This window comes from Ensifer sp. 4252, from assembly GCF_050434565.1.
In the GTDB taxonomy this organism is placed as follows: domain Bacteria; phylum Pseudomonadota; class Alphaproteobacteria; order Rhizobiales; family Rhizobiaceae; genus Ensifer.
Genome location: NZ_JBNDIU010000003.1, coordinates 171,169 through 283,819, shown reverse-complemented (window position 1 = coordinate 283,819; position 112,651 = coordinate 171,169). Strand labels below are relative to the sequence as shown.

At 62.2% G+C, this 112,651-nt stretch carries 103 protein-coding genes, 1 tRNA gene and 1 other RNA gene (1 of these 105 cut by a window edge); 53 read left to right on the top strand and 52 right to left on the bottom strand.

Annotation, left to right across the window (positions count from 1 at the left end; genetic code table 11):
- From tilS to tolQ, 7 genes are all read right to left on the bottom strand, one after another.
- Positions 1-416: the 5' portion of a tRNA lysidine(34) synthetase TilS gene (gene tilS, locus ABIE33_RS10350; protein ID WP_429124493.1), read on the bottom strand. It extends 925 nt beyond the left edge of the window; 416 of the gene's 1,341 nt are visible here — the first part of the coding sequence; its start codon is at positions 414-416; its stop codon lies beyond the left edge, outside the window.
- A complete protein-coding gene (ybgF, locus tag ABIE33_RS10345) occupies positions 406-1,437 on the bottom strand; it encodes a tol-pal system protein YbgF (protein ID WP_429124491.1) in 1,032 nt (343 codons plus the stop codon). Before ybgF ends, tilS begins: the two co-directional genes overlap by 11 nt.
- A 197-nt stretch (positions 1,438-1,634) precedes the next feature.
- Entirely contained in the window at positions 1,635-2,168 is a 534-nt protein-coding gene (pal, locus tag ABIE33_RS10340; protein WP_429124489.1) for a peptidoglycan-associated lipoprotein Pal, read from the bottom strand.
- A 182-nt stretch (positions 2,169-2,350) separates the two neighbouring features.
- Positions 2,351-3,661, bottom strand: coding sequence for a Tol-Pal system beta propeller repeat protein TolB (gene tolB, locus ABIE33_RS10335; RefSeq protein WP_429124487.1), 1,311 nt, complete (start codon positions 3,659-3,661; stop codon positions 2,351-2,353).
- A 79-nt stretch (positions 3,662-3,740) separates the two neighbouring features.
- Positions 3,741-4,820 carry a hypothetical protein gene (locus tag ABIE33_RS10330; protein WP_429124726.1) on the bottom strand — a complete coding sequence of 360 codons (1,080 nt, stop codon included), beginning with the start codon at positions 4,818-4,820 and terminating at the stop codon, positions 3,741-3,743.
- Positions 4,821-4,829: 9 nt separating this feature from the next.
- Positions 4,830-5,282 (bottom strand): protein TolR, encoded by a 453-nt coding sequence (gene tolR / locus ABIE33_RS10325; protein WP_429124485.1) that lies wholly within the window; start codon positions 5,280-5,282, stop codon positions 4,830-4,832.
- A 27-nt stretch (positions 5,283-5,309) separates the two neighbouring features.
- Positions 5,310-6,032 (bottom strand): protein TolQ, encoded by a 723-nt coding sequence (gene tolQ / locus ABIE33_RS10320; RefSeq protein ID WP_429124484.1) that lies wholly within the window; start codon positions 6,030-6,032, stop codon positions 5,310-5,312.
- 309 nt (positions 6,033-6,341) lie between these two features.
- Here tolQ and ABIE33_RS10315 point away from each other — a divergent pair, with 309 nt between their 5' ends.
- From ABIE33_RS10315 to ligD, 3 genes are read left to right on the top strand one after another with little or no spacing between them, the layout of a single operon-like run.
- Positions 6,342-6,629, top strand: coding sequence for a hypothetical protein (locus ABIE33_RS10315; protein ID WP_429124482.1), 288 nt, complete (start codon positions 6,342-6,344; stop codon positions 6,627-6,629).
- Positions 6,629-7,477, top strand: coding sequence for a Ku protein (locus ABIE33_RS10310; RefSeq protein WP_429124480.1), 849 nt, complete (start codon positions 6,629-6,631; stop codon positions 7,475-7,477). Before ABIE33_RS10315 ends, ABIE33_RS10310 begins: the two co-directional genes overlap by 1 nt.
- A gap of 8 nt (positions 7,478-7,485) precedes the next feature.
- Positions 7,486-10,110 carry a DNA ligase D gene (ligD, locus tag ABIE33_RS10305; protein ID WP_429124478.1) on the top strand — a complete coding sequence of 875 codons (2,625 nt, stop codon included), beginning with the start codon at positions 7,486-7,488 and terminating at the stop codon, positions 10,108-10,110.
- 92 nt (positions 10,111-10,202) lie between these two features.
- Here the strand turns inward: ligD and ybgC are convergent, their stop codons facing one another.
- Entirely contained in the window at positions 10,203-10,658 is a 456-nt protein-coding gene (gene ybgC / locus ABIE33_RS10300; protein ID WP_429124477.1) for a tol-pal system-associated acyl-CoA thioesterase, read from the bottom strand.
- A 127-nt stretch (positions 10,659-10,785) separates the two neighbouring features.
- On the opposite strand from ybgC, the gene ABIE33_RS10295 reads away from it, so the two are divergent.
- The 4 genes from ABIE33_RS10295 to ABIE33_RS10280 all read left to right on the top strand — a co-directional run bounded on the left by ABIE33_RS10295 (position 10,786) and on the right by ABIE33_RS10280 (position 15,155).
- Positions 10,786-12,006, top strand: coding sequence for an NAD-dependent epimerase/dehydratase family protein (locus tag ABIE33_RS10295; protein WP_429124475.1), 1,221 nt, complete (start codon positions 10,786-10,788; stop codon positions 12,004-12,006).
- Positions 12,003-12,866, top strand: coding sequence for a glycosyltransferase (locus ABIE33_RS10290; RefSeq protein WP_429124473.1), 864 nt, complete (start codon positions 12,003-12,005; stop codon positions 12,864-12,866). Before ABIE33_RS10295 ends, ABIE33_RS10290 begins: the two co-directional genes overlap by 4 nt.
- Positions 12,863-13,753 carry an NAD-dependent epimerase/dehydratase family protein gene (locus ABIE33_RS10285; RefSeq protein WP_429124471.1) on the top strand — a complete coding sequence of 297 codons (891 nt, stop codon included), beginning with the start codon at positions 12,863-12,865 and terminating at the stop codon, positions 13,751-13,753. Before ABIE33_RS10290 ends, ABIE33_RS10285 begins: the two co-directional genes overlap by 4 nt.
- Positions 13,754-13,940: 187 nt before the next feature.
- Positions 13,941-15,155 carry a hypothetical protein gene (locus ABIE33_RS10280; protein ID WP_429124469.1) on the top strand — a complete coding sequence of 405 codons (1,215 nt, stop codon included), beginning with the start codon at positions 13,941-13,943 and terminating at the stop codon, positions 15,153-15,155.
- A gap of 104 nt (positions 15,156-15,259) precedes the next feature.
- Here ABIE33_RS10280 and ABIE33_RS10275 read toward each other — a convergent pair whose 3' ends face one another.
- The 6 genes from ABIE33_RS10275 to ruvC all read right to left on the bottom strand — a co-directional run bounded on the left by ABIE33_RS10275 (position 15,260) and on the right by ruvC (position 20,550).
- Positions 15,260-15,919, bottom strand: coding sequence for a hypothetical protein (locus ABIE33_RS10275; RefSeq protein ID WP_429124467.1), 660 nt, complete (start codon positions 15,917-15,919; stop codon positions 15,260-15,262).
- 314 nt (positions 15,920-16,233) lie between these two features.
- Entirely contained in the window at positions 16,234-17,133 is a 900-nt protein-coding gene (locus ABIE33_RS10270; RefSeq protein ID WP_429124465.1) for a metallophosphoesterase, read from the bottom strand.
- A 183-nt stretch (positions 17,134-17,316) separates the two neighbouring features.
- Positions 17,317-18,219, bottom strand: coding sequence for a metallophosphoesterase (locus ABIE33_RS10265; protein ID WP_429124463.1), 903 nt, complete (start codon positions 18,217-18,219; stop codon positions 17,317-17,319).
- Positions 18,220-19,260: a Holliday junction branch migration DNA helicase RuvB gene (ruvB, locus tag ABIE33_RS10260; protein WP_429124461.1), complete on the bottom strand. Its 1,041-nt coding sequence runs from the start codon at positions 19,258-19,260 to the stop codon at positions 18,220-18,222.
- Positions 19,261-19,347: 87 nt separating this feature from the next.
- Positions 19,348-19,965, bottom strand: a complete 618-nt coding sequence (gene ruvA / locus ABIE33_RS10255) for a Holliday junction branch migration protein RuvA (RefSeq protein ID WP_429124459.1) — start codon at positions 19,963-19,965, stop codon at positions 19,348-19,350.
- A 72-nt stretch (positions 19,966-20,037) separates the two neighbouring features.
- On the bottom strand, positions 20,038-20,550 hold the full coding sequence (gene ruvC / locus ABIE33_RS10250; RefSeq protein ID WP_053249697.1) for a crossover junction endodeoxyribonuclease RuvC: 513 nt from the start codon (positions 20,548-20,550) through the stop codon (positions 20,038-20,040).
- 171 nt (positions 20,551-20,721) lie between these two features.
- Here ruvC and ABIE33_RS10245 point away from each other — a divergent pair, with 171 nt between their 5' ends.
- Positions 20,722-21,723: an LLM class flavin-dependent oxidoreductase gene (locus ABIE33_RS10245; protein ID WP_429124456.1), complete on the top strand. Its 1,002-nt coding sequence runs from the start codon at positions 20,722-20,724 to the stop codon at positions 21,721-21,723.
- A 4-nt stretch (positions 21,724-21,727) separates the two neighbouring features.
- On the opposite strand, the gene ABIE33_RS10240 is transcribed toward ABIE33_RS10245, so the two are convergent.
- The 8 genes from ABIE33_RS10240 to ABIE33_RS10205 all read right to left on the bottom strand — a co-directional run bounded on the left by ABIE33_RS10240 (position 21,728) and on the right by ABIE33_RS10205 (position 31,255).
- The gene (locus tag ABIE33_RS10240) at positions 21,728-22,363 is read right to left on the bottom strand and encodes an HAD hydrolase-like protein (RefSeq protein ID WP_429124453.1); all 636 of its coding nucleotides are present in this window, start codon (positions 22,361-22,363) and stop codon (positions 21,728-21,730) included.
- 181 nt (positions 22,364-22,544) lie between these two features.
- Positions 22,545-23,291, bottom strand: a complete 747-nt coding sequence (locus ABIE33_RS10235) for a YebC/PmpR family DNA-binding transcriptional regulator (protein WP_429124451.1) — start codon at positions 23,289-23,291, stop codon at positions 22,545-22,547.
- Between the two features lie 86 nt (positions 23,292-23,377).
- Complete coding sequence (locus tag ABIE33_RS10230; RefSeq protein WP_429124449.1) at positions 23,378-23,860, bottom strand: DUF6636 domain-containing protein; 483 nt, start codon at positions 23,858-23,860, stop codon at positions 23,378-23,380.
- Positions 23,861-23,876: 16 nt separating this feature from the next.
- Entirely contained in the window at positions 23,877-24,713 is an 837-nt protein-coding gene (locus ABIE33_RS10225) for an MBL fold metallo-hydrolase (protein ID WP_429124447.1), read from the bottom strand.
- 295 nt (positions 24,714-25,008) lie between these two features.
- Positions 25,009-28,188 (bottom strand): efflux RND transporter permease subunit, encoded by a 3,180-nt coding sequence (locus tag ABIE33_RS10220; protein ID WP_429124445.1) that lies wholly within the window; start codon positions 28,186-28,188, stop codon positions 25,009-25,011.
- Positions 28,185-29,339, bottom strand: coding sequence for an efflux RND transporter periplasmic adaptor subunit (locus tag ABIE33_RS10215; protein ID WP_429124444.1), 1,155 nt, complete (start codon positions 29,337-29,339; stop codon positions 28,185-28,187). Before ABIE33_RS10215 ends, ABIE33_RS10220 begins: the two co-directional genes overlap by 4 nt.
- Before the next feature lie 405 nt (positions 29,340-29,744).
- Positions 29,745-30,569 carry a TIGR00282 family metallophosphoesterase gene (locus tag ABIE33_RS10210; protein ID WP_053249648.1) on the bottom strand — a complete coding sequence of 275 codons (825 nt, stop codon included), beginning with the start codon at positions 30,567-30,569 and terminating at the stop codon, positions 29,745-29,747.
- 113 nt (positions 30,570-30,682) lie between these two features.
- A complete protein-coding gene (locus tag ABIE33_RS10205; protein WP_429124442.1) occupies positions 30,683-31,255 on the bottom strand; it encodes a 5-formyltetrahydrofolate cyclo-ligase in 573 nt (190 codons plus the stop codon).
- 357 nt (positions 31,256-31,612) lie between these two features.
- Between ABIE33_RS10205 and ABIE33_RS10200 the strand changes: the two genes are divergently transcribed.
- Positions 31,613-31,822, top strand: coding sequence for a transcriptional regulator (locus tag ABIE33_RS10200; protein ID WP_077500742.1), 210 nt, complete (start codon positions 31,613-31,615; stop codon positions 31,820-31,822).
- On the opposite strand, the gene ABIE33_RS10195 is transcribed toward ABIE33_RS10200, so the two are convergent.
- A complete protein-coding gene (locus ABIE33_RS10195; RefSeq protein WP_429124440.1) occupies positions 31,817-32,050 on the bottom strand; it encodes a hypothetical protein in 234 nt (77 codons plus the stop codon). The two genes, ABIE33_RS10200 and ABIE33_RS10195, sit on opposite strands and share 6 nt — an antisense overlap.
- Before the next feature lie 108 nt (positions 32,051-32,158).
- Here ABIE33_RS10195 and ABIE33_RS10190 point away from each other — a divergent pair, with 108 nt between their 5' ends.
- The gene (locus ABIE33_RS10190; RefSeq protein WP_429124438.1) at positions 32,159-33,022 is read left to right on the top strand and encodes a LysR family transcriptional regulator; all 864 of its coding nucleotides are present in this window, start codon (positions 32,159-32,161) and stop codon (positions 33,020-33,022) included.
- 22 nt (positions 33,023-33,044) lie between these two features.
- Here the strand turns inward: ABIE33_RS10190 and ssrS are convergent.
- The 3 genes from ssrS to ABIE33_RS10175 form a co-directional block, all read right to left on the bottom strand.
- Positions 33,045-33,202: non-coding RNA, 6S RNA (gene ssrS / locus ABIE33_RS10185), on the bottom strand.
- Positions 33,203-33,257: 55 nt separating this feature from the next.
- Positions 33,258-33,635, bottom strand: coding sequence for a cell division protein ZapA (locus ABIE33_RS10180; RefSeq protein ID WP_429124436.1), 378 nt, complete (start codon positions 33,633-33,635; stop codon positions 33,258-33,260).
- 11 nt (positions 33,636-33,646) lie between these two features.
- A complete protein-coding gene (locus ABIE33_RS10175; RefSeq protein WP_053249644.1) occupies positions 33,647-33,916 on the bottom strand; it encodes a DUF4164 domain-containing protein in 270 nt (89 codons plus the stop codon).
- A gap of 336 nt (positions 33,917-34,252) precedes the next feature.
- On the opposite strand from ABIE33_RS10175, the gene tkt reads away from it, so the two are divergent.
- The 6 genes from tkt (at position 34,253) to ABIE33_RS10145 (ending at position 41,782) form a co-directional block, all read left to right on the top strand.
- Entirely contained in the window at positions 34,253-36,235 is a 1,983-nt protein-coding gene (tkt, locus tag ABIE33_RS10170) for a transketolase (RefSeq protein WP_429124434.1), read from the top strand.
- 75 nt (positions 36,236-36,310) lie between these two features.
- The gene (gap, locus tag ABIE33_RS10165) at positions 36,311-37,321 is read left to right on the top strand and encodes a type I glyceraldehyde-3-phosphate dehydrogenase (protein ID WP_429124432.1); all 1,011 of its coding nucleotides are present in this window, start codon (positions 36,311-36,313) and stop codon (positions 37,319-37,321) included.
- 5 nt (positions 37,322-37,326) lie between these two features.
- The gene (locus ABIE33_RS10160; protein ID WP_429124430.1) at positions 37,327-37,917 is read left to right on the top strand and encodes a putative glycolipid-binding domain-containing protein; all 591 of its coding nucleotides are present in this window, start codon (positions 37,327-37,329) and stop codon (positions 37,915-37,917) included.
- Positions 37,917-39,116 carry a phosphoglycerate kinase gene (locus ABIE33_RS10155; protein WP_429124428.1) on the top strand — a complete coding sequence of 400 codons (1,200 nt, stop codon included), beginning with the start codon at positions 37,917-37,919 and terminating at the stop codon, positions 39,114-39,116. Before ABIE33_RS10160 ends, ABIE33_RS10155 begins: the two co-directional genes overlap by 1 nt.
- 342 nt (positions 39,117-39,458) lie before the next feature.
- Positions 39,459-40,484, top strand: coding sequence for a class I fructose-bisphosphate aldolase (locus ABIE33_RS10150; protein WP_429124426.1), 1,026 nt, complete (start codon positions 39,459-39,461; stop codon positions 40,482-40,484).
- Positions 40,485-40,846: 362 nt separating this feature from the next.
- Positions 40,847-41,782, top strand: a complete 936-nt coding sequence (locus tag ABIE33_RS10145; RefSeq protein WP_429124424.1) for a PhzF family phenazine biosynthesis protein — start codon at positions 40,847-40,849, stop codon at positions 41,780-41,782.
- Positions 41,783-41,800: 18 nt separating this feature from the next.
- On the opposite strand, the gene ABIE33_RS10140 is transcribed toward ABIE33_RS10145, so the two are convergent.
- Positions 41,801-42,322, bottom strand: a complete 522-nt coding sequence (locus ABIE33_RS10140) for a GrpB family protein (protein WP_429124422.1) — start codon at positions 42,320-42,322, stop codon at positions 41,801-41,803.
- A gap of 66 nt (positions 42,323-42,388) precedes the next feature.
- Positions 42,389-42,937: a TetR/AcrR family transcriptional regulator gene (locus ABIE33_RS10135; RefSeq protein ID WP_429124420.1), complete on the bottom strand. Its 549-nt coding sequence runs from the start codon at positions 42,935-42,937 to the stop codon at positions 42,389-42,391.
- Positions 42,938-43,040: 103 nt separating this feature from the next.
- On the opposite strand from ABIE33_RS10135, the gene ABIE33_RS10130 reads away from it, so the two are divergent.
- A complete protein-coding gene (locus ABIE33_RS10130) occupies positions 43,041-44,540 on the top strand; it encodes an MFS transporter (protein ID WP_429124418.1) in 1,500 nt (499 codons plus the stop codon).
- A 122-nt stretch (positions 44,541-44,662) separates the two neighbouring features.
- Here the strand turns inward: ABIE33_RS10130 and ABIE33_RS10125 are convergent, their stop codons facing one another.
- Together ABIE33_RS10125 and ABIE33_RS10120 are read right to left on the bottom strand one after the other, a co-directional pair.
- Complete coding sequence (locus tag ABIE33_RS10125; RefSeq protein ID WP_429124416.1) at positions 44,663-46,597, bottom strand: TPR end-of-group domain-containing protein; 1,935 nt, start codon at positions 46,595-46,597, stop codon at positions 44,663-44,665.
- A 122-nt stretch (positions 46,598-46,719) separates the two neighbouring features.
- The gene (locus ABIE33_RS10120; RefSeq protein ID WP_429124414.1) at positions 46,720-46,875 is read right to left on the bottom strand and encodes a hypothetical protein; all 156 of its coding nucleotides are present in this window, start codon (positions 46,873-46,875) and stop codon (positions 46,720-46,722) included.
- Positions 46,876-47,134: 259 nt separating this feature from the next.
- Between ABIE33_RS10120 and ABIE33_RS10115 the strand changes: the two genes are divergently transcribed.
- From ABIE33_RS10115 to ABIE33_RS10105, 3 genes are all read left to right on the top strand, one after another.
- Complete coding sequence (locus tag ABIE33_RS10115) at positions 47,135-48,442, top strand: MFS transporter (RefSeq protein ID WP_429124412.1); 1,308 nt, start codon at positions 47,135-47,137, stop codon at positions 48,440-48,442.
- Positions 48,429-48,617 (top strand): DUF1192 domain-containing protein, encoded by a 189-nt coding sequence (locus tag ABIE33_RS10110; protein ID WP_429124410.1) that lies wholly within the window; start codon positions 48,429-48,431, stop codon positions 48,615-48,617. The genes ABIE33_RS10115 and ABIE33_RS10110 overlap by 14 nt, the downstream gene beginning before the upstream one ends.
- 351 nt (positions 48,618-48,968) lie before the next feature.
- A complete protein-coding gene (locus ABIE33_RS10105; protein WP_025424772.1) occupies positions 48,969-49,487 on the top strand; it encodes a DUF1465 family protein in 519 nt (172 codons plus the stop codon).
- A 194-nt stretch (positions 49,488-49,681) separates the two neighbouring features.
- On the opposite strand, the gene rpmE is transcribed toward ABIE33_RS10105, so the two are convergent.
- The gene (gene rpmE / locus ABIE33_RS10100) at positions 49,682-49,903 is read right to left on the bottom strand and encodes a 50S ribosomal protein L31 (RefSeq protein WP_053249635.1); all 222 of its coding nucleotides are present in this window, start codon (positions 49,901-49,903) and stop codon (positions 49,682-49,684) included.
- A gap of 230 nt (positions 49,904-50,133) precedes the next feature.
- Here rpmE and ABIE33_RS10095 point away from each other — a divergent pair, with 230 nt between their 5' ends.
- A complete protein-coding gene (locus ABIE33_RS10095) occupies positions 50,134-51,915 on the top strand; it encodes an ABC transporter transmembrane domain-containing protein (protein ID WP_429124408.1) in 1,782 nt (593 codons plus the stop codon).
- 134 nt (positions 51,916-52,049) lie between these two features.
- Positions 52,050-53,042, top strand: a complete 993-nt coding sequence (locus tag ABIE33_RS10090; protein ID WP_429124405.1) for a Bug family tripartite tricarboxylate transporter substrate binding protein — start codon at positions 52,050-52,052, stop codon at positions 53,040-53,042.
- A gap of 317 nt (positions 53,043-53,359) precedes the next feature.
- Here ABIE33_RS10090 and ABIE33_RS10085 read toward each other — a convergent pair whose 3' ends face one another.
- From ABIE33_RS10085 to ABIE33_RS10060, 6 genes are all read right to left on the bottom strand, one after another.
- Positions 53,360-55,009 carry an FAD-binding dehydrogenase gene (locus ABIE33_RS10085; RefSeq protein ID WP_429124403.1) on the bottom strand — a complete coding sequence of 550 codons (1,650 nt, stop codon included), beginning with the start codon at positions 55,007-55,009 and terminating at the stop codon, positions 53,360-53,362.
- 194 nt (positions 55,010-55,203) lie between these two features.
- Positions 55,204-56,235 (bottom strand): peptidoglycan -binding protein, encoded by a 1,032-nt coding sequence (locus tag ABIE33_RS10080; protein WP_429124401.1) that lies wholly within the window; start codon positions 56,233-56,235, stop codon positions 55,204-55,206.
- 3 nt (positions 56,236-56,238) lie between these two features.
- On the bottom strand, positions 56,239-57,342 hold the full coding sequence (locus ABIE33_RS10075; protein WP_429124399.1) for a MotA/TolQ/ExbB proton channel family protein: 1,104 nt from the start codon (positions 57,340-57,342) through the stop codon (positions 56,239-56,241).
- A 203-nt stretch (positions 57,343-57,545) separates the two neighbouring features.
- Positions 57,546-58,346 (bottom strand): inositol monophosphatase family protein, encoded by an 801-nt coding sequence (locus ABIE33_RS10070; protein WP_429124397.1) that lies wholly within the window; start codon positions 58,344-58,346, stop codon positions 57,546-57,548.
- A gap of 280 nt (positions 58,347-58,626) precedes the next feature.
- The gene (locus ABIE33_RS10065) at positions 58,627-59,817 is read right to left on the bottom strand and encodes a tetratricopeptide repeat protein (protein WP_429124724.1); all 1,191 of its coding nucleotides are present in this window, start codon (positions 59,815-59,817) and stop codon (positions 58,627-58,629) included.
- A 9-nt stretch (positions 59,818-59,826) separates the two neighbouring features.
- Positions 59,827-60,480 carry a thiamine phosphate synthase gene (locus ABIE33_RS10060; RefSeq protein ID WP_429124396.1) on the bottom strand — a complete coding sequence of 218 codons (654 nt, stop codon included), beginning with the start codon at positions 60,478-60,480 and terminating at the stop codon, positions 59,827-59,829.
- A 102-nt stretch (positions 60,481-60,582) separates the two neighbouring features.
- Here ABIE33_RS10060 and ABIE33_RS10055 point away from each other — a divergent pair, with 102 nt between their 5' ends.
- Together ABIE33_RS10055 and ABIE33_RS10050 are read left to right on the top strand one after the other, a co-directional pair.
- Positions 60,583-61,362, top strand: coding sequence for a sulfite exporter TauE/SafE family protein (locus ABIE33_RS10055; protein WP_429124394.1), 780 nt, complete (start codon positions 60,583-60,585; stop codon positions 61,360-61,362).
- A gap of 97 nt (positions 61,363-61,459) precedes the next feature.
- Positions 61,460-61,720, top strand: coding sequence for an ArsR/SmtB family transcription factor (locus ABIE33_RS10050; protein ID WP_053249627.1), 261 nt, complete (start codon positions 61,460-61,462; stop codon positions 61,718-61,720).
- 161 nt (positions 61,721-61,881) lie between these two features.
- On the opposite strand, the gene ABIE33_RS10045 is transcribed toward ABIE33_RS10050, so the two are convergent.
- Positions 61,882-62,055 carry a YdcH family protein gene (locus ABIE33_RS10045; RefSeq protein WP_065780944.1) on the bottom strand — a complete coding sequence of 58 codons (174 nt, stop codon included), beginning with the start codon at positions 62,053-62,055 and terminating at the stop codon, positions 61,882-61,884.
- A 212-nt stretch (positions 62,056-62,267) separates the two neighbouring features.
- Between ABIE33_RS10045 and ABIE33_RS10040 the strand changes: the two genes are divergently transcribed.
- The 7 genes from ABIE33_RS10040 (at position 62,268) to ABIE33_RS10010 (ending at position 66,614) form a co-directional block, all read left to right on the top strand.
- Complete coding sequence (locus ABIE33_RS10040) at positions 62,268-62,471, top strand: YdcH family protein (RefSeq protein WP_025424784.1); 204 nt, start codon at positions 62,268-62,270, stop codon at positions 62,469-62,471.
- Positions 62,472-62,524: 53 nt separating this feature from the next.
- The gene (purE, locus tag ABIE33_RS10035; protein WP_429124722.1) at positions 62,525-62,989 is read left to right on the top strand and encodes a 5-(carboxyamino)imidazole ribonucleotide mutase; all 465 of its coding nucleotides are present in this window, start codon (positions 62,525-62,527) and stop codon (positions 62,987-62,989) included.
- On the top strand, positions 62,986-64,035 hold the full coding sequence (locus ABIE33_RS10030; RefSeq protein WP_429124391.1) for a 5-(carboxyamino)imidazole ribonucleotide synthase: 1,050 nt from the start codon (positions 62,986-62,988) through the stop codon (positions 64,033-64,035). The genes purE and ABIE33_RS10030 overlap by 4 nt, the downstream gene beginning before the upstream one ends.
- Before the next feature lie 176 nt (positions 64,036-64,211).
- Complete coding sequence (ykgO, locus tag ABIE33_RS10025) at positions 64,212-64,337, top strand: type B 50S ribosomal protein L36 (RefSeq protein WP_053249625.1); 126 nt, start codon at positions 64,212-64,214, stop codon at positions 64,335-64,337.
- 81 nt (positions 64,338-64,418) lie between these two features.
- Positions 64,419-65,033, top strand: coding sequence for a hypothetical protein (locus tag ABIE33_RS10020; RefSeq protein WP_429124388.1), 615 nt, complete (start codon positions 64,419-64,421; stop codon positions 65,031-65,033).
- 34 nt (positions 65,034-65,067) lie between these two features.
- The gene (locus tag ABIE33_RS10015; RefSeq protein WP_429124386.1) at positions 65,068-65,583 is read left to right on the top strand and encodes a hypothetical protein; all 516 of its coding nucleotides are present in this window, start codon (positions 65,068-65,070) and stop codon (positions 65,581-65,583) included.
- 20 nt (positions 65,584-65,603) lie between these two features.
- Positions 65,604-66,614 (top strand): alpha/beta fold hydrolase, encoded by a 1,011-nt coding sequence (locus ABIE33_RS10010; RefSeq protein WP_429124385.1) that lies wholly within the window; start codon positions 65,604-65,606, stop codon positions 66,612-66,614.
- A 2-nt stretch (positions 66,615-66,616) separates the two neighbouring features.
- Here the strand turns inward: ABIE33_RS10010 and pyk are convergent, their stop codons facing one another.
- Both pyk and ABIE33_RS10000 read right to left on the bottom strand, forming a co-directional pair.
- Positions 66,617-68,056, bottom strand: coding sequence for a pyruvate kinase (gene pyk / locus ABIE33_RS10005; protein WP_429124383.1), 1,440 nt, complete (start codon positions 68,054-68,056; stop codon positions 66,617-66,619).
- The gene (locus ABIE33_RS10000; protein WP_429124720.1) at positions 68,056-68,532 is read right to left on the bottom strand and encodes a DUF1036 domain-containing protein; all 477 of its coding nucleotides are present in this window, start codon (positions 68,530-68,532) and stop codon (positions 68,056-68,058) included. Before ABIE33_RS10000 ends, pyk begins: the two co-directional genes overlap by 1 nt.
- A 191-nt stretch (positions 68,533-68,723) precedes the next feature.
- Between ABIE33_RS10000 and ABIE33_RS09995 the strand changes: the two genes are divergently transcribed.
- The 3 genes from ABIE33_RS09995 (at position 68,724) to ABIE33_RS09985 (ending at position 70,234) form a co-directional block, all read left to right on the top strand.
- Positions 68,724-69,518 carry an N-formylglutamate amidohydrolase gene (locus ABIE33_RS09995; protein ID WP_429124381.1) on the top strand — a complete coding sequence of 265 codons (795 nt, stop codon included), beginning with the start codon at positions 68,724-68,726 and terminating at the stop codon, positions 69,516-69,518.
- 19 nt (positions 69,519-69,537) lie between these two features.
- Complete coding sequence (locus tag ABIE33_RS09990; protein WP_429124379.1) at positions 69,538-69,843, top strand: DUF1244 domain-containing protein; 306 nt, start codon at positions 69,538-69,540, stop codon at positions 69,841-69,843.
- 124 nt (positions 69,844-69,967) lie between these two features.
- On the top strand, positions 69,968-70,234 hold the full coding sequence (locus tag ABIE33_RS09985; RefSeq protein WP_025424796.1) for a DUF2312 domain-containing protein: 267 nt from the start codon (positions 69,968-69,970) through the stop codon (positions 70,232-70,234).
- 75 nt (positions 70,235-70,309) lie between these two features.
- On the opposite strand, the gene ABIE33_RS09980 is transcribed toward ABIE33_RS09985, so the two are convergent.
- Positions 70,310-72,175, bottom strand: coding sequence for a DUF882 domain-containing protein (locus tag ABIE33_RS09980; RefSeq protein WP_429124377.1), 1,866 nt, complete (start codon positions 72,173-72,175; stop codon positions 70,310-70,312).
- 180 nt (positions 72,176-72,355) lie between these two features.
- On the bottom strand, positions 72,356-73,837 hold the full coding sequence (locus tag ABIE33_RS09975) for a sigma-54-dependent transcriptional regulator (RefSeq protein ID WP_429124718.1): 1,482 nt from the start codon (positions 73,835-73,837) through the stop codon (positions 72,356-72,358).
- Between the two features lie 248 nt (positions 73,838-74,085).
- On the opposite strand from ABIE33_RS09975, the gene ABIE33_RS09970 reads away from it, so the two are divergent.
- The 3 genes from ABIE33_RS09970 to ABIE33_RS09960 all read left to right on the top strand — a co-directional run bounded on the left by ABIE33_RS09970 (position 74,086) and on the right by ABIE33_RS09960 (position 77,781).
- Positions 74,086-75,945, top strand: a complete 1,860-nt coding sequence (locus tag ABIE33_RS09970; RefSeq protein ID WP_429124375.1) for a M3 family oligoendopeptidase — start codon at positions 74,086-74,088, stop codon at positions 75,943-75,945.
- Between the two features lie 61 nt (positions 75,946-76,006).
- Positions 76,007-77,164, top strand: coding sequence for an aminodeoxychorismate synthase component I (locus ABIE33_RS09965; RefSeq protein ID WP_429124373.1), 1,158 nt, complete (start codon positions 76,007-76,009; stop codon positions 77,162-77,164).
- Positions 77,161-77,781, top strand: coding sequence for an aminotransferase class IV family protein (locus tag ABIE33_RS09960; protein WP_429124371.1), 621 nt, complete (start codon positions 77,161-77,163; stop codon positions 77,779-77,781). The genes ABIE33_RS09965 and ABIE33_RS09960 overlap by 4 nt, the downstream gene beginning before the upstream one ends.
- On the opposite strand, the gene ABIE33_RS09955 is transcribed toward ABIE33_RS09960, so the two are convergent.
- Positions 77,746-78,696, bottom strand: coding sequence for a GGDEF domain-containing protein (locus ABIE33_RS09955; protein ID WP_429124370.1), 951 nt, complete (start codon positions 78,694-78,696; stop codon positions 77,746-77,748). The two genes, ABIE33_RS09960 and ABIE33_RS09955, sit on opposite strands and share 36 nt — an antisense overlap.
- Positions 78,697-78,857: 161 nt before the next feature.
- On the opposite strand from ABIE33_RS09955, the gene ABIE33_RS09950 reads away from it, so the two are divergent.
- The 8 genes from ABIE33_RS09950 to ABIE33_RS09915 all read left to right on the top strand — a co-directional run bounded on the left by ABIE33_RS09950 (position 78,858) and on the right by ABIE33_RS09915 (position 88,388).
- On the top strand, positions 78,858-79,736 hold the full coding sequence (locus ABIE33_RS09950) for a heme-dependent oxidative N-demethylase family protein (RefSeq protein WP_429124369.1): 879 nt from the start codon (positions 78,858-78,860) through the stop codon (positions 79,734-79,736).
- A 143-nt stretch (positions 79,737-79,879) separates the two neighbouring features.
- A complete protein-coding gene (locus tag ABIE33_RS09945; protein ID WP_429124367.1) occupies positions 79,880-81,331 on the top strand; it encodes a homospermidine synthase in 1,452 nt (483 codons plus the stop codon).
- A 170-nt stretch (positions 81,332-81,501) separates the two neighbouring features.
- Positions 81,502-81,870 carry an outer membrane lipoprotein Omp10 gene (gene omp10, locus ABIE33_RS09940; protein WP_429124365.1) on the top strand — a complete coding sequence of 123 codons (369 nt, stop codon included), beginning with the start codon at positions 81,502-81,504 and terminating at the stop codon, positions 81,868-81,870.
- A gap of 335 nt (positions 81,871-82,205) precedes the next feature.
- Positions 82,206-84,077: a 5'-nucleotidase C-terminal domain-containing protein gene (locus ABIE33_RS09935; protein ID WP_429124363.1), complete on the top strand. Its 1,872-nt coding sequence runs from the start codon at positions 82,206-82,208 to the stop codon at positions 84,075-84,077.
- A 115-nt stretch (positions 84,078-84,192) separates the two neighbouring features.
- On the top strand, positions 84,193-85,230 hold the full coding sequence (gene hemH, locus ABIE33_RS09930; protein ID WP_429124361.1) for a ferrochelatase: 1,038 nt from the start codon (positions 84,193-84,195) through the stop codon (positions 85,228-85,230).
- A 102-nt stretch (positions 85,231-85,332) separates the two neighbouring features.
- Complete coding sequence (locus ABIE33_RS09925) at positions 85,333-86,331, top strand: SPFH domain-containing protein (RefSeq protein WP_429124359.1); 999 nt, start codon at positions 85,333-85,335, stop codon at positions 86,329-86,331.
- A 3-nt stretch (positions 86,332-86,334) separates the two neighbouring features.
- On the top strand, positions 86,335-86,793 hold the full coding sequence (locus tag ABIE33_RS09920; protein WP_429124357.1) for an NfeD family protein: 459 nt from the start codon (positions 86,335-86,337) through the stop codon (positions 86,791-86,793).
- 152 nt (positions 86,794-86,945) lie between these two features.
- Entirely contained in the window at positions 86,946-88,388 is a 1,443-nt protein-coding gene (locus tag ABIE33_RS09915) for an outer membrane beta-barrel protein (protein ID WP_429124355.1), read from the top strand.
- Between the two features lie 116 nt (positions 88,389-88,504).
- On the opposite strand, the gene galU is transcribed toward ABIE33_RS09915, so the two are convergent.
- A complete protein-coding gene (gene galU, locus ABIE33_RS09910) occupies positions 88,505-89,392 on the bottom strand; it encodes a UTP--glucose-1-phosphate uridylyltransferase GalU (protein ID WP_429124353.1) in 888 nt (295 codons plus the stop codon).
- A gap of 392 nt (positions 89,393-89,784) precedes the next feature.
- Here galU and ABIE33_RS09905 point away from each other — a divergent pair, with 392 nt between their 5' ends.
- A complete protein-coding gene (locus ABIE33_RS09905; RefSeq protein WP_429124351.1) occupies positions 89,785-91,005 on the top strand; it encodes a lytic murein transglycosylase in 1,221 nt (406 codons plus the stop codon).
- A 101-nt stretch (positions 91,006-91,106) separates the two neighbouring features.
- Positions 91,107-92,339, top strand: coding sequence for an SGNH/GDSL hydrolase family protein (locus ABIE33_RS09900; protein ID WP_429124716.1), 1,233 nt, complete (start codon positions 91,107-91,109; stop codon positions 92,337-92,339).
- Between the two features lie 121 nt (positions 92,340-92,460).
- On the opposite strand, the gene ABIE33_RS09895 is transcribed toward ABIE33_RS09900, so the two are convergent.
- Complete coding sequence (locus tag ABIE33_RS09895) at positions 92,461-93,918, bottom strand: glutamate synthase subunit beta (protein ID WP_429124349.1); 1,458 nt, start codon at positions 93,916-93,918, stop codon at positions 92,461-92,463.
- 104 nt (positions 93,919-94,022) lie between these two features.
- On the bottom strand, positions 94,023-98,747 hold the full coding sequence (gene gltB / locus ABIE33_RS09890) for a glutamate synthase large subunit (protein WP_429124348.1): 4,725 nt from the start codon (positions 98,745-98,747) through the stop codon (positions 94,023-94,025).
- A 556-nt stretch (positions 98,748-99,303) separates the two neighbouring features.
- Between gltB and ABIE33_RS09885 the strand changes: the two genes are divergently transcribed.
- On the top strand, positions 99,304-100,350 hold the full coding sequence (locus ABIE33_RS09885; protein ID WP_429124346.1) for a threonine aldolase family protein: 1,047 nt from the start codon (positions 99,304-99,306) through the stop codon (positions 100,348-100,350).
- A gap of 40 nt (positions 100,351-100,390) precedes the next feature.
- Here the strand turns inward: ABIE33_RS09885 and ABIE33_RS09880 are convergent, their stop codons facing one another.
- Entirely contained in the window at positions 100,391-101,248 is an 858-nt protein-coding gene (locus tag ABIE33_RS09880; protein ID WP_429124344.1) for a LysR substrate-binding domain-containing protein, read from the bottom strand.
- Between the two features lie 96 nt (positions 101,249-101,344).
- Here ABIE33_RS09880 and ABIE33_RS09875 point away from each other — a divergent pair, with 96 nt between their 5' ends.
- Entirely contained in the window at positions 101,345-102,337 is a 993-nt protein-coding gene (locus tag ABIE33_RS09875) for a bile acid:sodium symporter family protein (protein ID WP_429124714.1), read from the top strand.
- A 90-nt stretch (positions 102,338-102,427) separates the two neighbouring features.
- On the opposite strand, the gene ABIE33_RS09870 is transcribed toward ABIE33_RS09875, so the two are convergent.
- Positions 102,428-102,889 (bottom strand): Hsp20 family protein, encoded by a 462-nt coding sequence (locus ABIE33_RS09870; protein ID WP_429124342.1) that lies wholly within the window; start codon positions 102,887-102,889, stop codon positions 102,428-102,430.
- A gap of 394 nt (positions 102,890-103,283) precedes the next feature.
- Between ABIE33_RS09870 and ABIE33_RS09865 the strand changes: the two genes are divergently transcribed.
- Positions 103,284-104,249 carry an alpha/beta fold hydrolase gene (locus tag ABIE33_RS09865; protein WP_429124340.1) on the top strand — a complete coding sequence of 322 codons (966 nt, stop codon included), beginning with the start codon at positions 103,284-103,286 and terminating at the stop codon, positions 104,247-104,249.
- A 107-nt stretch (positions 104,250-104,356) separates the two neighbouring features.
- On the opposite strand, the gene hisN is transcribed toward ABIE33_RS09865, so the two are convergent.
- Positions 104,357-105,130, bottom strand: a complete 774-nt coding sequence (hisN, locus tag ABIE33_RS09860) for a histidinol-phosphatase (protein ID WP_429124338.1) — start codon at positions 105,128-105,130, stop codon at positions 104,357-104,359.
- 380 nt (positions 105,131-105,510) lie between these two features.
- Entirely contained in the window at positions 105,511-106,392 is an 882-nt protein-coding gene (locus ABIE33_RS09855) for an N-formylglutamate amidohydrolase (RefSeq protein ID WP_429124712.1), read from the bottom strand.
- A 195-nt stretch (positions 106,393-106,587) separates the two neighbouring features.
- Between ABIE33_RS09855 and cpdR1 the strand changes: the two genes are divergently transcribed.
- From cpdR1 to ABIE33_RS09840, 3 genes are all read left to right on the top strand, one after another.
- A complete protein-coding gene (cpdR1, locus tag ABIE33_RS09850; RefSeq protein WP_025424823.1) occupies positions 106,588-106,950 on the top strand; it encodes a response regulator CpdR1 in 363 nt (120 codons plus the stop codon).
- Positions 106,951-107,222: 272 nt separating this feature from the next.
- A tRNA-Val gene (locus ABIE33_RS09845) sits at positions 107,223-107,297 on the top strand.
- 394 nt (positions 107,298-107,691) lie between these two features.
- Positions 107,692-108,384 carry an alpha/beta fold hydrolase gene (locus ABIE33_RS09840; RefSeq protein WP_429124336.1) on the top strand — a complete coding sequence of 231 codons (693 nt, stop codon included), beginning with the start codon at positions 107,692-107,694 and terminating at the stop codon, positions 108,382-108,384.
- A gap of 103 nt (positions 108,385-108,487) precedes the next feature.
- On the opposite strand, the gene ABIE33_RS09835 is transcribed toward ABIE33_RS09840, so the two are convergent.
- Positions 108,488-109,165: a peroxiredoxin-like family protein gene (locus tag ABIE33_RS09835; RefSeq protein ID WP_429124334.1), complete on the bottom strand. Its 678-nt coding sequence runs from the start codon at positions 109,163-109,165 to the stop codon at positions 108,488-108,490.
- A 189-nt stretch (positions 109,166-109,354) separates the two neighbouring features.
- The gene (locus ABIE33_RS09830) at positions 109,355-112,633 is read right to left on the bottom strand and encodes an adenylate/guanylate cyclase domain-containing protein (protein WP_429124333.1); all 3,279 of its coding nucleotides are present in this window, start codon (positions 112,631-112,633) and stop codon (positions 109,355-109,357) included.
- Between the last annotated feature and the right edge of the window lie 18 nt (positions 112,634-112,651).

The window sequence follows — 112,651 nt, the reverse complement described above, 5'->3', positions numbered from 1 at the left end:
TCACGCTGGTCGTCGAGCGTGTGCCCAGTGACAATGCAGGTCGCGCCGAGATCGTCGGCCGCGCTCGCCAGCAGCTCATAGCGTTTTTCGCGCGCGGCTGCCTGGATTCCCGCCACCGGCTTTTCGCCGTCCCAGCGTTTGACGATATGTGCAATGCCGAGGCTCGCACAGAAGTCGGCCATGGCCTGCGCTTCTTCGGCGGAGCCGGGTCTCAGGGCGTGGTCGACCGTGCAGGCCGCAAGTGAAAGGTCGGCGTCACCGGTTGCCTCGATCGCCCGGTGTAGGGCGAGAAGCAATCCTTTGGAATCGCTGCCGCCGGAGACGGCTGCAAGCAGTCGGGCAGGCCGATGGAAAGATAAAAGAAATCGTTTCGCCGTTTCGAGAACGGCCAGGTGCGCCGGGGTCTCAGCAGCCAAAGCGGCTTTGCTCGCTCGTCACCTTTGCGCGCACGGCCGGCGAGGCCTTCGGATAGCGCTTGTTCACCTCGCGCAACGTAGCGCAGGCGGTTTCCTTGTTATCCAGCGCGCCGAGCGACATGCCGAGCTTCAGCAGCATTTCCGGAGCCTTCGGCGATTTGGCGTGCGCCTGGTGCGCATTCAGGAACGTCTTGGCGGCATCGCTGTATTTGCCCTGCGAATACTGCGCCTCGCCCATCCAGAAGCTGGCATCGGCTGCTTTTTCGCCCTGCGGGAACACGTCGAGATAATCGCGGAACTCCTGCTCGGCGGTGCTGTAGTCGCCGGAAAGCACGTGTCCATAGGCCGACTGATAGAGGTCGCCGGGATTGTCGAGCGCTGCGGTCTGCTGATCAGTACCCGGATTGGCGTTGAGCCCGCCATTGCTGCCTGGAAGCGCGACACCGGGATCGACCCCGGGAGGCGTGGCGTTGGCGCCAGGCTGCGCGTCTGTCGTGGTCGAGATGGGATTGCCGCTCTCGTCGAAGACGATCTGTCCGAGCGTCGTCGGTGGCGCGGCACCGGTCGTGCCCTGATTGGCACCCGACGCGGCCATGCCGGTGCCGGGATCGACGGGCGCCATCGTCTGGCTATCCGTCACCTGAGGGGTGACGGACGCCTGATCGCTGGATTTCGGCGTCTGCAGTGCGCCGCTCTTCTTCGGGGAGGCCTTGCCGCTTTCCAGATCCTGGAAGCGGAACTCGTTGTCCTCCTGGAACTTCCGGATCTGCTCCTGCATCTGCAGAAGCTGGAAGCTCATTTCTTCGATACGCCCGTTGAGCGAGCGGATCTGTTCTTCAAGTTGGCCGACCCGTGTGGTTTCGGACGCTTGAACCCTCACGACGGGAAGACTGTGCGAGCCTGCCGTGTCGGCGTGTGTCGTTCGGGCTGCGAGCCCGGAAAGCGGCATGGCATTTGCTGTCTGGCCAAGGCCCGAAAGGGCCGCGAGACCAAGCAGTCCAGCCACGACAAATTTCTTCATTTCATTTGTCCTGTTCGAATACCGGTTTTCCCACCCTGGAATCGAGGCCCGCAATACATCTCGCCGATTCATCTGGATGATTGCCGCACAGTTTTCCAATTACCCTGAAAAAGCAACGGAGTTCGGCCAAAGTGTGGTAAAAAAGCAAAGGGCGGCACAAGGCCGCCCTTATAATTTAGCGATGCGTGATCGGAAGATCACATGCCGGCGCCACCGAGGACGGTGACTGCGCGGCGGTTCTGCGACCAGCACGAGATGTCGTCGCAAACCGCGACCGGCTTTTCCTTACCGTAGGAAATCGTCTTCAGGCGGTTGGCCGGAACGCCACGCGAGATCAGATAGTCCTTGGTGGAAGCGGCACGGCGAGCGCCGAGCGCCAGGTTGTATTCGCGGGTGCCGCGCTCGTCGGCATGGCCTTCGACAGTGACGGCGTAGTTCGGGTACTTGGCGAGCCACTGAGCCTGGCGGTCGAGTGTCTGCTGGGCGTCGGCACGGATCGAGGTCGAGTCCGTATCGAAGAAGATGCGGTCGCCGACGTTGACGGTGAAGTCCTGCTGCGAACCCGGCGTTGCGGAGCCCGCGCCGCCGAGACCAAGCTCGCCGGCGCTGCCCGGAAGGTTCTTCTTCGACGCGCAGCCAGCGATGGCAAGGGTCATGACAAGTGCGATCATGACCGGGTTGCGAGCGAGGGTCTGCATGCGGCCTGCGGCCGGGGTGTCAATTCGGCTCATGCGCCGGTCTCCTTGAGAAGTGTCTGAATTCACGGTTGCCAGACTGTAACCGGAAGCGGTTAATCGCTTTTCAACAGTTATGGTTAACAAATCGATAATTTAAGCTCGGCGCCTGCTAGACCAGCACTTTGCGGCGAGAAAGCGGCGTCGCTGCCACAATCCCCGCCGCAAAGGCGAGCCCACTATTCAAGCCGCGGCGACCAGGCCGGGTCGGAGGCAAAGCCCTGGGTCGGGACGGCCTGCTCGTTGTAACCGGTCAGGTCGATCGAGTAGAGCTGCGGTCCGCCGGCACCGGCGTTCTGGCGGAAAAACATCAGCACGCGGCCGTTCGGTGCCCAGGTCGGGCCTTCGTTGTGGAAGCCCGTGGTCAGGATGCGTTCGCCCGAACCGTCGGGCTTCATCACGCCGATCGAGAACTTGCCGCCCGACTGTTTGGTGAAAGCGATGAGGTCACCGCGCGGAGACCAGACCGGCGTCGAATAGGAGCCGTCGCCGAACGAAATGCGGCGCTGGCCGGAACCATCGGCGCCCATGACATAGATCTGCTGTCGGCCACCGCGGTCGCTTTCAAAGGCGATCTGGCCACCATCCGGCGAATAGGACGGCGCCGTATCGATCGCCGCCGTGCTGGTGAGGCGGGTCGTCGTGCGCGAGCGCAGGTCCATGGTGTAGATGTTGGCGTTGCCGTCCTGCTGCAGGCTCATGATGACGCGCTGGCCATCCGGTGAGAAGCGCGGCGAAAAGGTCATGCCCGGGAAGTTGCCGACCACTTCGCGCTGTCCGCTTTCCAGCTGCAGCAGGTAAACTCGCGGCTGCTGGTTTTCGAACGACATGTAGGTGACTTCCTGGCGGTTCGGCGAGAAGCGCGGCGTCAGAACGATGTCGTTGGAGTTGGTGAGCGCCCGCGGATTTGCGCCATCCTGGTCCATGATCGCGAGCTGACGCTTGCGGGCGGTCTTCGGGCCACTTTCGGCGACATAGACGACACGTGTATCGAAGTAACCCTTTTCGCCGGTGATCCGCTCATAGATCGCGTCCGCAATGATATGGGCAACACGACGCCAGTTTTCAGGCTGGGTGAAGAACTGCTGGCCGGTCATCTGCGAGCCGGCGAACGTATCCCAGAGCCGGAATTCTGCCTTCAGGCGGCCGTCGGCCTCCTGCGTCACGCGACCGGTGACAAGCGCCTGCGCGTTGATGACCTTCCAGTCCTCGAACCGCGGCGCGGCGTCGGGGTTGCTGATCTTTTCGATGAAGGCGCCCCTGTCGATCGGCGCAAACAGGCCCGAACGCTTGAGGTCGGCTGCGACCACGTCGGAGATCTTCTTGCCGAGTTCACCCTGCAGGAAGTCGGTGATCGCGATCGGCAACGGCTCGACGTTACCCTTGTTGATGTTGATTTCGACGACCGCGTTCGCCGGTGTCGCCGCCACAAAGGCGGCCAACAGACCCGCCGCCACCATCAGGGCGCGGAAAAAAGAGCTCTTGATCATAGAGACAAGCCTTTCAGCTTAGTACGAAGGGTTTGCAGGGTTGGTTTGCTATCCGGCATGGGTTCCAATCCCGGCAGCTCTAGAGTGCGAATTCCGAGGGGTCGAAGTTCAGCACGAGGGTATTCCATCCTTTTTCGCCGTCATATTTCTCAGGCGGCAGGTTCTGTAGTGGTGCCGAGCGCCGGAGCGCACGCAGCGTGCTGCTTTCCACGGCGCGTCGCGTTCCTTCGGGACCGCCCGTGGCGGTGACCTCGGGCGTGCCGACGATGTTGCCCGACGGATCCAATTGCACCCGGATCGACACGCGGACTTCCTCAACGCCGGTCAACCCGGCAATCAAGGACCAATTGCCCTGGATCTGGCCCTTCACACCGTCGATCTCGTTGGCGCTAAGGCCAACACCGATGGTCTTCTTGCCGCCCAGAGCCGCCTCTTGCGTCGAGCGCTTGGCGCCACCGGCAGAGGGATCCTGCCGGTTGAGCAGCGCGGCAATCTCATCGGCGTTGAACTTGCTTTCCTCCGTCGAGGCCGCCTTCTTCTGTTCCTTCGGCGTCTGCTCGTTCTTGCGGTCGGGCGTCTTTGCGGACTGTGCCGGCTTTTCGACCTTCGGCTTGGCCGCAGGGGTCGGCACCTTTTCGGGCAGCGCTTCGGCTTCCGGGTTTTCGGCCGGCTTTTCCTCAGCGGGCGCCGGTTCCGGCTTCGTCTCCGGCTTCACTTCCTGCTTGGGCTCCGGCAATGCCGCGACTTCGGTCGCCGGTTCGGAGGCGGGCTTACTCTCCTCGACCTTCTTGATTTCCTGCTCGACCGGATCTGGCGTCGGTTCGGGCTTCTCGTTCTTTTCCGGCGAGGCCGTGGCCTCGCTCTTCGACGGCTTGGCGTTCGGCGTCGGCGGCGTCTTCAGGTCCGTGTCGTTGTCGCCGATATTCTCGGCCGGCTGGTTCGTTTCCGGACGTTTGGTTGGAACCGGCGACGACGTCTCCTTCTTCGGTGCCTTCTTGTCGCCCTGCTGGACCTGGGTCATTTCCGAATAGGGGACAATGTCGACAGGCAAAGCCTCAACGTCGGCGACCTGGAAATCAGCCGGGCTGCCGAGCGAAACCATCGCCCAGGTCAGAACCAGAGCGTGCAGCAGACCAGATGTGGCGAGACTGCCCTTCATGGCCAAGGATCACTTTTCCTGTTCTTGCAGCGTCACGAGGCCGAGGTTCTTGAACCCTGCAGCCGAGACGCGTGCCATGACCTTCATCACCGTGCCGTAGTCGGCGTTGGTGTCGCCGCGGACATAGATGCGTTCGTTGTAGCCGGTGGTGGCGATTGCCTCGAGCTTCGGCACGACCTCGTCGATCGCGATCGGCGTTTCCTGGAGGAAGATCTCGCCGGCCGGGTTGACCGAAACGGTGATCGGCTGCGTATCGGAATTGAGCGCCTTGGCCTGCGTTTCCGGCAGGTCGATCGGCACACCGACCGTCATCATCGGGGCGGCGACCATGAAGATGATCAGCAGCACCAGCATCACGTCCACGAACGGCGTGACGTTGATTTCGCTCATGATCGCTTTCTTGCCGCCGCGGCGACGACGACCGCCGCCCGACCCCTTGGCTCCGCCAACCGACATACCCATCAGCGTGGTCTCCGTGCTCTCTGGCGATTATTGCGCGGCCTGACGCGGGCTCTGCAGCTTCTCGTCGATCTGCCGCGACAGGATCGCGGAAAACTCGTCGGCGAAGGCTTCCATGCGCGCCGACAGCTTGCCGGCGTCGGCGGAAAACTTGTTGTAGGCGATAACGGCAGGGATAGCGGCGAGCAGGCCGATGGCCGTTGCCAGCAGCGCTTCGGCGATACCCGGCGCCACGACCGCGAGGTTGGTCGACTTCGAACCGGCGATGGCCTGGAACGAGGTCATGATGCCGACGACGGTACCGAAGAGGCCGATGAAGGGGGCAGCAGAGCCGATGGTCGCGAGCGAGCCGAGGCGCGCTTCCAGCGATTCCGATTCACGGGCAAGCGTCACGTCCATGGCGCGGTCGATACGCATCTGCAGACCGATCGGCGAACGCGCGCCGCGCTCGAAACTCTTCTTCCATTCGCGCATCGCAGAGACGAAGATCGCGCCCATGCCGGCCGTCTGGCGGTCGGAGAGCGTGCGATACAGCTCTTCCAGCGACTGGCCCGACCAGAACACCTGCTCGAAACCGTCGAGCTGGCGACGGACGCGACCGTAGTTCAGCGTCTTGTCGACGACGATCGCCCATGTCCAGACCGAAGCTGCAATCAGCCCCAGCATAACCAGCTTTACGACAAAGCCCGCTTGCATGAACAGCGACCAGAGGGTCACATCGTGCGTAGCAGCGGCCAATCCAACCTGTTCCATCGTTTTCAGTCCCCGAATCCAAACACCCGGCAAGAGCGGCTCATGCTCGTGACCGGGTAGCCCAAACGTCCTGTTGCAAGAATGCCCCGGCGCCGCCGCTGGTCGCACCATCGCGACCTTTATTAGCTTATGGTTGCCTTCTTGCCGTCAATTTTGGTCAAAGGATGACGTGCACTGCACAAATCCTGATGGGCTGATTAAGACACCATTATGGTTAAGGGAGTGTTACCGTGACTGTGTCTTTCCGGCCGCACCTTGGGACCGCAGCCACGTCTCGGAACTTCCCTCGCCCGCCGGCGTTTTCTCGCCATGACCACGCAAACGACACGACATCGCGACCGGCGGTCCGCCCCGCAGCACTTCGATCAGCGCGATCGCCTGATCCTGGCGCTCTACGCGCAGTTGAAGGCTGAGCGCGAAACGCGCGCCGCCCTGGAGGAAGCGCTCGCCAACGGCGTGCTGTCCAGCGAGGTGCTGCAGGCAATCATCTCCGATCCGATCCCTGCCATCACCAGCGAAGACATCGCCGGCATCGAGCAAGCCCTCGCCCAGGACGCTCGTGCGTCCGGCGCCAAACCGCTGAACGGAGAACGATGATGCCTTCCCGCGCGCTCTGGAAGGGCCAGCTTCGCCTTTCCCTCGTCTCGATCCCCGTCGAGCTTTTCAGCGCCACCCGCTCGGGCGGCAACGTCTCGTTCCGCCAGATCCATGAACCATCGGGCAAGCCGGTGCACTACGAAAAGGTCGTCGACGGCATCGGGCCTGTAGACACCGACGATATCGTCAAGGGTTTTGAGTACGAGTCCGGCAAATACGTGCTGCTCGAGCCGAAGGAAGTGGATACGATCAAGCTGGAGACGAAGAAGACGCTGGAACTCGTCCAGTTCGTCGGAGCCTGCGACATTTCGCCGATCTATTTCGACAAGCCCTATTACCTCGTGCCGACCGACGATCTCGCCGAAGACGCCTATCGTGTCGTGCGCGATGCCCTGCGCGCCGCCTCCAAGGTCGGGCTCGGCCAGCTGACGCTGCGCGGCCGCGAATATCTCGTCGCCGTCAAACCCTGCGGCGACGGCCTCCTGCTCGAAACGCTGCACTACGCCGACGAGTTGCGCAAGGCCGACCCGATGTTCTCGGGCCTGTCGGGCAAGAAGGCGGACAAGGAGCTACTTGATGTCGCGACTGCACTGATCGACCGCAAGACAGCGCCATTCGATGCGGCGGCCTTCAAGGACAACTACACCGCCGCGCTGAAGGATCTGGTCAAGCGCAAGATGAAGGGCAAGACCACGACCGTCTCGGTGAACGAGGACGAGCGGCCGTCACGCGGCGGCGACAATGTCGTCGACCTGATGTCCGCCCTTAAGAAAAGCCTCGAAGGCAGCAGCGGCAAGAAGCCGGCCGCAAAACCGGCGTCGACCTCCCGCCGACGCAAGTCCGCGTGAGGTGACCGATGGCCACCCGCCAGAACCCGCTTTCCGATTACAACCGGCGCCGCGATTTTTCCAGGACGCGTGAACCCGAGGGCAAAGCGGCACCTGCCCGCAAGGGCCAGAAGCGGTTCCTCGTGCAGAAGCATGACGCGACGCGGCTGCACTACGATTTCCGGCTGGAATGGGGCGGTGTTTTGAAGAGCTGGGCGGTGACGCGCGGACCGAGCCTCAATCCCGAGGATAAGCGGCTGGCGGTGCGCACCGAGGACCACCCGATGGCCTATGGCGATTTCGAGGGCACCATCCCGGAAAAGCAGTATGGCGGCGGCACCGTCATGTTGTGGGACACCGGCTGGTGGGAACCCGACAACGATCCGGAAGAAGGGCTGCAGGAAGGCAAGTTGAAGTTCCACCTGCACGGCGAGCGCATGCAGGGCGGCTGGGCGCTGGTGCGCATGCGGCCCCGGCCAGGGGAAAAGCGCGAAAACTGGTTGCTGATCAAGGAAACCGACGACATCGCGTCCGACGAAGGCGAGAGCCTGATCGAGGACAATACGACCAGTGTCTTCACAGGTCGCACCATGATGGAGATCGCCGCCGGAAAGGGCGAAGGCAAGAAACACGTCTGGCAGTCCAAAAAGAGCGCAGCCGCCAATGTCAAGGCTGGGGCAATCGCCGAAGAAGCCCCGAGCCCGAAGACGCGCAAGCGATCAGGAAAACCGCCGCGCTTCCAAAAGCCGCAACTTGCCACCCTGGTTGCGGAGGCGCCCGATGGCGACGATTGGCTGAACGAGATGAAGTTCGATGGGTACCGGCTGCTGGTGGCCGTCGGTGGTGGCGAGGCCCGATGTTATACGCGCACCGGTCTCGATTGGACCGAGAAGTTTCACGCGATTGCCAACACGCTGGCAGAACTCGACTGCAACTCGGCGCTGATCGACGGCGAGGCGGTGGCGGTCTCCGATAAAGGCTCGTCGTTTTCCGCCTTGCAGAAGGCCTTGAAACACGGCGGCGACACACGCTTCTACGCCTTCGATCTCCTAGAGCTGAACGGTCGTGACTTGCGCAAGAAACCGCTCATCGAACGAAAGAGCGAGCTGAAAGCATTGCTCGACGCCATGGGGCCGAAAGGCACGGTGCAATATAGCGAGCACGTGCGCGGCAAGGGCGCCAAGGTCCTGGCTGCCATGTGCAAATCCGGGCAGGAAGGCATCATCGCCAAGCAGGCGGACGCCCCCTACCAGAACCGGCGCACGCGCAGCTGGCTGAAGATCAAATGCACGAAACGCCAGGAATTCGTGATCGGCGGCTATTCGCCCTCATCGAAGAAGGGACGCGCCTTCGCCTCCCTGCTTGTTGGCACATTCGAGGATGACAAGCTTGTCTATCAGGGCCGGGTCGGCACCGGTTTCGATGAAGCGCGAATGGAAGAGCTTTCAGACGCCTTCGCCAAACGCCGGCGCAAGACGCCGCCGTTTACCTCCGTGCCGGACGAGATCGCCCGCGACGCGATCTGGCTGACACCGGATCTGGTGGCCGAGGTCGATTTCGCCGAATTCACCGACGACGGACACATTCGACACGGCGCTTTCGAAGGGTTGCGCCGCGACAAGGAGGCCAAAGCCGTGACACTGGAAAGACCGAAGGCGTCGAAAGAGTCCAAACCCGGCACGAAGAATGCACCGGACAAAGCAGTGCGTGCCTCGGGCGGCACACAGCGTGCACCGGGCAAAACGCCGCGCGCGGCGACTGCGGACGACACCGTTCTCGGCGTTCGCATCACCCATCCGGAGCGCGAGCTGTTCGAGGGAGAGAGCATCACCAAGCTCGATCTCGCCCGCTACTACGCCGTCGTGGCGGAAAAGATGCTGCCCTTTGCCAGCGATCACCTGCTGTCGCTGATGCGTTGCCCACAGGGCGGACGCGGCCAATGCTTCTACCAGAAACATGCCAGCGAGGGTTTTCCTGGCGAAATCCATGAGACGCCGGTGAAGGAATCCTCCGGCGATACCGAGAACTACATGTATGTGCGCGATGCCAAGGGCCTCGTTGCGGCGGTGCAGATGGGAACGCTGGAATTTCACATCTGGGGATCGCCCGTCGACAAGCTGGAGACGCCGGATCGGCTGGTTTTCGATCTCGACCCCGACCCGAGCGTCGATTTTACGACCGTCAAGAAGGCCGCATTGAGCCTTCGCGACGCGCTGGATAAGATCGGCCTGCAATCGGTTCCGATGGTTACCGGCGGCAAGGGCGTGCATGTCATTGTTCCGCTGGCGCCGCGCGCACCATGGGACGATGCCAAGCGCTTCGCCAAGGCCTTTGCCCAGTGCTTCGCCGACCGCGATCCGGACAATTTCATTGCCACCATGTCGAAGGCGAAGCGCAAGGGCAGGATCTTCATCGACTGGCTGAGGAACGAGCGCGGCGCCACCGCGATCGCCCCCTATTCCACCCGGGCCCGTGCCGGCGGACCGGTCGCAACGCCGGTCAGTTGGAGCGAGCTTTCCGATCTCGATGCGGCCAACAGCTTCCATGTCGCCGATATCCTCGAGCGCATAGAAAGCGGTGCGGAACCCTGGGCCGAACTTGGCGGCACCAAGCAGTCCCTGACCAGGAAGATACTGGACGCGCTGCCCGAGTAAGCGGCTAGGCTCGTTTTTGAGCGGCCGCGCGGCAACAAAAAAAGCGCCCTTCAAATAAGGTCGCTGCGATGCTTGCAAGGGCGAACGCTGGCCTAGCCCGCGCTTTGCCTGGCCTGTGTGAACTTCGTCGCCAATGCCTCCGGCAGCCGGCGCGGTCGGCCCTGGCCGTTGATCACCGCGATGATCACCTTGGCGGCGATCAGCAATTGCCCGTCACGCCGGATCTCCTGCAGCAGCACCATCTTGGCACCGCCGGCCTTCTCCGTCACCGTGCCGATCGTCAGGATGTCGTCCATGCGTGCCGGCACCTTGAAGTCGATCTCCATGCGATGCACGACGAAGACGAGGCCCTCGCTGTCTCCCTCGATCGCCAGCGTCGCCTGCTCGACGCCGAGCAGCCGCAGGAAATCCGTGCGGGCGCGCTCCATGAAATGCAGATAGCGGGCGTGATAGACGACGCCGGAAAAATCCGTATCTTCGTAATAAACGCGCTGGACCAGTCGATGGCCGTGTTCGGTCAGTTCGCCTGCAAGCGAGATCAGGGACATGCTTCTCTCCGACAAGAATTTCCCAAATCCTGTGCAGGAACAAAAACGCATTTGCAAGCATTGCAGCTTTGTCACAATCCTATCCTACAGGTGACACAGCTTTCCTTCCTGATCAGGAGATCCGTGCATGAAGATTGCGATCCTCGGCGGCGATGGTTTCGTCGGCTGGCCAACGGCCCTTCACCTGTCCGACGCCGGCCATGACATCCATATTCTCGACAATCTCTCACGTCGCTGGATCGATACGGAGCTCGGCGTTCAGTCTCTGACCCCGATGGATTCGATCCAGGAGCGCACCCGCATCTGGCATGCCGAAACCGGCCGCCGCATCCATTTCAACCTGATCGACCTTGCCCGCGACTACGAGCTTCTGAAGAACTGGCTGGCGGAACATCGCCCCGACGCGATCGTCCATTTCGCCGAACAGCGCGCCGCGCCCTATTCGATGAAGAGCGACCGGCACAAGAACTACACGGTCAACAACAACGTCAATGCCACGCACAATCTGCTGAACGCCTTGGTAGAACTCGAGCTCGATGCGCATCTGGTGCATCTCGGCACCATGGGCGTCTATGGCTATTCGACCGTCGGCGCGGCGATCCCCGAGGGCTATTTACCTGTTGGCATCGAGACGATGGCGGGCGAAACCGTGAGCCAGGAGATCCTCTATCCCTCCAATCCGGGCTCGATCTACCACATGACCAAGTGCCTGGATCAACTGCTGTTCCAGTTCTACGCCAAGAACGACGGTCTCAGGATCACCGACCTGCACCAGGGCATCGTCTGGGGCACCCACACCGAGCAGACCCGCAGGCACGCCCAGCTGATCAACCGCTTCGACTATGACGGCGACTATGGCACGGTGCTCAATCGTTTTCTCATCCAGGCGGCAATCGGTTATCCCCTGACAGTGCATGGCACCGGCGGCCAGACACGCGCCTTCATCCACATCCAGGATTCCGTGCGCTGCATCGAACTGGCGCTGATGAACCCGCCCGCCCGTGGCAGCCGCGTCGAAATCTTCAACCAGATGACGGAAACCCACCGGGTGCGGGACCTCGCCGAAATGATCGCCGCGATCTCCGGTTCGCAGATTGCCTGGCTGCCCAACCCGCGCAAGGAAGCGGCGGAAAACGAGCTGGTCGTGCACAACGAAAAGTTCCTGGCGCTCGGCCTCGACCCGACCCGCCTAAAGGACGGTCTGCTTTCCGAGATCGTCGATGTCAGCAGGAAGTTCGCCTATCGTGTCGATCGCTCGCGCGTTCCGGCCGTCTCCGCCTGGACCAAGGACATCGCGGCGCGCATCGACCACGACCCCGAGGGCAAGCGGCTGAAATCCGTTTCATGACATCACTTGACGATCAACAGGAGGGGCTCCGCTCCTCCTCCCCTGCCTCGTCAAACCATGCATTCGTGACGCTCGTCACCAATGCCGACTACGCGCTCGGCGCCCGCGCGCTCGCCCGCTCGATCCGCCTCACGGACACGCCGGCCGATATCGTCGTTCTCCACACCGGCGGCGTATCGGCGGAGGCTCTCGCGCCGCTCTCCGAATTCGGCTGCCGCCTCATCGAAACCGAATTGCTGCCGCTCTCGGATGCGTTCAACGAGCGGCACGCCCGCAGCAACGTCCACGACAAGGCTCCCTTCACCAAGGGGCGCAAGCCGGCTTTTCACTCGCCTCTCGACAATTTCTGCAAGCTGCGGCTTTGGCAGTTGACCGAATATCGCAGCTGCGTGTTCATCGACGCGGATGCCATCGTTCTCAGAAACATCGACCGGCTGTTTCGCTATCCGGAGTTTTCCGCGGCGCCGAACGTCTATGAAGGCCTTGCCGACTTTCACCGCCTGAATTCCGGCGTTTTCGTTGCCGAGCCATCCACCGCGACGTTCCGCGCCATGCTCGGCAGGCTCGATGCGCCCGAAGCCTTTTGGCCACGCACCGATCAGACCTTCCTGCAGACCTTCTTTCCCGAATGGCATGGCCTGCCGGTGACGATGAACATGCTGCAATATGTCTGGTTCAACCTGCCCGAACTCTGGGAGTGGTCGTCGATCGGCGTGTTGCACTACCAGTACGAAAAGCCGTGGGAGAAAGACCATCCCCGCGTCGAGCAGCTTCGCCCCCTGATCGACCTCTGGTTCGCCTACCTCACCGGCGAGGATATCCCCGACATCGCAACTCTTCCCAATCCGGCTCAGTCATGACACGCGTGCTCGTTTCCGGTGGCACCGGTTTTGTCGGTCGCTTCATCGTCGAACATCTGATGGCCGGGGGGTATGACGTGGTTGTCGGCGGCCGCACCCCACCCGCTCCCGCCTTCTTTTCGAGACCTGTCGCTTTCGTTTCGCTCGCACTCGACCCGGATATCGATCAGCGCGTAGCCTTCCGTGACGTCGACCACTTCGTCCATGCCGCCTTCCAGCATGTCGCCGGCCGTTATCGCGGCGGTGAAGGCGACGATCCGCAAGGGTTCCGCCGCAGTAATCTCGACGGCTCCGTCAGCCTGTTTCAAACCGCCCGCGACCACGGCGTGAAGCGTTGCGTCTTCCTGTCGAGCCGTGCGGTCTATGGCGACCAGCCGTCGGGCGCAGGACTGTTTGAAGATACGCCCTGCCACCCAGAAAGCCTCTACGGCGCCCTCAAGCTGGAAGCCGAAAGCGAACTCGCCAAGCTGGGAAACGACGAATTCGCGACGGTGAGCCTGCGTGTCACCGGCGTCTACGGCCCCTCTGGCAAAGGTGCCACTCACAAATGGCAGCCGCTTTTCGATGATTATCTATCCGGCCGACCGATTGCACCACGCGCCGGCACCGAAGTGCATGGTGACGATGTGGCCGCCGCCGTTCGCCTCACCCTCGAAGCACCGCTCGCCCACCTGACGAGCCGCGTGTTCAATGTCTCCGATGTGCTCGTCGACAACAGTGCCATTCTGGCAATGGTTCAGGATATTACCGGCTCCAAGCACGCCCTTCCGGGCTTAGCCACGCTAATCGCGTTCAACGCCATGAATACCGAGAAGATCCGGGCACTTGGCTGGCAGCCGGGCGGGCTGGAGCGATTGCAGGCAACGGTCAGAAGCCTGCTCGCCTGATGCTGCAAGCGCACCGGACAGCGTCACGCCCGTGCAAATTCAGAGCTTTAAAGAGCTTTAATGCACAGATTATTACCTTAGGTTGTCTCAGAATATCTGCGTTATGGTGGCTGCGCGGGCCGGTCTCGGTCTTCGCTCCACAGCTCAACCTACCGTCGATCGACGGCGCTTCGAAGGAAACCAAAAGATGCCTATCGAGACGTTGAATCCTGAAGTCTGGAAGCTTGTCGGCACTTTGAACGGTGAATGGAGAACGAACGGCGGCAAGGATTTTGGCTGGGGTACGGTCAAAACCTCATCGCAAACCCTGACCGCGAACGCCTTATTGTCTGTCTACAAGCTGATGCACGGCGACCAAAATCTGACGCGCGACTACTACCTCGTTGCCGGCGATGTCTACCACGGCATTCAGGGCTCGCCGTCCAACCCGTCGTCCAACTGGATCTCGGTCGGCTTTTATGCCAACCACATGACTCTGCGCATCGAGGCGACCTCGGCACAAGCGCGTCTCTTGACGTTCGGGCCGAACAGCACGGTCGAGCAGGCAACGATCAGCTTCTCGATCGGCGGCGAACTGAGCGCCGAGAATAGTTCGGAAGGCCCGAAGGCGGGCGCTTCGCTCAGCGCCAACGTCGGCGTCAGCTTCACCGCTTCAGAGGTCTCATTCGCGGCGCGCCCGGGATCGCGATCGATCGAGTGGCACACCAGCTTGCCGCATGTCGGCTGGGTGTCGTCGGGAATGCCGGCAAATCCCGGCCGCCCATCCTATGCCGGCTATATCTGGAACCCGGCCGTGATCATCGAGGTGCCGCAGGGCGTAGTACCCAATCTCAAAGGTCGCTTCGAGGTGGATTTCGAATACAACTGGACGCGCGGCATCCGAAAGCGGTCGTTCACCCCCGGCATCGACCTGATCTATCAATCCCTCACCAAGACCGCCGCCGACGATGTGCAGGAGGAACTGCCGCTTCCCACCATACTGGAGACGCTGCGCTCTCTCGCGGCGACAACCGGGCGGGACGGCAAGACTGATACCTTCCTGATGGCGCTGGAGCGCTCACGCGTCATCGATGCCGTGGGCGATAGCAATCTGGACCAGATTGTCATCGCACCGACCAACATGGCCATCCAGAACTATTTCGACAGCCACCCGCAAACCGCGCTGGAGGCCGTCTCGCCCCAGAACCAAAGCTGGCTCGACACCTGGATTGCCGAGCGGGTCATCAGCACCCCGGCCAACTCGATCGAGGTTGCCAAGCTCAGCACCTCAGTCAAGGGGATCGCGACGATGACAGGAGAATGGTTCGAGTGCGCCGATGGTCTGCTTCTGGTAACCGACACCTATGAAGTCGTGCCCGGCTTGCGCAGCGCCCTGCAAAATCTCTTGAGCAAAGCCGCCTGACCCTATTTGCTCGCGATACATGTAAACAGAAAGGCCCGGCGTCGCGCTCGACGCCGGGCCTTTCCTTCAGATCATGAGTCAAACCGGACCCATGGTCCCCCAACTCAAGCAACCGACAGCAGACCCATCACCGGCTCGATCCGCGCTTTCATCTGCTTTGCCGGTTTCTTATCCGCCGGAAGCACGAAGAGAAGGCTGTGCGAGACGACGATCGCGGCGGCCAGCAGCAGGCCATAGGCCATCAGGATCACCGTCATCGGAACGACGAAGTTGAGCTGTGGCAATGCGCCGAGCATCAGCGGCACGTACCAGGAGGTTGCCGATATGGCACCGGAGACGAGGAAGGTGCTGCGCTGTTTGGTCGACATGCCTTCCATCAGCGAACGGCCAATCTGCATCTTCACCTTCGGCAGGATCACCGCGTGGATGAATGCGCCGTTGATCGTCAGGATGGCGACAATGGACATTTTCGCCCAGACCTTTTCATTGCCGAGTTTGATCGGTTCGAAAAGGCCGTAATAGGCGAGGAAGCCGAAGCCCGTCACCCACAGAAGGATCAAGCCCCAATTGACGATCTTCGACCCGAAGTGGAACACCGCCCAGTGCTCCGGGGTCACCTTCCCCTTGATGAAGAACCTGACGATCATCAGATCGAGAACGGTTGCAGCCCCCAATCCCAGCGCCAAACCGATGAAATGGAGTATGCGTAGACCCGTCTTGAGCGCAGCGACGGGGTCGAGGCTCAGCGTATTGATCAAAGACATGAGACCCATTGAAGGTACCTTTTCGATATCGGCAGGATCACATGGGATTAGCGCCACCCCAAATGGCGCAGCCTACAAAGTTCCTTCAGACTGAATGAAATCGACGCTGAACTATAACCGCTTCTGTCTGTCCCGGGACCGCATGTGATACTGCTATGCCCTTAATCGCCCGGCGCCTTGTTACTGTCGAAATCGGCTGAAAACGCGGCATGGATGTGGCTAAAGTAAGAATACAATAAAGTAGACATACGTCATACACAGATATTCGACACCTGCCTCGGCGATATAGCCCGCTGCTTGAGCGGGCGCCGTCATTAGCCGATATCGATGGCAACGATTTCCGGCGGAGATCCGATCCGTATCGGCAAATTCGAAAGCCCCAATCCACCGGAGACGATCATGTGACGATCGTCTTCGACGATGTGGCCGTAGGCATAGCGGTTGCCGTATCGCGACGGAACAAGCGGCGCATAGCCCAGAATTCTCACTTGGCCACCGTGGGTATGACCGGCGAGCGTCAGTGAAACGCGACGGGGCACGTCGACGAAGATGTCCGGTTCATGCGCCATCAGGATGATCGGGTCGTCGCCGTCAATTCCGGCCAACGTGCCGGGCAGATCATCGAGCCCGGGGATCATGCCGGAGCCATCCGGAGCCGGATAGACGGGCTCGAGTTGATCCGCCAGGCCGGCAAGCCAGAAGGATCGTCCGTCCTTTTGGAGCCGCAGTGCACGATTGTCATAAACCGGGATGCCGACCCCGGCGAGCGCCCTGTGCGCCAGCGTCGGACTATGCCCGGCCCGACGGGCGACCGGATCGTTGAGCCAGTCGTGATTGCCCATGATCGCGTGGACGCCGAGCGGTGCCTTCAGCCGCGCCAATTCCTCGGCCCAACGGGCAGGTTCGACGAAGCCGGTCAAGCGCAGGCTGCTCATGTAGTCGCCGAGCAGGAGGATGATGTCGCCGTCAAGCGCACTCGCCTGATCGCAGATGCCGGCAATCCGGTGCACCGGCATCCAGGGCTCGCAGGCATGGATATCGGCCAGGACGACGACCCTGAGCTTGAGGCCCGGCGGCCAGTTGGCAGGCCGCAAAGCGTAGGACGTCACCAGCGGCCGCTGCAACGGCTCGACCCCCACGGCATAGGCGCTGGTGCCAAACCCAGCCATCACCAGCCCACCGAGAAGCTTGAGGAACCCGCGCCGTGCCAGCATTCACCCTTCCCTTCGATGGATGGACGTCAAGCCGCCTGCCACCTTCATCGCGGCAATGCAGGCAATGGAAGCGCTCGTCCAACGTCGACGGCCGGCGCTTCTCCTAGCGGATCATAGCCAGCACGCCGCCACGCCGAAATACGTCATTCGGCCGTCCGCCTAAGCCATGCGGCCGGGTTTCCCTCAACCGAGATCGATGACGACGATCTCCGGCGGCACGCCGAAGCGCACGGGCGCAATCGAGCAGCCGAGCCCGCCGGAAACGATCAGGCTGCGATCCCCTTCGACCATATGACCATAGGCATAACGATCGCCGAAACGGGACGGCACGACCGGAGAATGACCGAGAAAACGGACCTGCCCGCCATGGGTATGACCGGAGAGCGTCAGAGCGACGCGCGACGGCACTTTCGGAAAGATGTCCGGCTCATGGGCAAGCAGGATCACCGGCGCGTCGTCGCCGACCTGCGCCAGCGTGCCGTCGAGATCGTCGAGGCCCTGCATATGCGTGCGCATCCATTTCTTGCCCGGCACCAGGGCAAGCTGGTCTTCGAGGCCAGCAAGCCAGAAGCCGATCCCATCCTTTTCCAGGCGGATTGCGCGGTTGCTGTAGACGTTGATACCGACGTCGGCGAGCGCCTTGTGACCGAAGGTGAGACCACCGCTGTTCTTCTGCGCGGTCCTGTCCTCCCACCAGTCGTGATTGCCCATGATCGCATGCACGCCGAGCGGCGCCTCGAGCGTCGCAAGCGCCTTCGACCATTCGCTGGAATGCACGTAGCGCGTCACGAGGTTCATGCCGGCGGCATAGTCGCCGAGGAGGACGGTGATATCGCCGCCAAGCGCATTGGCCTGTCGGCAGATCGAAGCGATGCGATTGGCCGACATCCAGGGTTCGCAGGCGTGAATATCGGCAAGCGCCACCACCCGCAGCTTCAAGCCAGGTGTCCAGCCTGCAGGTGTGAGCGAATAGCGCGTTACGTTCAGCCGGGCGAGCGGCTCGATGGCAAAGGCGTAGCCGCCAAGTGCCGCCATACTGGCTATGCCGCCGCCGAGAAGCTTCAAGAGTCCGCGGCGGGTGATCATTCACTCGTCCTCGAGCGTCAGCCGGAACTGCGTCGCCTCAACCTCTTTCGGCGGATTGAGGCCGATATGCTTCCAGGCATTGGCGGTCAAAATTCGGCCGCGCGGCGTGCGCTGGATGAAGCCCTGCTGGATCAGATAGGGCTCGATGATGTCTTCGATCGCATCGCGCGGTTCGGAGAGCCCGGCGGCGATGGTCTCGATGCCGACAGGCCCACCAGCGAAATTCTGGGCGATCATGAAGAGATAGCGGCGGTCGAGCTGGTCGAGCCCCATATTGTCGACGAGCAGCCGCGTCAGCGCCTCATCGGCGATCTGCTTGGTCACCGCTTCGGCGCGCGCCACCTCGGCAAAATCGCGCACGCGACGAAGCAGCCGGCCGGCGATACGGGGCGTGCCGCGCGCGCGCCGCGCAATCTCGCGTGCACCGTCATCGGTCATGCCGAGGCCCATCAGCCGGGAACCGCGGCGCACGATCGATTCCAGTTCCTCGACCGTATAGAAATTGAGCCGCACCGGGATACCGAAACGGTCGCGCAGTGGCGTCGTCAGCAGGCCAAGGCGCGTGGTTGCGGCCACCAGCGTGAACTTCGACAGGTCGATTTTCACCGATCGCGCCGCCGGCCCCTCGCCGATGATGAGATCAAGCTGGAAATCTTCCATCGCCGGATAGAGGATTTCCTCGACCGCCGGGTTGAGACGATGGATTTCGTCGATGAACAGGACGTCGCGCTCTTCGAGATTGGTCAGAAGCGCTGCCAGGTCGCCGGCCTTGGCGATGACCGGGCCGGAGGTCGAGCGGAAGTTGACGCCCAACTCCTTGGCCATGATCTGTGCAAGCGTCGTCTTGCCGAGGCCGGGCGGTCCGACGAACAGCACGTGATCGAGCGCCTCGCCGCGGTTCTTCGCCGCTTCGATGAAGATCTTCAGGTTGGCGCGCGCTTCCGCCTGGCCGGTAAATTCGTCCAGCGACTGCGGACGCATGGTCGCATCGAGATCCTCGCCGCGCTTATCCGGCGTTATCAGGCGTGCGGCATCAGTCATCCATCCGTTCCAATCGATCGGGCATTCGTGTGCATGGTGTCAAAGAATATGGCCGTTTTGCATCGGCCGGCCCGACAACGCAAGCCGTCATCGCGCCAGTTCCTTGAGACCCAGCCGGATCAGCTTGGCGCTGTCGGCATCCTCGCCGCCATTCTTCAGCGCCGCGGCAACCGCGTTTGCAGCCTGATCGCGGGAATAGCCGAGATTGGTCAGCGCCGACACCGCGTCGGAAACCGGCGCCGAGGCAACACCCTCGCCAAGCTCCTGTTTGAGCCCGATCGAGCCGGACATTTCGCCGGCGAAGGCCGGCGCCTTGTTCTTCAGTTCGGTGACGATGCGTACGGCCACCTTCGGGCCGACGCCCGGCGCGCGCGACACCGAAGTCTTGTCCTGCAGCGCAATCGCATTTGCGAGCTCGCCCGGCGTCAGCGTCGACAGCAGAGCCAGCGCCACCTTGGAGCCCACGCCCTGAACGCTCTGCAACAGGCGGAACCACTCGCGCTCCAGAGCTGTCAGAAAGCCGAACAGCTTCAGCTGGTCCTCGCGCACATAGGTTTCGATAAACAGCACCGCCGCCTCTCCCCCCGACCCGAGCTTCGACAATGTGCGCGCCGAACAATGGGCGACATAGCCGACGCCATGCACGTCGAGAACGACATGATCCTCGCCGATTTCGTCGATAGTACCCTTCAATTTGCCGATCATGTGGCGTCGTCTCTCATGGATGGATTGCGGGATGATCGGACCGACCATCGGAAATTAACGGCACCAGCGCAACTACCCCATCAGGGCGGCAAGACGGCTGGTCACCGACAGCCGGTTGTGCGCATGGCAAATGGCGATCGCGAGCGCGTCGGCCGCATCGTTGCCCTTGAACTCGGCCTTCGGCATCAGGACCTTCAGCATCATGTGGATCTGCTGCTTTTCGCCGTGGCCGACACCGATGACGGCCTTCTTGACCGCGTTCGGCGCATATTCGGCAACCCTCAAGCCGGCGCGCGCCGGCACCAGCATGGCGATGCCGCGTGCCTGGCCGAGCTTCAGTGTCGCCGTCGCGTCCTTGTTGACGAAGGTCTGCTCCACAGCCGCCTCATGCGGCTGATAGCTGTGCACGACTTCGGCCAGGCCATCATGCAACTGGCAGAGACGCGAGGCGAGATCCATGTCGCCATCGGATGTCACCGTTCCGGACGCAACGAAGCGCAGCGAATTGCCAAGCGTTTCGATGATGCCCCAGCCGGTACGGCGAAGGCCCGGATCGATGCCGATGATGCGAATCGTGGTCTGCATGAAATTCACCCTATGCTGCGTGTCCGGACGCTGCCAGCAAAAAGTGAACAAAACAAAAACATCCACACGCGGCAAGCGCGGCGGCCGGAAATCTCGAGCGCTGCCCTTGGATTGAGGAATTTTGACCTTACATAGCCATTCAATCAATTTCGCTCAATAAAGGCCTTGCTCATGGCGACTTTCTCCGTCCTCGATCTCTCCCCGATCACCGAAGGCGGCAGCGTCGCCCAATCGCTCGAAAACTCAAGGCTCTTGGCGCAGGCGGCCGAAGAAAACGGCTACAAGCGCTTCTGGCTCGCGGAACACCACGGCATGAAGGGCATTGCCAGCGCTGCGACCTCGATCGTCATCTCCCATGTCGCCGCAGGAACGAAGACGATCCGCGTTGGCTCCGGCGGCATCATGCTGCCGAACCATTCGCCGCTGGTGATTGCCGAGCAGTTCGGGACGCTTGCCGCCCTCTATCCCGGCCGCATCGATCTTGGCCTTGGCCGTGCGCCCGGCACCGACATGCGCACTGCCCAAGCTCTGCGTCGCAACATGGAGGCGAGCGCCAACAACTTCCCCAACGACGTCGTCGAGCTGCAGGCGCTGCTCGGGCCGGTTGCCGAAAATCAGGCGATCATCGCGGTTCCCGGCGCCGATACCAATGTGCCGATCTGGCTGCTCGGTTCGAGCCACTACAGCGCGCACCTTGCCGGCATGCTCGGCCTGCCCTTCGCGTTTGCCTCGCATTTCGCGCCGGACATGCTGCTGTCGGCGCTTGAAATCTATCGCGAACGCTTCACGCCTTCTGTAACGCTGGCCAAACCGCACGTGATGGTCGGCGTCATGGGCGTGGCGGCTGCGACCGACGAGGAGGCGAACTATCTCTTCACGTCGATGCAGCAATCCTTCGTCGCCCTGCGTCGCAACGCCCGCGGCCGGTTCCCCGCACCCGTCGCGTCCATGGATGGCTTGTGGAGTTCGGATGAAAAGATCTTCGTCGACCACGCGATGTCCTATGCCATCGTCGGCGGACCGGAGACGATCCGCAGGAAGATCGAAACGTTCCTTGAGCAGACCAAGGCCGACGAACTGATCATCTCGATGCCGATCTTCGACATGGATGCCCGGCTCAAGTCGCTTCGGCTTTTCGCCAAGGCCCAGCAGCAGCTTTCAAAGGCAGCGTAGCCTCTCAGCCCTTCGCGGCCCGGAAAGCCGGCAGGATCTCGTCCATGCGATCGAAGAAACGATCCGGCCCGAGCGATTTCAGAAACGTCGGGTCGGCGTAGCCCCAGCCGACGGCTCCGGCGGCGATCCGCGCCTTGCGGGCGGCTTCGATGTCACGCGCCTCGTCGCCGATCGCGAGCATCCGCGACGGGTCGATGCCGGCAAACTTGACGACCTTCTTGAAATGCTGCGCCTTGCCGAACAGCGTGGCGCCGCATTCGAACAGGTCGATGGCAGAGGCGGTCTCGCCCAGCGCCTTGCGGATGGCTGCTTCGCCATTCGAACTGACGACCGCGACGCCGACGCTGGCCGACTTCAACCCCGTCAGCATGTCCGAAACGCCGGGGAAAAGCTGGATCGCCTGTGCCCGGGCGGCCATTTCCTTTCGCATGAAAGTGGCGATCTGCGGCAGTTTCCACATCGGCACGCCAAGATGCGCGATGATCTCGCGGCTGCCCATGGCACGCAGCCCCTTGAACTCCTCCACCGTGAGCTGTCGGAAGCCGAAATGTGCAGCGGCGAGGTTGCTCGCCGCCATGAACCACTCTGCCGTATCGGCGAGCGTGCCGTCGAAGTCGAAGATCGCGAACTCATACGTCATCGGTGACACCTACGGCATAATTCCTTTAACCGGAATCGATTCGAGGAGAAAATTATGCAGCAAGTCTAAAGCGTTACAGCGCCCTTTGCGCGTCATATTTGACCGGCGGCACCGTCAAAGAAAAACCCGCGCCCTGCCGGACACGGGTCGATCAAAACCTTCAAGACAGAAAGATCTGGGATCAGGCGGAAAGCTTCGCCATGACTTCGTCAGAAACTTCGAAGTTCGAATAAACGTTCTGCACGTCGTCGTCGTCTTCAAGGATGTCGATGAGCTTCATCAGCGACTGCGCCTTCTCCTCGTCAACAGGCACGGTGTTCTGGGCCTTCCAGATTGCGTTGACGGTTTCGGCTTCGCCGAGCGTGTCTTCGAGTGCCTTGGAGACTTCGCCGATCGCTTCGAAGCCGCAGATGATCGTGTGGCCGTCCTCGTCCGTGGTCACGTCGTCGGCACCGGCTTCGATTGCCGCGTCCATCACCTTGTCGGCGTCGCCGACTGAAAGCTTGTAGGTAATCTCGCCAACGCGATCGAACGAGAAGGAAACCGAACCGGTTTCACCAAGCGCGCCGCCGGCCTTGGTGAAGGTCGAGCGGACGTTGGAGGCGGTACGGTTGCGGTTGTCGGTCAGCGCCTCGACAATAACGGCGACGCCGCCCGGACCGTAACCTTCGTAACGAACTTCTTCGTAGTTCTCCGCGTCGCCGCCGGAGGCCTTCTTGATCGCGCGTTCGATGTTGTCCTTCGGCATCGACTGCGCCTTGGCGTTCTGGATCGCCAGACGCAGCCGCGCGTTCATGGACGGATCGGGCATGCCGGTCTTGGCGGCAACCGTGATTTCGCGCGCGAGCTTGGAAAACATTTTCGAGCGCACCGCATCCTGACGGCCCTTGCGGTGCATGATGTTCTTGAACTGTGAATGGCCAGCCATGGCACCCTCTGCATGCATGAATTTGAATGGAATGGGGCGCCTTATAGTTTTATTGCCGCTTTCCGTCCAGCAGGGGACGTTTCTTTTCAGTTGGCGGAGATGTTCGCGCGGCTGAGAACGAAGGCATGGCCGTCCTCGCGGCGGCAGGAAAGACCCGTTCGTTCCGAGATGCAGGAAAAGGGACCGCCCGACCATGTCACCCCGTAGTCGAGCACCGGCCCGGCAGAGCAGCAGCTGGGATCGCCGACCTCGCGATTGATCGTTGCCGCGCCTGCCCGTCCAAGCGTCGCCCTGACATAACGCGGCGCGATGATATCGCAGGCGAGTTCCGGCCCGCCGTCGGCAGGCTGATAGGTCGGCGTGCCGCCCGCCGGCGTATAGATGCAGCCGATATTGCCTGATGGCATCACGAACGCTTCCTGCTCGGCAACGGGCGAGACCGTCGCCTGGGGAATACCTTGCGGTTGCTGGGCATCAGGAGGCGGCATGCGCGGCGCAGGCGCGCCTCCGGCCAGAGCCAATGTTGAAAAAGACAGAAACGCAACGACGCCGACCGCAAATAATCTCATTGGGCAATCCCGATGTTCAGACGCCCTGGAGGATATAAATCAGCGGTTTGCTTGGCAAGGAACGCAGCGAGACTTTGACGCTCGCCCCGGTCGAGAAGCTCTTGTCGAAATCGTCGCCGAACATGTCGAGGAAGGCGTCGATCGGCGGGCCGCGCCGATGCATCGGCAGGATCAGCGCCGCGCGCAGCCGCGAAACGACGCGGCTCATGCTTTCGGCACCCATCGTCAATCCGCCGTCGACCGGCACCATCAGCACGTCGAGCCTGCCGATCTGCCGGTAATGGCTGTCGTCGAGTTCATGATGCAGATGGCCGAGATGGCCGATACAGAGGCCCGCCACCTCGAAGATGAAGATGGAGTTGCCATCGTGCTCCATGGTCATGGCCCCGGAACGAATATCCGTTGTAACATTGCGGATATAGGCATCGCCGACGACGAGGTCGTGCCGAGCCGGCTCGCCGTCATCACCCCATCCATGCAGCACGTTGCGGATCGCCGGATCCGGCGTCAGCGTGTAGTGGCTGGAATGGGCCTTGTTCATCGTCGCCACGGTCGGCGGCGCCGACGGGCGGAACCAGCCATTATAGTCCGTGGCGATCGAAACGCCGCCTGGCGTCTCGATCAGAAAGGTGGAATGACCGAGATAGGTGATCGTTACTTCGCCAACGGCCATCTGCCCTTTGGTGGCGGCGGCCGGTGTGAAACTGGCGAAAGTGGCCGCAGGCAACGTCTCGGCGATCGCCTGGCATTGGCTTACCTGCGCGGGCGCTGCCTGTGCATGCGCGACCGATGGCCAGAAGGCGTGCAGAAGCCAGATGGCGGCAAAAGTGTAGGCAAGGTAGCGGAGCATCATCCTTCACCTTTCACACCTCGCACGCATGACCTGTGCTCAAGCATATTCGACTTGGGTACAGGTCGTGCGGCCGTTGACAGTGTCGGCAACGAACGCGTCCAATTTGGGAAACGCCGCCGTCATGAGCGAACGGAGGATTGTTCAAGCGCGCCGCAACGTCCAGCCGCAAAGGGCGAGCAGGCGCTCACGTTTGCGTCATTGTGCTGGCATTACGAACAGTGCCGGGCATCCTGTTCACAACGAAACGCCCCGGCGTAACCGCCGGGGCGTTGGATCACAAGCAGCGTGGCTCGTGTTACTCGGCCGGCGTCGCCATCGGCTCGCTCGCCGCAACCGGCTTGCGGCGGCGGAACGAACGCAGCGCGACGTAGAAGACCGGAGTCAGGAACAGACCGAGGAAGGTCACGCCCAGCATGCCGGAGAACACCGCCGTTCCGAGCGACTGGCGCATTTCGGCGCCGGGTCCCGTTGCGATCACCAGCGGCACGACGCCGAGGATGAAGGCGAAGGCGGTCATCAGGATCGGCCGGAGACGCAGCTGGCTGGCCTCGACCGCCGCCTCGATCGGCGTCTTGCCCTCGTCCTCGCCCTGACGCGCGAACTCGACGATCAGGATCGCGTTCTTGGCCGCAAGCCCGATCAGCACGATCAACCCGATCTGGGTCAGCACGTTGTTGTCGAGCCCCCGCGCGAACACGCCGATGAGTGCCGAGAGCACCCCGAGCGGCACGATCAGGATGATGGCCAGTGGCAGGACCCAGCTTTCATACTGCGCTGCCAGTGCCAGGAACACGAAGACCACCGACAGCGCGAAGATGAAGACCGCGGTGTTACCAGTCTGGCGTTCCTGGAAGGCGAGTTCCGTCCACTCGAAGGTCGTCCCCTGCGGCAGGATTTGGGCGGCGAGCGCCTCCATCTTGTCGAGAGCCGTGCCGGTCGAAACGCCGGGCGCAGGGTTGCCCTGTATCGGCACCGATACGTACATGTTGTAGCGCTGCACGAGGGCGGGACCCGCCGTGTCGCGGATCTCCACCAGCGTGCCCATCGGCACCAGGGCGCCGGTGGCCGAGCGGACTTTCAGCGCCAGAATATCGTCCCGCTCCAGACGATATTGCTGGTCGGCCTGCGCCCTCACCTGATAGACGCGGCCGAAGGCGTTGAAGTCGTTGACGTAGGACGTGCCGAGATTGATCGACAGTGCCTCAAAGATATTCGGGATCGGCACGTTCAACGTCCTGGCCTTGTCGCGGTCGATTGCCAGGAAGTATTGCGGGCTCGACGCCGAGAACGTCGTGAAGACCCCGGTCAGCCCCTCGGTCTGGTTGGCGGCGCCCATCATCTGGTAGGCAAGCCCCAGCACCCGGCGCATGTCGGCGCTCTGCCGATCCATGATCTGCATCTTGAAGCCGCCGGAGTTGCCGATGCCGCGCACCGACGGCGGCGGCACCGCGATGATGAAGGCCTCCTGGATGCTCTGCAGGCCGCCATAGAGTTGACCGATGATCTGGTTGGCGCCCTGGCCGTGTTTCAAGCGCTCTTCGAAACTCTCGAAGGAGGCAAAGACCACGCCCGAATTGGAGGCGTTGGTGAAGGTCGCACCGTTGAAGCCGGCAAAGGCGACGGCGCTCTTCACCCCGGGAACCTCCTGGATGATCTTCGACGCGCGCTTGACCACGGCATCGGTACGGTCGAGCGAAGCACCATCCGGAAGCTGGATGACGACGATGGCGTAACCCTGGTCCATAGTCGGTACGAAGCCGCTCGGCACGATCTGCGCCATGTACCAGGTGGCGCCGAGCAGGCCGACGAAGACGATAAGCGCCGCAGCGAGCGCCGTTTTTGTCGAAATCAGCTTGCGCACGATCCAGGCGTAGCCTTCAGCCATACGGTCGAAACCATTGTTGAAACCGTTCGCCAGCGACCGGCCAAACCGGGTGAGCCGGTTGCCGCTTTCGTGGTGATTGTTCTCGTGCGGTTTCAACAGGATTGCCGCAAGCGCCGGCGACAGCGTCAGCGAATTGAAAGCGGAGATCACCGTCGCCACAGAAATCGTGACGGCGAACTGCAGATAGAACTGGCCGGCAATACCGGGGATGAAGGCCGTCGGGATGAAGACGGCGGTCAGCACCAGCGAGATCGCGATGACCGCTGCCCCCACTTCGTCCATGGTCACGTGCGACGCCTCGCGCGGGGTCATGCCGCGTGCCAGGTTTCGCTCGACGTTTTCGACCACGACGATGGCATCGTCGACGACGATGCCGATCGCCAGCACCAGGCCGAACAATGTCAGCATGTTGAGCGAGAAGCCGAACGCGTAGAGGAACGCGAAGGTGCCGACGAGCGACACCGGGATCGCCACGATCGGGATGATCGCCGTGCGCCAGGATTGCAGGAAGACGAGAACCACGAGTGCCACCAGAATGGCGGCCTCGCCGATCGTCTTGTAGACCTCGTTGATCGATTCGGAGATGAACTCGGTCGGATTGTAGACGATCCGATATTCGAGACCCTCGGGAAAGTCCTTCGAAACGTCCGTCATCACTTTCTGGATCGCGTCGGCCGCGTCGAGCGCATTGGTGCCCGGCCGCGAGAAGATGCCGAGCGCCACTGCCGGGCTGCCGTCCAGATAGCTGTTGTTGACGTATTCGCGGGCGCCGAGCTCGATGCGCGCCACGTCCTGCAACTGCACCAGACGTCCGCTCTCCGTCGCCTTGACGATGACGTAGCGGAACTGCCGGGCATCGCTGAAGCGGCCGTCGGTGGTAACCGTATATTGGAACGCGCTGTCGCCCGGCGTCGGCGGCGCGCCGATCGAACCGCCGGACACCTGGACGTTCTGCTCGCGCAGCGCCTGGACGACGTCGCCAGCGGTCATTCCGTAGGCCGAGAGTTTTTCCGGGTCGAGCCAGACGCGCAGCGCATATTCGCGCTCGCCGAACAGGATGACGTCGCCGACCCCGTCGAGACGAACCAGCAGATCGCGGATGCGGGTCCGGGCGTAGTTCGAGACGTAGAGTTGGTCGTAGCGTTCGCTCGGCGACAGCAGATGCACCACCATCATCAGGTCGGGCGAGCTTTTCGCCGTTGTGATGCCGATGCGCCGGACGTCCTCGGGCAGGCGCGGTTCGGCGATCGACACGCGGTTCTGCACCAGAACCTGGGCCTGATCGAGGTCGGTTCCGAGCTTGAACGTGATGGTCAGTGCCATCGAACCGTCGGCGGTTGAATAGGAGGACATGTAGAGCATGTTCTCGACGCCGTTGATTTCCTGCTCCAGCGGCGTTGCTACCGTATTGGCAATGGTTTCGGCGTCGGCGCCCGGATAGGCCGCGCGAACGACGATGGTCGGCGGGGCAATTTCGGGGTACTGCGCCACCGGCAGCTGGAAGTAGGCGATGCTGCCGACGATCAGCAATACGATCGAGAGCACCGATGCGAAGATGGGGCGGTCTACGAAGAAATGGGCAAACCTCATTGAGCGCTCCCCGTCGCTTGAGCTTCGGGAGGCAGCTCGACGATCTCAGGCTTCACCTTCGTGCCGGGCCGCGCCCGCATCAGGCCGTTGACCACGATGATCTCGTCGCCGGTCATGCCGCTGCGGATGACACGATAACCATGCAGCTTGGGGCCGAGCCGCACCGGCTTGGTCGTGACTGTGCCGTCTTCGCGCACTTCGTAGACGATGCGTTCGTTCTGGTCGGCGCCGATCGCTTCATCGGGAATGAGCACGGCCTTGTAGGTGTTCGAGCCCTCTAGTTCGGCGCGACCGAACAGACCCGGCTGCAGCACGTAACTGGGATTGTCGAAGCGGGCACGCACCCGCATGGTGCCGCTTGCCTGGTCCAGTCGGTTCTCGGCGAAATCGAGTTTGCCCTTGAACGGCGCCTCGTTGGAATCGGCAATCGATACCATAACATCGAGCGCGCCGCCGCCCTCCTGCAGGGCGCTACCGCGTTCGCGAGCAACACGCGCATAGGAAAGCAGACGACGCTCATCGACGTCGAAATAGAAGTCGATCGGATCGAGCGAAACGATCGTCGTCAGCACGGTCTGGTCCGCCTGAACGAGGTTGCCGGTCGAGATCAGGCGGCGGTCAACGCGGCCGGTCAGCGGCGCGGTGATCGTCGTATAATCGAGATCGAGCCTGGCGCGCTCGACCGCGGCTTCCGCTCCGCGCACGCTGGCCTGCGACGAAAGCAATTCCCGGCGGTGATCGTCAAGCGTCGAGACTGAGAGTGTGCCAGTCCCGGTCAGGGATTCCGTGCGCTTGAACTGGGTCTCGGCAAAGGCGAGAGACGAACGCGCCGACTCGAGCGTCGCCTCGGCCTGCGACAGCGCGGTCCGATAAGGGCGCTGGTCGATGACGAAGAGCTTGTCGCCCTTCTTCACCAGGGCACCATCGGTGAAGTTGACCTCGTCGAGATAGCCCCCGACGCGGGCGCGCACGGAAACTTCATCGACTGCCTCGAAGCGACCGATGAACTCGTCGCTGTCGATCACATCGCGAACGACCGGCTTGGCGGCGGTGACGGTGGGAAGCTGCGCATCCTGCGCGACCGCGTTGGTCACCGTGAAAAGGGAAATCGAAACACCGAAAATCATCGGCAAATGCCATTTTGAAAACATGCACGCTCTCCGGATGCACCGACAGCGCCGCGCGTCAAATATGACGCCCAAAGGACGCTGTCACGCTTGAAACTCGCTGCATAATATTCTCCTCAAATCGACGCCGATCCAAGGAATTATGCAGCAAAATCGAGAACGCCCGGCACGGGACATTGGTCGTCCGAATACCTGCGGCGACATTTCGAACCCGCAATCCTGTGCTGCGGATGGTATTCAATATGGAAGACTTGCGGGCGTCGGCCGCGTCCGAAACGGCACTGACGTGGCGTTACCCTGCCATCATTTCGCGGGGTTGTCACCTTGAAAAAAATCAATTCCGGGAAGGCGATACGCGTGTAAACCCGCGCCTTGGTCAGGCGCGGGCGAGAGGATCGGGCGACCGAAAATCGTCAATCCGAGGATGGCTCAGGCCCAGAAATCCGGGATCGTTTCGGTCAATCTCGGACCGAGGCGCAGCGGCGCGATCTTTTCGGCAAGGCCGGTGCGGTCGGAAATCTCGACGCCGAGGCCGCAGATGGTTGCCGGCCCGGACGCCGCCTCGAAGCGCCCTTTCGGCATCTTCGAAATGAACCGGTTGAGCGGTTCTTCCTTGTCCATGCCGAGCGAGGAATCATAGTCGCCGCACATGCCGGCGTCGCTCATATAGGCGGTGCCGCCATTGAGGATCTGATGATCGGCCGTCGGTACATGGGTGTGGGTGCCAACGACGAGGCTCGCGCGTCCGTCGACGAAATGGCCGAAGCACTGCTTCTCGCTCGTCGCCTCGGCATGGAAGTCGAAGACGATGGCGTCCGCCTGCTCGCCGAGCGGGCAGGCATCGAGGATCGCTTCCGCTGATTTGAAGGGGTCGTCGAGTTCGGGGTGCATGAAGACGCGCCCCATGACATTGGCAACAAGCACACGTGCGCCGTTGCGGGCAAAGAACAGGTTCGATCCGCGCCCGGGCGTGCCTGCGGGATAATTGGCGGGCCTTAGGAACTGATCGTGCCGCTCGCAGAAGACGACGGCCTCCTTCTGGTCCCAGACATGGTTGCCTGTTGTGACGACATCGGCGCCGGCATTGATCGTCTCGAGAAAGATATCTTCGGTGATGCCGAAGCCGCCGGCGGCGTTCTCGCCGTTGACGATGACGAAGTCCAGCTTCAGGTCACCGACCAGTCCTGGAAGACGCTCCCAGACCGCCGTGCGGCCCGTCTTGCCAACCATATCTCCCAGAAACAAAAGCCTCATGCCCGTTCAATCCCACCAGAGCAGTTCCGGCAAAAGAGGTTTTGCGTCCGGAACTGCGTAAAACAACAAAGAGATAGAGCGTTTCCACGAATCCGTAGATTGCCTGAAATGCTCTAGAAATGTCGAAACCCGCTCTCCGTGAGGACGGCATCCAGCGCGACGTCGTGCGGTTCAGCGGGCACTGATGCCACTTCCTGGCAGTCGAATGCAATCCCGATCAGCTTCGGCAAGTGCCCTTTGTTGCGCAGTTTGTCGATAGCGCGGTCATAATACCCGGCGCCGTAGCCGATGCGATGGCCCGTCGCATCGAAGGCCGACAGCGGCACCAGCATGATATCCGGATCGAGTTCCGGGGCGTCGGGCCCTGGTCCCGTCGTGCCGAAACCGGTCTCTATAATGCGTGCTCCGTTGAGCAATTCGCGAAACACGATCGTCTTCTTGTCGATGATGACAGGCAGGCAGAGCCGCGCGCCGCGATCCCTGAGGCGCGCCATCAGCGGCCGGATATCCACCTCGGAACGGATCGGCCAGAAGCCGGAGACGATGTGCCCGGGATCGAGCGCAATGACGTCGCCGGCGTGATCGGCCATCGTCATGCTTGCTTCGATACGGATCTCCGGCGCCATCGCGTCGCGAAGCGCCAGACTATCCCTGCGCAAGGCGGCTTTCAGATCCTTTGGTGACATCATTCCCCTCCGACAGACTAGGCGTAACATTCGACCGGCGTCACATTCTTTTCCCGAAATGAAACAGAACGCCGTTTTCCGGTCGATTTCCCGCCTCGACGCCCGTGGCATAGCGCGTTGCGGCCTTTAGCTCGAACCACGTCACCGCCGGTTTTGCAACAGTTTGCGACAGTCGAACGGTTCATTCCCGCAACGGCACAGAGTTAGCGTTCCGTTCATCATGGGCAACGGTTCCGCTTTCGCATGCGTGGGGCCGCGTGCAAATACAGACATGATTTCAAATAATTAGCAGGAACTAATGCCCGCGTTCGATGTATGGACGCGCTCCTGCAGGCAGCAGTGGAAAAGCCGACGTCCATGAAGGACCAGATGAACGAACTCGAACCGTTGGAATTGCGTTGCCTGACGCTGGCCGCCCGCGGCCGCACGCGCCAGGACATGATGCGCGAAACCGACATTCCTCTCGACCGCATCGACAGGGCGCTTCAGGACGCCATGCGCAAGCTGCAGGCGGGCAACCTTGCAGAAGCGATCTTCCGCGCCGCCCGTCTCGATATTATTTCATAACATCCAGAGCGACCGATAGACCGCATGCCGGTCCATTGTCTCCCGCCATTGCTCAGCGCGCCGCAGGTGATCGAGCCCGGCATCGCGCAACAGATACGGTTTGTCGCGCGGCATCGCCGGCGGCGGCTCCATGCACGCGGCTGCCAACAACGACCGCCCCTTTGATAGAAGCCGGGCGCGGATAGTGGCCTGGAGATCGGAGAAGAAGGCAAGAGCAAGAACGCTCATCGGGGCAACCTTGATGTCTATCGGTCGAGCCAATTGTCCTCGCCTCGTTGACATCTGACAAACGAATTGCAAGCATGGCTACTATCAGAAACTCTGATGGTAAAAACAATGTCCGTCCCCCTCGACAGCGATCTGCTCAGAACCTTTCTCGCCGTTGCCGACGCCGGCAATCTGACACGCGCCGCCGACAGCATCGGCCGCACGCAGTCCGCCGTCAGCATGCAGCTCAAGAAACTCGAGGACATGCTCGGCGACCCGCTGTTCGAGCGTCATTCGCGCGGCGTGGTGCCGACGGCACAGGGCTTGCGTCTCGTCGACAATGCCCGGCGGATCGTGGCGCTGCTCGACGATACGGCAGCATCGATGCGCCTGCCGGCGCTCGACGGAACGGTCAGGATCGGCATCTCCGAGGAATACATCAACTCCACGCTTCCGAAAGCCCTTGGCGCCTTCGCCGCCATTCATCCCGGCGTGGAAGTGACGGTGCAGCAGGGTGTGTCGATGTCGAACGTCAACGCCCTTGCCGCCGGCGAAATCGACATCGCCGTGGTGTTCGAGCCGGGCGGACCGACAAGGAACGAAGTCCTCATGGTCGATCCCACCGTCTGGGTCACCTCGGACCAGCACGCGGCCCATGAACGCCGGCCCCTACCGATCGCCACCTATACCTATCTGGCAGGCGGGTGGTGCGATGACCTTGCGATGAAGAGCCTGAGGAAGCGTGGGCGCGAAAGCCGCGTCGCCTATGCGAGCCGAACCAGCAACGGCCTGATCGCTGCCGTGATCTCGGGGCTTGCCATTGCGCCGCTGTCGCGCAGCGCCATCCCGACCGGTTGCCGCGAACTGACCGAAGAAGACGGTTTCAGCGTCATCGACTTCTCGAATGTCGTGCTGCGCACCCGACCGGGCAATCGATCGCAGACCGTCGATGCAATGGCCGACGCCATCCGCAGCGCTTTTGCCACTGGCTGAGATCGTTTTTTGAAGGGGAAAAGTGCGATCCACACAACCGATGGATATTTTACGATCCCGGGTGCCTACAAAGTAGGTGGGTGCCATATGTCCGGACCCACGAGCCCGGCCAGGGACAGCTCCCTTGAGATCGAGTAAGGCCCCGGGGATTGTGGATCCTGTCGGGAAGCGCAGACCGCATCCAACATATAGAGCCTATCCGTGCGTCGCGCCAGTGGCGGCCCGACGAAAGAGCTCAGTTTGTCGAAGACGTTGCCCGGCCATTGAGCTTGGCGGCAATGGTGTGGATCTGCGAGGTGACTTCGGAGAGCGCCGAGGCCAGGATTTCCTCGCTTCTTGCCTGGTCGGTGAGAGTGCTGTCGCGCCCCCGCTTGAGGGTGTCGACTTCGGCTTCGAGCGCCTTCAGCCGGCGGTTCACTTCACTAAGCTCGTCCATGACCATGATGCCGGCCATTACCGTCAGCCTGAGGTCGCCGATCTCGCCGAACTGGGCCTTCAAGTGACCGACATACTGATCGAAGTTGGTGGCCAGTTCGATCAGATGATCTTCCTGTCCCTCTTCGCAGGCCATGCGATAGGCCTTGCCGTCGATCGATACTGTCACCTGCGCCATGTCACGTAACCTCAGCGGTCGAGCACCGCTCGAATGGTTTCCATTGCCGTCACGAGGCGTCGGGAAACCTCGCGGTTGACCTCTTCAAGTCGGTTTGCCCGGAATTGGGATTGGTCGAGTTCCTGTGCCAGTCGCGACCGGTCCGTATTGACCCGCCGGACCTCGCCCTCGAACTCGCCGAGATCGCGTTCCCTGTCAAAACGGCTGTCGATCGCGTTTTCCAGGGACTGAACCGCGTTCTTCAGTTCGTCGATCGCCGCTTTGACCGTCTTTGCCGGCATGTTTTTCGATACCTCGCCCGTGAGGCCGAATCGCCAGAATCCCGTCCGCCGCTTCGGCTCACTCCTTTTTAAACCTATTACGCAAATCTCAACAATGCCAACTGTAGCAAAGCATTACGGAAGCTGTGGATGGTTTGTATAGCCGGCTCATCCGGCCGCAGCGCAAAAACTCTGCTGCGACGCGATATCACCCCTTGAAAACCATGCTGCCAATGGCCGCGGAAGGCCCGTATTTGTTGACTCGCGCGGCGCAGATGCTATGTGTCTGCCGCTTCTTGCACGGTCTTTGGAGGATAGAGACCGTCCCCTGACCACCGAACTTAAAACGGAACAGTCATGATCTCTCGCGAAAAACACGACCGGATGGCGAATGCGATCCGTTTCCTCTCCATGGACGCCGTCGAGAAGGCAAATTCAGGTCACCCCGGCCTGCCCATGGGTGCGGCTGACATAGCGACAGTCCTCTTCACGCGCTTCCTCAGCTTCGACCCGAAGAACCCCGCCTGGCCGAACCGCGACCGCTTCGTGCTGTCGGCCGGCCACGGCTCGATGCTGCTTTATTCGCTGCTCTATCTGACGGGCTACGAAGACATCTCCATCGACGAGATCAAGAATTTCCGCCAGCTCGGCGCCCGCACCGCCGGCCACCCGGAATACGGCCATGCCGCCGGCATCGAGACGACCACCGGTCCGCTCGGCCAGGGTATTGCCAATTCCGTCGGCATGGCGATCGCCGAGCGCAAGCTGCGCGACGAGTTCGGTTCCGACCTGATGGAGCACTACACCTATGTGCTCGCCGGCGACGGCTGCCTGATGGAAGGCATCAGCCAGGAAGCGATCGCGCTTGCCGGCCACCTCAAGCTCAACAAGCTGATCGTCTTCTGGGACGACAACAACATCTCGATCGACGGCCCGATCTCGATCGCCGACTCGACCGACCAGCACGCCCGCTTCCGCGCCTCGAACTGGAACACCATTGCCGTCGACGGTCATGATCCCGAAGCGATTGCCGCTGCGATCGATGAGGCGCAGAAGTCCGACAAGCCGACGATGATCGCCTGCAAGACGACGATCGGTTTCGGTGCGCCGAACAAGGCCGGCACCCACAAGGTTCACGGCTCGCCGCTCGGCGCCGAGGAAATCGCCGCCACCCGCAAGGCACTCGGCTGGGAAGCCGAAGCCTTCGTCGTTCCGTCCGACGTGCTCGACGCCTGGCGCCTCGCCGGCCTGCGCTCGACCAAGACCCGCAAGGACTGGGAAGAGCGCCTCGACAAGAGCGACGCCGAGAAGAAGGCACAGTTCGTTCGCCGCTTCTCCGGCGAACTCGAAGGCCGCCTGGCCTCGGCCATCGACGACTACAAGCGCAAGCTGGCCGAGACCAAGCCGTCGCCGGCAACCCGCAAGGCCTCCGAAGACGCGCTCGAAGTCATCAACGGCGTTCTGGCCGAAACCATCGGCGGCTCGGCCGACCTGACCGGCTCCAACAATACCAAGACCAGCCAGACCAAGTCGATCACCCCGACCGACTTCTCCGGCCGCTACATCCACTATGGTGTGCGCGAGCACGGCATGGCGGCTGCGATGAACGGCATGGCGCTGCATGGCGGCGTCATCCCCTATTCCGGCGGCTTCCTGATCTTCTCGGACTATTGCCGTCCGTCGATCCGCCTGGCGGCGCTGATGGGCATCCGCGTCATCCACGTGCTGACGCATGATTCCATCGGCCTTGGCGAAGACGGCCCGACGCACCAGCCGGTCGAGCACATGGCGGCGCTGCGCGCCATCCCGAACCTCTTGATGTTCCGCCCGGCCGACGCCACGGAGACGGCCGAGTGCTGGCAGCTGGCGCTTGAGAGCCACAACCGTCCGTCCGGCATCGCGCTCACCCGCCAGAACCTGATGGCGGTGCGCACCGAGTATGAGGAAGAAAACCTCTGCGCCCATGGCGCCTACGACCTGATCTCGGCCGCCGACGCCAAGGTGACGATCTTCGCCACCGGCTCGGAAGTCGAAATCGCCGTCAAGGCCTGCCAGGCACTGACCGCCAAGGGCATCTCGACCCGCGTCGTCTCGGTTCCCTGCTTCGAGCTCTTTGCCGAACAGAGCGAAGACTACCAGCAGGCGATCATCGGCAACTCGCCGGTCAAGATCGCCGTCGAAGCCGGCATCCGCCAGGGTTGGGACCACTTCATCGGTTCGGACGGCACCTTCATCGGCATGTCGTCCTTCGGTGCTTCCGGTCCCTACAAGGAACTCTACAAGCACTTCGGCATCACGCCGGAGGCAGTCGTCGCCGCTGCGGAAGCCAAGCTTTCCTGATCAAGCCGCAGGGCGCGCTCGAAAGCGCGCCCTGCTTTTTTCCGACCATGCCATTCAGACAGGGAGAGACCCGATATGACAGTGAAAGTCGCCATTAACGGTTTTGGCCGCATCGGCCGCAACGTGCTGCGCGCCATCGTTGAATCCGGCCGCAAGGATATCGAAGTCGTTGCCATCAACGACCTCGGCCCGGTCGAGACCAACGCCCACCTGCTGCGTTTCGATTCCATCCACGGCCGTTTCCCGGCTGACGTGAAGGTCGAAGGCGATGCGATCATCATCAACGGTGGCAAGCCGATCAAGGTCACTGCGATCCGCAACCCGGCCGAGCTGCCGCACAAGGAACTCGGCGTCGACGTCGCGATGGAATGCACAGGCATCTTCACCGCCCGCGACAAGGCAGCCGCACACCTGGAAGCCGGCGCCAAGCGCGTCATCGTTTCGGCTCCGGCCGACGGCGCTGACCTCACCGTCGTCTACGGCGTCAACCACGACAAGCTGACGAAGGACCACCTCGTCATCTCCAACGCATCGTGCACGACGAACTGCCTTGCACCGGTCGCCAAGGTCCTGAACGACGTCATCGGCATCGACCACGGCATGATGACGACGATCCACTCCTACACCAACGACCAGCCGTCGCTCGACCAGATGCACAAGGATCTGTACCGCGCCCGCGCTGCGGCGCTGTCGATGATCCCGACCTCGACCGGTGCTGCCAAGGCCGTTGGCCTCGTTCTGCCGGAACTGAAGGGCAAGCTCGACGGCTTCGCCATGCGCGTTCCGACCCCGAACGTCTCGGTCGTCGACCTCAAGTTCGTCGCCAAGCGAGAAACCACCAAGGAAGAGATCAACGCAGCGATCAAGGCAGCCGCTGACGGCCCGCTCAAGGGCATCCTCGGCTACACGCTCGCGCCGAACGTCTCGATCGACTTCAACCACGACCCGCATTCCTCGGTCTTCCACATGGATCAGACCAAGGTGATGGAAGGCAAGTTCGTGTCGATCCTGACCTGGTACGACAACGAGTGGGGCTTCTCCAACCGCATGTCCGACACTGCGGTAGCGCTCAGCAAGCTCATCTAAGACAGATGTTTCGCGCCCTTTCCCAAACGACGGTCCGCTGGCGTTCGCTGGAGGGGGAAGGGCTCGAACATCTGACGCTGACACAAATCGACACAGCTGACGGCGCGGTCATCCGCGCCGTCAGCGTTCTGATCGGCAGCCGCGGCGGCACGCCCTATGGTGTGCGCTACCGGATCGATTGCGATGCCGGATGGCTGGTACGAAAGCTCATGGTCGATACGACCGCTGGCCGGAGCCTTCATCTGCGCTCGGATCACCCGGGCCAATGGATGACGGCGAGAGGCATGGCGCTGCCCGAATTCGACGGCTGCATCGACATCGACCTCGCCGGCACGCCCTTCACCAACACGCTGCCGATCCGCCGCCTCGGCCTTGATCGCAAGGCCGGCACCGCCAGGCTCAAAATGCTCTACGTGCCGTTCGACACGTTCGAGCCGGTCGTGGACGGCCAGCACTACACCTGCCTCGATGACTTCAGGCTCTACCGCTACGAGGCCGAGGACCGCAGCTTTGCCGCGGACCTGCCCGTGGACGAGGATGGCCTCGTCATCGCCTATCCCACCCTTTTCCAAAGACTATCACCGGAGACGATCTGATGACTTTCAAGACCCTCGACGACCTGACCGACATTGCCGGCAAGCGCGTGCTTGTGCGTGTCGACCTCAACGTGCCGGTCAAGGACGGCGTGGTCACCGACGCAACCCGCATCGAACGCGTCGCGCCGACCCTTCGCGAGCTGTCGGAAAAGGGCGCCAAGGTCATCCTGCTCGCGCATTTCGGCCGCCCGAAGGGTGAGCCGGTCGCCGAAATGTCGCTGAAGACCATCGCACCGGCAGTGGAAGACATCCTCGACCAGCGCGTTCACTTTGCCGCCGACTGCATCGGCGACAAGGCCGCAAACGCCATTGCCGAGATGAACGACGGCGACGTGCTGCTGCTCGAAAACACCCGCTTCCACAAGGGCGAGGAGAAGAACGAGCCTGACTTCGTCAAGGCGCTTGCCGCCAACGGCGACATCTATGTCAACGATGCGTTCTCCGCCGCCCACCGCGCCCACGCCTCGACCGAGGGCCTTGCCCACCACCTGCCCGCCTATGCCGGCCGCACCATGCAGGCCGAGCTCGAGGCACTTGAAAAGGGTCTCGGCCAGCCGAAGCGCCCGGTCGTTGCCATCGTCGGCGGCGCCAAGGTCTCGACCAAGATCGATCTGCTGCAGAACCTCGTGAAGAAGGTCGACGCACTTGTCATCGGCGGCGGCATGGCCAACACCTTCATCGCCGCAAAGGGCGTCAATGTCGGCAAGTCGCTCTGCGAGCACGATCTCGCCGATACCGCCAAGGCGATCATCACTGCAGCAGCTGAGGCCGGCTGCGCCATCGTCCTGCCGGAAGACGGCGTCGTCGCCCGCGAATTCAAGGCCGGCGCCGATAACGAAGTGGTCGATGTGACTGCCATCCCGGCCGACGCGATGATGCTCGACGTCGGTCCGAAGTCGATTGCTGCGGTCAACGACTGGATCTCCAAGGCCGAAACACTGGTCTGGAACGGTCCGCTCGGGGCCTTCGAAATTGCCCCCTTCGACAAGGCGACGGTCGCCGTTGCCAAGCATGCAGCAGCGCGCACGCGCCAGGGATCGCTCGTGTCGGTCGCCGGCGGCGGCGATACGGTTGCAGCCCTCAACCACGCCGAAGTCACCGACGATTTCAGCTATGTCTCGACCGCCGGCGGCGCCTTCCTCGAGTGGATGGAAGGCAAGCCGCTGCCGGGCGTCGACATCCTCAAGCAGCAGAACTAAGCCGAACTTTCAGGCGCGCGGACCCTCCCGCGCGCCTGAAGCACAGAAAAAACCAAGACAATTCAACCGATTAAAATAATTTAAATCGTTTCAGTCGCTTTTCCTGCCTTTTTCCCGGACAATTTCACCTGTTACTCGCGCCCTTGTTTCGGGGCGTGGCGGTCGTTTGCGCACCGTCGGTCCCGAAACTGTTTCAGTGGTCGCCTGGTCTGCAGATCGGCGCTGAGCGGGATGAGGCAACGCGTGTGGTTTCCGCTCGCATCCCGCTCTACTTATTGAGAACGATCACGGTTATGATTTGGTCCGGCCCGGCCCAAACCAACGTGACCTAGGGAGAAAAACATGAGCGAAAGACTGGAAGACATCGCAGTTGCCATGGTCGCAAACGGTCGCGGCCTGCTCGCCGCCGATGAGTCCACGGCAACGATCAAGAAGCGCTTCGACGGCATTGGCCTCGAATCAACCGAGACATCGCGGCGCGACTATCGCGAGATGCTGCTTCGCGCCGACGAGGCGATGCGCAAGTACATTTCCGGCGTCATTCTCTACGAGGAAACTCTGTTCCAGAAGGCGGCCGACGGCACGCCGCTGGTGGACGTCATCCGGGCCGCCGGCTCGATCCCCGGCATCAAGGTCGATGCCGGCGCCAAGCCGATGACCAATTTCCCGGCGGAAACGATCACCGAAGGTCTCGACGGGCTCGCCCAGCGATTGACGAAATATTACGAAGCCGGCGCGCGCTTTGCCAAATGGCGCGGCGTCATTGCCATTTCGGACACATTGCCGAGCCCCGGCGCCGTCAGGGCGAATGCCCATGCGCTGGCGCGCTACGCGGCGCTTTGCCAGGAAGCCGGTATCGTTCCGATCGTCGAGCCGGAGGTGTTGATGGACGGCGCACCTGGCGACCACTCGATCGATCGTTCGCAGGACGTCACCGAATGGACGTTGCGCGTAACCTTCGATGCGCTTGCGGAAATGCGGGTGAAGCTCGAAGGCATGATCCTGAAGCCGAGCATGGTGATCGACGGTAAGAAGGCACGCAAGGCGTCCGTCGCCGAAGTCGCCGAGCGCACGATCAAGGTGCTGCGACACACCGTGCCATCAGCCGTTCCCGGCATCGCCTTCCTTTCCGGCGGCCAGACGACGGAGGAGGCAACGGCCCATCTCTCGGCAATGAACACCGCCCACGATTTGCCTTGGAAGCTCACCTTCTCCTACGGCCGCGCCCTGCAGCAGGAGGCGCTTTCCGCCTGGAACGGCAAGGCCGAGAACGTCGCCGCCGGCCAGCGCGCCTTCTCGCACCGCGCCGAAATGTGCAGCCTGGCCGCTAAGGGCAGCTGGAAGAAGGACCTGGAGAAGGCCGCGTAACCGCGATCCTTAGCCAAATCGAGGAACAACGTGAGGGGCCGCTTGTCGGCCCCTTTCGCTGGGGAAATGCCTGTTTGGCGAGGAGGACCACCCCATTTGCCTCATCCCTGCGCATTGTGGCGGGCATCCGGCGACCTGACGTCCGTCAAGTCAGATGACCTCTCGCCCAATGACTTGGGCTGACTGGATTCCTCTGAGTGGCGCCGGAATGAAGGAAGATCTGGCTGCTGCTTATGGAAAGACGCCAACTTGTCACCAATACAAGTTGGCGTCTTTGCCCACCCCGATGCCTGCCTTAAGCCTTTCGATCCAGGCCATCAGGCGGCGCGGATCGCCGCCGAACCAAGCGGAAGCGAGCACTCATGACTTCTTTTGCCCCCGTGCGCACCGTCGACTATGTCACCGTCGACGTCTTCACCGAGGATCGTTTCGCCGGCAACCAGCTCGCCGTCATTACCGACGCACGCGGTTTGAGCGATGCGCAGATGCAGGCGATCGCGACCGAGTTCGGCTACTCCGAAGTCACCTTCGTGCTGCCGCCCGACGATTCGGCCAACACCGCGCGGGTGCGCATCTTCACGCCGACGATGGAGATCCCCTTCGCCGGACATCCGAATGTCGGCACCGCCTTCGTGCTTGGCCAACAGGAACAGATTTTCGGTCGGGCGCCCGGCGATCACCTGCAGTTTGAAGAGCTCGCTGGCCTGGTCGAAGTCGCCTTGTCGCGGACGGACGGCGCGGTGACGAGCGCGCGGATCGTCGTGCCGCGGGCCTTGAGCATCGGCCCAAACATCGATGTCGAAACGATCGCCGCCTGCGCCATGGTCGCGCCCGATGCCATCAGCACGCGCAACCACGCGCCGGTACGCGTTTCCGTCGGTCTGCCCTTCGCAGTTGCGGAACTGAAAGACGTCGCTGCACTGTCGGCGGCGCGTCCCAACGTCACCGCCTTCGAAGCCGCCAATGGGCGTTACAAGCCGGACGAAGACAGCTTCAGCCTGTTCCTCTATGCCCGCTCGGCCGAAAAGCCCTGGCAGTTGCGCGCTCGCATGTTTGCGCCGCTCGACAATGTCATCGAGGACCCGGCGACCGGAAGCGCCTCGGCTGCGCTCAGCGCCTATCTCGTCTCGCTTCTGCCCGAAGAGACCATCGACGTCGATCTGACGATCGAGCAAGGCGTCGAGATGGGGCGCCGTAGCATCATCGAGGTCAGCGTCAGCAAGCACGGCGGCACCGTGCGCAGGACCAGCATCGCCGGCGCCTGCGTGACTGCGATGCGCGGTTCCATCGCGCTTTAGACCTGAGAGGACAGGCATTCAGAAGAGCGCTTCGGTCAAGCCCGGGCCGGCGCGTTCCACGACGTCGTCGATAAATTGCGACTTGGCCGCGGTGTAGCTGTCGCCGTCAAAGCTGAATGTCGCGGCCAGGCGTCGCTTCAACGCTGCGTAGGCGTCCGCCGTCTCACGGCTTCGGCGCAACTGATCACGAAAGATCAGACGACGGCGATGGGTGTCGTTGAAAGGTGGGCAGAGATAGACGCGCTGCCCAGGGGATCCGTGCCTGGCGAATGCCCAGACGCCATCATCATATCTGTTCCCCCGTGATGCAAAACCATCGGCAACGAGCGCTGCGCTGCCGCCAGCAATCGCTTCCGGCCCGCATATTGTCACGTCGATATCGATGATCGGCTTTGCCGCGAGCCCCGCAACGGCGGTGCTGCCGACATGGTCGATCGCGATCACTGTGGGGCCTAGCAGGCTCGCTATGTGCTTCGACATCTCGGCAAATGCGAGTGGCCAGCCATTGTCATAGGCAACGACTTCAACCAGGGTCGGCATGCGTCTTCCTTTTACCCAAGGCCATGATGCCCGCCCAATCCCGTTGGGCGGTCAAGGTGACAGCAGTTAGGTGGTTTCCTTCGGCACCAGCGCGACGATATCGCTGAAGATATCCTGCCATTCCGCATCGTCCATTTCGGCGAAGCCGAAACTGCGCAGCAGGAATGCCCCTTCGGTCGCAAGAAAGGCGAGGCGCGCGCGGCGCCCCTCCTCGGTCGACAGATCGAGACTGTCGAGACGCCCGCGGTACCACACCCGGTTTTTCTCCATGTGGTCTTCGCGCTGCAGCAATGCCGCCATCATCCCCGACGTGCGGGCGTTTTCCGCCGTGTTCATGCGCGCCGTCACCTCCGCATGCGCACGCATCGCCGTCACCGGATCGGTCTCATCTCCGACTTCTGCCGCCACTGCGCTGTCGAATTCGTTGAACCAGCGCTCCATCATCGCGTCGATCAGGCCGTCCTTGTTGCCGAAGCAGTATTGAACCCCACCCTTGGTGATGCCTGCCGCCTTGGCGACCGCGTCGATCGTCAGACCGGCGGCACCGACCGCGCTCACGGTCGCCTCCGCCGCATCCAGCACCTTGTCGCGATCGATCGTCCGGCGTCGTCCCATTTCCGATTCCCTCTTTCAATTCCATACGTATGTATTTATATAATCGCTGACGTTAACAAGGCCATAGGTCCCGCAGGCAGCGGGTCGGCCACAGAGGTGTACCATGTCCCCGCATAATCGCTGGCTCATTCTGGCCATCGTGTCGAGCGCGCTGCTCCTGATCGTCGTCGATATGACCGTGCTTTACACGGCCCTTCCGCGGCTGACCCACGATCTCGGCGCCTCTGCGTCGGAAAAGCTCTGGATCGTCAATGCCTACGCGCTCGTCGTTGCCGGCCTGCTGCCGGGGCTCGGCACGCTCGGAGACCGGCTCGGCCACAAGCGGCCGTTCATTGCCGGTCTCGCCGTGTTCGGCCTCGCTTCGCTGCTCGCCGCCTATGCCCCCAACCCGTCGATCCTGATTGCCGGCCGTGTGCTTCTGGCCGTCGGCGCCGCCCTGATGATGCCGGCGACGCTTTCGATCATCCGGCTGACCTTCACCGACGAGCGCGAACGGGCACTGGCCATCGGCGTCTGGGCCGCCATCGCCTCGGGCGGTGCGGCGATCGGCCCGGTGCTCGGCGGTTTCCTGCTCGAATACTTCTGGTGGGGCTCGGTGTTTCTCATCAACGTCCCGATCGTCGCCGTGGCCTTGCTGCTCGGCCTGGTCGTGCTACCCGACAGCAAGGGCAACAAGGCCCATCCGTGGGATCCTCTCGGCTCCTTCCAGATCATGGTCGGACTGGTCGGGCTTGCCTATGCCATCAAGGAGATGAGCAAGCGCGAGCCCTCGGCGCAGGCCGGGCTCATCGCCGCCGCGATCGGCGCCGTAGCGCTTGTTCTCTTCGTGCGCCGGCAGAGGCGCAGCCCGCACCCGATGATCGACTTCGGCCTGTTCCGCAACGCCGCCTTTTCCTCCGGCGTCGCCGCAGCCCTCGTGGCATCGGCGGCCCTCGTCGGCGTCGAGCTCGTACTCAGCCAGCGGCTGCAGCTTGTCGCCGGCTTTTCACCGCTTGAGGCCGGCATCTTCATCCTGCCGATCCCGCTCGCCGCCTTCGTCGCCGGGCCGCTCACGGGCATGATGCTGCCGCGCCTCGGTGCCGAGATGGTGCTGCGCACCGGCCTGATCACCGCGGCTGCCGGCCTCGGTGCGTTTCTTGCCGTGCACGAAGCCGGCGTGCTCGGTCAGATCGTCAGCCTGGTCGTTCTCGGCCTCGGCATTGGCGCTTCGATGACGGCAGCCTCCAGCGCCATCATGTCCAACGCCCCGCCGGAACGCGCCGGCATGGCCGCCTCCGTCGAGGAGGTTTCCTTCGAGCTTGGCGGCGCCATCGGCATTGCGGTGCTCGGCAGCGTGATGTCGGCGGTCTACACCGCCTTCGTCGTGCTGCCGGAAGGCACCGGCATATCGGCGATCGCACGCGACAGCCTGGACGAAGCGCTGATCCTGGCGGCAACGCTCTCGCCTGACGCAGCTGAAAGCCTGGTGGGGCTCGCCAAAGCGGCTTTCGAGAAGGCGTTCGTCGCCGTCGTCCTTTTGGCAACCGGCCTCCTGTTTACCACCGGCGCCAGCATCTGGTGGTTTACGCGAGGCAATCGCCTACAGCGCCGCGCGTCTTATTAGACGCGCAAAGGTCGCTGTAGCACTTTGAATTGCTGCATGTTTTTATCCTTAAATCGGCTACGATTTAAGGAAACATGCAGTAGCGCCGGTCGGATCCTACCGGGCACACTGATTTCAGGTGGTCAGTGCTTCGCTGCCTCGCACTGGGCGATCGCTTCCACCATCGCCTGAAAACGCACGTGGTGGCGAACGGCGTCCAGATCGGAGTCCTGCTTGAACCACAACAGCTGGTAGCAGGAACTTTGCGGCAGCAGGCTCTCGAGCATGTCGAGCGCCGTGTCGACATCGCCGAGGATCGAATAGACGCAGGCCGTGTTGTAACGCGCGACGATATCGTCCGGGTCGATGGCGATCGCGCACGCCGCCCATTCGCGCGCGCGGTCCCCCTCGCCCATGTGGGCGAGCGCCAGGGCGCCGCGATGGGCCGGACCGGAATTCTCCGGATGCAGCTCCAGCGCCCGCTCCGCCCGGGAAATGCCGATCTTCGCCCAATGTCCCCGCTCGGTCTCCTGGCCCAGCGACTTGTAGGCGCTCATCAGATGGATCGGCGAGAGATAGTCGTCCGGGCTGATTTCCGCAGCCCGCTTGAAGAACTGGATCGCCGTCTCGAACTCGCCGCGCATGAAGAGAAAGCGGCCATAGTGAAAGTTTGCCTCGTAGAGTTGAGGATCGAGCGTCAAGGCGCGCTCGAACTCGGCGACGGCCTCTTCGCTTTGCCCATCCTGATGCAAGACCAGGCCACGAGACGCGTGGGCCTCGGCGAGGTTCGGATCGAGCGCCAGCGCCCGCTCGCTCGTGCTCAAAATACTCTCGAGCGGAAACTCGTGCTCATGCCAGTCGCGAAGAGCGGATTCGCAATCGGCGATGCCGGCATAGGCACGGGCAAAATTCGGGTCGAGCTCGACGGCTTTTCGGAACATGCGCCGGGCAAGCAGCAGATAGGAGCGGGTCCAGGCATGCGAGAACCGCCGCCCGCGCAGGTAATAGGTGTAGGCCTCGACGCTCGTCGTCGGATCGCTCTCGATCGCCTTCTTCTCCTCCGGCAACAGCTTGATGCGCAACTGATCGACGATAGCGTGCGTGATCTCGTCCTGGATGGCGAAGATATCGGTGAGGTCGCGGTCGTAGCGGTCAGCCCAGAGATGCGTGCCCGTCAGCGCATCGATCAGCTGCCCGGTGATGCGCACACGGGTTCCAGCCTTGCGCACACTGCCTTCGAGGATGAAGCGAACGCCGAGCTCCTGCGCCACGGCTTTGACCCGGACCGACCGCCCCTTGTAGGTAAAGACCGTGTTGCGGGCGACGACGTGCAGCTGCGAGATCTTCGACAGATCGGTGATGATGTCTTCGGTTATGCCGTCGGAGAAATATTCCTGCTCCGGGTCATGGCTCATATTGGTGAAGGGCAGGACCGCGACGGACAGCCCGTAGCCGTCGTCCACCGTCACCGTATGGGTCCCGTTCAACACCTTGGCGATCTTGGTCGGCGCCCCCAGTGCCACCGAATAGACATGCACGCCCGCCGCGATGTTCTTCAGCGCGTGCTGTCCCTTGTCGACGAAGCCGACATCCAGCCTCGAGCCGACATGGTCACGAACCGAAGCGGAAACGGCGATCCCGGAGGGCTCAGCCAGGCCTTCGAGCCGGGCTGCGACATTGACGCCGTCGCCGAAGATATCGCCGTCCTCGACGATCACGTCGCCCAGATGCACGCCGATGCGCAGTTCGATACGCTTCAGCTGCGGCACGTCTTCGTTGCGGATGAGCATGCCGCGCTGAATGTCGACGGCGCAGGCAACCGCGTTCACGACGCTCGCGAACTCGACCAGAATGCCGTCGCCGGTCAGCTTGACGATCCGGCCCTTGTGTCGGCTGACCTTGGGATCGACCAGCTCGTTCTTGTGCCGCTTCATGGCGGCCAGCGTACCGGTTTCGTCAGCGCCTATGAGGCGGCTGTAGCCCACGACATCGGCAGCAAGGATGGCAGCAAGGCGGCGTTCCAAGTAACCCCCGAATTCATCTCCGTGATGAAGCGGACAATCTAGCGCGTTCTTCATGATCTGTCCTGCGCACTTTTCCAGCTACTACTATTGATCGAGTAACGGCATAGCAGAGTAGATCGCTCGGCACAGTTTCCAAAGGCACAACCGTGGTATCGCATCGCGATGAGCTGGACCCGTCAGGGTCGAATAAGGACCGTGACCATCATCATGACGATCGCGAATACGGCGATCTTCCAGAAGTCGCGGCGCTGCCTCAGGCCCGGCAGGCCGATCGGCCAGATCAGCTGGATGGCCATCGCCAGAAGCAGAATGATCGCCAGCGCCTTCGACATATCCAGCCTATCCTCGGGGGAAGTTCCCGCAACCCGGCGGAACTGTCACGCCGCCGTCACCTTGTCGTCGTAGCTGCGCCTGCCGTCAGGACGTGCAGCCGCTTATGATCCCGGAATTCGATACCGATTCTTGGGATGATGCATTAGAGGGCTATTGTTTCCGCCGGCGATTTGCAATGACCGGCCGGACAGAATCCGGCTGGCAATTCGGGGCACGCCGCCCTAACTTGCTGACGGCAGAACGATTTTCGGATGGATGATGAGAAAAAACCTGCTCCCCGTCGCCTCTCTCCTGCTGGGCACGCTGTTTCTCTTCCTTGGCAACGGCCTGCAGGGCCTGCTTTTGCCAGTCAGAGGCACGGCCGAGGGCTACCCCACCACCATCCTCGGCCTGATCGGCACGTCCTGGGCGGCCGGCTTCGTGCTTGGCTGCTTCTTTGCACCGAACGTCGTCAAGCGCATCGGCCATGTGCGCGCCTTCAGCGTCTTTACCTCGATGATTGCCATCGTCGCGCTGATGACCGGCATCCTGATCGACCCGACCTGGTGGCTGATCCTGCGTGCGCTCACCGGCTTTTCCACCGCCGGCACCTCGATGATCATCGAAAGCTGGCTCAACGAGCGCGCTACCAATGAGAGCCGCGGCGTCATCTTTTCCCTCTATATCGCTATCACGCTCTTCGGCGTCGTCGGCGGCCAGATGATGATCCCGTTCGGCGATACCTCCACCAGCACCCTCTTCATGATCTGCGGCATTCTCTATTGCGTCGCGATGCTGCCGACCCTTTTGTCGAAGGCCGCCTCGCCACAGCCGCTGAAGCAGGTCCAGCTCGACCTGCGCGGGCTTTACCGCAACTCCCCGGTCTCGTTCCTCGGCATCCTTCTCGTTGGCATCGCCAATGGCGCCTTCGGCACGCTCGGCGCCGTCTTCGGCCGCCAGGCAGGCCTCTCCGACAGCACTGTCGCTGCGATGATGAGCGTGGCGATCTTTGCCGGCGCGGTGATGCAACTGCCGGCCGGGCGCCTGTCCGATCGCATCGACCGGCGCTACGTGCTTGCAGCCCTTGCCGGTGTCGGCGCGCTTGCAGGGCTCCTGATCTTCCTGGTCGAACCGAGCCAGGTCTGGATCGTGCTGACGCTGATCGCGATCTATGGCGCGGCGGCCAACGCGCTCTACCCGATCGCCGTGTCGCATGCCAACGACTTTGCGACGGCCGAAGATTTCGTCAAAGTTTCCGGCGGATTGCTGCTGCTCTACGGCATCGGCACCATTATCGGCCCGACCATCGGCGGCCCGGTGATGACCGCGACCGGCCCCTACGGGCTATTCATGATCACCGCTTGTGCTCATATCCTCATCACCGCATACGCCATCATCCGCAGCCGCATGCGCGCGCCGGTTCCCGTCGCCGAGCGCGATGCCTTCTCGCCGATCAACGCCGGAACGGCCATGACGCCCGAGAGCCTGCAGCTCTCGCCGCGCGCCGCACCGTTCGATGAAACACATGATGACGACGACGGCGATACCGACCCCGAACGGGAGGAGAAGTCGAATGGGCCTGTTTGACGAAGACCAACCCAAGAAGAAGCTGGTGCATGAGATCGGCAGCGACCTGTCGCTGCTGTCCGTCGATGAACTCACGCAGCGCATCGCGCTGCTGAAGGAGGAAATCGTCCGGCTCGAAGCGGAGCGCGAGCGCAAATCCGCAAGCCGATCGGCGGCTGAAGGCCTGTTCCGCTGACGGACACACAAGGACAAGCGGCCCGAAACGGCGCTTTCTTAACGGTATATTAAGCATTCTCTGCGATTGTCTGTTTATCCGGAGCTTTCCGGACTCAGACAATTTCTCCGACTGGCGAATGGGTCTGATTTTTCTCCCTGTTTTACCTTGAGAGCCGCTTTCCGCGGCTCTTTTTTTGTTTTGACATAGTTTGCCGTAAAGAATTGTGGAGATTAACCCTTTCTTAAGAATGCTCTTGCGCGAAATGCGCTATGGCATCATTCTTCAGGCATAGAGGCCGGCAAGGAAACTTTTCCCAAAGCCGCCCGTTACCCGACTGTCGTGATGCGTTTGAACCAGGGAAAACAGGTCATGTCCGAAAGAGGATTGAATACCGTCAGTTTCGCGGGACACGCGGCGGCGTCGGCGCAGTTCAAGGCGCTCTATTCGGAAGGCATGGGTCTGGTCGAAGAAACCGCGAGCTATCTCGACGGTCCCGGTCGCTTGGCCTCCAAGGTCCTGCCCCGCATGGCATCGGTCCTCTATGCAGCCGAATCCATGCGCCTGACCACCCGCCTGATGCAGATGGCATCCTGGCTCCTGCTTCAGCGTGCCGTCAACAACGGCGAGATGAGCCGCGACCAGGTGCTGTCGGAAAAGAGCAAGGTTCGCCTCGACAGCTTCAACGTCGACCGCAGTGCGCCCGGCTGGAGCGAACTGCCGGAAGCGTTCCGCGACCTCATCGAGCGTTCGCTGCGTCTGCAGAACCGCGTCGCCCTGCTCGACCGCGAGATCTACCGCCCGCAGGAAGCCTCGACCTTCGTTCCGGACAACCAGAACGGCGTCAAGGCGCAGATCAAGCTCTTGCAGACGGCCTTCGGCACCAACTGATAGCAGGCAAGATATTCGGCAGTTTGCTGCCAACAAAACGAACCCGGCCTTGAGCCGGGTTTTTTCATGCGTCGGTCGAGCAGTCTCGCATGCTCTCGAGCATCAAAGATCGGCCCTTGGGCGAGAAACAGAAATCCGGACAACAAAAAGCCCGGCAGGGCCGGGCTTCGAAAACGCGCCAAGAGAGCGTGTGATTAGAGGCCGAGGCCTTCGAAACGCTTCTTGAACTTGGAGACGCGGCCGCCGCGGTCCATGAGCTGCTGGTTGCCGCCCGTCCAAGCCGGGTGCGACTTCGGGTCGATTTCCAGGTTCATGGTGGCGCCTTCCGAACCCCAGGTCGAGCGGGTTTCGTATTCGGTGCCGTCAGTCATGACCACCTTGATCAGGTGATAGTCGGGATGGATGTCTGCCTTCATAACGATCTTCCTAGAGTTCCAGGGTCCAATTGTCGCAAGGCATTGCGACTTCGAGACCGAACACGTAAATGAAGCCGCGGACCGGCTGATGGGCCACGGCTTCCCAATTCGATGCCGTGCCTATACATCAAGGTCTGCGGGATAACAAGTGCCGCGCGGAAGACTCATGGGCAAACCCGCCCCCTCCGTGATTGGCGAACGGGGGTCATGTGTCCGAACGAGAAAACCAGGTGCCAGCGCGTAAATCCATTCGCCCTCTCGCCACGCTGCTACCCTACCTCAAGCGCTACCGCCATCTGGTCATCGGCGCCGGTATCTCGCTCGTTATCGCTGCGGTGACGACCCTGACGCTGCCGCTTGCCGTCAGGCGCATGGTCGACAACGGCTTCTCCAATTCCGACAGCGGTTTCATCAATACCTATTTCTCGATGCTGATGATGCTCGCCATCATCCTCGCCTTGGCCAGTGCCGCGCGCTACTACTTCGTCATCACCCTTGGCGAGCGCATCGTCGCCGATCTCCGGCGCAACGTCTTCCAGCACGTTACCCGCCTTTCCGCATCGTTCTTCGACGTCAACCAGTCGGGCGAGATCGTCTCGCGGCTGACCGCCGACACCACACAGCTCAAGTCCGCCGTCGGCGCGACGGCATCGGTCGCCCTTCGCAACCTGATCCTGTGTCTCGGCGCCATCGGCATGATGGTCTATACCAGCCCGAAGCTGTCGAGCCTGGTGCTGGCGGCAATCCCCGTCATCGTGTTTCCGCTGGTCGGCTTCGGCCGCTCCGTCCGCCGCCGCTCGCGCCAAGCGCAGGACACGCTGGCGACGGCATCGGCCTATGCCGGCGAGGCGATCGCCGCCTCGCGCACGGTGCACGCCTTCAACAGCGAGGACATCGCCAACAACCGCTTCGGCACCGCCGTCGAGGATGCCTTCGGCGCGGCGCGCGCGGCGATCAAGGCACGCTCGGTGCTGACGGCCTTCGCCATCACCATGGTGTTCGGCAGCGTTGTCGCCGTGCTCTGGTTCGGCGCGCGCGATGTGCTGGCAGGCAATCTCTCGGCCGGCACTCTCAGCCAGTTCCTGCTTTATTCGGTCTTCGCCGCCGGCAGTCTCGGCTCGCTGTCGGAGGTCTGGGGCGAACTCTCGCAGGCAGCCGGTGCCGCGGAGCGGTTGAACGAACTGCTGACCGAAGTCCCGGAAATCGAAGCGCCCGCCAACCCCGTCGCCATGCCGTCACCGGCTCTCGGCGCCATCAGCTTCGACGATGTCTTTTTCGCGTATCCCGCGCGCCCTGATTACAAGAGCCTGAACGGCCTGAGCTTTGCGATCAAGCCCGGTGAAACCGTCGCCATCGTCGGCCCGTCCGGTGCGGGCAAGAGCACGGTCTTCTCGATGCTGCTGCGGTTCTACGATCCGGCGAAGGGCGCCATCACCGTCGACGGCATCGATATCCGTACCGTCGACCCGAAGGATCTTCGCGACCGGCTGGCGATCGTGCCGCAGGACGTCACCATCTTTGCCTCCTCCGTTCATGACAACATCGCCTTCGGCCTGCCGGGTGCAAGCCGCGAGGCCGTGCACGCTGCAGCCGTCGCCGCCCAGGCCGACGAATTCATCGGGCGGATGGAAAAGGGCTACGACACGCTTGTGGGCGAGCGCGGCATCACGCTCTCGGGTGGCCAGCGCCAGCGCATCGCCATTGCCCGCGCCATTTTGCGCAACGCGCCGATACTCTTGCTCGACGAGGCGACGTCCGCGCTCGACGCCGAAAGCGAAACCCTGGTGCAGAAGGCGCTTGAAGGCTTGCTGCATGAACGCACGACTGTTGTCATCGCTCACCGGCTCGCAACCGTGCTCAAGGCCGACCGTATCCTCGTGATGGAACAAGGCCGGGTCGTCGAAGAGGGAACCCATGCCTCACTGATCCGGCAGGACGGGCTCTATGCCAAGCTGGCCCGGTTGCAGTTCAACCACGGCGCCGAGGAGCTGTTCCTGAGCACGGGCAAATAATACAAACACTACCATAGTCGCATGCCGGCATGTCCGACATACCATTGCAGCTGGAAAGCCGGACCCTATTCTATAGGTGCCGGCTTTTTTTTCAGCCGCCACGCCCGATGTGGATTGTTCAGGGAGGAACCTTAATGACGTTTTCGAAGTTGACCCGCCGAGCGGCACTTGCCCTCGGCTTCACTGCACTCACCGTTTTCGGCTCTGGTATTCAGGCGAACGCCCAAGGCTTTCCGGATCGCGCCGTCACCCTCGTCGTTCCTTTTGCCGCCGGCGGTTCGACCGACGTGGTCGCGCGCATCGTCGCGCAGAAGATGTCGGAGAATCTCGGCCAACAGGTCATCGTCCAGAACGTCGCCGGCGCCGGTGGCAACCTCGGTGCCGACAATGTCGCACGCGCCGATCCGGACGGCTACACGATCCTCATGGGCACGGTCGCGACCCACGCCCTCAACCCGCTGATCCTCAAGACCAAGCCCTACGACCCGGAAAAGGACTTCGCCCCGATCTCGCTTCTGGTCGTCGTGCCGAATGTGCTGGTGGTCAATCCGGAACTGCCGGCCAAGACCGTCGAGGAACTGCTGGCTCTGCTGAAAGCCAAGCCCGATGAGTATGCCTACGCCTCTTCCGGCAACGGCACGCCGCTGCACCTCTCCGGCGAACTCTTCAAGAAGATGGCCGGTGTCAGCATGCAGCATATCCCTTACAAGGGTGCAGGCCCGGCGCTGAACGACGTTATCGGCAATCAGGTGCCGATCATGTTCGACAACCTGCCGTCCTCCTCCAGCCACATCAAGGCCGGCACCTTGCGGGCGCTTGCGGTAACGACGGCCGAGCGTGCGCCATCCTTCCCCGACGTTCCGACGGTCGCTGAAGCCGGCATTCCGGGCTACGAAACCTACACCTGGAACGCGCTGTTTGCGCCGGCCAACACGCCCGAGCCTGTGGTGGCGCGCCTGAACGAAGCCGCCAACAAGGCCCTTGCGGACCCGGCCGTGGTCGAGCGGATGAAGGAGTTCAGCGCCACCATCGTCGGCTCGACGCCGCAGGAACTTGGCGCGCATGTGAAGGCCGAATTGGAAAAATGGACGCCTGTCGTTCGCGACGCCAACATCCAGATGGATTGATCTGGGCGATTTTATTCCAGCCAGCGGATTGGCCCCTCATCCGGCTGCCGGCCACCTTCTCCCCGCCAGCGGGGAGAAGGGATACTGTAGCACGCGCTCGCCGACCTCGAGCGTCTCGGTCTTAAGCGGGGCCATGAAAACGCTCTATCTCTTTGTTTTTCGCACTTCCTGACGGAAACCGCTTCACACTTTTCCTGAAAGGCTCTGGCCACAACAAGCGCCGCGCCGGCCGCAGCATGCGTCCCCTCTCCCCGCCTGCGGGGAGAGGGCTAGGGTGAGGGGCACAGTACACAGAGCAACGATGTCGTTCGGGTAACTCAAAGCGTCCCGGCAGCACCCCGCCCGGCGACGCGGCCGGAATAGATGCAGCCACCGAGAAACGTGCCTTCGAGCGCGTTGTAACCATGCATTCCACCGCCGCCGAAGCCTGCGACCTCACCTGCAGCATAAAGGCCCGGCACTGGCTCGCCCGATTGTTCCAGCACCTGGCCCGATAGGTTGGTCTGTAGGCCGCCGAGCGTCTTGCGCGTCAGGATGTGCAGCCTCACCGCAATCAGCGGCCCGGCCTTGGGATCGAGCAGGCGGTGCGGCTTGGCGGTACGCAGCAGCCGGTCGCCGCGATAGGACCGTGCCCCGCGGATCGCCGTCACCTGCGCATCCTTCGAAAAGGGATTGGTGATCTCGCGGTCGCGCGCCTCGATCTGCTCGCGCAGGTGATCGACCGACAGCCGGTTCTCGCCGGTCAGCGCATTCATCGCCGGCACGAGATCGACGAGCCGGTCGCGAACGATGAAGTCCTCGCCCTTGTCCATGAAAGCTTGCACCGGCCCGGGCGGGTTCTTGCCCAAGCGCTTGAGCAGGAGCGAGATGCTCTTGCCGGTCAGGTCCGGGTTCTGTTCGGAACCGGAGAGCGCGAATTCCTTCTTGATGATCGCCCGCGTCAGGATGAACCAGCTGTAGTCGTGGCCGCTGTCGCGAATGGCCTGCAATGTGCCGAGCGTATCGAAGCCGGGCATGGCGGGTGCGGAAAAACGATTGCCGTCGGCATCGCACCAGAAGGACGACGGGCCGGGCAGGATGCGAATGCCGTGGTCCGGCCAGATCGGATCGAAATTCTTGAGGCCTTCTGTATAGTGCCACATGCGATCGGAATTGATGACTGAGCCACGGGCGCGGCCGGCAATCTCCAGCATGCGGCCGTCGACATGGTGCGGTACACCACAGACCATCGTTGCCGGCGGCTGGCCGAGCCGCTTGCGCGGCCAATTGCGCCGCACCAGCTCATGGTTGCCGCCGATGCCGCCCGAGGTCACGATCACCGCGCCCGCCGATATCTCGAAATCACCGGCGACATCGCGCGAGCTTCTCTGGCCCCTGCCGACCGGATCGGGCTTGAGCACCGTACCGCGCGCGCCGGTGACCGCCCCATCCGTCGTCACCAGCTCATCGACGCGGTGGCGGAAGCGAAACCGCACGAGACCGCGGCTTTCTGCCTCCCGGGTCAGCCGCACGAACGGCTCGAGCACAGCGGGGCCGGTGCCCCAGGTGACGTGGAAGCGCGGAACCGAATTGCCGTGTCCATGCGCAAGGCCGCCGCCGCGCTCTGCCCAGCCGACGACCGGGAACCAGCGCATGCCGAGCGCATGCAGCCAGCTGCGCTTCTCACCGGCAGCGAAATCGAGATAGGCATCGGCCCAAAGCCGCGGCCAGTGATCCTCGGGACGGTCGAACTGCGAGGAGCCCATCCAGTCCTGGCGGGCGAGCTGGCGACTGTCCTTGATGCCCATGCGCCGCTGCTCGGGGCTGTCGACGAAAAAGAGGCCGCCAAGCGACCAGAAGGCTTGGCCGCCGAGGTTCTGCTCCCCCTCCTGATCGAGAACGATCACCTTGCGGCCGAGCGCTGCCGCCTCCGACGCTGCCACTAAGCCGGCAAGCCCGGCACCGACGACCAGTACATCACAATCCATCCAAGGTGCCTCCCGGTATCCCCCCGGAGATGCGAGCCTCTTCGTCATCCCCAGGAATGCAAGCCCTCTCCGGCATTCCCGAGGATGCAGGCGTCGTGCATCCCTCGGACGAAAGTGTTACGCGTACGTCAAGGTCAATTCAAGGGCGCTGGCTCAAGGAGGCCGGGTCGCTGGCGTTGTCTCGTTCAGCGAGCCTATTTCTCGGTCAGCTTCAGCTCGATACGACGGTTCTGCGACCGCGCCTCGACGCTTTCACCCTCAGCGATCGGCTGATACTCGCCGAAGCCGGCCGCAACCAGCCTGTCGGCCGGAACGCCCTTCGAGATCAGGAACTTGACGACGGATGTGGCACGGGCAGACGAAAGCTCCCAGTTGTCGGCATAACGGCCGGCGCCTGAAAGCTGTACATTGTCCGTGTGCCCGTCGACGCGCAGCACCCAGTTGATCTCCGCCGGAATTTCCTTGGCGAGGTCAAGCAGTGCCGAGGCGAGCTTGGCCATTTCGGCCTGGCCCTCGGGATTGAGTTCGTTGCCGCCGGAGGGGAAAAGCACCTCCGACTGGAAGACGAAGCGGTCGCCGACGATGCGGATGTTTTCGCGATCGGACAGGATTTCGCGCAGCCGCCCGAAGAAATCGGAGCGATAGCGGTTTAGTTCCTGCACCCGTTGCGCCAGAGCGACATTCAGCCGGCGGCCGAGATCGGCGATTTTCGTCTGCGAAGACTGGTCCTTGGCTTCCGACGCCTGCAAGGCCTCTTCGATCGCCGCGATCTGGCTGCGCAGCGCCGCGATCTGCTGATTCAGAAGCTCGATCTGGCTCATGGCGCGAGCGCTGGTCTGGCGTTCGGCGTCGAGCTCGGCACCGACACGCCCCAGCTTTTCGTTGGCGGCATCGGTGCTGCCGGCGCCCCGGTCAAGCAAGGCTTGCAGGCGAGAACGCTCGCCTTCCGACTGGGAGAGGGAGGCCTGCAGATTGGCGAGTGAATCCTCGAGATCCTGCTTGCCGCTCTTTTCGAGCGCAAGCAATTGAGTCAGCTCGTTGATCTGGCTGTTCAGCCGGTTCAGAACCTCGTCCTTGCCGCTGATTTCGCGGCTGAGCAGGAACTGCGCGAGCACGAAAACGCTGAGCAGGAACATGATCGACAGGAGCAGGGTCGATAGCGCATCGACGAAACCGGGCCAATAGTCGACCGTGCGCTGTGTGCGGCCTTTACGGGCAAGCGCCATAGATCATTCCCCTCCGGACTCGTCCGCGTGGCTGAGCTTCGCCTGCGATCCGGATTTCTCACCGTTCACCGAAATGCGCTCGGTGTGGCCGATGCGCGTCGTCAGCTTGTCCAGCGTCTTGCGCATGGCCTTCGCCTCTTCCTGCTGCGCCTCGATCCAGTCGCGCAGCATCTGCTGCTCGCCGCGCATGTTCTTGACCAGTCCCTGAATGCCTTCGGCAAGGCTCGCCATCGCCGCCGTCGTGCGCTGGCTGGAACCGCCTTCATGGTTGAGGCGCACAAGCTGGTCCGTCAGGCGCTTCAGCTCCTCGACCGGCGCGCCGGCCGGCAGGTCGCCGACCATGGAGAGTTCCGAACCGACATCGGTGACAGAGGAAAGCCAGTTTTCAAGCTCGGTATAGAAGCGGTTCTGCGCCCGGCCTGCCTGCAGATCGAGAAAGCCGAGGATCAGTGAGCCGGCAAGGCCGAAGAGCGACGTCGAAAACGCCGTGCCCATGCCGGCCAGCGGCGCTGACAGGCCGGTCTTCAGGGCGCCAAGCACGTCTTCGGTGCTGCCGGAACCGGCGTCCAGCGACTGGATGACGGTGTTGATGGAACCGATCGTGCCGAGCAGACCCCAGAAGGTGCCGAGCAGACCGAGAAAGACGAGAAGGCCGGTCAGGTAACGCGTGGTGTCACGCGATTCATCGAGGCGTGTTGCAATCGAATCCAGGATCGACCGCAGCGCGGTGGTCGAGATCGCCGTCTGGCGACCGCCGATCAGCGCGCGCATCGGCGCAAGCAGAACCGGGTCTCGCCCGACCTTGTCGGCACTGCCGGCGGCACGGAAAGAATTGAACCAGCGCACCTCGGGGCGAAGCCCGATCACATGATTGAACGCCAGCAGGATGCCGATCAAAAGCACCCCGAGGATCAGGCCGTTCAAGCCGGGATTGGCGAGGAAGGCATTATGCGCCTGGCGGAAAAGGATCGCGCCGACGAAACCGACAATGATCAGGAAGATCACCATGGTCCAGAAAAAGTGCATGGGGCTCGAAAGCTTATGCGGATTGTAGCCTGCGTCCACGCCTTCCCGACCGTCCCACCCGGACAGATGCAGTTTCGTCATGGGTATACCATTCTCCCGGTTGCATTTGGCGGAACGGTGCCGCGACGTGTCGGAGCCTACTGCATAATTTCTCAAATCGGAATCGATTTAAGGAGAAAGTTATGCGGCAAGTTTGAGGCGCTACAGCGCCGAATTGAAGGAAAAACAAAAGCCCCCGACGCATGGTGCGCCGGAGGCTTGAAGCAAAAGCCGGACGGCCCGGTTTATTTCGACGGGATCGGACGGTGAACGACGTCGCGCAGCGCCTTGGTGATGTATTCGTTGCCGCAGATGATCGAACCCTCATCGACCGGCTTGGCGCCACCATCGATATCCGTCGACCAGCCACCGGCTTCGCGGATCAGAAGCACGCCGGCCGCAATGTCCCAGGCGGCCAGGTCGCGCTCCCAGTAGCCGTCGAAACGGCCGGCTGCGACATAGGCGAGATCGAGCGAGGCCGAGCCCATGCGGCGAATGCCGGCGACTTCGCCCATCACATGGCGCAGTTCGATCAGGTATTTGCCGTGATTGCCGCGGCCGAGATGGGGCGTACCGGTGGCGATGACCGCATCCGACAGGGCCTTGCGCGCAGCCACGCGCAGACGGCGGTCGTTGAGGAAGGCGCCACCACCACGCTCGGCCGTGTAGAGTTCGTCCGTTGCCGGGTTGAACACGACAGCGCCGACGATCTCGCCCTGGCGCTCAAGCGCGATCGAGACAGCGAAATGCGGAATGCCGTGCAGAAAGTTGGTGGTGCCGTCGAGCGGATCGACGATCCATCGATGGGCGCCATCGGTGCCGATGATCTCCTCGCCTTCCTCGCCGAGGAAGCCATAGGTCGGACGCGCCTTCAGCAGTTCTTCGCGGATGAGCTTTTCGGCCTTGCGGTCGGCCTGGGACACGTAGTCGCCCGGTCCCTTGAGCGAGACCTGCAGGTTCTGGACTTCACCGAAATCGCGTGCCAGCGACTTGCCGGCCTTGAAGGCGGCCTGAACCATGACATTGAGGAGAGCTGAACGGGCCATCTGGCGATCCTTGTGAAGCGAAGGCCGATCGAGCCTTCTCGATCGGACATTGAACCTGTGTGACGGAACATGGGGGAGCGCCTGCCGATCGGGCAAGGCCAGACATCGTGTTCCGTCGTCAAAAAACCGAGTGAAGATCACTCCGCCCGGGGTCGCGACGGAAAACCATGGCGCCAGGGGCAAAAACCGGGGGCTTCAAGACCACAAAAGCCCCGGAAGTTCAAGAGAAATAGCATTTGGACCCGGCGAACGGCCAAGATTCAGGCGCCTGGAATGCCGGTCAGGTCGAGCGGAACTTGTTGGCCGCGCTCAGCGCCGCCTTCTGCTGCTGCTCGTTGAGACCGAGGTAGAAATCTTCCAGCGCATCATCCTTGAGGCCAGCGCGGCGCGACAGCACATACCACTTCGCCGCCTCGACCGGATTGGGCCGGGTACCGATGGCGTTGACATAGAGATGCGACAGCCGGTTCTGGGCCACGACATTGCCGCCTTCCGCCGCCCGCTTCATCCAGCCGAAACCGTCCTCCAGGTTGCGATCGCCGGCAATACCTTCGATCATCCAGATGGCGATATCGAGCTGCGCCGTGTCGTAACCTGCATGGGCCGCACGAAGCAGCCATTCCCTAGCCCGCGCCCGCTTGCCTTCGTCGATGCCGTCGACGTTGACATAGATCTGCGACAACGCATATTGCGCGTCGGCGATCCCCTGCTCGGCCGATTTTTCGTAGTAGGGCATCGCCGCCTTCAGACCTTTCGGCCCGGGGCTGTCGGCCACGAGCGTCTGCCCGTAGTTGAACTGGGCGGAGCCATTGCCGAGATCGGCCGCCTTCTTCATCAGCTCTTCGGACTTCTTGCGGTCGCGCTTGACATAACGCCCTTCCATCAGGATCAGCGCGTATTTGAACATGGCGGCCGGGTCGCCGTTTTCGGCCGCCTGTCCATACCAGAACGCCGCCTGCTTGGCATTGCGCACCACGCCGAGGCCCTGCTGAAGGATTTCGGCAACGAGCGTTTGCGCGGCAGAATCGCCGAGCTGCGCGCGGGGAAGCGCCAGATCCATCGCCGTCAGATAATAGCCGCGCTGGAAAGCGCCGTAGGCGTCGTCGACCTTGCCGGCGAACGGCTTTTCCGCAGGTAGTGCCGGCAACTCGGCGCCCATGCGGTCAAAGACATTGACGCCTTGCGAAGGCACGGTGCCATCACCAGCCTTCTTCTTGTCCGCCGGGTCAGCCGGCTTGGCCCCAGGCTTGCCAGTGCCTTCTTCCGGCATCGCCGCGCCATTGAAGGGGGTGATGCGGCCACGCTTTGCGGCACCGCCGTCATCGGCGTCGACGCCTTGCTCCTGCAAAGGAACCGGTTGTTCCTGTGCGGGAACCGGCTGCTCCTGTGCACGCACCGGCGTCGCCGCGGCAGCGGCGATGGCAAGGAGGGCAACGCCCCAGCTGAGCTTTGACGACAGTCGGTTCAACATCGACACGTCTTAATCTTCAAACCGTGGCGCTTTTTCGTCAAGAAGCGCGTTGACGGCCGCAACGACCGCCGGCGCCTGTTCGGGCTCGCCGAAGACGGCAAGACGAAGCGCCACGAACTCGGCGCCGGTCTCGGCAGCCGCCAGCGCCGATTGCGGATCCGTGCCGCCCATGACGATGCAGGGGATCTCGATCATCGAGGCCCACCATTCGGCAAGCGCCAGGTTCTTCGGATGCGCATCCGGTTTGATGTCGCCATCGGTCTTGCCGAAGAACACATAGTCCGGACGCACTTCGCCGATTTGAAGCGCATGGTGGCGGTCGGCCGCATTGCCGCCGCCGACGATGAGCTTCGGCGTGTGTTTTTCGACCGCCTCGCCGAGCGCTTCGGCGTTACCCGAAATGTGCAGGCCGTCGGCCTTGGCCCGCCCGGCCACGCGGGAATCGCCGTCGATCAGCGCGGCCGCGCCGGCCTCCTGAATGATCGGCACGAGGCGCTCGGCGTGTTTCTGGAACTCGCCGTCGTCGAGGCCGTATTGCGGCACGATCACCGAAGCGACGTCGCCACCCTTCAACGCGTCGGCAAGCACCTTGGCGCGTTCCGCCGGATCGGCGATATCGGGTGCGATCAGCACCAGGCGGCAGCGTTCACTTGTCTTGCTCATGACATCCATTTCCGGCTGTGCCCGCCTGTCGGCGGAAACCAGCGCTCGATTTCGTTTGGGAAAACCGATAGACGGAGACGTCAAAAGGATCAACCGCCACCGATGCTTCCCGACCTGGACTTCTATCTCGTCGCCATCCCGGCGGTTCTTCTCGTTGGCCTCAGCAAGGGCGGCATGGGCGAGGCCCTTTCGTTGATGGGCGTGCCGATCCTGTCGATGGCCGTTTCGCCGGTTCAGGCAGCAGCGCTGCTTTTACCGATCCTGATTGCGATGGACCTCGTCTCGCTCTGGATGTGGCGCAAGCACGGCGATCGCAAGACCCTCTTCATGCTCCTGCCCGGCGCCATCGCCGGCATTCTCATCGGCTGGGCAACATCGGCCTATGTCTCGCGCGACTATCTGCGTCTGATCATCGGCCTCATCACCGTGCTGTTCGTCTTGCGCTATGTCTACAATGTCTGGCGCATGCGCAACGGAATAACGATCACGCCCAAGAAGCAGCGGGCCGGCCCGGCGACGCTCTGGGGCTCGTTCGCCGGCTACGGCAGCTTTGTCGCTCACGCCGGCGGCCCGCCTTTTCAGATCTACGCCCTGCCGCTTCAACTCGATCCGCGCGAATACACCGGCACAATCGTGCGCTTCTTCGCCATCCTCAATGCCGTCAAGCTCATCCCCTATTTCGCGCTCGGCCAGCTCGACATGAGCAATCTCAAGATCTCTGCGACGCTGTTTCCTCTGGCGATCGTTGCCACCGTCTGCGGTGCGTTCATCGTTCGCCGCATGAAGCCGCAGATCTTCTATCCCTTCATGTATAGCATGGCTCTCATCGCCGGACTGAAACTGCTGTGGGATGGTGTCAACAGCCTGCTGGCCGGCAGCTGAGACCATTCAAGCAAGCCGTCATATTGCGAAGCAAAACGAAAATGCCGCAGCGCACAAATTTCTTGCCGCCCGCGGGGATTTCGCCTAACGTCCGGTCATGACCATTGCGGACCCTTTCGATGCCATCGCGGATCCCAACCGGCGTTACCTGCTGGAGGAGTTGCGGCGCGCGCCGAAGACGGTCAACGAACTGGCAGAAGGATTGCCGATCAGCCGGCCCGCGGTATCACAGCACCTGAAGGCCCTGCTGGACTGTAATCTGGTTTCGGTTTCGGCCAACGGTACGCGTCGCATATATGCCATCAACCGCCCCGGCTTCGACGGGCTCAACCTGTGGTTGGATCAATTCTGGGCCTGATGGTCGGACGGAAGCGTAACCGCCGCCTGACACAAAACGACCGGGTCTCAAACCCGGTCGAGCGATCCGTATCTTCCGTTGAGGGGATTGGTTGTGAACCTTGTTGCGTCGTCTCCGCGGAGAGGACACCTCCCGTTGTTACTGGGAAATACCGTGCATAATCAGTGAGTCGAGGACCGAAGCCTTTCGATTTCGTCCTTGATGCGCAGCTTCCTTCGCTTGATATCGCTGATCATTTCGTCCTCGGTGGACGGCTGGTTCATTGCTGCATGGAGCTCCTGCTCCAGTGCGCCATGTTTTTTCTCAAGCGTTGCAAGATGAGCCTCAATGGTCATTGGCAGTCCCTTCCTTTTGCTTGCATCCGGCAGGTAAATGCCGGATGTTCCATGGTTGTAACCTTACTACTGTGCCACGCCATTTTTCATTTGTCGAAGGCGAAATGATGACGACGGATAACTTCCCGTTACCGCCCAAGATGTGATAGAGCGGCGCATGAAATTCCGGTTCGAGGAGGACTTCGCAACCGGGCTGATGGGGATCGCTTTGCATGCCGGACCAGGACCAGGCCGAACTCAGATTGACCGCCGCGCGGCTGAGGCAGGAACATGAAGACTATGATGCTGCCATCAACGCCATGATCCAGACCGGCTGCGATGCGCTCAGAATTCAGCGCATGAAAAAGAAGAAGCTGGTGATCAAGGACAAGATCACCAAGCTCGAAGACCAGATCATTCCCGACATCATCGCCTGAAGCGGAACTTTAAAGACGTGCTCGACACCACGACCCCACCCGTCGCCATCATCATGGGAAGCCAGTCCGACTGGGAGACGATGAAGAACGCCGCCGATACGCTCGACGCGCTCGACATTGCCTATGAGGCCCGCATCGTTTCTGCACACCGCACACCTGATCGGCTGGTGAGCTTCGCCAAGGGCGCGCGCGACGAAGGCTTCAAGGTCATCATCGCCGGTGCCGGCGGCGCCGCCCACCTGCCGGGCATGTGCGCCTCGATGACGCCGCTGCCGGTTTTCGGCGTGCCGGTGCAGTCGAAGGCGCTGTCCGGCCAGGACAGCCTGCTGTCGATCGTCCAGATGCCGGCCGGCATCCCTGTCGGAACGCTGGCGATCGGGCGCGCCGGCGCCGTCAACGCAGCACTGCTCGCCGCAGCCGTGCTGGCACTCAGCGACGACGACCTTGCCGACCGCCTCGACGATTGGCGCGAACAGCAGACCGTCGCCGTCGCAGAATATCCGGTAGACGACGCATGACAACCATTGGCATCATTGGCGGCGGCCAGCTCGGCCGCATGCTGGCCATGTCTGCTGCACGGCTGAATTTCCGCACCATCATCCTCGAGCCGCAGGCGGACTGTCCGGCAGCGCAGGTGGCAAACGAACAGATCGCCGCCGCCTATGACGATGAGACAGCGCTCGATGCGCTGGCAGCCGCGTGCGACATCGTCACCTACGAATTCGAGAATGTGCCGGTCGCGGCCGCCGAGAGGCTTGCGCGTGCGCGGCCGGTCTTCCCGCCGCCAAAGGCTCTGGAAGCCGCCCAGGATCGCCTGGTCGAAAAACGCTTCCTCAACGACAGCGGCATCGTCACCGCCCGTTTCCATGCCGTCGACAGCCAGGCCGATCTTGAAGCAGCACTCGCCGATTTCGGCGGTTCCGGCGTTCTGAAGACCCGTCGCCTCGGCTATGACGGCAAGGGCCAGCGTGTGTTCCGCTCCGGGCAGGACAGCCCGCAAGGCGCCTTCGCGGCGCTCGGCTCCGTGCCGCTGATCCTCGAAAGCTTCGTGCCGTTCGAGCGGGAAATCTCCATTATCGCTGCCCGCTCGGCAGATGGTGCGGTCGGCAGTTACGATCCGGCGGAGAACGTTCACCGTAATGGCATCCTGCATACCTCCACCGTACCCGCGGCCATTGGCCCTGCCACCGCAGAGAGCGCGCGCACGGCAGCCAAGGCGATCCTCGATGCGCTTGGCTATGTCGGCGTCATCGGTGTGGAGTTCTTCGTGCTTGCGGACGGCAGTCTCGTCGCCAATGAAATGGCGCCGCGCGTGCACAATTCCGGCCACTGGACGGAAGCGGCCTGCATCGTCTCGCAATTCGAGCAGCACATTCGCGCCGTGGCCGGCCTGCCGCTCGGCAATCCCGTTCGCCACTCCGACTGCGTGATGCAGAACCTGATCGGCGACGACATCGACGACGTGCCGGCCTGGCTTGCCAAGGACAACGTCTTCGTCCATCTCTACGGCAAGACGGAAGCGCGAGCGGGCCGCAAGATGGGCCACATTACCCGCCTGACGTGAGCCTCAAAGCCACAGAAATGCGGGGCAAGACGCCAAAATCCGGCGCCTTGCGGTTGACACAACAGGGGTGACACGGTATTTGCCATCCCACCTTACGGAGCGCGCTGCATGGCGCGCTTTTGATTGTTAGAAATACCGGGCGAATTTTGTTTCCCCGAAACCTGCGGATCAGGAAAATGAAGATCAAGAATTCGCTCAAGTCGCTGAAGACCCGCCACCGCGAAAACCGTCTGGTTCGTCGCAAGGGCCGTATGTACATCATCAATAAGCAGAACCCGCGCTTCAAGGCACGTCAGGGCTGAGGCTCAGACTGGTTTCTGTTTGGCACCTCGCTTCGGCGATGTCCCAAAATTGATTTTGATCTTATTCCGTGGCGAGCTAACATGCTCGCCATGCGAGTTTTTGTACCCTTGATTCTGGCGTGTTCCGCCCTTCTCGCCGCCTCAGTTGGAGCCGGCACCCTGACTTTCGCCGCAGAGACGGCACCGGAAACCGAGGCCGCCAGCCTCGCCACCCCAAAGCAACGCCTCGACGCCCTGTTCTCCGACCTGAAGAAGGAACGGGACGCCGACAAGGCGCGCGAACTCGCCAACCAGATCCGCCTGGAATGGCAGGATTCCGGCAGCGCGACAGTCAACCTTTTGATGCAATGGGCTGACAAATCCATCACCGACAACAAGCAGGCGGCAGCCCTCGATATCCTCGACCAGGTCATCACGCTCGCCCCGAGCTACGTCGAAGGCTGGAACCGCCGCGCGACCCTGCACTACACCATGGGCAACTATCGCAAGTCGATGTCGGACATCAATCATGTCCTGTCGCTCGAGCCTCGGCATTTCGGGGCGCTCGCCGGCATGGCCGCAATCCTCGGCTCCGCCGGCAAGGACGAGCTGGCGCTCAGGGCCTGGGAGCAGTTCCTGGCAATCTATCCCGCCGATCGCAAGGCGCAGGAGCAACTGGGCGAGCTGACCGAAAAGCTCGCAGGCAGCAAGACGTAAACCGGCCGGATGCCGAAGCAAGCGCAGGGCCTGCATGACGCCTTCCACCGAGCTGGCCGTTATCCGTAACCTTGCCGTGGCCGCGCGCCAATTCATGGAACCGATCTGGTTGGAATGGCACAGCGCCTGGAACGGCGAAGCCCCGATCACGCCCGCACAATGGACATGCGGACGCACGAGCCTTTTTCTGGTCCGTGTCCTTAAGGCCGAAGGTCTCGAAACCTCGTGGGCAAGCGGCACGCCGCGCCTGTCACCTTCTGGACCGGAGTTGGGCAATTTCGGTTTCCTCAGCGAGGCCGGCTGGCAAAGCCACGCCTGGGCCGAATGCGGCAACATCATCGTCGATGTTACAGCCGACCAGTTCGGAGCTCCTCCCGTGCTTATCACCGACCGGCGCGATCGCCGTTACGGCAAGGGCGACCGCGACACGGCATTGCCGGAGTTCATTCTGGCCCATCAGCGCGCCGTCGACGAAATCTGGCCACGATGGCTCGGCATTAGCCGAGACAGATCGATGTCCGTCACCTGGACCTTTGACACTGCCGAATAATAAAAGGAGCCGCCAAGACAATGGTTCTAGCCGCCCTGCTCATCGTTGCCCTGATCCTCGCAGGCATTGCCTACAGCCTGCACAGCGCACGAGGCATCAGCGCACGGTTCCCGAACATGGGCGAGCTGATCGACGTCGGCGGCTTCCGCATGAACAGCATCCACCTGCCGGCGACTGCAGAGGCTGACCTGGCGCCGCTCGTCTTCATCCACGGTGCGAGCGGCAACCTGCTCGATCAGATGCATGCCTTTGCTCCCGCCTTCGAAGGCCGCGCGGAGATGCTGTTCGTCGACCGGCCGGGCCACGGCTACTCCGAGCGCGGCGGCCGGGCGAATGATCGCCCCGACGGCCAGGCGGACGCGATTGCAAAACTGATGGAGAAGAGAGGCATGGCCCAGGCGATCATTGTCGGCCATTCCTTCGGCGGGGCGATCGCCGCGAGCTTCGCTCTGCACCATCCGGAGAAGACGACGGGCCTCATCCTGCTGGCGCCGGCGACCCATCCCTGGCCGGGCGGCATCGACTGGTACTACCGGCTGACGGCCCTGCCCTATGTCGGCTGGCTGTTCGCGCATACGCTGGCAGTGCCGATCGGCCTCAGGCGGATCGACAGCGGCACACGTTCGGTCTTTTCCCCCAATCCGCGGCCCGCCGACTATATCGACAAGACGGCGCCGCATCTTGTGCTGCGCCCCCTCGCCTTCCGCAACAACGCCGTCGATGTCGCCAATCTGCATGCCTATGTCACCGAGGTCGCGCCGCAATATGCGGAGATCACCGCGCCGACGATCATCATCAGCGGCGACAGCGACGACATCGTGCTGGCCGATATTCATTCGCGCAGCCTGGCACGCGACATTGCCGGGTCGGAACTGCTGTGGATCGGCAACCTCGGCCACAAGCCCGATTATGTCGTCACCGATGTCGTTGTTGCAGCGGTGGAGAAACTCTCTGGACGGCCTATCGACCTCGACAAAATAATAAGGCGGGCCGAAGCCCGCCTTATCGTCCAACCCAAAGACGTTCGTTAGTCTCAGATACCGCTCATGCCGTCCGAGCCGATATAGGCGATGCGCAGCATATTGGTGGCGCCGGGCGTGCCGAGCGGCACACCGGCCGAGATGATGACACGCTCACCAGGCTTGCCGAAACCCTCGTGAGCGACGATGCGGCAAGCGCGGTTGACCATGTCGTCCAGATCGGTCGCATCCTCGGTGACGACGCAATGCAGGCCCCAGACGACCGAAAGCCGGCGAGCGGTCTGCACGATCGGCGAGAGCGCGATGATCGGCACCTGCGGCCGCTCGCGGGCGGCACGGAGACCCGTGGTGCCGGACGAGGTGTAGCAGACGATCGCGGAAAGCCGGAGCGTCTCGGCAATCTGGTGGGCAGCCAGCGAAATCGCGTCGGCACCGGTCGCCTCGGGCGGCGTGCGCTGAGCGTAGATGATGCTGGAATAGTGAGGGTCGCGCTCGACGTTGCTGGCGATCGACGCCATGGTCGAGACGGCTTCAACCGGATACTCGCCAGAAGCCGATTCAGCCGACAGCATGATGGCGTCTGCGCCTTCGAAGACGGCGGTCGCCACGTCGGAGACTTCAGCACGCGTCGGCACCGGCGCGGAGATCATCGATTCCAGCATCTGCGTGGCAACGACCACCGGCTTGCCGGCACGGCGACATGCACGCGTCAGCTGCTTCTGCAGGCCCGGTACGGATTCGAGCGGCATTTCGACGCCAAGGTCGCCGCGCGCCACCATCAGCGCGTCGGAGAGCTCGATGATCTCGTCGATGCGCTCGAGCGCCTGCGGTTTTTCGATCTTGGACATCAGGCCGACACGGCCGCGGGCGATCTTGCGAACCTCGGCCAGATCCTCCGGGCGCTGGACGAAGGAAAGCGCCACCCAGTCGAACTCGCCGGTTGCCAGAACCGCATCGAGGTCGGAGCGGTCCTTGTCGGTCAGGACGCCGACGGCCAGCAGCGTGTCGGGCAGGCTGACGCCCTTGCGGTCGGAAATCTTCGTGCCGGCAACCACGGTCGTGACGATGCTCTTGCCATCGGTCTTTTCGGCGCGCAGGTGCAGTTTACCGTCATCGATCAACAGGCGATGGCCAGGCTTGACCGCTTCGAGGATCTCCGGGTGCGGCAGGAAAACGCGGGTGCTGTCGCCAGGTTCGTCCTTGTTGTCGAGGGTAAAGGTCTGACCGACCTTGAGGTCGACCTTGCCTTCGGCAAACTTGCCGACGCGCAGCTTCGGGCCCTGCAGGTCGCCGAGAATGCCGATCGGGCGGCCACAGCGCGCTTCCACCGCGCGGATGCGCTGCACCAGCGTGCGCATCACTTCGTGGCTTGCATGGCTCATGTTAATACGGAACAGATCAGCCCCCGCCTCGTGCAGCTTCTGGATCATCTGCTCGTCCGAGGACGCCGGTCCGAGCGTGGCGAGGATTTTGACTTTTCTGTTCCGCTTCATCAATTCTGGCTTTCCTGCGTGCCGGGCGTATCGGAGAGCTGAACCATCCAGCTTCCTTGTCGCCCCGTGTCATATTCCTTGAATCCCATCCGCTGGAAGCCGCGGGCAAAGCAGTCCTGCACGCCGGAAACCTTGAATTCGTTTTCGGCGACGCACATGTTGACGTCGCCGGTCCAACGGCCGCCCCGGGCGGCGTCTTCAGCGTAGAGATAATAGTATCGCGATTCGAGTTCGCCCTCGATCAGGGTCGCGCAGGTGGTCGCAGGAACCTGCCACCACCCCTCGGTTACCCAGCCTTCCTTGGCGCGGTAACCGATTGCCACGCCGACCAGATTTTGCGTGCCATTGCAGACGCGAAAATCGGCGCGAGCTTCACCGGCGAATAGAAATGAGCCTGAAATAGCCAGGGAAAACAGGAGGATCCCCCCCAATGTCGACAGCCCCGGCCTCGCTTTGGAAAATGGATATCTGGACACGGTTTCCGATGGAACTCCGTTTTGATTTGCGTGGCCTTTCTTGCGACGACCAGCCCGGAAAGTCAACGTAACTCTAATCGATTACATCGGGCTAATTGGGTGTCGATTGCGCAAAACAGTTGCGTTTTTCTTGTGAATGTCGCCGACGCATGCAATCAAAAGCATGACCCCCGAAAGCAGACTGGAACGGCATGCAGCACTATTCGCCCTATGAGATTATCGAGGCCAACCCCACAACCGGCCTCGTTCTTCTCGCCGATCACGCCATGAACCGCCTGCCGGAAGAATATGGCAGCCTCGGCCTGCCGGAAGCCGCGTTTCAGCGACATATCGCTTACGACATCGGCGTCGAACATCTGGTCCGCCGGCTCTCGGCCGCACTCGACGCACCTGCAGTTCTAGGGTGTTTTTCGAGACTTTTGATCGACCCCAATCGCGGCGAGGACGATCCGACGCTGATCATGAAGATCTCCGACGGCGCGATCATTACGGGAAACCACCCGATCAGCGATAAGGAATGGGACAACCGGCTGAACCGTTTCCATCGCCCCTATCACCGCGCGGTCGCCGAGACACTGGAGCGCAGCGCCGTGGCCTCAGGCAGCGCTCCACTGGTCATCTCGATCCATTCCTTTACGCCCGCCTGGAAGGGTGCCGTCCGTCCGTGGCACGCGGCCGTGCTCTGGGACAACGATCCGCGCGCGGTTCTGCCGCTGATCGAAAAGCTCGAAGCACCGGGCGATATCGTCGTCGGCAACAACGAGCCCTATGACGGGGCGCTGCGCGGGGATACGATGTTCCGGCACTGCATGGCGCCGGGCATTCCCCATGCCCTGATCGAGGTTCGGCAGGATCTGATTTCGGACGAGGCGGGCATCGGCGCATGGGCCGATCGGCTCGCCCCGACCCTTGCCGATCTCAATGCCCGACCCGACCTGCATCGCTACGAACGGCACCCGTCGCGCACCGGCGCCTACGACATCTGAGACGAGGAAAGACAAGACCATGACCGAGCTCACCCCGGACCAGCAGACCGCTTTCGAGGCAGCCGCCTTCCGGCGTCTGGTCGCGCACTTGCGCGAGCGCAGCGACGTGCAGAATATCGACCTGATGAACCTTGCCGGCTTCTGCCGCAACTGCCTGTCCAACTGGTACCTCGAAGCAGCCAACGAAGCCGGCGTGGAACTCGACAAGGAGCAATCCCGCGAGATCGTCTACGGCATGCCCTATGAGGAGTGGCGGGTACTGCACCAGAGGGAAGCGTCGAACGAACAGAAAGCCGCCTTCGAAGCCAGCCGTCCCAAGGAATAAGCCTTAGCAGCGGGCAGCCGCCACGGAAATGCCAGCGTTGTTGCGCAATGGCCCTTGACCTTGGCCGCCGTTCGCGGCACGTCACGGCACCCAAGAATTTCATTCCCCGCAAAAGGAGAAGACCATGTCAGATGCACACGGCGTCGCGCGCGACCAGCTCCGCGCTTTCATCGAACGGATCGAGCGCCTGGAAGAAGAAAAGAAGACGATCGCCGACGATATCAAGGACGTCTACGGCGAAGCCAAGTCCACCGGCTTCGATGCCAAGATCCTGCGGAAGGTCATCTCCATTCGCAAGCAGGACGCCGATGAGCGCATGGAACAGGAAGCGATCCTCGACACCTACCTGCAGGCGCTTGGCATGATCCCGGCCGCGGCTGAAGAAGAATAATTTCTTCGCGATAGACAGCAAAAAGCCCGCCGGTATCACCGGCGGGCTTTTTGTTGGGTCTCATTTGCGCGAAGCTCAGTTGGTGCTGAACTTCTTCACTTCCATGAAGTTGACGGCATTGCCGCTGAAGCGAGCCGTATCCACCGTCCCTGCACCACTGCTGAAGCCCGCGGCATAAACAGTCGTCGGGGCCGTGCGCAGCGTCTTGCTGACAAACCGCGGTGCCTTCACGGGCTTGGAAAGCGTCGCGACGCGACCGGCCGAAAGAGCCCATTCGGAGATGATCTTCTGCGTCAGCTTCGGCTCTGTGCGAACCGATGAACGGGTCGCAGCATCGGCATCGTGCTTCTTCGGACGACCACCCTTTGCCGGGGCTTCGGCCTGCGTGTCGAAGGCACTGTCAAAGGCATTGGCGCGGCCATTCGTCGAGGCCTGCGGCGCATAGGCGGCCATTTCAATCGGCTGCCTGACTGGCTCGCGCTCGGCCTGTGTCGGCGCGGCAAGTGCGACACGTGTCGATGCCTGGGCCGTCGTATCACGCGGCGGCTCGGCCGAGGCCAGAACCGGGCGCTCTGCAAAGGCGGGCACGGCAACCTTGGCGTCCGCGACAGCGGCAAGAGCCGCATCGCCCGCCGGGCGCATGGCCGGCACCGGCACGAAGCCGAGCGCCTGCATGTCGGTTGCCAGCGGATCGACCGATGCCACAAGCGTCTCGCCGGCGGCAGCGTTCACCCCACCACGATCGAGCATCTGCGGGACCGGCACCTTGACCGAGGTCAGATCGGCAAATTCGCTCGGCATTTCCGGCGTCTGCGGCAGGGCAGCAGCAAGCGCTTCCTGGGCAGTATTCTTCTGCGGCGCGACCAACGCCACGGCTACGCCGCCATTTTCAGGCGCATCCTTGAAGGCCGGGCGAACGGCCGGAACCGGTGCATTGATGTTCTGATCGGCGGTGGTCGTCTCGGCAGCGGCCGTCTCGGCGGCGACTGAACCGGCAACACCCGGAAGTGCTTCCTGAGCGGCAGGAGCCGACGCCGTCTGGACCTTTGCCGGAGCAGCTTCTTCATCGCCCGGACCGGCGGTGATCGCCGAGGGTTCTTCATCCTCGTCGCCGCCACCGCCAAAGAGCATGGCAAACAGGTTACCGCGGCGCTTGCCGCCCTCGGCATCGCCCGTCTTCGCGCCACCGCCGGCAACTTCCATTGCTGAGGCGCCGACGCGACGCTTGTAGTCGGCCACGGCCTGGTTATAGCCCGGCAGCGGCTTGCCGTCGGAGGGAACGTGCATGGTCTTGCCGTCGGGGAAGAGACGGGCCAGTTCGTTGCGGCTCATGCGCGGCCAGGCGCGAACGCCGCCGACATCCATGTGAACGAACGGAGAGCCTGAGGTCGGGTAGTAGCCGACGCCACCGACCTGGAATTTCATGCCGATTTCGCGCACCGTCTTCAGCTTCACGTCCGGAATGTAGAAGTCCATCGCCTTGCCGAGCATGTGCTGGCTCTTCTTGGCGACGCCCTTGGAGCGCGAACGCAGCATGCCGTTGGTGGACGGGGAACGATAGGCCGAAACAACGTGGATATAATCGCGCGAGCCGCTCTTGGTGTAGACTTCCCAGACGAGGTCGAGCAGGCGCGGATCCATCTTGGTCGGCTCGTTGCGACGCCAGTCGCGCAGGAACCGGTTGATCTGCTGCAAGCCCTTCGCGTCATAGCGACCGTTGCGCTTGTAGGTGATCTGCGCCTTTTCCTGCGTATGGATGAAATAGAGCTTGAGCGTCCGCGTCTGGCCGGCAGCCTCGACGGGAGGCGCCATGCCAGGCGTGACCAGCGACACCGCAAGTGCGATTGAAGTCAGAACCTGCGGCACCTTACGGGTCATCGCCGAGCAGAGTCTGCTAGCTAAGGAGCCGAGAGGCTTCTTAAAACTGAACAAATTTGGCATTCAATCCCCGTCCGACGGACAACCGTGCTTCGCTGTCTCAGATGACTGTCAAATAAGGTGACAGCATGGCATATATGCCACAGTCGTCACCGCCCCTTATAATATAGTGAATACTTCACTAACAAGGTCTAAACGGCGGTGATCGAATTGCACGGCTAATGAGTCGAGAATGCGTCGATTTTATGCCGCCTCGCGCAGGGGATTGTCGGGATCGATGCCGTAATCCTTGAGCTTGCGGTAAAGCGTCGACCGACCGATGCCGAGTTTACGGGCTACCTGACTCATCTGGCCCCGATAGAATTTCAGCGCAAAACGAATCAGTTCCTCCTCGACTTCGGCAAGTTTGCGAACGTCTCCGCCCTCGTCGACGCTGGCGATTGCGTTCTCCATGCGGCCATCATGCGCGGCATCGACCTCCATCGATTTCGCTGTGCTGGCAAAATCGGGGTAGACGCTTGCAGCCGGGTCGACTGCCGCTTGGCGCTCAGGCCCGGCATCGCCCCAGGAAAAGCCGGAGCGATCGGAGACGACGTAGCCGGGGATCTGCGTGGCGATCTGCGGGAAGTCCTTGACCGTCAGCTCGTTGCCGTCGGCCAGAACGACCGCACGGAAGATCGCGTTCTCCAGCTGGCGGATGTTGCCCGGCCAGTCATAGGCGGTCAGCAGCGCCATCGCACCGCTCGAAACCGTGAGCGGCGTGCTGAGCCTCTGCTCGGACGCGAAACGATCGACGAAGGAGCGCACGAGGACCGGTATGTCCTCCTTGCGCCGACGCAACGCCGGAATGGTGATCGGGAAGACGTTGAGACGATAATAGAGATCCTCGCGGAACCGGCCCTCACGCACCTCGTTGATGAGGTCCTTGTTGGTGGCCGAAATCAGCCGCACATTGACCCGGTGCGGATGGCGCGCGCCGATCGTCTCGATTTCGCCCTGCTGGACCGCACGCAACAGCTTCACCTGCACTTCCAGCGGCAGGTCGCCGATCTCGTCAAGGAACAAAGTGCCGCCGTCGGCGTCAACGAACTTGCCGCTGTGTTTTTCGGTGGCGCCGGTAAAGGCGCCCTTCTCGTGACCGAAGAGAATGCTCTCGACCAGATTGTGCGGGATGGCGCCACAGTTGACGGTGATGAACGGCTTGCCCGAACGGTCGCTGGCCGACTGGATCGCCCGCGCCACCATTTCCTTGCCGACGCCGGATTCGCCTTCGAGCACGATCGGAATGTTGGACTGCGCAGCCCGGCGGGCGAGATCGATCACCCGGATCATCGCGGGGCTCGCCGACACGACGTCGTCGAAGCCGACGGCACCGCCGCGCGGGCGGCGCGAGGTTTTCACCTTGCCGTCACGGCTCGCCATCTTCAGCGCGTTGCCGAGCGCCACCGACAGCCGCTCCGGAGAAACCGGCTTGACCAGGAAGTCGAAGGCGCCCGCCTGCATCGCATGGACGACGGTTTCGATACCACCCTGCCCGGTCTGCACGATCACCGGCGTATCAACGCCCCGTTCCGCCAGCGCATCGAGAAAGCCGTGGCCGTTCATTTCGGGCATCAGCAGATCGAGAAGGATGACGTTGATGATGCCGCCCTTGCGCTCGAGCAGCTCCAGGCCGCTGCGGCCATTGTCGGCGAGATGCGCGACATGACCGAGACGCTCGATCATGTTCGTCAGCAACCGGCGCTGCACCGGATCGTCATCGATGACAAGAATGTGTGATGTCACGGAAGCCTCCTGCTTTGGACACGCGGTACTTTTTGGCCAACGTCATGTGCCAAATCACGTCAGGCATCTGTGCCATAAAGGGCTGAACATCATGTTTTGAGAAATGCTTGCATTTTATCCATTGCCGGCGATAGCAATGGAACCCGTATCGCTTGCCTCTTCCTGCCACGAACGAGAGAAATCCGACGATGACCTTCCGCACCTTTGCCCTCGAGAAAACCGTCGTCCGTGCCGCCACCGGCCCCGCCCAAGGCGCGCTGGCCGAACTCGGCGATCTGCCCTCCTGGCGGCTGGAGGATCTCTATCCGTCCGCAAGCTCGGACGCCTTTCGCTCCGACATGAAAAAGGCCGAAGCGGACTCGATCGCGTTTGAAACGAAGTGGAAAGGCAAGCTTGCCGCCGCTGCGACGAAGGCCGGCGACGACGGCATCGGCGCTGCCGTCAAGGAATTCGAGGCGCTGGAAGACATCATGGGACGCATCGCGTCCTTTGCCGGCCTGACCTATTTCTCCGACACCTCCAAGCCGGAAAACGGCAAGCTCTATGGCGACGTGCAGTCGAAGCTGACCGACATGTCGGCGCATCTCCTGTTCTTCTCGCTCGAACTCAACCGCATCGACGATGCCGTGATCGACGCAGCGCTCGCCAAAGACAGCCTGGCGACGCACTACAAGCCCTGGCTTCTCGACCTGCGCAAGGACAAGCCCTATCAGCTCGACGACAAACTCGAGCAGCTGTTCCTTGAGAAATCGATGACCGGGCCGGCCGCCTTCAACCGCCTGTTCGACGAGACCATGGCGTCGCTGACCTTCACCGTCGACGGCGAGACGATGCCGATCGAAATGGCGTTGAACCTGCTGCAGGACCCCTCGACCGAGATACGCAAGAAGGCGGCGATGGCGCTTGCCGAAACCTTCAGGGCCAATATCCGCACCTTCACGCTGATCACCAACACGCTCGCCAAGGACAAGGAAATCTCGGACCGTTGGCGCGGCTTCGACGATATCGCCGACAGCCGGCATCTGGCGAACCGCGTCGAGCGCGAGGTCGTCGATGCGCTCGCGGAAGCGGTGAAGTCAGCCTATCCGCGCCTCTCGCACCGCTATTACGCCATGAAGGCAAAGTGGCTCGGCATGGAACAGATGGAGTTCTGGGATCGCAACGCGCCACTGCCGGAAACGCCGAATGCGTTGATCTCGTGGAACCAGGCGAAAGACACGGTCCTGTCGGCCTACCATGCCTTCGACCCTGAGATGGCCGCGATTGCCCGACGCTTCTTCGATAACCGCTGGATCGATGCGCCCGTGCGCCCCGGCAAGGCGCCCGGCGCCTTCGCCCACCCGACCGTTCCGTCGGCACACCCCTACGTGCTCGTCAACTATATGGGCAAGCCGCGGGACGTCATGACGCTCGCCCACGAACTCGGCCACGGTGTGCATCAGGTTCTCGCCGGCGAACAGGGCGCGCTGATGGCCTCGACGCCACTGACCCTTGCCGAAACGGCATCGGTGTTCGGCGAAATGCTGACCTTCCGCGCGTTGCTCGACCAGACCAAGGACAAGCGCGAGCGCAAGGCCATGCTCGCCCAGAAGGTCGAGGACATGATCAATACGGTCGTGCGCCAGATCGCCTTCTATGAATTCGAGCGCAAGGTGCACACGGCCCGCAAGGAAGGCGAACTGACCGCCGAGGATATCGGCAATCTGTGGCTCTCGGTGCAGGCGGAAAGCCTCGGGCCGGCGATCCGGATTTCCGAGGGCTACGAGACCTATTGGGCCTACATCCCGCACTTCATCCACTCGCCGTTCTACGTCTATGCCTACGCCTTCGGCGACTGCCTGGTGAACTCGCTCTATGCCGTCTACCAGAACGCCGAAAAGGGCTTCCAGGCGAAGTATTTCGAGCTCCTCAAAGCCGGCGGCACCAAGCACCACCAGGAATTGCTGGCCCCCTTCGGCCTCGATGCCACCGATCCGTCGTTCTGGGCACAGGGTCTGTCGATGATCGAGGGGCTGATCGACGAACTCGAGGCGCTTGATAAGGCGTGATCCGGCGCGGGCCCGCGCCCGCGCTCCAGAGACTTTCAAGGAAGAGTGCGAAGCGGCATCGATGAACGAAAACGCACCTTTTGTGCTTTTCCGGGACGACAGCGAAGATCGAACCACGGTTTTCGCCGGGCCGGAGCGCGTCGTCACGGCGCGGACCAAAGCCGAATTCCACCGCGGCCTCGCCGAGCTTGAGCGCGCCCATGCGGCGGGCAAATGGATTGCAGGCTTCATGGCCTATGAGGCTGGCCATCTCTTCGAGGAGAAGCTGAGCCCCTTTGCCGAAGAGGGTCGCGAAACGCCGTTGATGTCCTTCGGCATCTTCGACACACCGAGCGACGACCATCCGTTCGCAGAGCCGCAGCGCCGGATCGAGAACGAGCCTTTTCTCGCCGAGCCGCGTGCCGCCTGGGATTTCCCCACCTACCGCGAGCGGTTCGACCGGCTGCATCAGCATCTGCGCCAGGGCGATTGTTACCAGGCAAACCTGACGATGCCGATCCGGGCGCGCTGGTCCGGCGATCCGCGCGCAGCATTCTGGTCGCTGATCGAACGGCAGCCGGTAAAATACGGCGCCCTCGTCGCGCTGGATGGCCCGATCCTCGTCTCGCGCTCGCCCGAGCTTTTCTTCCGGGTGGATGCCGACCGATGGATCGAAACGCATCCGATGAAGGGCACGGCAAAGCGCGGCGCGTCGGCAAAGGAGGATGCCGAGATCATTGCCGCCATGCGCGACGATGAGAAGACCCAGGCCGAAAACCGCATGATCGTCGACCTCTTGCGCAACGACATCTCGCGCATCACCGAGGTCGGAACACTGGACGTCCCAAAACTCTTCGACATCGAGACCTATCCGACCGTGCACCAGATGGTCAGCCATGTCCGGGCCAAGCTGCGGCCCGATGTCGGCATTACCGATATTTTCGCCGCACTCTTTCCCTGCGGCTCGATCACCGGCGCGCCGAAGATGCGGGCGATGGAGATCCTGCACGATCTCGAAGACGGCCCGCGCGACGCCTATTGCGGTGCAATCGGCTTCATCGCGCCGAACGGCATCATGCGCTTCAGCGTCGCGATCCGCACCATCTCGCTGTTTGCCGACGGCGAGGCCGTTTTCAATGTCGGCGGCGGCATCGTCTTTGATTCCGGCGCCCAGTCCGAATATGACGAATGCCTGCTCAAGGCGCGCTTTGCCATCGGCGATACCGAGATCGCCCGATGACGGATTTTTCCCTGATCGAGACCCTGCGCTACGAACCGGGGTTCGTTCGGTTGAGATTGCATCTCGCCCGGCTCCGTCGCTCTGCACGGCGGCTGGAGTTTGCCGGCGCCGAACGGGCGCAGGCTGAGTTGCAAGCTGCCGTCCAGGGAGCAACAAGCCCGCTCCGTGTCCGGCTGACTCTTGACCGCAACGGCGCGATCGCCGTCACCACGGCGGCTTTCACTCCTCTTGCCGAAGACACTGTCTGGCGCGTGCGTTTTGCAGAAACGCGGCTCTCTTCCGAAGACAAGCTGCTGCGGGTCAAGACCACGCGGCGCGATGTCTACGAGGCTGCACGTGCGGAATACCCGGCGACCGAGGTCGACGAAGTCCTGCTGCTCAACGAAAGGGACGAGGTTTGCGAGGGAACGATCACCTCGATCTTCCTTGACGACGGCAGCGGCACGCTGAAGACACCTCCGATCGCCTGCGGGCTCCTGGCCGGTGTACTCAGGACGGAACTCATCTGCCAGAGGCAGGCGCGCGTCGCCCGCCTATCGCTCGGCGATCTGGCAAGAGGCCAGCTCTATGTCGGAAATTCCCTACGGGGCCTGATCCGGGCGAAGCTCAGGGTCTGAACCCGGCAAGGTGTACCGCTTCACCCGATCGCGACCATCCCGCTTGGCGAGATAGAGCGCTTCGTCGGCGCGAGCATAGATGTCCTTGACACCGTCGCCCTCCCGGTATTCGGCGAGCCCCACCGAACAGGTGTAGTAGAATTCCGGAATGCTCGCCAGCGGCCTGGCGCTGCGCACCTTGTCGAGCAGGCGGTCGAGGATCATGTTGCCTTCGCTGATCGTGGTGTCGGGCAGGATCAGCATGAACTCTTCGCCACCGATGCGGCCGAAGCAATCGGAGCGGCGCACGAACTCCTGCATCTGGCGGGCGAAGTCGAGCAGAACCTCATCGCCCTGATGGTGGCCGTAGCGATCGTTGATCGCCTTGAAATAATCGATGTCGATGATGGCGACACAGCCCCACATGTGCGGGTTCTGGGCGCAATTGGCGATGAATTCGCCGAGCCGCCCCATGGTGTAGCGCCGGTTGGGCACATTGGTGAGTTCATCGACCTGCGAGGCACGCAGCGCGAAATCGCGATCCTGCCGCAGCGCGCGCTCTTCGACGCGAATGGTGGTGATGTCGACGGCAACGCACAGCATCCACCCCCTGGCATCGACCGTTTCCGTCATCCACAGCCAGCGGCCGTCATGCAAATCGGTCTCCATCGCGCGAAACGGGATCTTGCCGCGCCGATTGACCGTTGAGGCTATCCACGCATTGATGTCGCTGGTCGTGAGCACGGTTCCGCGACCGGCGGCATGGTTGCGCCGCATGATGTCGGCCCAGGTCGGCGTCTCGTCGGCGCCAATGAAATAGGCGGCGCGAAAGGCATCATTGGCAAATTGCAGCCGGTCGTGCTGATCGTAGAGCGCCATCAGCACGGGCGTTTGGGCCTGCAGGCCCATCAGGGTCTTTATGTGGTCACCGGTCACGTTCAGTCTGCGACGCCTCCAGTTCGGAAAGGAAACAACAATCATGGCGCGTAGCGGATGATTGTATCAAAGCTATAGCACGAAGTGCTTGTGACAAGCTTCGGCCCATGCGAAACGAAAGGGAATATGGTTAAATCGCGAGAATGATCCGGTCATCCCGCATGAAACACACGCCTTACGACGGCTCTTCCAAGCCCTTTACCATCGGCCTCACGCAGCTTGATCCCGATCGATGGATCGAACCAGACGACCAGCTCCAGCACTATCTCGACCAGAAGGCGCAGTTGCTCGCGCAGTCCCGCGACGCGGTTTTTGCCAGCGAAGACGGAACTCAGGACGCACAGATCGAGCTGCTGCAGATCCTGTCCGATTATCTGCCGATGCGGTATCCCGACATCTACTGTCGGCAGGATGATGCAATGATGGTCGCCGGGCGGCGGGTGCTCTTGTCCGGCGACGACGCGCTTGTGCTTGCGGGCTCGCTCGTGCAGGACGACCTGGCAATCATGCAGCGCGGCGACCGCGGCTGGCGCCTTGGCGCCGCCTACATCGCCTTTCCCTCGTCCTGGTCGCTCGCCGAAAAGTTCGGGCGCACCATGGACGAGATCCACGCCCCTGTTCCCGGCTTCGAACACGGCACGCGCAACGCCGAACTGATCGCCCGCATGTTCGACAACCTGCCGCCCGGCCGTTTCGTCGAACGGTTCAATTGGGCCGTCAATGTCGACGGCTCCCTGCATCTGCCGAAGTCGAAATCGGAAGGGTTTTCGGCAGGCGCAGTCGAGCTGACTGAAGAGCGCACCTTCATCCGCATCGAGCGCCAGACATTGCGCAAGCTGCCGGCAAGCGGCGCCATCGTCTTCACGATCCGTATCTATTCGGATCCCCTGGCGCTGTTGCGCCAAAGAGCGGATGCGCCGACTTTGGCCCTTTCCTTCGTCGAGCAACTGCACTCTCTCGACCTGCCGCAGGCGGCCTACAAGGGCCTCGTCAGCAAGCGGGACGCTCTCATTTCGGCCCTGCTTTCCATTGCTGGTTAAGCAATATCGCAGATCAGCGTTGACCCGGCGGCCCTTTATTGTGACAGCAAACTATGCTCTAGGGCCTATCGCACGGCGCGAGCCTCATTTTCAGACACTTTCAACACCGTCTCAGGGAAAGTTTCCTCAGGAGTAAGACCAAAATGGCAGACACCACCTACCCGGTTTACGGCGAGATCACCGGCCCGATCGTCATGATCGGTTTCGGTTCGATCGGCCGCGGCACCTTGCCGTTGATCGAGCGCCACTTCAAATACGACAAGAACCGGTTGATCGTGGTCGAGCCGCGTGAGGATGCTGCCGACAACGAGATCTTCGAGCGTCATGGCGTCCGCCACGTTCGCGCCCATGTGACGAAGGAAAACTACAAGGAACTCTTGAAGCCGCTCCTGACCGAAGGCGAAGGCCAGGGCTTCTGCGTCAACCTGTCGGTCGACACGGGTTCGGTCGACCTGATCAAGATGTGCCGCAAGCTCGACGTTCTCTACATCGACACGGTCGTCGAGCCTTGGCTCGGCTTCTATTTCGATGCCGAAATGGACAACGCTGCGCGTACCAACTACGCCCTGCGCGAAACGCTGCGCAAGGAAAAGGAAAAGAACCCGGGCGGCACCACGGCCGTTTCGACCTGCGGCGCCAACCCGGGCATGGTCTCCTGGTTCGTCAAGCAGGGCCTCCTGAACCTCGCCAACGACCTTGGCGTGAAGTTTGACGAGCCGCATCAGGACGACCGCGAAGGCTGGGCGAAGCTGATGAAGAAGGTCGGCGTCAAGGGCGTGCACATCGCCGAGCGCGACACCCAGCTGACCAAGAAGCCGAAGCCGCTCAACGTCTTCTGGAACACCTGGTCGGTCGAAGGCTTCATCTCCGAAGGTCTGCAGCCCGCCGAACTCGGCTGGGGCACCCACGAGAATTGGATGCCGAAGAACGCCAAGAAGCACAAGAAGGGCTGCAAGGCGGCTATCTACTTGGAGCAGGCGGGTGCCAACACCCGTGTTCGCAGCTGGTGCCCGACGCCCGGCCCGCAATACGGCTTCCTCGTCACCCACAACGAGTCGATCTCGATCGCCGACTTCTTCACCGTGCGCGACAAGGACGGCGAAGTTACCTATCGCCCGACCTGCCACTACGCCTACCATCCGGCCAACGACGCAGTCCTGTCGCTGCACGAAATGTTCGGCAACGGCGGCAATGCGCAGCCTGTCCATCACGTTCTCGACGAGAAGGAACTCGTTGAAGGCGTCGACGAACTGGGCGTCCTGCTCTACGGCCACGACAAGAACGCCTACTGGTTCGGTTCGCGCCTGTCGCTCGAAGAGACCCGCCGCATCGCGCCTTACCAGAACGCCACCGGTATGCAGGTAACCTCTGCCGTGCTTGCAGGCATGGTCTGGGCGATGGAAAACCCGAAGGCCGGCATCGTCGAAGCCGACGAGATGGACTACAAGCGCTGCCTCGAAGTGCAGTTGCCCTATCTCGGCCCGGTCGAAGGCCATTACACCGACTGGACCCCGCTCGACGGTCGTCCGGGCCTGTTCCCGGAAGACATCGACACCAAGGATCCCTGGCAGTTCAAGAACGTCCTCGTTCGCTAAACCGCTGACATTGCGAAGCATCCGGCCCGGGGCATTTCTGCTCCGGGCTTTTTTGTTCATATGGGAAAAGCCCGGCACGCTGGCCCGACCACTCTTGCTTTCAACTCTTGATCGCGGCATGGTTCGGCGAAACGAAACGGACGCTCGGCACAAAGCGAGGGAAATCGCCAATGAAGCCATTCGCAATTCTGACCCTTCTCGCGACCGCCGCGGCCCTGGCCTCCTGCCAGTCGTCGCCCCGGGAAGTCGGAGGGGCACCGCCCGCTCGCCAGGCAACGGGTGTCGAAGGCTCATGGACGGATCCGAACGGCATCGTGTCGACCTTTGCAGGCGGAACCTTCTCGACCCGCACCACCGATAGCAACCAGCTGCTGGCTTCCGGCAACTACGTGAAGCTCAGCCCGACGCTCGTCGAAATCAACATGACCTCCCTGGTGCGCAACACCCAGTCAAAGGTCAATTGCGCGCTGGTCACCCAGAGCCAGCTCAATTGCACCACCGATGCAGGCGCCCAGTTCTCGCTGGCGCGACGCGGCTGAGACAGGCCTTGGAACAACGATCAAAGCCTCCGCAAGGGGGCTTCTTTTGTTGCTGTTTCCCCGCTTAACCCTACTGCATGTTTCCTTAAATCGTAGCCGATTTAAGGATAAAAACATGCAGAAATTCAAAGTGCTACAGCGACCTTTGCGCGTCTGATAAGACGCGCGGCGCTGTAGTTGCATGTCCGGCAACCGGCAGATGGTTTTAGCGCTTGAAGTCGCCCCGAAGTGATGAAAACATCCGCCCCGGCAAAGCCACCCCGGCCGTGGGGACCGGACCCGTTTCGGAGGGTCTGCAAGCGGCCGGCAGATAACAGGCAAAACAGGAGAACATCATGATCAGACACATGCGGACCGGCCTGATGACCGCGTCCATCCTTGCCCTTTCCTCGGGCGCAGCCTTCGCCGATTATGAACTGAACATCCTGCACATCAACGATCTCCACTCCCGTATCGAATCGATCAACAAGTTCGATTCGACCTGCTCGGCCGAAGAAGAAGGCAAGAACGAGTGCTTCGGCGGCGTCGCCCGCCTGAAATCTCTGATCGACCAGAAGCGCCAGGACCTGTCCGGCAAGAACGTCTTGCTGTTGAACGCCGGCGACAACTTCCAGGGATCGCTGTTCTTCACCACCTACAAGGGTCTGGCCGAAGCCGAATTCCTCAACCTGATGAAGTTCGACGCGATGACCGTCGGCAACCATGAATTCGACGAGAGCGAAGATGGCCTTGTCGGCTTCCTCGAGAAGATCGAGTTCCCTGTCGTCACCGCCAACGTATTGCCCAGCCACAAGTCGAAGATCGGCGACCGCATCAAGCCGTCGATCGTTCTGGAAGTGGGCGGACAGAAGGTCGGCATCGTCGGCGCCGTCGCCAACGACACGCCCGAGCTCTCCTCCCCCGGCCCGGACATCCTGATTGGCGACGACGTCGCCACCACGACCGCCGCGGTCGAGGAGTTGAAGAAGCAGGGCGTCGACAAGATCATCGCGCTCACCCATGTCGGCTACCCGCGTGACCTTGCAGCGATCGCCAAGATCCCCGATGTCGACGTCGTCGTCGGCGGTCACTCCCACAGCCTGCTGTCGAACACCGACGAAAAGGCCGAGGGCCCGTACCCGACGATGGTCGACAACCCCGGTGGCTACAAGGTCCCCGTCGTCCAGGCCGCCTCCTACACCAAGTATCTTGGCGACCTCGTCGTCACCTTCGACGACAAGGGCGTGGTCAAGGCTGCCAAGGGCGATCCGATCCTGGTCGACAGCTCCGTCAAGCCGGATCAGTCGGTGCTGGCCCGCGTGGCCGAGCTCGGCAAGCCGATCGAGGAGCTGCGCAACAAGATCATCGCCAAGACGGAAGCGCCGATCGACGGTTCGCGAGACAATTGCCGCACCAAGGAGTGCGAAATGGGCAGCCTCGTTGCCGACGCCATGCTCGACCGCGTCAAGAGCCAGGGCGTGACAATCGCCATCACCAATGGCGGCGGCCTGCGCGCCTCGATCGATGCCGGCGATGTCTCGATGGGCGAAGCGATCACCGTCCTGCCGTTCCAGAACACGGTTGCGACCTTCCAGATCAAGGGTGACGGCATCCGTGAAGCACTGGAAAATGGCCTCAGCAAGCTCGAAGAAGCAGGTGGCCGTTTCCCGCAGGTCGCCGGTCTCAAATATTCCTTCGACCGTTCGAAGCCGGTCGGCAGCCGCGTCGTCTCGGTCGAGGTGAAGGAAGGCGAGGCCTACGGTCCGCTCGATCCGGCAAAGACCTACTCGCTGGTCACCAACAACTACATGCGCAATGGCGGCGACGGCTACGACGTGTTCGAGACCAAGGGCGAGAATGCCTATGACTACGGCCCGGGCCTGGAAACCGTGCTGGCCGACTATCTCGCCGCGCACCAGCCGTTCAAGCCCTACACCGACGGCCGCATCACCGAAGTGGCTGCCGCCGCCGGCGCGACGACTGCCGAACCGGCAGCGGAAACCAAGCCGGCCGACGCAACGGCAACGCAACCTGCAGCCGGCACTGCTGCGACCACTGCGGCTTCCGGCCCGCAGAAGCATGTCATCGCCAAGGGTGACACGCTTTGGGATCTCGCCAAGGCGTTCTATGGCGATGGTGCGCTCTGGGCAAAGATCTCCGAGGCCAACGGCAAGCCGGCTCCGCGCCACCTGCACGTCGGCACCGAACTGGAGATTCCGGCAAAGTAAGACAATTTGCCTCCCCTTCGAAAGCCGGCGCGGGCTTCCCCGCGCCGGCTTTTCTTCTTAGAAGGACGTGAAGCAAAGAGCATGCCCCTGCTTGTACGTGACCATGAGGACCGAGATGACCAACGCGCCCGCCGCGACCGCCCCCAGCGATCACCCGACCGTTAAATCCGGAAAGGTCGGCGTTCTGCTGGTCAATCTCGGCACGCCCGATGGCACCGACTACACCTCGATGCGCCGCTATCTGAAGGAATTCCTGAGCGATCGCCGCGTCATCGAATGGTCGCGGCTGTTCTGGTATCCGATCCTCTATGGCATCGTGCTCAACACCCGCCCGGGCAAGGTCGGCAAGGCCTATGAGATGATCTGGAACAAGGATCTGAACGAGAGCTATCTGCGCACCTACACCCGCAATCAGGCGACCTTGATGGCGGAAGCCTTCGCCGATCAGCCGCACATCGTCGTTGATTGGGGAATGCGCTACGGCCAGCCGTCGATCGCCTCGCGCATGGAGGCCCTGCAGAAGGCCGGATGCGAGCGCATCCTGCTGTTCCCGCTCTATCCGCAATATGCCGCGGCAACGACCGCTACCGTCAACGACAAGGCATTCGAGGCCCTGCTCAAGATGCGCTGGCAGCCGGCTTTGCGCACCGTCCCGCCCTATCATGACGATCCCGTCTATATCGACGCGTTGGCGACCTCGATCACGCGGCATCTGGCGACGCTCGACTGGGAGCCGGAGGTGGTGCTGACCTCCTTCCACGGCATCCCGAAGAGCTACTTCGAAAAGGGCGACCCGTATTACTGCCAGTGCCAGAAGACCGCGCGCCTGCTGCGCGAAAAGCTCGGCTGGTCCAAGGACAAGCTGCAGGTGACCTTCCAGTCCCGCTTCGGCCCGGAAGAGTGGCTGCAGCCCTATACCGACAAGACGGTCGAGAAACTGGCGCAGGACGGCGTCAAGCGCATCGCCGTGATCAACCCCGGCTTCGTTTCCGACTGTCTGGAAACGCTCGAGGAGATTGCAGAGCAGGCGGCAGAAAGCTTCCATCACAATGGCGGCGAGAAGTTTGCCCATATCCCCTGCCTCAACGACAGTGCCGAGGGTATGACCGTTCTCGAGCATGTCGTGCGCCGGGAGCTAAGCGGCTGGCTTTGAAACGGAAATCTGCGCCCGCCCGCTTGAATTAGACTGACCGATGCCCACGTCTGGGTTAGAGTGTCACCTCAAACTGGGGTTGTGATCATGGGGGACTTGTCTTTGGGCGGTTTGGATATTGCGGTCATCGCATTTGTGGTTCTTGTCGTTCTGGTGCTCTTTGCCGGCATCAAGACGGTGCCGCAGGGCTATCGCTATACGGTGGAACGCTTCGGCCGCTACACCAAGACGATGGAACCGGGTCTCAACATCATCATTCCGTTCATCGACCGCATCGGCGCCAGGATGAACGTGATGGAGCAGGTTCTCGACGTTCCGACCCAGGAAGTCATCACCAAGGACAACGCCAGCGTGTCGGCCGATGCCGTCGCCTTCTACCAGGTGCTGAACGCCGCCCAGGCCGCCTACCAGGTGTCCGATCTGCAAAACGCCATCCTCAACCTGACCATGACCAACATCCGTTCGGTCATGGGGTCGATGGACCTCGACGAGCTGCTGTCGAACCGCGACACCATCAACGACAACCTGCTGCGCGTGGTCGACGAGGCCGCCAACCCCTGGGGCATCAAGATCACCCGCGTCGAGCTGAAGGACATTGCACCACCGAAGGATCTCGTCGACGCCATGGCGCGTCAAATGAAGGCCGAGCGCGAGAAGCGCGCCCAGGTGCTGGAAGCCGAAGGCTCGAGAAACGCCCAGATTCTCCGTGCCGAAGGCGCCAAGCAGTCGGCGATCCTGCAGGCGGAAGGCCAGCGAGAGGCAGCCTTCCGCGACGCCGAGGCGCGCGAGCGTCTGGCCGAAGCCGAGGCCAAGGCAACGCAGATGGTATCGGCGGCGATTGCTGCCGGCGATGTCCAGGCGATCAACTACTTCGTCGCCCAGAAATACACCGAGGCGCTTGCCGCCATCGGCACCGCCAACAACCAGAAGATCGTCCTGATGCCGATGGAAGCGTCAGCCTTGATCGGCTCGCTCGGCGGCATCGGCGCGATTGCCAGGGAAGTGTTCGGAAACGACCAGTCGCCCGCCCCTCGTCAGCGCCAGTCGACGACCCCGCGCACCGGCCCGGCGCCCGGTCCGTTCGAGCCCCAGGGGAAGTAGGCGATGGTCCAGCGCATCATCCTTGAGCTCGGCCCCTGGAGCTGGTGGGTTCTCGGTCTTGTACTGCTGGCAGCCGAAGTCGTGGCACCCGGCGTTTTCCTCGTCTGGATCGCCATCGCCGCACTCGTCACCGGTGTGCTCTCGCTTCTATTGTGGGACACTGTCGTCTGGGGCTGGCAGGTCCAGCTCGTCGTCTTCGCGCTTCTCTCCGTCGTCGCCGTCCTCGTCGGACGGCACTTCATCTCCTCGTCTTCCAGGGAGACGGACGAACCCCTGCTCAACCAACGGGCCCAGAGCCTCGTGGGACGCACGGCCGTGCTTGAAAAGCCGATCGCCGAGGGCCACGGCCGCGTGCGTCTGGACGATACGGTCTGGATCGTCGAGGGACCCGATCTGCCTGCCGGAGCGCGCGTGCGCATCGTTGCCAGCCACGGGCGTAACCTGACGGTCGAGAGCGCCTAAGGCGCCGCGACCGTTCAAATTCGCTTGCTGCGCTTTAAGCTCTTGTTTTTGCGCATGTCGTTAACGCGTTTTTCCCGTTTGGAAACGATTGGTTAACCACGCGGCTTTACGATTGCGAAAGGATTGCAATCAGGCTCGCGGACAAACGGCAGATGGTGCCAGACAACACTCGCTCGACCGGAAGAGACGCGCGGCGTTTGACGCTGATGGCGTTGTTGCTGGCCGGCACCGCGATGGCCGCTCCGCTGTCGGCGCATGCCCAAACGGTGACGAACGCCACCGTGCCGACGACCCCTGGCATCGTTGCCCCCGGCGCTGCAACCGGCGCGCCGGCGATCGCCGATCCGCAGACGACGGGCGCCGTCAGCGCCGACGATCTGTCTCCGGCTTCGGACGAAGACCTCATCCGTCTCAACCGCCGTGAACCAACGATCGATGGATTGCGGACGCGAATAGAGCCGGAAGACCACCGCGCACCCGGTGTTCGCATCGGCACGTTCACCCTGCGGCCGGAAATCAGCGAAACGATCAATCACGAATGGCGCAAGGACGGCAATACCAAGCAGAACCGCGGCTACCTGGAAACCGGCATCCGCGGCACCTTGACGTCGGATTGGTCCCGCCACGAACTGACGGTCACGGGCGCCGGCGTGTTGCAGAACAATATTTCCGGCGAGGGAGAGGAAGAGCCGCGCGCTGACATCGACGCGGAATTGCGCCTCGATCTCTGGGATCAAACCGTTGCACGCCTGCGGGCAGGCTACAGCTTCGAGCGCGAGGACGCTGACGATCCGAACGCGATCTCGAATGCCAAGTCACAATCGGGCGTCAACACCTACCGGCTGGGCGCCGCCATCGAGCGTGACTTCGGCCTCATCCGCGGCTCGGTCGGACTCGATCTCGAACGGCGGACCTATGGCGACGTCGAGCTTGAAAACGGCACGACCATTTCGGTCGAAGACCGAAACCGCAACAGCGGAACGCTGACGGCGCGCGTCGGCTATGAAATGTCGCCGGCACTGATCCCGTTCATCGAGGCCGCGGTTGGCAGGTCGATCTACGATCTTCGCCAGGACACGCTCGGCTTCGAGCGCTCCTACCACAGCTACGCAACACGTGGCGGTCTGGAGGTCGACCTCGGCGAAAAGCTCTATGGCGAGATCGCCCTTGGCTACGAGACCTATCGTTTCGAGGACGACCGGCTCAGCGACGTCAGCGGCCTGTCGGTCGACGGCCGCCTCAACTGGTCGCCGCAGCGCGGTACGGATGTGCTCTTCGGGTTGTCGACCGGTCTCAACCCGTCGACGACTGCGGGCGATTCCGGATCGATCGACTATGCCTTGACCAACATCATCACCCACGAGATGCGCTCCGATCTCGTCGCAAGACTGTCCAACACCCTGATCATCCGCAAATATCCGTCGGACAGCCGCTCCTCCGACGAGACCACCTGGCGCACTGGCGCAGGCCTCACTTGGGATATGAACCGTTATCTCGCACTAACCGGCGACGTCAGCTATGAGCGCACCACGCGCGACGTCGGCGACCCGACCGACATCACCCGCGTCGGCGTCGGCCTCGTCCTGCGGCGCTGAGGCAAAGGTCGACTGTCGGCAGTCGCCAAATTTCGATTACGCTCAGCGAAAACACGCAAAGAAAAAGGCCGCAGTCCCCTCGGGACGCGGCCTTCTCGTTTTTGAACGGACCGGAATTACTTCAAGCTGCTCAGGAGCGCCTTCAGCGGGCCTTCGACGATCGGGCGGATGTCACTGCGTTCGAGCGCGAAGGCGACGTTGGCGAGGATGAAGCCGTCCTTGGCGCCGCAGTCGTAGGTCTCGCCACGGAAGTGGTAGGCGGCGAACTGCTGCTTCTCGGAGAGCTTCAGCATGCCGTCGGTCAGCTGGATCTCATTGCCGGCGCCGCGCTCCTGTTTTTCCAGGATCGGGAAGATTTCCGGCTGCAGGATGTAGCGGCCGTTGATGAAGAAGTTCGACGGCGCTGTTCCAGGCGCGGGCTTCTCGACCATCTTGGTGATCTTGAAGCCGTCGCCGACCTTGTCGCCGACACCGACGATCCCATATTTGTGGGCCTGATCCGGCGCGCATTCCTCGACGGCGATGACGTTGCCGCCGCTCTGTTCATAAAGCTCGACCATGCCCTTCAGGCAGCCCTTCTCGCCCTTCATGATCATGTCGGGCAGCAACAGCGCGAACGGCTCGTTGCCGACCAGTTCGCGGGCGCACCACACGGCATGGCCAAGGCCGAGCGGCGCCTGCTGACGGGTGAAGCTGGTGGTGCCGGCCTTCGGCAGGATAGCATCGAGAAGCTCGATCTCGATCTTCTTGTTGCGCTCGCGCAGGGTCTGGTCGAGCTCGACCTGGATATCGAAATAGTCCTCGATGACGGCCTTGCTGCGGCCGGTGACGAAGATCAGGTGCTCGATACCGGCTTCCATCGCCTCGTCGACCACATATTGAATGACCGGCTTGTCCACCACCGTCAGCATTTCCTTGGGCACGGCCTTGGTGGCCGGCAGGAAACGCGTGCCCAGACCAGCGACCGGGAACACGGCTTTGCGGACTTTACGCTTGTCGGTCATCGGTACCTCCTTCAATCGGATTTCAATCCTGAGTGTTGCTGTAAAAATCCTTAAACCAAAATCAATTTAAGGAATCGTCAGCGCTTTGCAGTGCCGCGGCAATCTCTACGTAACGATGTGAACGCACGCTGAACCGGGATGAAAAAAAGGCCGATACGGACCGAACTCGCATTTTCTTCCACCGAAGACGCAATGACCTTTTCATGGTAAAGGGTTTGTTGACCACGTTTCTGTAGATTCGTCCTGATCCGGCGCTGCATCGACTGCGGCCGGATCCGAGAACGGGAACCGCCGGCGGTCGACGAACCGCAAGGCTGGCTCCAGACTGCCACCATGCGGAGATGTCCCGGCTATGACGGCTGAGGCTCCGCAGAGAACGGAACCGACAGCTGATGATCAGAAACCGCAGGACGTTTTTCCGTCATATCGCAGCCGCCTTCGTCCTATCCGCCGTCGCGCTTGGCACCTCCCCCGCGCGCGCCGATGCCGGATTCCAGACCTGGATCAACAATTTCTATGCCACGGCTGCAAAGAGCGGCATCACGCAGGCGACCTATCGCAAGGCGTTTGCCGGCGTGAAGACGCCCGATGCGACCGTGATCGAAAAGGCCAACTACCAGCCCGAGTTCAAGCACAAGATCTGGGAATACATCGATTCCCGCGTCAATCCCTACACCAAGCGCATCGGCCAGGAGATGGCCGCCAAGCATGGCCGCACGCTGAATTCGATCGAAAAGCACTTCGGCGTCGACAAGACGATCCTGCTGGCGATCTGGTCGATGGAATCGAACTACGGCGCCGTGCTCGAAAAGGACGATCGTCTGCACTACGTGCCGCGAGCGCTGGCGACCCTTGCCTATGCCGATCCCAAGCGTGCAAAATTCGCCAAGACACAGCTGATTGCCGCGCTCAAGATCCTGCAGAGCGGCGACATCACCCCGCGCGAACTGACCGGCTCCTGGGCCGGCGCCATGGGACACACGCAATTCATCCCGACGAGCTATCTGCTTTACGCCATCGACGCTGATGGTAACGGCCATCGTGATATCTGGAACTCGGTGCCCGACGCGCTTGCGACAGCCGCCAACCTTCTGAAGAAGAACGGCTGGCAGGCGGGCGAGACCTGGGGTTACGAGGTCGCGCCGCCGGCCAACGCCGCAAAATATTCGGGGCAGACGAAGACGCTTGCCCAATGGGCAGCGCTCGGTTTCCTCAGGCCGAACGGCAAGGGTTTCCGCAATGGCGCTTCGCGCGCCGAACTGAAGTTGCCGAGCGGCGGTGACGGTCCCGGCTTCCTGATGACCAAGAACTTCTTCGTCATCAAGCGCTACAACGCGTCGGACAGTTACGCACTCGGCGTCGGTCTTCTTGCCGACCAGATCGCCGGTTATGCTGGCATGCAGCAGCGTTGGCCGCGCCCGGACGGCTCACTCGACATCAGTGAGAAGTTCGAATTGCAGAACCGCCTGAAGGAACTCGGCTATTACAGCGGCGAGGTCGATGGCAATTTCGGATCCGGCTCCAAGGCCGCGATCCAGGAATTCCAATCGAAGAACGGCCTTGCGCCGGACGGCCAGCCGACACAACATCTGCTGCGCGCCCTGCGCAACTGACGCGCACGCCCGAAACGCGACGGTGGCCTTGCCGCCGCCGTCCGTTCGATGGATGATCAGACATGCATGCGAAAACCAAGGCCCGGACGACAGGCGGCGGAATGCCCTGGAGGACTGCGACGATGATCGTCGCCGCGGCCGCGATGCTGTTCGTCGGCTTTGCCGCAAGTTATGCCGAAGCCCAGCAGAGGGTGCAGCGACGCAACCTCTTCCAGATGCTGTTCGGCGGCCTCACGCGCGAACGGCGTGTTATCGACGAGCGGTACGAGTTTCCGCAACAGCCGCGGCCCAGGCGCGCCCGCCAGAACCAGAACCCGAACCAAGGTCAGCCACGGCAGAAGGCACCCGGCCGGCAAAAGGCAAGGCCTGCCATTGCCGATGCGGCTCCAGTGCCGCAACCGGTTGAAAAGGCGCCGGACGCCAAGAAGGTTCTTGTTGTCGGCGACTTCATGGCCGGCAGCCTTGGGGATGGACTGAAGACCGCCTTCGAGATGACCCCGGGCATCACCATCGAAACGCGCGCGAACGGTTCGTCCGGCCTGGTGCGCGAAGATTACTTCAACTGGCCGGTAACGCTCCCCACCTACGTGGGCGAGATCAAACCTTCGGTCATCATCATCAGCCTCGGCGCCAACGATCGCCAGCAGATGCAGATCGGCAGCGCCAAGGAAAAGTACCGCAGCGATCTTTGGACCGAGGAATACCGCAAGCGCGTCCATGGGCTGGCGGAGCTTGCACGCAAGGAAAAGCTGCCGGTTCTGTGGGTCGGCATGCCGCCGTTCCAGTCGGCTGCAATGACTGCCGACATGGTGACGTTCAACGGCATCTACAGCGAGGAAGTCGAAAAGGTCGGTGGTCAGTTCGTCGACATCTGGGACGGTTTCGTCGACGAAGCCGGCAAGTTCGTGCTGACCGGCTCCGACATCAACGGCCAGCAGGTTCGATTGCGCGGCGCCGACGGCATCAACCTGACCAAAGCCGGCAAACGCAAGCTGGCGTTCTACGTGGAAAAGGATATTCGCCGCCTGCTGGGGGATGCCGCCGCGACCGACAAGGATGTGCCGGGCGCCGATGGCCTGAAGGATCTGGTCGTTACCGCGCCGCTTGCCAACGAGGACATCGTCAAGACGCAGCCGATTGGCCTGACCGATCCGGATCTCGATGGCGCTGCAGCACTGCTCGGCGATGCCGCACCCAACAAGGGCACCGGCAAGAGCCCGCGCGACCGGCTGGTCGACAAGGGCGATGTGGCCGCAGCGCCTGCCGGCCGTGTCGACGATTTCCGTCTCGCCAAACCAGGGACAATCATCAGCAATCCGGTGATCAGGAACTAACCCTCTTTTGGGCTGCTGAGTGCAACTGTTGTCTCGGCGATCCCTTCGCCAAAAGGACCTTGAATGCGAAAGGGCCCCGCCATGATCCGGCGGAGCCCTTTCGCGTTTGGGAGCAATGATGTCAGCGCGGCAGGATCGACGATCCCATCAGCGCCTCGTCGATCGCGCGGGCGGCCTGGCGGCCTTCGCGGATCGCCCACACGACGAGCGACTGGCCGCGGCGAACGTCGCCGGCCGTCCAGAACTTGTCGACCGAGGTCTTGTAGTCGCGGTCGTTGGCCACGACATTGGTCGAGCCGCGACGGTCGGTGTTGAGCGTCAGCTTGTCGCCGAGATCCTTCAGCACGCTATCGGTGAACGGGCCGCTGAAGCCGATGGCGATGAAGGCGAGATCGGCCTTGATGATGAACTCCGTGCCGGCGACGGGCTTGCGGCGGTCATCCACCTGGCAGCATTTGACGCCGATGAGGTTGCCGTCCTCGTCGCCGACGAACTCCAGCGTCGCGACCTGGAACTCGCGGATCGCGCCTTCGGCCTGGCTGGACGAGGTGCGCATCTTGGTCGCCCAGAACGGCCAGACGGCGAGCTTGTCTTCCTTTTCCGGCGGCTGCGGGCGAATGTCGAGCTGGGTGACCTTGACGGCGCCCTGACGGAAGGCCGTGCCGACACAGTCGGACGCGGTGTCGCCGCCGCCGACGACGACGATGTGCTTGCCGCCGGCAAGAATAGGTGCCGCCGGCCAGCCGGTGCTGTCGATGTTTTCACGGCCGACGCGACGGTTCTGCTGCACGAGATAGGGCATGGCATCATGAACGCCGGCAAATTCGACGCCGGGGATGCCGGCATTGCGCGGCGTTTCGGAGCCACCGCAATAGAGCACCGCATCATGACCGTCGATCAGTTGCTCGACCGGCAGGTCGACGCCGATGTTGACGCCGCAATGGAAGGTGACGCCCTCGCCCTTCATCTGCTCGACGCGGCGATCGATGAAGTTCTTCTCCATCTTGAAGTCGGGGATGCCGTAGCGCAGCAGGCCGCCGGGCTTGCTCTCGCGCTCGTAGAGATGAACCTCGTGACCGGCGCGCGCCATCTGCTGGGCAGCCGCCATGCCGGCCGGGCCCGAACCGATGACCGCGACCTTCTTGCCGGTCTTGGTGACGGCCGGCTGCGGCACGATGTAGCCCATCTCATAGGCCTTGTCGGCGATCGCCTGCTCGACGGTCTTGATCGCGACCGGGGCATCCTCGAGGTTCAGCGTGCACGCCTCCTCGCACGGCGCGGGGCAGACGCGGCCGGTGAACTCCGGGAAATTGTTGGTCGAATGCAGGTTGCGGATCGCCTCTTCCCAGTTGCCGTTGTAGACCAGATCGTTCCAGTCGGGGATCTGGTTGTGCACCGGACATCCGGTGGGCCCATGGCAATAGGGAATGCCGCAGTCCATGCAGCGCGCCGCCTGCTTCTGCACTTCCGGCTCCGACATCGGAATTGTGAATTCGCGGAAATGGCGGATGCGGTCGGACGCCGGCTGGTACTTTGCCACTTGCCGGTCGATCTCGAGAAAACCAGTTACCTTACCCATCGTATCATCCTGATAGCTTCGCGTCTGAACAGGCGCTTGAGACAAGCGCGCGTGATGAACCCCCGAACCCTTTTCGGAATCGGGAGCCCTTTTCACCGGGACCTCTATTCGGCCGCCTCTGCCATTTTCATGCGTTCCATGTCTTCGAGCGCACGACGATATTCGACCGGCATGACCTTGCGGAATTTCGGCCGGTAGTCTGCCCAGTGATCGAGGATCGCCTTTGCCCGGGGCGAGCCCGTGTGGTGCAGGTGATTGGAGATCAACTGGTAGAGCCGCTCCTCGTCGTGGCGCGTCATATCGCCGGATACGTCGACCATGCCCTTGTGCATGATGTCGCCGCCGTGATGATGCAGCTTCTCGAGCATGTCGTCCTCTTCCGGCACCGGCTGCAGTTCGACCATCGCCATGTTGCAGCGGCGGGCGAAATCGCCTTCCTCGTCGAGGACATAAGCAACACCGCCGGACATACCGGCCGCGAAGTTGCGGCCCGTTGTACCGAGAACGACGACGACACCGCCGGTCATGTACTCGCAGCCGTGGTCGCCCACACCTTCGACGACGGCAATGGCGCCGGAGTTGCGCACGGCGAAGCGTTCGCCGGCAACGCCGTTGAAGTAGCATTCGCCCGAGATCGCACCGTAAAGCACGGTGTTGCCAACGATGATCGAGTTTTCAGGCACGATCCTGGTGTTCTCAGGCGGCCGGACGATGATACGGCCACCGGAAAGACCCTTGCCGACATAGTCGTTGCCATCGCCGACCAGATCGAAGGTGATGCCGCGCGCCAGGAAGGCCGCGAAAGACTGACCCGCCGTGCCCTTGAGGGTCACGTGGATCGTATCGTCCTTCAGGCCCTTGTGACCCCAACGCTTGGCAAGCGCGCCCGAAAGCATGGCGCCGGCCGATCGGTCGACGTTCTTGATCACGGCTTCGAAGGCGACTGGCGCCTTGGTCTCCAGCGCGATCTTCGCCTTCTCGATCAGCGTGCGGTCGAGCACGTCGTCGATCGGATGCTTCTGACGGCTCGTCCAGTAGGTTTCTTCCTTCGGAGCGTCGACCTTGTGGAAGATCTTCGAGAAATCGAGACCATTGGCCTTCCAATGGGCAAGCGCGCCGTCCTTATCCAAGAGTTCGGAAGCACCGATGATTTCATCGAGCCGGCGCACGCCGAGCGATGCGAGGATCTCGCGCACTTCCTCGGCGACGAAGAAGAAGTAGTTGATGACGTGCTCGGCCGTGCCCTTGAAGCGCTTGCGCAGCACCGGGTCCTGGGTCGCGACACCGACAGGACAGGTGTTGAGGTGGCACTTGCGCATCATGATGCAGCCGGCGGCGATCAGCGGCGCGGTGGCAAAACCGAACTCGTCGGCACCGAGAAGCGCTCCGATGATGACGTCGCGACCCGTCTTCAGGCCGCCGTCGACCTGAAGGGCGACTCGCGAACGCAGGCCGTTCAGCACCAGCGTCTGCTGGGTTTCGGCGAGGCCGATTTCCCATGGGCTGCCGGCATGTTTCAGCGAGGTCAGCGGCGATGCGCCGGTGCCGCCGTCGAAGCCGGCAACGGTGATGTGGTCGGCGCGTGCCTTGGCGACACCGGCGGCAACCGTACCGACACCCACTTCCGAGACCAGCTTGACCGAAACGTCGGCTTCCGGATTGACGTTCTTCAGGTCGTAGATCAGCTGCGCCAGATCTTCGATCGAATAGATGTCATGGTGCGGCGGCGGCGAGATCAGGCCGACGCCCGGCGTCGAATGCCGGGTCTTTGCGACGGTCGCGTCCACCTTGTGGCCGGGCAGTTGGCCGCCTTCGCCGGGCTTGGCGCCCTGGGCCACCTTGATCTGCAGCATGTCGGCATTGACCAGATACTCGGTCGTCACGCCGAAGCGGCCGGAGGCGATCTGCTTGATCGCCGAACGTTCAGGGTTGGTCGAGCCGTCGGGCAGCGGCAGGTAGCGGTCGCTTTCCTCGCCGCCTTCACCGGTGTTCGACTTGCCGCCGATCCGGTTCATGGCGATCGCCAGCGTCGTATGCGCCTCGCGGCTGATCGAGCCGAAGGACATGGCACCCGTCGAGAAGCGCTTGACGATGTCGGTGGCCGGCTCGACCTCGTCGACCGAGATCGGCTTGCGGCCGGCAGCCTCCGCGTTTTTGACCGTGAACAGGCCACGGATCGTGTTCATCCGCAGCGCCGAGTTGTTCACCATCTCGGCAAATTCGCGGTAGCGGTCCTCAGCATTGCCGCGCACCGCATGCTGCAGCGATGCGATCGCATCCGGCGTCCAGGCGTGGCTTTCGCCGCGCATGCGGTAGGCATATTCGCCGCCGATATCGAGCGTGTTGGCCAGCACCGGATCGGCACCGAAGGCCGCCTTGTGACGGGCGACGGTTTCGGCCGCGATCTCTTCAAGGCCGATGCCTTCGATCGTCGTTGCCGTCCCGAAGAAGAACTGGTCGACCAGCTTCGAGGACAAGCCGACAGCGTCGAAGATCTGCGCGCCGCAATAGGACTGGTAGGTCGAAATGCCCATCTTGGACATGACCTTGAGGATGCCCTTGCCGACGGCCTTGATGTAGCGGTAGACCACTTCGCTGCCGTCGACTTCCTTGGGGAAATCGCCGCGCTTGTGCATGTCTGTCAGCGTATCGAAGGCGAGATACGGGTTGATCGCTTCGGCGCCATAGCCGGCGAGCAGGCAGAAGTGGTGCACCTCGCGCGGTTCGCCGGATTCCAGCACGATGCCGACCGAGGTGCGCAGACCCTTGCGGATCAGATGATGGTGCACGGCGGCCGTCGCCAGCAGCGCCGGGATAGCGACGCGGTCCGGACCGACCTGGCGATCGGAAAGAACGATGATGTTGTAGCCGCCCTTGACCGCCGCTTCCGCCCGTTCGCACAGGCGATCGAGCATTTCCGGCATGCCTTCGGCATCGCGCGAAATGTCATAGGTGAAGTCGAGCGTCTTGGTGTCGAACCTGTCCTCGGTGTGACCGATCGAGCGGATCTTTTCGAGATCGCCATTGGTCAGGATCGGCTGGCGCACCTCAAGCCGCTTGGCATGCGCCATGCCGGCATGGTCGAGCAGGTTCGGACGCGGACCGATGAACGAGACGAGGCTCATCACCAGCTCTTCGCGGATCGGATCGATCGGCGGGTTCGTGACCTGCGCGAAGTTCTGCTTGAAATAGGTATAAAGCAGCTTGCGCTTGTCCGACATTGCCGAGATCGGCGTGTCGGTGCCCATCGAGCCGATGGCTTCCTGGCCGGTGGTCGCCATCGGCGACATCAGGATCTTGGTGTCTTCGAGAGTGTAGCCGAAGGCCTGTTGGCGGTCGATGAGGGAAACGTCGCGACGCAGCGCGCGCGGCTCCACTGGCTTCAACTCCTCGAGAATCAGCTGGGTATCGTCGAGCCACTTGCGGTAGGGATGCTTGTCGGCGAGCGAAGACTTCACCTCCTCGTCGGAGATGATGCGGCCCTGCTCCATGTCGATGAGCAGCATCTTGCCCGGCTGCAGACGCCACTTCTTGACGATCTTTTCTTCGTCGACCGGAAGCACGCCGGCTTCAGACGCGAGGATGACGCGATCATCAGAGGTGACGATGTAGCGCGCCGGACGCAGGCCGTTGCGGTCGAGCGTCGCGCCGATCTGGCGACCATCGGTGAAGGCAACGGCTGCCGGGCCGTCCCACGGCTCCATCAGGGCTGCATGGTATTCGTAGAACGCCTTGCGCTCGGGCGACATCAGCTGGTTGCCAGCCCAGGCTTCGGGGATCAGCATCATCACCGCATGCGAGAGCGAGTAGCCACCCTGCACCAGGAATTCGAGCGCGTTATCGAAACAGGCGGTGTCCGACTGGCCCTCGTAGGAGATCGGCCAGAGCTTGGAGATATCGTCGCCGAAGAGTGGCGAGGACACGGAAGCCTGGCGAGCCGCCATCCAGTTGACGTTGCCACGAAGCGTGTTGATTTCGCCGTTGTGGGCGACCATGCGGTAGGGGTGCGCAAGCTTCCAGGACGGGAAGGTGTTGGTCGAGAAACGCTGGTGGACCAGGGCAACGGCCGACTGGAAGCGCTCGTCCTCCAGATCCTTGTAGTAGGCGCCGACCTGATAGGCCAGAAACATGCCCTTGTAGACGACGGTCTGCGTCGACAGCGACACGACGTAGAAGCCGAGGTCGCCGCCTTCGGCTTCCGCATAGATGCGGTTGGAGATCACCTTGCGCAAAGTGAACAGACGGCGCTCGAATTCGGCATTGGTCGCAGCATCGCGGCCGGCGCCGATGAACACCTGGACATGGTGCGGCTCGGTGGCGGCAATGTCCGGAGCCTTGGAAAGCGACGAATTGTCGACCGGCACGTCGCGGAAGCCGAGCACGTGCTGGCCTTCCTCGGCGACAACTTCGCTGATCACGTCCTTGAAATGGGCGATCAGCTTCTCGTCGCGCGGCATGAAGAGGTAGCCGACGCCGTATTCGCCGGCCTTCGGCAGGGTGACGCCCTGCTTGGCCATTTCCTCGCGGAAGAAGCGGTCAGGAATCTGCACGAGGATGCCGGCGCCGTCCCCCATCAGCGGGTCGGCACCGACGGCACCGCGGTGCGTCAGGTTTTCGAGCATGAACAGGCCGTCGCGCACGATCTGGTGCGACTTCTCACCCTTCAGGTGGGCGACGAAGCCGACGCCGCAGGCATCGTGTTCGTTGCGCGGATCATAGAGACCTTGTTTTCGCGGCAGGCCGGACGGGAAAACGGGCGTTTTTTCAGCCGTCGCAACAGTGTGTGCGAGGTTGAGCCCAGATTGCTGTGATGGCGTGTGATCCGTCATCGTCTTCCCTCCTGTTGAACCCGGCACGTCCCGGGCATACCTGCGCCCGCGCATGGCTCTCCGTCGCACGCATCCGCATGCCGCAAAGCCGGGGCATTCATCGTCTCATGATCCTGATCAGGTCGCAAATAATGCACGGCATCATCAGGCATTGATGTCAGTGACCATCCTGATGGCAGGCGTTAACAACCGGATGAAATCCGGCGGATCCCCCTGCGCCACACGCCGATTGCCGATTTTTGGGGCACTTGCGGCGATTGTTCCGGTCCCTAGACCGAAATAGGACAGCAAGACTGTCCTATTTCATGCGCTCTATGCCAGAAACCGCCCCCCTCCGCAAGGGGCATATGAGCATTTATTGGAAGAGATTTTGCCGAACATTGCCGGAAGTTTCGCGGTTTTATAATTTAATTACGGCAAACCGACGTTTTCTTCATTTTGGTTTCAAACTGGTATCCTGTTGGCCTCCATCGCAAGCACCGTGATTGATCCGGCCGGCAAGTGGTTTATGGTCGCCCGAACGCAGTCGATACGACCGTAAACAGGACGATATGTGATGATTTTTTCCTCCGATAACTGGGCTGGCGCCCACCCGGCCATCGCCCAGAGCCTCGTGACCCATGCCGACGGCTACGCATCCGCCTATGGCACCAGTGACCTCGACCGGAAGGTGGAGAAGAAACTGTCGGAGGTTTTCGAACGCGATGTTGCGGTCTTCTTCGTCGGCACCGGAACGGCCGCCAACTCACTGGCGCTTGCAAGCACCAACCGCGCCGGGGGCGTCGCGTTCTGCCACCGCGAAGCCCATGTGACCGCCGACGAGTGCGGCGCTCCGGAATTCTTCACCCATGGATCGAGGCTGAAGCCCGTCGATGGCAAACACGGCAAGATGGATGCATTCCGGCTTGAGGCGGAAATTCGCCGCTACCCGCTCGACAATGTCCATGGCGGTCAGCCGATGGCGGTCACACTGACGCAGGCGACCGAGAGCGGCACCGTCTACTCCCTTAATGAGATCGAGGCGATTGCCGCCGTCGCCAAGGCACACAAGTTGCCGCTCCACATGGACGGCGCACGCTTTGCCAATGCGCTGGTCAGCCTCGATGCCACACCGGCCGAGATGACCTGGAAGCGTGGCGTCGACCTCGTTTCCTTCGGCGGAACGAAGAACGGCTGCTGGTGCGCCGAGGCCCTTGTCCTCTTCGATCTTTCCAAGGCGCATGAGATGCACTTCCTGCGCAAGCGCTCGGCGCAGCTTTTCTCGAAATCGCGCTTCGTCTCTGCCCAGTTCGATGCCTATCTTGAAGGCGGTCTCTGGCTCGACCTTGCACGGCATTCCAACGCCATGGCCCGACGCCTTGCCGACGGCATCGCTGCTTCGCGCAACAGCCGGCTCGGCTGGCCGGTCGATGCCAACGAAGTGTTCGTCATCCTGAAAAAGCACGTGGCGACGAAACTGCAGGAGCAAGGCGCCGTGTTCTACGACTGGCCGGTTCCGCACGACCTCGCCGGAAGCCTCGGAACTGACGAGGGCCTCTACCGTCTGGTGACGAGCTTTGCCACCAAAGTCGACGACGTCGATCGCTTCGTCGCGGCCTGCTGAGGCGGCTGCATAAATCGGTTTCGAAGCTCGACGCTGTCGCTCACGCCTGGCCCTGCAGCGTCCGCACCTTCGTCAGGATCTCGGTCGAGAGCGCCGCAATCAGCTTCTGATCGGCGCCCTTGCTCGGGACCAGCACGAACTCGACATCCTCCAACGGCGGCAAGGTGCCGGCGGGTATTTCCCGCAGGCCCTGCGGCGCCATGCTGCGCGGCTGAACGAGCACGCCCATGCCTGCCTGCGCTGCAGCCGTCAGTCCGCTGAGGCTGCCGCAGGTGCAGACGATCCGCCACGGCAACCGATGCCGGTCGAGCACCTCGAGCGCTACGCTGCGGGTGATGCTCGGCGGCGGAAAGGCGATCAGTGGCAGGACCCTGTCGCGTTTTATGCGTTCGGGATCGCGCGCCAGCCAGACCAGTGGCTCGCGATAAACCAGTTCGCCGCGCGGATCGCCCAGCCGCCGCTTTGCCAGCACCAGATCGATCTCGCCGCCATCCTGCATCTGGTAGAGCACGCCGCTGAGCGCCACCGTCAGTTCGAGTTCCACCGACGGATGCGCCCGGACGAAATCTTCGAGTACGCCGGGCAGCCGGCTGGTGACGAAATCCTCCGATACGCCCAGCCGTAACCGGCCGCGAAGGCTGCTTTCGGCAAACAGCGCCTTGACCTCGTCATCGATCGCCAGCATCGAGCGCGCATGGGCAAGCAGCGCCTGACCATCCGTGGTCAACGACACCCGATGCGTGTCGCGGGCAACGAGCTTGCGCCCGAGCGAGGTCTCAAGCCTTTGAATATGCTGGCTGACCGTCGATTGGCCAAGCGCCAGCCTCTCGGCAGCAAGGGTAAAGCTGCCCATCTGTTCGAGCGCCACGAAGCTGCGCAATTGCACGAGGTCGAGCATAGCTTATCCGATTTCACGATAACTGTTATTCCTTGCATCCTGCTTCATAATGACATTTCTCGGCAAGGTGTTTTCTCCATGAAGCCAGTGACAGACATGCGCCGCTATCTTCCCGACACCTTCACCCTGCTCCTGCTTCTTACTGTGCTTCTGGCATCGATGCTGCCGATCCATGGCGAGGCGACGGCCTGGTTCGCTTTGGCGACGAAGGTGGCCGTGGGCATGGTCTTCTTCCTGCACGGCGCGCGGTTGTCGCGCGACGTCGTCGTCGCCGGCTTCCTGCATTGGCGGCTGCATCTGGCGATCCTGTTATCGACTTTCGTGCTGTTCCCGCTGATCGGCCTTGCGGTCGGCTTCGTGCCGTCATCGATCCTGCCGCCGGCGCTCTATACCGGCATCCTGTTTCTCTGCGTGCTGCCCTCGACGGTGCAGTCGTCGATCGCCTTCACGTCGGTTGCCGGAGGCAATGTCCCGGCAGCGATCTGCTCCGCATCCGCCTCCAACATCTTCGGCATGTTCCTGACACCGCTTCTGGTCGGCTTCTTGTTTTCCGCCGGCGGCCACGGCGGCGTGTCGCTGGATGCGCTGGAACAGATCCTGCTGCAGCTGCTGGCGCCGTTCATCGTCGGCCAACTGTTGCAGCCCTGGATCGGCAGTTGGATCCGGGCACGCAAGGGTCTGCTTGCCCCCGTCGACCGCGGCTCGATCCTTTTGGTCGTTTACCTCGCCTTCAGCCAGGCCGTCACATCCGGCCTATGGCAGACCTTTTCGCTCGCCGATCTCGGGGTGCTGGTGGCAATCGAGGTGGTCATGCTGGCGCTCGTGCTCGCCGTCACCATGTTCGGCAGCCGCCTGCTCGGCTTCAACCGCGCCGACGAGATCGCCATCACCTTCTGCGGCTCCAAGAAAAGCCTTGCGAGCGGCATCCCGATGGCAAGCGCCATCTTCGCCGGCCAGAACATCGGCGCGATCGTGCTGCCGGTCATGCTCTTCCACCAGATCCAGTTGATGGCCTGCGCGGTGATCGCTCAGCGTTATGCCGCCCACAAGGAACCGGATGCTGCAGTCGCCGAACCCGCCCGCACCTAGGCCCTATCCGGTAAAGCGCGAAAACAACGATCCAACAAAAAGAGGCGGCGTCCTTTCGGGCGCCGCCTCTTCAAGCTTGGGAGGGAGGGATTAGAGGCTCTGGGCCTCGATCTGCTTCGGCTGCGACGCGACCGACGTAATGTCGATCCGGCGCGGCTTGGCTGCTTCCGGGATCTCGCGGGTGAGGTCGATGTGCAGCAGGCCATTCTTCAGCGAAGCAGACTTGATCTCCACATGGTCGGCAAGCTGGAAGCGACGCTCGAAGGCGCGCTTGGCAATGCCGCGATGCAGGAACTGGTTTTCTTCGCCCTTGTCCTCGCTCTTTTCGCCCTTGATCGTCAGCGTATGTTCGCGCGCTTCGATCGACAGTTCGGTTTCGTCGAAGCCGGCAACCGCCATGGTGATGCGGTAGGCATTCTCGCCGGTGCGCTCGATGTTGTAGGGCGGATAGGTCTGAGCCTGATCAGGCTGGCCGAGGCTGTCGAGCATCGTGAAGAGGCGGTCGAAGCCGACGGTGGAGCGATAGAGGGGGGAAAAATCAACGTGACGCATGGTGTCCTCCTGGGAGCAACTGTTTGCGATATCTGGTCTGCCACCCCATCCAGGCAGCGGCGCGACCGGTGAACGGACCCGTCATCGGCGTCCGTGAGCACAACATGGGAATGCGATTTCGTCAGTTCAAGACATGCCGTCTCAAGTTTCTTGCCCGGTGAATGGCGCATGAATGGACGGTTCGGCCGCGGTTCAGATCGTGAGGATTAGAACGACCACACTGGGAGGAAATCTCCTGGGGCTGAAGTGACATGTCCCTTCTCCTTCAGCGGCCGGAAACGGTGATCGTCCGGATTTCACCCACCGTTTCCGGCTTTTTTCTTTGACGGCGCCAGGCCCGCCGCCTATCCCTTGTGATACCGATCAACGCGCCTTCACTCTGGTTTCGTCCGTTATGACCACGATCCTTCGCTCCACACCTGATAATCCGATACCGGACAATCACGTGGCGGGCTTCTTCGATGGAGCCGGCGGCCGCAAGATCCGCTATGCGATCTTCAAGACCAGGACGCCGATCGCGCGCGGCACGGTGGTGCTGCTGCAGGGCCGCAACGAATCGATCGAGAAATACTTCGAGACCATCGCCGAACTCAACGCTGCCGGCCTCTGGGTCGCCACCTTCGACTGGCGCGGCCAGGCAGGCTCGGAGCGGCTGCTGCCCGAGGCCGGGCGCGGCCATGTCGAGCGCTTTTCCTATTACGAGCGCGATCTGACCACCTTCCTCGAGCAGATCGTGCTGCCGGACACCCGCCTGCCCTTTTCGATCGTCGCCCATTCCATGGGCGCGCTGGTCGCACTGTCGCTCGCTCCAATGCTTTCGAGCCGCATCGATCGCCTGGTGGTGCTCGCCCCCTTTGTCGGCCTCGGAGGCCAGATAATCGGCGAGCGCAGCATCGCCAGCATGGCGACGGTGATGCGCTGGCTCGGCCTCGGCCGGCTGCCGCTGCACGCCGACAAGGGCAACCGCCCGTTTGAAAACAATGTGCTGACTGCCGATCACCGACGCTTTGCGCGCAATCTCGCCTTGACTGATGCCTATCCGGAATTGCGGCTTGGGCCGCCGTCGGCGCGGTGGCTGACCGAAGCGTTTCGCGCGGCGCGGCGGGTCACCCGCCGGGAGCATCTGACCCGCATTACCCTGCCGACGATCATCCTGGCGCCGACAGCCGACCGGCTGGTGCCGCATATCGCGGTCGAATGGCTGGCGCGCAATTTCCGCGCCGCCCACATGATCCCGATCGACGGGGCCCGCCACGAATTGCTGCACGAGGCCGATCGCTATCGCGCCCAGGCCATGGCCGCCATTCTTGCCTTCGTCGTTCCCGGTGAGGACGACAAGGACGAAGGCGAAGCAGCCTAAAGACATGTCGCGAAAACGTGTTCAGCGGTTTTGCGCGACATGCGCAAGACCAAGAGCTTGAAGCGCAGCAAGCGAATCCTGTAGATCGCGACGCGCTTTAAGAAGATTCAGCCTTTGAGGATTTCCAGCGCCTGCGCATGCAGCGTGGCGTTGCCGGCAGCGATGACTTCACCGCCCATTTCCGCCGGGCCGCCCTGCCAGTTGGTGACGATGCCGCCGGCCTGCTCGATCAACGGGATAAGGCCGCCGACATCGTAGGGCTTCAGCCCGCACTCGATCACCAGATCAACATGGCCGGCCGCAAGCAGCGCGAAGGCGTAGCAATCACAGCCGTAACGGAACAGCCGCACCTTGTCCTGCAGCGCCTCGAAGCGGGTCTTGTTGTCGCCGGTGTAGAGATGCGGCGATGTCGTAAACAGTACCGCGTCGGAAAGCGTGTCGCAGGCGCGGGTCGACAGCACCTTGTCGCCGTCAGGGCCGCGGTAAAGCGCCTGCTTGCCGTCGGCAAAGAAGCGCTCGCCGGTAAACGGTTGGTCCATCAGGCCCATCACCGCATCGCCATTGCGATAAAGACCGATCAGCGTGCCCCAGACCGGCAGGCCGGAGATGAAGGCGCGCGTGCCATCGATCGGGTCGATCACCCAGACATATTCGCGGTCGAGCCCGACATTGCCATGCTCCTCGCCGAGGATCCCGTGACCGGGGAAATTCTCTTCAATCAAGGCACGGATCGCGGCCTCTGCCGACTGGTCGGCTTCCGTCACCGGGTCGAAACCGCCCTCGAGCTTGTTGACGACGCTCGTGCCGATGCGAAAGCGCGGCAAGGTTTCCGCCTTGGCGGCATCGGCGAGACGATCGAAAAAGGAGCGGTCGGGCAGCATGTCACTCTCTTTAGGGAAGGAAGCAGGAAGGTCCGATCTGCATAGACGAAATCTGCAGAAAGGCAAACGGCCAGGCGACCAACTGGCAGCGATCGGAGATTGGCGTGCCTAGCGATCGTTTCGGTGCCGTCGATGCGGTTAAATTCCTTTGCCGCACTGCAAAAGTTTTCACTGTCTCAACTTGACAATTGTGCAGTGCAATATTAGGGTTTTTGTGCAGTCACTCGTGACTGTAAATACCCTCCTTGGGTGTTTCCTCCCTAGACTTAACCGCGCCACCGGCGCGGTTCTTTTTGAGGTCTACGACAGTGCCGCGCGTCATATTGGACGCGCAAAGGTCGCTGTAGCACTTTGAATTACTGCATGTTTCCTTAAAGCAGCTACTCCGCGGCAAGCGGCAGATAGGCGCCATAATCCTCGACATGACGCGCCAGCGAGGCGATGAAGCTGGTGAGATCGGCGACGAGCGCGCCGAAACCGGACTTCCGGACCAGCGTCGTCTCATCGACATAGAGCCCGCGATTGATCTCGATCTGCAGCGCATGCAGGCCGCGGCTCGGTCGGCCATAATGCTCGGTGATGAAACCGCCGGCATACGGCTTGTTGCGCGCGACGGTATAGCCGAGTTCCTGCAACAGATCGACGGCAATCCTCGACAGCTCCGCCGCGGAACTGGTGCCGTAACGATCGCCGATGATGAAGTCCGGCCGCTGGGCGCTGCCCGGCAGATGCACGTTGCCGGGCATCGAATGGCAATCGATCAATACCGACAGGCCGAACTGGACATGGGTGCGGGCAATGAGCTTGCGCAAGGTGGCATGGTAGGGCTTGTAGATCGTCTCGATGCGCGCCAGCGCGTCTTCGACGGGGAAGCGGCCGCGATAGATCTCCATGTTCTCGGCGACAAGCCGAGGCACGGTTCCAAGGCCGCCTGCCACCCGCATCGAACTGATATTGGCATGTGGCGGCACCGGCCCGTCAAACATGCGCGGGTCGAGTTCGTAAGGCTCGCGATTGACGTCGAGGAAGGCCCGCGGGAAATGCGCCAGCAGCATCGGCGCGCCGAGGAACGTCGCATTCTGAAACAGCTCGTCGACATAGTGATCTTCGGAACGGCGGATCGCCAGCGCATCAAGGCGCGACTGATCGAGAAAGGCCTGTGGATAAGAGCGGCCGCTGTGCGGCGAGTTGAATACGAAGGGAATCCGCTGACTTGCAGGTTCCAGAACCTCAAACAGCTCCCTCTCCGTCATCTCCCCCATCGGAACCCTTTTTACCATGTACGGTTCTTGCTGTTGTCATCATGTTGCCAGTTGGCCGGCTCTGTGTCCATAGTGCGCCCACTCCGGTTTCTGGGGAGTTGACGCGTCGCGTTCACGAGATATTTACCCCGTTGCGGTTTGGATAGAACGCCGCAATCCATACGCAATGAATAAAGAGAAGCAACGGCCGAGTTCATGACTGTGAAAATCCTTCTTGCCGAAGACGACAACGATATGCGCCGCTTCCTCGTGAAGGCGCTCGAAAAGGCTGGCTACAAAGTCATGTCCTATGACAACGGCGCCAGCGCCTACGACCGACTTCGCGAAGAGCCCTTCTCGCTTCTCCTGACCGACATCGTCATGCCCGAGATGGACGGCATCGAGCTTGCCCGCCGGGCAACCGAACTCGATCCGGATCTCAAGGTGATGTTCATCACCGGCTTTGCCGCGGTCGCGCTGAACCCGGATTCCAAAGCTCCGAAGGATGCCAAGGTCCTGTCGAAGCCCTTCCACCTTCGCGACCTCGTCGACGAGGTCAACAAGATGCTGGCCGCCTGAGACCAGACACTTTTCCACAACTGCCGCCGCCGTTCTTGACGCTTACGCCGGATCGGCGCGCATTTCAGATCGACCGCCGCGATCCACAGGGATCTTCGGCGGTCTTTTTATTTCAGTGACTTAAGCACAAAGCCCGGAAATCCGGGGCTTCCGGCAAGCCGGCGCGGGCGACACGCGATGGCTGAAAACGGCCGGCAAAATTTCTGTCAAAAAACCTTCGAAAACCCTATTGACGCGACAGCGGGTTCTATGGTCTATGCGCCTCATCGGATGGGCGTGTAGCTCAGCGGGAGAGCACTACGTTGACATCGTAGGGGTCACAGGTTCAATCCCTGTCACGCCCACCATCCTTACCCAGGCGAACTTCCCCATCGCCGGAAACCTTCACGCAGACGAAAAGCCAAGGGCAAGTTAGGCGATCAATCGCCCGGCGCGGATTGGCTCTATCCCCAGTCATTTCCCGAATGCGGCACCTGACCGCGGCGAGTGACTGACAGGCGCGGCAAGATGGGAAACCGGTCCGCCGTGACGGAATTGCTGTGCAAGGTGACGGCATCGCCGTCGTGGGCCGCGATAGCCGTCTCTGCACGGAATAATCCGGGTGCCTCATGGATCGGCCAACCTTGCCGCCCTACCTTGCTCTGGCGAACCGAACGCATCCGGCCGGCAGGAGGCAAGCGCCATGTCGACGGCAAAGTGCCCAGGCTTCGAGAGACCTCGCGGGAAAGAAAGGAACGGACAATGCCAGCCATCAAGAACATCGTTCTCGTCCATGGCGCCTGGGGTGACGCCTCGCATTGGCGGCACGTGATACCGCCGCTGCACGCCAAGGGCTACAAGGTCGCGGCAGTCCAGAACCCGCTGACGTCGCTTGCCGATGATATCGACCGGACATCGAAACTTGTGGCTGCACAGGATGGGCCGACATTGCTGGTCGGCCATTCCTATGGGGGTGCCGTGATAACCGGCGCCGGCCATGCGCCGAATGTCGCCGGCCTGGTCTATATCGCCGCTTTCGCGCCCGACGAAGGCGACAGTCTCGGCAGCATCTTCGCCCGGCGCGACGCCCCTTCCGGGGCCGGCAGTATCCGGCCGGACAAGGATGGTTTCCTCTGGCTCGACCAGGCGACGTTCCGCCAGAGTTTTGGCCAGGATCTCGGCGAGACCGAAGCACTGGTGATGGCCGTGGCGCAAAAGCCGATTGCCGGGCGCTGCTTTGAAGACAAGTCCGGTCCGCCGGCCTGGAAGGTCAAGCCCAGCTGGTATCAGGTGTCGAGCCGCGACAACATGATACCGCCGGAAACCGAACAGTGGATGGCCGAACGCATCAAGGCGAAGAAGACGATCACGCTCGACGCGAGCCACGCATCGCTGGCGTCGCACGCCCCGGAGGTGGTCGCGCTGATCGAGGAAGCGGTCGCATCGCTCGCCTGACGTCAGCCCCAACACAACCGACTGCCCCGGGAGACACCTCCATCTCCGGGGCAGGATGTTTTTTAAGGTGTGAGCGGCAGGCGCGGGGGCAACCCCGCCGTCGTCAATGGGCGACGCTCGACGCGGCCGACATCAGTTCCTCGCGGCGGGGCACGCCGAACATGTTATGTCCGTCGGCCGTTGCCTCGGTAAAGCTCCACCGCACGATCCCATCACGATCGAGCAGGAACTCGCCGACGAGCTGCCCTTCGCCCGTGGCGATCATGCGTTCGTCGTCCTGCGTGATTTCATACCCGTCCGCCTTGTCGAGAAAGGTCGACGCTGCCCAAGGATCCATCGCCGTGGGCAGCTCGCCCGGCATATCAATGCGCATCGCCAGAACGGTCTTCTTGGCGAGCTTGTGGGGCCATTCGTCCTCATCCTCGGTGAACTGAAGATTGGGCAAGCCGAACGCCCGATGTGACACCCGCTCCGGATCGGAAGCCGCCAGCAGATGCGGCAGCGGATGGTAGCGGAAATAGAGCCGGGCCCGGTCGATCGGCGTGTTGACGACCGTCAGGCTCTCGATGCCCTTTTCGCGCAGGACCCCGTCGAGCTGCGCCATCGCGGCGATCTGCCGTCTGCAGAAGGGGCAATGCAGGCCGCGGAACAGGCCGACCAGCACCGGCTTGCGACCGCGAAAATCGTCGATGGAAATCTGACCGTCCTGGGTAATCGCATCGAGCACCACGTTCGGCGCCCGGTCACCGGGCTGTAGTGGTCCATTGTGTTGTTCAACCATGATTCTGTCTCCTCATGCCGGTCGTGGGTTACGGAGATGCGGGGCAAGTCTCGCGCAATGGCATGAACGCAACCACCTCGTCCGGCACAAACCGATTGACAACGCAGGTTTCTCTATCGGAAACCGTCGGCGGCCGATCATGCAATCTGGATCTTCGTATTTACCTTCGACGGACCTGCCCGCGGCGCACTAGTCGAGGAACGGCAATATCATCAACGCTTCGGGATCAAGGCCGTGCCGGGTACATATGTCGCGAGCCGAGGCGAAGTGCCTTTCCGCACCATCGAGATCACCCGCATCAAGGCAGAGCGTCGCCAAGCCATCATAGCACGGAAACAGCAGCTGCGCCTCTCGCGTTTCGAAGGCGAGTTCGAGTGCTTCCTCGTACAGGAGACGCGCGACATCAGGGCGACCGTGACACTGGTCGATCTGTCCCAGTACCAGCAACGATACCGGCAGGTGATCGCGCTGATCGAGTTCGCGGTCGATAGCGATCGCCCGTTCGGCTGCCGGAATGCCATCGGCTGCACAGCAGTCCGTAAAAGTGCAATAGGCCACGGCCAGATTGGAAAGAAGGCGCGCCTGAAAGCCGAGGTCCCCGATACGCTGCGCCATGTCTAAACCGAATTTGCAGACTTCGATTGCCCGTCGCGGCTCGATGATCGTGTAGAGAACGGCAAGGTTGGTATAGCCCCGGCAAGCTGCATTGAGCAGATCGGCCGCCTCGGCGACCGCGACACTGCGCTCGATCGTTGCGATTGCCTCGGTGCCGCGGTTAAGACGCGCCGATGCCACGCCTTTGGTATTGAGTGCTTCCGCTGTTACGCGATCCATCTCGCGTCGAGCGTCCAACGCTTCCGGCGCCAAGGTCTCGACACGCTTCAACGCATCGTCGGCCCAGGCCATGGCCTCGACATAGTTGCCCATGCGAAAGGCCAGGTGACCGCGCTCCTGCGAGAGATGGGCGCTTTCGATCGGCGCGTCCACGTTTTCCAAAAGAAGGGCCGCCGCCGCGAACGCTGCCAACGCTTCGTCGCGCCGCGCCGCTTCCCACAGAAGGTGCCCGAACTTGCGTTGGATGCGTGCCGCCGAAACCCGGTCGTCGGTGGCGCGATAGACGTCGAGAAGAGAACCGTAATGTCCGCCGGCCGCGTCGCGCTGACCCGAAGAGCCAAGCAGATCGGCCACGCGTTCGCGTGCGGCCAGCCATTCGCCGCCCTCCTCGCCCGCCGCCGCCCATGCCGCCATGGCCTGTCTGTAGAACCGAATGGCGTCGTCGTTCGCATAGATCGCCTGCGCACGATCGCCCGCCGCCATGAGATAGCGCGCGCCTTTTGACTTGTTCTCCGACTGGCTGAAATGGTAGCCGAGCAGCGCCATCTCCTCCAGCCTTGCAGTCTGGGCACCGTAGCGACGTTCGAGACTGTCGGCGACAACGGCATGTATCTCCGCGCGCCGACGCAGAAGCAGGTTGTTGTAGACGACCTCCTGCAGCAGCGTCTGGGTGAAGCGGTAGGTCAGCGCGCCCTGTAAGCGGCCCTCCCGCGTCTCCTCGATAATCTCCGCATCGCAGAGCAGATCCAGCGCCGCTTCGATCATGGCATCATCGCCGGCAACGACGCGCAGCAAGTCGACATCAAAGCGCGGCCCAATGACGGCGGCATGATGAAGTAGCCTGCGGGAGTGCGGTTGTAGCCGGTCGATCCTGCCCAGCAACATGGCTTCGATTGTCACGGGAATATCGACGGTGGTCTCGCGCTCGACCACGCGCCAGGTTGCTCCGAGGTGCTTCAGGGCATCGACTTCGATCAGGCCGCGAACGATTTCCTCGATGAACAGCGGATTTCCGCCGGCGCGACCCAGTATGCGGCCGGCCAGCCCCCGATGCAGACCATCGGAGCCGAAGAAGGCTGAAAGCAGCTTGCGCCCTTCAGCCTCGGTCAGCGGCGCGAGCCGCAACGCCGTCAGGCTCGTTCGGCCAGGTTTCAGCCGATCGACCGCCGCGTCGGGGCGCTGCGTCGTCAACAGCATCAATGGACTGTCCTCCATCCGCTCAAGAATAAAGGCAATGGCATCGAGAGACGCGGCATCGGCCCAATGCAGATCCTCGATCACCAGCAGCAGCGGCGCTCGCGACAGGCGCCGCTCGAAGATGGCCCGCACGGCCGCAAAGAGCTGACGCCGCATCTGCTCCGGTTCAACATGACGCAACGTTTCGTCGTGTGTCCCCATCCCCAGAATGCGAAGGAAAAGCGGCACAAGCTGTTCCAGCTTTTCAGGCGTAAAGCCGATCTCCGCCAGCCCTGCGGTGAGAAGCACGGTGGTCCGCTCCAATGTGTCGAAGGTCGAAATACCGTAGGCGCTGCGCAGAACAGCTGCCAAGACCCCGTAGGACGGCTCGCCCAGCGACGAAGAGCTTGCGCGACGAACGACGACGTGCCCGAAACGCGGATCAACGGCGACCAGCGCCAGAAATGCGTTGACGAGCCGCGATTTCCCCATCCCCGCATCACCGGACAGCCGCACCAATTGTGCGGTTCCGTCACAGGCGAGTTCCAGACAATTGAGCAGGCGCTTCATTTGCCCATCGCGCCCGACCAATGGTGCTGTCAGGCCGAGAGCCTCCAGACCGCGTGCAGCACCTGGTGCATCAAGAACCTCGATCAGCCGGTAAACCTCGACGATGCCGGCTTTGCCGCGCAACGCGGTTGCCCCGAGCGCCTCGTAAGCGAAGGCATGGCGGGTCACGCGGTAGGTGACGGGTCCAACGAGGATCTCACCGGGCCCGGCCATTGACTGCAGGCGCTGGGCGGTGTTCACCGCATCGCCCGTGACCGAATAGGATTTGCTGTCTCCGGCTCCCAAGGCGCCGGCAACCACGGTGCCGGTATTCAACCCGACATGCAGGTTCAGCGGTTGACCGATGCGATCCTGCCAACGCTCACCAATCAGGCTTGCGCGCGCGATCATATCGATCGCCGCCCGAAGGGCTCGCTCGGCATCGTCCTCATGCGCCACCGGGGCGCCAAAAAGAGCGAGCAGCGCATCGCCGATGAATTTGTCGACGAAGCCGCCATAGGCTTCGACCGCCTCTGTCAGTTCGGCAAAGAGTTCGTTCTGAAAGGTCTGCAGGATCTCCGGATCCATGTGCTCGCCAAGGCCTGTGAAGCCGCACAGATCGGCAAAGAGGATGGTTGCGGTGCGGCGGTCGGCATTTTCGTTGTCGCCCGAGGGCGGTAAGGTTGGATCTCGTGCCGCTCTTGGCGCCGGCATCACTGCGGCCCGCCCAGACCCCAAAACCTTTGCTGCCGCCGGTCTGTCCATCGGCGTCCCGCAATTCGGGCAGAAAGCGAAACTTGGGAGACAGTCGGCGCCGCAGCTCGGACACAGGCTCTGCTGTTTGGCTCCGCATCTCGGGCAAAACGAAAATCGCCCCTCGATCTCGCAGCCACATTCATGACAGTTCATCAATGGCGAACCTTCGAA

Excerpts from the sequence above, each read along its gene's own strand:
- ABIE33_RS09830 (WP_429124333.1), bottom strand. The coding sequence starts at position 112,633 with ATGAACTGTCATGAATGTGGCTGCGAGATCGAGGGGCGATTTTCGTTT.
- ABIE33_RS09900 (WP_429124716.1), top strand. The coding sequence starts at position 91,107 with ATGCCCTGGAGGACTGCGACGATGATCGTCGCCGCGGCCGCGATGCTG.
- ABIE33_RS10225 (WP_429124447.1), bottom strand. The coding sequence starts at position 24,713 with ATGATGCTCCGCTACCTTGCCTACACTTTTGCCGCCATCTGGCTTCTG.
- tolQ (WP_429124484.1), bottom strand. The coding sequence starts at position 6,032 with ATGGAACAGGTTGGATTGGCCGCTGCTACGCACGATGTGACCCTCTGG.
- ABIE33_RS09855 (WP_429124712.1), bottom strand. The coding sequence starts at position 106,392 with ATGGGGGAGATGACGGAGAGGGAGCTGTTTGAGGTTCTGGAACCTGCA.
- ABIE33_RS10090 (WP_429124405.1), top strand. The coding sequence starts at position 52,050 with ATGACGTTTTCGAAGTTGACCCGCCGAGCGGCACTTGCCCTCGGCTTC.
- ABIE33_RS10110 (WP_429124410.1), top strand. The coding sequence starts at position 48,429 with ATGGGCCTGTTTGACGAAGACCAACCCAAGAAGAAGCTGGTGCATGAG.
- ABIE33_RS09915 (WP_429124355.1), top strand. The coding sequence starts at position 86,946 with ATGGTGCCAGACAACACTCGCTCGACCGGAAGAGACGCGCGGCGTTTG.
- ABIE33_RS10280 (WP_429124469.1), top strand. The coding sequence starts at position 13,941 with ATGCCTATCGAGACGTTGAATCCTGAAGTCTGGAAGCTTGTCGGCACT.
- ABIE33_RS09880 (WP_429124344.1), bottom strand. The coding sequence starts at position 101,248 with ATGCTCGACCTCGTGCAATTGCGCAGCTTCGTGGCGCTCGAACAGATG.
- ABIE33_RS10200 (WP_077500742.1), top strand. The coding sequence starts at position 31,613 with ATGAAGGACCAGATGAACGAACTCGAACCGTTGGAATTGCGTTGCCTG.
- ruvB (WP_429124461.1), bottom strand. The coding sequence starts at position 19,260 with ATGACTGATGCCGCACGCCTGATAACGCCGGATAAGCGCGGCGAGGAT.
- ABIE33_RS10215 (WP_429124444.1), bottom strand. The coding sequence starts at position 29,339 with ATGTTTTCAAAATGGCATTTGCCGATGATTTTCGGTGTTTCGATTTCC.
- ABIE33_RS10150 (WP_429124426.1), top strand. The coding sequence starts at position 39,459 with ATGAGCGAAAGACTGGAAGACATCGCAGTTGCCATGGTCGCAAACGGT.
- ABIE33_RS10290 (WP_429124473.1), top strand. The coding sequence starts at position 12,003 with ATGACATCACTTGACGATCAACAGGAGGGGCTCCGCTCCTCCTCCCCT.
- hisN (WP_429124338.1), bottom strand. The coding sequence starts at position 105,130 with ATGCTGCCCGACCGCTCCTTTTTCGATCGTCTCGCCGATGCCGCCAAG.
- ABIE33_RS10195 (WP_429124440.1), bottom strand. The coding sequence starts at position 32,050 with ATGAGCGTTCTTGCTCTTGCCTTCTTCTCCGATCTCCAGGCCACTATC.
- ABIE33_RS10315 (WP_429124482.1), top strand. The coding sequence starts at position 6,342 with ATGACCACGCAAACGACACGACATCGCGACCGGCGGTCCGCCCCGCAG.
- ABIE33_RS10180 (WP_429124436.1), bottom strand. The coding sequence starts at position 33,635 with ATGGCGCAGGTGACAGTATCGATCGACGGCAAGGCCTATCGCATGGCC.
- ABIE33_RS10285 (WP_429124471.1), top strand. The coding sequence starts at position 12,863 with ATGACACGCGTGCTCGTTTCCGGTGGCACCGGTTTTGTCGGTCGCTTC.
- ABIE33_RS09980 (WP_429124377.1), bottom strand. The coding sequence starts at position 72,175 with ATGCCAAATTTGTTCAGTTTTAAGAAGCCTCTCGGCTCCTTAGCTAGC.
- ABIE33_RS09885 (WP_429124346.1), top strand. The coding sequence starts at position 99,304 with ATGATTTTTTCCTCCGATAACTGGGCTGGCGCCCACCCGGCCATCGCC.
- ABIE33_RS10105 (WP_025424772.1), top strand. The coding sequence starts at position 48,969 with ATGTCCGAAAGAGGATTGAATACCGTCAGTTTCGCGGGACACGCGGCG.
- ABIE33_RS10330 (WP_429124726.1), bottom strand. The coding sequence starts at position 4,820 with ATGAAGGGCAGTCTCGCCACATCTGGTCTGCTGCACGCTCTGGTTCTG.
- ABIE33_RS10075 (WP_429124399.1), bottom strand. The coding sequence starts at position 57,342 with ATGACGAAACTGCATCTGTCCGGGTGGGACGGTCGGGAAGGCGTGGAC.
- ABIE33_RS09985 (WP_025424796.1), top strand. The coding sequence starts at position 69,968 with ATGTCAGATGCACACGGCGTCGCGCGCGACCAGCTCCGCGCTTTCATC.
- ABIE33_RS09975 (WP_429124718.1), bottom strand. The coding sequence starts at position 73,837 with ATGATCGAGCGTCTCGGTCATGTCGCGCATCTCGCCGACAATGGCCGC.
- ABIE33_RS10070 (WP_429124397.1), bottom strand. The coding sequence starts at position 58,346 with ATGGCCCGTTCAGCTCTCCTCAATGTCATGGTTCAGGCCGCCTTCAAG.
- ABIE33_RS09835 (WP_429124334.1), bottom strand. The coding sequence starts at position 109,165 with ATGGTTGAACAACACAATGGACCACTACAGCCCGGTGACCGGGCGCCG.
- gap (WP_429124432.1), top strand. The coding sequence starts at position 36,311 with ATGACAGTGAAAGTCGCCATTAACGGTTTTGGCCGCATCGGCCGCAAC.
- ABIE33_RS10065 (WP_429124724.1), bottom strand. The coding sequence starts at position 59,817 with ATGTTGAACCGACTGTCGTCAAAGCTCAGCTGGGGCGTTGCCCTCCTT.
- omp10 (WP_429124365.1), top strand. The coding sequence starts at position 81,502 with ATGAAGCCATTCGCAATTCTGACCCTTCTCGCGACCGCCGCGGCCCTG.
- ABIE33_RS10060 (WP_429124396.1), bottom strand. The coding sequence starts at position 60,480 with ATGAGCAAGACAAGTGAACGCTGCCGCCTGGTGCTGATCGCACCCGAT.
- rpmE (WP_053249635.1), bottom strand. The coding sequence starts at position 49,903 with ATGAAGGCAGACATCCATCCCGACTATCACCTGATCAAGGTGGTCATG.
- ABIE33_RS09870 (WP_429124342.1), bottom strand. The coding sequence starts at position 102,889 with ATGCGTCACGTTGATTTTTCCCCCCTCTATCGCTCCACCGTCGGCTTC.
- ybgF (WP_429124491.1), bottom strand. The coding sequence starts at position 1,437 with ATGAAGAAATTTGTCGTGGCTGGACTGCTTGGTCTCGCGGCCCTTTCG.
- ABIE33_RS10085 (WP_429124403.1), bottom strand. The coding sequence starts at position 55,009 with ATGGATTGTGATGTACTGGTCGTCGGTGCCGGGCTTGCCGGCTTAGTG.
- ABIE33_RS10240 (WP_429124453.1), bottom strand. The coding sequence starts at position 22,363 with ATGACGTATGAGTTCGCGATCTTCGACTTCGACGGCACGCTCGCCGAT.
- ABIE33_RS09875 (WP_429124714.1), top strand. The coding sequence starts at position 101,345 with ATGCGCCGCTATCTTCCCGACACCTTCACCCTGCTCCTGCTTCTTACT.
- tolR (WP_429124485.1), bottom strand. The coding sequence starts at position 5,282 with ATGGGTATGTCGGTTGGCGGAGCCAAGGGGTCGGGCGGCGGTCGTCGT.
- ABIE33_RS09945 (WP_429124367.1), top strand. The coding sequence starts at position 79,880 with ATGGCAGACACCACCTACCCGGTTTACGGCGAGATCACCGGCCCGATC.
- ABIE33_RS09960 (WP_429124371.1), top strand. The coding sequence starts at position 77,161 with ATGACGGATTTTTCCCTGATCGAGACCCTGCGCTACGAACCGGGGTTC.
- ABIE33_RS10235 (WP_429124451.1), bottom strand. The coding sequence starts at position 23,291 with ATGGCTGGCCATTCACAGTTCAAGAACATCATGCACCGCAAGGGCCGT.
- ABIE33_RS10045 (WP_065780944.1), bottom strand. The coding sequence starts at position 62,055 with ATGACCATTGAGGCTCATCTTGCAACGCTTGAGAAAAAACATGGCGCA.
- ABIE33_RS10040 (WP_025424784.1), top strand. The coding sequence starts at position 62,268 with ATGCCGGACCAGGACCAGGCCGAACTCAGATTGACCGCCGCGCGGCTG.
- ABIE33_RS09970 (WP_429124375.1), top strand. The coding sequence starts at position 74,086 with ATGACCTTCCGCACCTTTGCCCTCGAGAAAACCGTCGTCCGTGCCGCC.
- ABIE33_RS10135 (WP_429124420.1), bottom strand. The coding sequence starts at position 42,937 with ATGGGACGACGCCGGACGATCGATCGCGACAAGGTGCTGGATGCGGCG.
- ABIE33_RS09950 (WP_429124369.1), top strand. The coding sequence starts at position 78,858 with ATGAAACACACGCCTTACGACGGCTCTTCCAAGCCCTTTACCATCGGC.
- ABIE33_RS10120 (WP_429124414.1), bottom strand. The coding sequence starts at position 46,875 with ATGTCGAAGGCGCTGGCGATCATTCTGCTTCTGGCGATGGCCATCCAG.
- ABIE33_RS10205 (WP_429124442.1), bottom strand. The coding sequence starts at position 31,255 with ATGTCACCAAAGGATCTGAAAGCCGCCTTGCGCAGGGATAGTCTGGCG.
- ABIE33_RS10310 (WP_429124480.1), top strand. The coding sequence starts at position 6,629 with ATGCCTTCCCGCGCGCTCTGGAAGGGCCAGCTTCGCCTTTCCCTCGTC.
- ABIE33_RS09865 (WP_429124340.1), top strand. The coding sequence starts at position 103,284 with ATGACCACGATCCTTCGCTCCACACCTGATAATCCGATACCGGACAAT.
- ABIE33_RS10020 (WP_429124388.1), top strand. The coding sequence starts at position 64,419 with ATGCTCGCCATGCGAGTTTTTGTACCCTTGATTCTGGCGTGTTCCGCC.
- ABIE33_RS09995 (WP_429124381.1), top strand. The coding sequence starts at position 68,724 with ATGCAGCACTATTCGCCCTATGAGATTATCGAGGCCAACCCCACAACC.
- ABIE33_RS09840 (WP_429124336.1), top strand. The coding sequence starts at position 107,692 with ATGCCAGCCATCAAGAACATCGTTCTCGTCCATGGCGCCTGGGGTGAC.
- ABIE33_RS10270 (WP_429124465.1), bottom strand. The coding sequence starts at position 17,133 with ATGCTGGCACGGCGCGGGTTCCTCAAGCTTCTCGGTGGGCTGGTGATG.
- ABIE33_RS10160 (WP_429124430.1), top strand. The coding sequence starts at position 37,327 with ATGTTTCGCGCCCTTTCCCAAACGACGGTCCGCTGGCGTTCGCTGGAG.
- ABIE33_RS09965 (WP_429124373.1), top strand. The coding sequence starts at position 76,007 with ATGAACGAAAACGCACCTTTTGTGCTTTTCCGGGACGACAGCGAAGAT.
- ABIE33_RS09905 (WP_429124351.1), top strand. The coding sequence starts at position 89,785 with ATGATCAGAAACCGCAGGACGTTTTTCCGTCATATCGCAGCCGCCTTC.
- ABIE33_RS10050 (WP_053249627.1), top strand. The coding sequence starts at position 61,460 with ATGACCATTGCGGACCCTTTCGATGCCATCGCGGATCCCAACCGGCGT.
- ABIE33_RS10015 (WP_429124386.1), top strand. The coding sequence starts at position 65,068 with ATGACGCCTTCCACCGAGCTGGCCGTTATCCGTAACCTTGCCGTGGCC.
- ybgC (WP_429124477.1), bottom strand. The coding sequence starts at position 10,658 with ATGTCCCTGATCTCGCTTGCAGGCGAACTGACCGAACACGGCCATCGA.
- ABIE33_RS09895 (WP_429124349.1), bottom strand. The coding sequence starts at position 93,918 with ATGGGTAAGGTAACTGGTTTTCTCGAGATCGACCGGCAAGTGGCAAAG.
- pyk (WP_429124383.1), bottom strand. The coding sequence starts at position 68,056 with ATGAAGCGGAACAGAAAAGTCAAAATCCTCGCCACGCTCGGACCGGCG.
- tkt (WP_429124434.1), top strand. The coding sequence starts at position 34,253 with ATGATCTCTCGCGAAAAACACGACCGGATGGCGAATGCGATCCGTTTC.
- ABIE33_RS10055 (WP_429124394.1), top strand. The coding sequence starts at position 60,583 with ATGCTTCCCGACCTGGACTTCTATCTCGTCGCCATCCCGGCGGTTCTT.
- ruvC (WP_053249697.1), bottom strand. The coding sequence starts at position 20,550 with ATGCAGACCACGATTCGCATCATCGGCATCGATCCGGGCCTTCGCCGT.
- ABIE33_RS10130 (WP_429124418.1), top strand. The coding sequence starts at position 43,041 with ATGTCCCCGCATAATCGCTGGCTCATTCTGGCCATCGTGTCGAGCGCG.
- ABIE33_RS10210 (WP_053249648.1), bottom strand. The coding sequence starts at position 30,569 with ATGAGGCTTTTGTTTCTGGGAGATATGGTTGGCAAGACGGGCCGCACG.
- ABIE33_RS10115 (WP_429124412.1), top strand. The coding sequence starts at position 47,135 with ATGAGAAAAAACCTGCTCCCCGTCGCCTCTCTCCTGCTGGGCACGCTG.
- ruvA (WP_429124459.1), bottom strand. The coding sequence starts at position 19,965 with ATGATCGGCAAATTGAAGGGTACTATCGACGAAATCGGCGAGGATCAT.
- ABIE33_RS09990 (WP_429124379.1), top strand. The coding sequence starts at position 69,538 with ATGACCGAGCTCACCCCGGACCAGCAGACCGCTTTCGAGGCAGCCGCC.
- ABIE33_RS10030 (WP_429124391.1), top strand. The coding sequence starts at position 62,986 with ATGACAACCATTGGCATCATTGGCGGCGGCCAGCTCGGCCGCATGCTG.
- ABIE33_RS10295 (WP_429124475.1), top strand. The coding sequence starts at position 10,786 with ATGAAGATTGCGATCCTCGGCGGCGATGGTTTCGTCGGCTGGCCAACG.
- galU (WP_429124353.1), bottom strand. The coding sequence starts at position 89,392 with ATGACCGACAAGCGTAAAGTCCGCAAAGCCGTGTTCCCGGTCGCTGGT.
- ABIE33_RS10010 (WP_429124385.1), top strand. The coding sequence starts at position 65,604 with ATGGTTCTAGCCGCCCTGCTCATCGTTGCCCTGATCCTCGCAGGCATT.
- ABIE33_RS10275 (WP_429124467.1), bottom strand. The coding sequence starts at position 15,919 with ATGTCTTTGATCAATACGCTGAGCCTCGACCCCGTCGCTGCGCTCAAG.
- ABIE33_RS09935 (WP_429124363.1), top strand. The coding sequence starts at position 82,206 with ATGATCAGACACATGCGGACCGGCCTGATGACCGCGTCCATCCTTGCC.
- ABIE33_RS10175 (WP_053249644.1), bottom strand. The coding sequence starts at position 33,916 with ATGCCGGCAAAGACGGTCAAAGCGGCGATCGACGAACTGAAGAACGCG.
- ABIE33_RS10230 (WP_429124449.1), bottom strand. The coding sequence starts at position 23,860 with ATGAGATTATTTGCGGTCGGCGTCGTTGCGTTTCTGTCTTTTTCAACA.
- ABIE33_RS10220 (WP_429124445.1), bottom strand. The coding sequence starts at position 28,188 with ATGAGGTTTGCCCATTTCTTCGTAGACCGCCCCATCTTCGCATCGGTG.
- hemH (WP_429124361.1), top strand. The coding sequence starts at position 84,193 with ATGACCAACGCGCCCGCCGCGACCGCCCCCAGCGATCACCCGACCGTT.
- tolB (WP_429124487.1), bottom strand. The coding sequence starts at position 3,661 with ATGATCAAGAGCTCTTTTTTCCGCGCCCTGATGGTGGCGGCGGGTCTG.
- gltB (WP_429124348.1), bottom strand. The coding sequence starts at position 98,747 with ATGACGGATCACACGCCATCACAGCAATCTGGGCTCAACCTCGCACAC.
- ABIE33_RS09920 (WP_429124357.1), top strand. The coding sequence starts at position 86,335 with ATGGTCCAGCGCATCATCCTTGAGCTCGGCCCCTGGAGCTGGTGGGTT.
- ligD (WP_429124478.1), top strand. The coding sequence starts at position 7,486 with ATGGCCACCCGCCAGAACCCGCTTTCCGATTACAACCGGCGCCGCGAT.
- ABIE33_RS10155 (WP_429124428.1), top strand. The coding sequence starts at position 37,917 with ATGACTTTCAAGACCCTCGACGACCTGACCGACATTGCCGGCAAGCGC.
- ABIE33_RS10125 (WP_429124416.1), bottom strand. The coding sequence starts at position 46,597 with ATGAAGAACGCGCTAGATTGTCCGCTTCATCACGGAGATGAATTCGGG.
- ABIE33_RS10265 (WP_429124463.1), bottom strand. The coding sequence starts at position 18,219 with ATGATCACCCGCCGCGGACTCTTGAAGCTTCTCGGCGGCGGCATAGCC.
- ABIE33_RS10190 (WP_429124438.1), top strand. The coding sequence starts at position 32,159 with ATGTCCGTCCCCCTCGACAGCGATCTGCTCAGAACCTTTCTCGCCGTT.
- ABIE33_RS10245 (WP_429124456.1), top strand. The coding sequence starts at position 20,722 with ATGGCGACTTTCTCCGTCCTCGATCTCTCCCCGATCACCGAAGGCGGC.
- ABIE33_RS10145 (WP_429124424.1), top strand. The coding sequence starts at position 40,847 with ATGACTTCTTTTGCCCCCGTGCGCACCGTCGACTATGTCACCGTCGAC.
- ABIE33_RS10140 (WP_429124422.1), bottom strand. The coding sequence starts at position 42,322 with ATGCCGACCCTGGTTGAAGTCGTTGCCTATGACAATGGCTGGCCACTC.
- purE (WP_429124722.1), top strand. The coding sequence starts at position 62,525 with ATGGGAAGCCAGTCCGACTGGGAGACGATGAAGAACGCCGCCGATACG.
- pal (WP_429124489.1), bottom strand. The coding sequence starts at position 2,168 with ATGAGCCGAATTGACACCCCGGCCGCAGGCCGCATGCAGACCCTCGCT.
- ABIE33_RS10080 (WP_429124401.1), bottom strand. The coding sequence starts at position 56,235 with ATGGCGCTTGCCCGTAAAGGCCGCACACAGCGCACGGTCGACTATTGG.
- ykgO (WP_053249625.1), top strand. The coding sequence starts at position 64,212 with ATGAAGATCAAGAATTCGCTCAAGTCGCTGAAGACCCGCCACCGCGAA.
- cpdR1 (WP_025424823.1), top strand. The coding sequence starts at position 106,588 with ATGACTGTGAAAATCCTTCTTGCCGAAGACGACAACGATATGCGCCGC.